The 112,639-nt window shown below is 66.3% G+C and carries 102 protein-coding genes, 1 tRNA gene, 1 other RNA gene and 2 pseudogenes (2 of these 106 only partly in view); 60 read left to right on the top strand and 46 right to left on the bottom strand.

Going from position 1 to position 112,639, the window contains the following annotated elements:
• Positions 1 to 1,208 carry the 5' portion of an FAD-dependent oxidoreductase gene (locus tag ACNQR1_RS27340; protein ID WP_418048742.1) on the bottom strand. Its footprint begins 163 nt before the window's first position, so the window shows 1,208 of its 1,371 coding nt (coding positions 1-1,208); the start codon lies at positions 1,206 to 1,208; its stop codon lies beyond the left edge, outside the window.
• A gap of 150 nt (positions 1,209 to 1,358) precedes the next feature.
• Between ACNQR1_RS27340 and prfB the strand changes: the two genes are divergently transcribed.
• The 7 genes from prfB (at position 1,359) to ssrA (ending at position 6,627) form a co-directional block, all read left to right on the top strand.
• Positions 1,359 to 2,468, top strand: coding sequence for a peptide chain release factor 2 (gene prfB / locus ACNQR1_RS27335; RefSeq protein ID WP_418048741.1), 1,110 nt, complete (start codon positions 1,359 to 1,361; stop codon positions 2,466 to 2,468).
• Positions 2,455 to 3,429: a mechanosensitive ion channel family protein gene (locus ACNQR1_RS27330; RefSeq protein ID WP_418048740.1), complete on the top strand. Its 975-nt coding sequence runs from the start codon at positions 2,455 to 2,457 to the stop codon at positions 3,427 to 3,429. The genes prfB and ACNQR1_RS27330 overlap by 14 nt, the downstream gene beginning before the upstream one ends.
• A complete protein-coding gene (locus tag ACNQR1_RS27325) occupies positions 3,426 to 3,950 on the top strand; it encodes a hypothetical protein (protein WP_418048739.1) in 525 nt (174 codons plus the stop codon). Before ACNQR1_RS27330 ends, ACNQR1_RS27325 begins: the two co-directional genes overlap by 4 nt.
• A gap of 45 nt (positions 3,951 to 3,995) precedes the next feature.
• On the top strand, positions 3,996 to 4,685 hold the full coding sequence (ftsE, locus tag ACNQR1_RS27320; RefSeq protein ID WP_064896558.1) for a cell division ATP-binding protein FtsE: 690 nt from the start codon (positions 3,996 to 3,998) through the stop codon (positions 4,683 to 4,685).
• On the top strand, positions 4,686 to 5,582 hold the full coding sequence (gene ftsX, locus ACNQR1_RS27315) for a permease-like cell division protein FtsX (protein WP_418048738.1): 897 nt from the start codon (positions 4,686 to 4,688) through the stop codon (positions 5,580 to 5,582).
• Positions 5,583 to 5,592: 10 nt separating this feature from the next.
• Positions 5,593 to 6,084: an SsrA-binding protein SmpB gene (gene smpB / locus ACNQR1_RS27310; protein WP_044517004.1), complete on the top strand. Its 492-nt coding sequence runs from the start codon at positions 5,593 to 5,595 to the stop codon at positions 6,082 to 6,084.
• A gap of 174 nt (positions 6,085 to 6,258) precedes the next feature.
• Positions 6,259 to 6,627: a transfer-messenger RNA gene (gene ssrA / locus ACNQR1_RS27305) on the top strand.
• A 52-nt stretch (positions 6,628 to 6,679) separates the two neighbouring features.
• Here ssrA and ACNQR1_RS27300 read toward each other — a convergent pair.
• The gene (locus tag ACNQR1_RS27300; RefSeq protein ID WP_418048737.1) at positions 6,680 to 7,027 is read right to left on the bottom strand and encodes a hypothetical protein; all 348 of its coding nucleotides are present in this window, start codon (positions 7,025 to 7,027) and stop codon (positions 6,680 to 6,682) included.
• A gap of 215 nt (positions 7,028 to 7,242) precedes the next feature.
• On the opposite strand from ACNQR1_RS27300, the gene ACNQR1_RS27295 reads away from it, so the two are divergent.
• Positions 7,243 to 8,223: a cutinase family protein gene (locus ACNQR1_RS27295; RefSeq protein WP_418048736.1), complete on the top strand. Its 981-nt coding sequence runs from the start codon at positions 7,243 to 7,245 to the stop codon at positions 8,221 to 8,223.
• A gap of 6 nt (positions 8,224 to 8,229) precedes the next feature.
• Here the strand turns inward: ACNQR1_RS27295 and ACNQR1_RS27290 are convergent, their stop codons facing one another.
• Positions 8,230 to 9,465, bottom strand: coding sequence for a sensor histidine kinase (locus ACNQR1_RS27290; protein ID WP_418048735.1), 1,236 nt, complete (start codon positions 9,463 to 9,465; stop codon positions 8,230 to 8,232).
• A gap of 101 nt (positions 9,466 to 9,566) precedes the next feature.
• Between ACNQR1_RS27290 and ACNQR1_RS27285 the strand changes: the two genes are divergently transcribed.
• The 4 genes and pseudogenes from ACNQR1_RS27285 (at position 9,567) to ACNQR1_RS27270 (ending at position 15,602) form a co-directional block, all read left to right on the top strand.
• Positions 9,567 to 10,337: a TIGR02206 family membrane protein gene (locus tag ACNQR1_RS27285; protein WP_418048734.1), complete on the top strand. Its 771-nt coding sequence runs from the start codon at positions 9,567 to 9,569 to the stop codon at positions 10,335 to 10,337.
• Positions 10,338 to 10,461: 124 nt separating this feature from the next.
• Positions 10,462 to 13,333: pseudogene (locus ACNQR1_RS27280) on the top strand (RND family transporter).
• A 114-nt stretch (positions 13,334 to 13,447) separates the two neighbouring features.
• Positions 13,448 to 13,720, top strand: a complete 273-nt coding sequence (locus tag ACNQR1_RS27275) for a hypothetical protein (RefSeq protein ID WP_418048733.1) — start codon at positions 13,448 to 13,450, stop codon at positions 13,718 to 13,720.
• 472 nt (positions 13,721 to 14,192) lie between these two features.
• Positions 14,193 to 15,602, top strand: a complete 1,410-nt coding sequence (locus tag ACNQR1_RS27270; protein WP_418048732.1) for a DUF4185 domain-containing protein — start codon at positions 14,193 to 14,195, stop codon at positions 15,600 to 15,602.
• Here ACNQR1_RS27270 and ACNQR1_RS27265 read toward each other — a convergent pair.
• Together ACNQR1_RS27265 and ACNQR1_RS27260 are read right to left on the bottom strand one after the other, a co-directional pair.
• On the bottom strand, positions 15,574 to 16,236 hold the full coding sequence (locus ACNQR1_RS27265) for a TetR/AcrR family transcriptional regulator (protein ID WP_418048731.1): 663 nt from the start codon (positions 16,234 to 16,236) through the stop codon (positions 15,574 to 15,576). The two genes, ACNQR1_RS27270 and ACNQR1_RS27265, sit on opposite strands and share 29 nt — an antisense overlap.
• Positions 16,233 to 17,564 carry an aromatic ring-hydroxylating oxygenase subunit alpha gene (locus ACNQR1_RS27260; RefSeq protein ID WP_418048730.1) on the bottom strand — a complete coding sequence of 444 codons (1,332 nt, stop codon included), beginning with the start codon at positions 17,562 to 17,564 and terminating at the stop codon, positions 16,233 to 16,235. Before ACNQR1_RS27260 ends, ACNQR1_RS27265 begins: the two co-directional genes overlap by 4 nt.
• A gap of 97 nt (positions 17,565 to 17,661) precedes the next feature.
• Here ACNQR1_RS27260 and ACNQR1_RS27255 point away from each other — a divergent pair, with 97 nt between their 5' ends.
• Both ACNQR1_RS27255 and ACNQR1_RS27250 read left to right on the top strand, forming a co-directional pair.
• Complete coding sequence (locus ACNQR1_RS27255) at positions 17,662 to 19,422, top strand: N-acyl-D-amino-acid deacylase family protein (protein ID WP_418048729.1); 1,761 nt, start codon at positions 17,662 to 17,664, stop codon at positions 19,420 to 19,422.
• An 18-nt stretch (positions 19,423 to 19,440) separates the two neighbouring features.
• A complete protein-coding gene (locus tag ACNQR1_RS27250) occupies positions 19,441 to 20,454 on the top strand; it encodes an alpha/beta fold hydrolase (protein ID WP_418048728.1) in 1,014 nt (337 codons plus the stop codon).
• Here ACNQR1_RS27250 and ACNQR1_RS27245 read toward each other — a convergent pair.
• Complete coding sequence (locus tag ACNQR1_RS27245; RefSeq protein WP_418048727.1) at positions 20,399 to 21,016, bottom strand: TetR/AcrR family transcriptional regulator; 618 nt, start codon at positions 21,014 to 21,016, stop codon at positions 20,399 to 20,401. The genes ACNQR1_RS27250 and ACNQR1_RS27245 overlap by 56 nt on opposite strands.
• A gap of 131 nt (positions 21,017 to 21,147) precedes the next feature.
• Here ACNQR1_RS27245 and ACNQR1_RS27240 point away from each other — a divergent pair, with 131 nt between their 5' ends.
• The 6 genes from ACNQR1_RS27240 to ACNQR1_RS27215 all read left to right on the top strand — a co-directional run bounded on the left by ACNQR1_RS27240 (position 21,148) and on the right by ACNQR1_RS27215 (position 26,141).
• Positions 21,148 to 22,098, top strand: coding sequence for a metal-dependent hydrolase (locus tag ACNQR1_RS27240; protein ID WP_418048726.1), 951 nt, complete (start codon positions 21,148 to 21,150; stop codon positions 22,096 to 22,098).
• Positions 22,091 to 23,269, top strand: coding sequence for a hypothetical protein (locus ACNQR1_RS27235; protein WP_418048725.1), 1,179 nt, complete (start codon positions 22,091 to 22,093; stop codon positions 23,267 to 23,269). The genes ACNQR1_RS27240 and ACNQR1_RS27235 overlap by 8 nt, the downstream gene beginning before the upstream one ends.
• A 62-nt stretch (positions 23,270 to 23,331) precedes the next feature.
• Positions 23,332 to 24,375 (top strand): LmeA family phospholipid-binding protein, encoded by a 1,044-nt coding sequence (locus ACNQR1_RS27230; RefSeq protein WP_418048724.1) that lies wholly within the window; start codon positions 23,332 to 23,334, stop codon positions 24,373 to 24,375.
• Positions 24,375 to 24,932: a chorismate mutase gene (locus ACNQR1_RS27225; RefSeq protein WP_418048723.1), complete on the top strand. Its 558-nt coding sequence runs from the start codon at positions 24,375 to 24,377 to the stop codon at positions 24,930 to 24,932. Before ACNQR1_RS27230 ends, ACNQR1_RS27225 begins: the two co-directional genes overlap by 1 nt.
• Positions 24,933 to 25,005: 73 nt before the next feature.
• Positions 25,006 to 25,701 carry a hypothetical protein gene (locus ACNQR1_RS27220; RefSeq protein WP_418048722.1) on the top strand — a complete coding sequence of 232 codons (696 nt, stop codon included), beginning with the start codon at positions 25,006 to 25,008 and terminating at the stop codon, positions 25,699 to 25,701.
• On the top strand, positions 25,698 to 26,141 hold the full coding sequence (locus tag ACNQR1_RS27215; RefSeq protein ID WP_418048721.1) for a hypothetical protein: 444 nt from the start codon (positions 25,698 to 25,700) through the stop codon (positions 26,139 to 26,141). Before ACNQR1_RS27220 ends, ACNQR1_RS27215 begins: the two co-directional genes overlap by 4 nt.
• Positions 26,142 to 26,154: 13 nt before the next feature.
• Here the strand turns inward: ACNQR1_RS27215 and ACNQR1_RS27210 are convergent, their stop codons facing one another.
• Positions 26,155 to 27,726 (bottom strand): PTS transporter subunit EIIC, encoded by a 1,572-nt coding sequence (locus tag ACNQR1_RS27210; protein WP_418048720.1) that lies wholly within the window; start codon positions 27,724 to 27,726, stop codon positions 26,155 to 26,157.
• A 148-nt stretch (positions 27,727 to 27,874) separates the two neighbouring features.
• On the opposite strand from ACNQR1_RS27210, the gene ACNQR1_RS27205 reads away from it, so the two are divergent.
• The 4 genes from ACNQR1_RS27205 (at position 27,875) to ACNQR1_RS27190 (ending at position 33,054) form a co-directional block, all read left to right on the top strand.
• Positions 27,875 to 28,345 carry a PTS sugar transporter subunit IIA gene (locus ACNQR1_RS27205; RefSeq protein ID WP_418048719.1) on the top strand — a complete coding sequence of 157 codons (471 nt, stop codon included), beginning with the start codon at positions 27,875 to 27,877 and terminating at the stop codon, positions 28,343 to 28,345.
• Positions 28,346 to 29,131 (top strand): glucosamine-6-phosphate deaminase, encoded by a 786-nt coding sequence (nagB, locus tag ACNQR1_RS27200; protein WP_418048718.1) that lies wholly within the window; start codon positions 28,346 to 28,348, stop codon positions 29,129 to 29,131.
• Entirely contained in the window at positions 29,132 to 30,277 is a 1,146-nt protein-coding gene (nagA, locus tag ACNQR1_RS27195) for an N-acetylglucosamine-6-phosphate deacetylase (protein ID WP_418048717.1), read from the top strand.
• Positions 30,278 to 30,420: 143 nt separating this feature from the next.
• Positions 30,421 to 33,054 carry a LuxR C-terminal-related transcriptional regulator gene (locus ACNQR1_RS27190; protein WP_418048716.1) on the top strand — a complete coding sequence of 878 codons (2,634 nt, stop codon included), beginning with the start codon at positions 30,421 to 30,423 and terminating at the stop codon, positions 33,052 to 33,054.
• Here ACNQR1_RS27190 and ACNQR1_RS27185 read toward each other — a convergent pair whose 3' ends face one another.
• A complete protein-coding gene (locus ACNQR1_RS27185) occupies positions 33,055 to 33,264 on the bottom strand; it encodes a hypothetical protein (protein WP_418048715.1) in 210 nt (69 codons plus the stop codon).
• A 20-nt stretch (positions 33,265 to 33,284) separates the two neighbouring features.
• Here ACNQR1_RS27185 and ACNQR1_RS27180 point away from each other — a divergent pair, with 20 nt between their 5' ends.
• Together ACNQR1_RS27180 and ACNQR1_RS27175 are read left to right on the top strand one after the other, a co-directional pair.
• Entirely contained in the window at positions 33,285 to 33,644 is a 360-nt protein-coding gene (locus ACNQR1_RS27180; RefSeq protein WP_418048714.1) for a DUF488 domain-containing protein, read from the top strand.
• A gap of 61 nt (positions 33,645 to 33,705) precedes the next feature.
• Positions 33,706 to 34,356: a GNAT family N-acetyltransferase gene (locus ACNQR1_RS27175; protein WP_418048713.1), complete on the top strand. Its 651-nt coding sequence runs from the start codon at positions 33,706 to 33,708 to the stop codon at positions 34,354 to 34,356.
• 13 nt (positions 34,357 to 34,369) lie between these two features.
• Here the strand turns inward: ACNQR1_RS27175 and mbtN are convergent, their stop codons facing one another.
• From mbtN to crcB (ACNQR1_RS27145), 6 genes are read right to left on the bottom strand one after another with little or no spacing between them, the layout of a single operon-like run.
• Entirely contained in the window at positions 34,370 to 35,545 is a 1,176-nt protein-coding gene (gene mbtN, locus ACNQR1_RS27170; protein ID WP_418048712.1) for a mycobactin biosynthesis acyl-ACP dehydrogenase MbtN, read from the bottom strand.
• The gene (gene mbtM, locus ACNQR1_RS27165) at positions 35,542 to 37,107 is read right to left on the bottom strand and encodes a long-chain-fatty acid--ACP ligase MbtM (protein WP_418050529.1); all 1,566 of its coding nucleotides are present in this window, start codon (positions 37,105 to 37,107) and stop codon (positions 35,542 to 35,544) included. The genes mbtN and mbtM overlap by 4 nt, the downstream gene beginning before the upstream one ends.
• A gap of 5 nt (positions 37,108 to 37,112) precedes the next feature.
• A complete protein-coding gene (locus ACNQR1_RS27160; RefSeq protein ID WP_019348478.1) occupies positions 37,113 to 37,382 on the bottom strand; it encodes an acyl carrier protein in 270 nt (89 codons plus the stop codon).
• A gap of 60 nt (positions 37,383 to 37,442) precedes the next feature.
• Positions 37,443 to 38,516 (bottom strand): DUF190 domain-containing protein, encoded by a 1,074-nt coding sequence (locus ACNQR1_RS27155; protein ID WP_418048711.1) that lies wholly within the window; start codon positions 38,514 to 38,516, stop codon positions 37,443 to 37,445.
• Positions 38,513 to 38,881, bottom strand: coding sequence for a fluoride efflux transporter CrcB (crcB, locus tag ACNQR1_RS27150; protein WP_418048710.1), 369 nt, complete (start codon positions 38,879 to 38,881; stop codon positions 38,513 to 38,515). Before crcB (ACNQR1_RS27150) ends, ACNQR1_RS27155 begins: the two co-directional genes overlap by 4 nt.
• Positions 38,878 to 39,276 (bottom strand): fluoride efflux transporter CrcB, encoded by a 399-nt coding sequence (gene crcB, locus ACNQR1_RS27145; RefSeq protein ID WP_418048709.1) that lies wholly within the window; start codon positions 39,274 to 39,276, stop codon positions 38,878 to 38,880. Before crcB (ACNQR1_RS27145) ends, crcB (ACNQR1_RS27150) begins: the two co-directional genes overlap by 4 nt.
• Before the next feature lie 70 nt (positions 39,277 to 39,346).
• Here crcB (ACNQR1_RS27145) and pgm point away from each other — a divergent pair, with 70 nt between their 5' ends.
• The 3 genes from pgm (at position 39,347) to ACNQR1_RS27130 (ending at position 42,407) form a co-directional block, all read left to right on the top strand.
• Positions 39,347 to 40,993: a phosphoglucomutase (alpha-D-glucose-1,6-bisphosphate-dependent) gene (pgm, locus tag ACNQR1_RS27140; RefSeq protein WP_418048708.1), complete on the top strand. Its 1,647-nt coding sequence runs from the start codon at positions 39,347 to 39,349 to the stop codon at positions 40,991 to 40,993.
• Entirely contained in the window at positions 40,990 to 42,279 is a 1,290-nt protein-coding gene (locus ACNQR1_RS27135) for an MFS transporter (protein ID WP_418048707.1), read from the top strand. Before pgm ends, ACNQR1_RS27135 begins: the two co-directional genes overlap by 4 nt.
• Positions 42,280 to 42,334: 55 nt before the next feature.
• Positions 42,335 to 42,407 (top strand) — tRNA-Ala (locus ACNQR1_RS27130).
• Positions 42,408 to 42,751: 344 nt separating this feature from the next.
• Here ACNQR1_RS27130 and ACNQR1_RS27125 read toward each other — a convergent pair.
• The 3 genes from ACNQR1_RS27125 to ACNQR1_RS27115 all read right to left on the bottom strand — a co-directional run bounded on the left by ACNQR1_RS27125 (position 42,752) and on the right by ACNQR1_RS27115 (position 49,021).
• Positions 42,752 to 44,335, bottom strand: a complete 1,584-nt coding sequence (locus ACNQR1_RS27125; protein WP_418048706.1) for a hypothetical protein — start codon at positions 44,333 to 44,335, stop codon at positions 42,752 to 42,754.
• 1,232 nt (positions 44,336 to 45,567) lie between these two features.
• A complete protein-coding gene (locus ACNQR1_RS27120) occupies positions 45,568 to 46,461 on the bottom strand; it encodes a hypothetical protein (RefSeq protein WP_418048705.1) in 894 nt (297 codons plus the stop codon).
• 1 nt (position 46,462) lies between these two features.
• Positions 46,463 to 49,021, bottom strand: coding sequence for an AAA family ATPase (locus ACNQR1_RS27115; protein ID WP_418048704.1), 2,559 nt, complete (start codon positions 49,019 to 49,021; stop codon positions 46,463 to 46,465).
• 367 nt (positions 49,022 to 49,388) lie between these two features.
• Here ACNQR1_RS27115 and ACNQR1_RS27110 point away from each other — a divergent pair, with 367 nt between their 5' ends.
• The 6 genes from ACNQR1_RS27110 (at position 49,389) to ACNQR1_RS27085 (ending at position 55,427) form a co-directional block, all read left to right on the top strand.
• On the top strand, positions 49,389 to 49,529 hold the full coding sequence (locus ACNQR1_RS27110; RefSeq protein WP_418048703.1) for a hypothetical protein: 141 nt from the start codon (positions 49,389 to 49,391) through the stop codon (positions 49,527 to 49,529).
• A gap of 449 nt (positions 49,530 to 49,978) precedes the next feature.
• Complete coding sequence (locus ACNQR1_RS27105; RefSeq protein WP_418048702.1) at positions 49,979 to 51,103, top strand: LLM class flavin-dependent oxidoreductase; 1,125 nt, start codon at positions 49,979 to 49,981, stop codon at positions 51,101 to 51,103.
• Entirely contained in the window at positions 51,100 to 52,251 is a 1,152-nt protein-coding gene (locus ACNQR1_RS27100; RefSeq protein WP_418048701.1) for a sulfotransferase family protein, read from the top strand. The genes ACNQR1_RS27105 and ACNQR1_RS27100 overlap by 4 nt, the downstream gene beginning before the upstream one ends.
• Positions 52,251 to 53,495, top strand: coding sequence for a DUF1214 domain-containing protein (locus ACNQR1_RS27095; RefSeq protein WP_418048700.1), 1,245 nt, complete (start codon positions 52,251 to 52,253; stop codon positions 53,493 to 53,495). The genes ACNQR1_RS27100 and ACNQR1_RS27095 overlap by 1 nt, the downstream gene beginning before the upstream one ends.
• Before the next feature lies 1 nt (position 53,496).
• Positions 53,497 to 54,003 (top strand): VOC family protein, encoded by a 507-nt coding sequence (locus ACNQR1_RS27090; RefSeq protein WP_418048699.1) that lies wholly within the window; start codon positions 53,497 to 53,499, stop codon positions 54,001 to 54,003.
• Positions 54,000 to 55,427, top strand: a complete 1,428-nt coding sequence (locus ACNQR1_RS27085) for a carboxylesterase/lipase family protein (RefSeq protein WP_418048698.1) — start codon at positions 54,000 to 54,002, stop codon at positions 55,425 to 55,427. Before ACNQR1_RS27090 ends, ACNQR1_RS27085 begins: the two co-directional genes overlap by 4 nt.
• Before the next feature lie 32 nt (positions 55,428 to 55,459).
• On the opposite strand, the gene ACNQR1_RS27080 is transcribed toward ACNQR1_RS27085, so the two are convergent.
• The 5 genes from ACNQR1_RS27080 to ACNQR1_RS27060 form a co-directional block, all read right to left on the bottom strand.
• Positions 55,460 to 55,894, bottom strand: a complete 435-nt coding sequence (locus ACNQR1_RS27080; RefSeq protein WP_418050528.1) for a DUF6319 family protein — start codon at positions 55,892 to 55,894, stop codon at positions 55,460 to 55,462.
• Between the two features lie 108 nt (positions 55,895 to 56,002).
• A complete protein-coding gene (locus ACNQR1_RS27075) occupies positions 56,003 to 56,695 on the bottom strand; it encodes an HAD family hydrolase (RefSeq protein ID WP_418050527.1) in 693 nt (230 codons plus the stop codon).
• Positions 56,696 to 56,738: 43 nt separating this feature from the next.
• Positions 56,739 to 57,125: a MerR family transcriptional regulator gene (locus ACNQR1_RS27070; RefSeq protein WP_418048697.1), complete on the bottom strand. Its 387-nt coding sequence runs from the start codon at positions 57,123 to 57,125 to the stop codon at positions 56,739 to 56,741.
• Positions 57,126 to 57,142: 17 nt separating this feature from the next.
• Positions 57,143 to 58,648: a SulP family inorganic anion transporter gene (locus ACNQR1_RS27065; RefSeq protein ID WP_418048696.1), complete on the bottom strand. Its 1,506-nt coding sequence runs from the start codon at positions 58,646 to 58,648 to the stop codon at positions 57,143 to 57,145.
• Between the two features lie 229 nt (positions 58,649 to 58,877).
• Positions 58,878 to 60,374 carry a potassium/proton antiporter gene (locus ACNQR1_RS27060; RefSeq protein WP_418048695.1) on the bottom strand — a complete coding sequence of 499 codons (1,497 nt, stop codon included), beginning with the start codon at positions 60,372 to 60,374 and terminating at the stop codon, positions 58,878 to 58,880.
• Positions 60,375 to 60,453: 79 nt separating this feature from the next.
• On the opposite strand from ACNQR1_RS27060, the gene ACNQR1_RS27055 reads away from it, so the two are divergent.
• A complete protein-coding gene (locus ACNQR1_RS27055; protein WP_065516173.1) occupies positions 60,454 to 61,146 on the top strand; it encodes a potassium channel family protein in 693 nt (230 codons plus the stop codon).
• Between the two features lie 18 nt (positions 61,147 to 61,164).
• On the opposite strand, the gene ACNQR1_RS27050 is transcribed toward ACNQR1_RS27055, so the two are convergent.
• Positions 61,165 to 62,445 (bottom strand): DUF222 domain-containing protein, encoded by a 1,281-nt coding sequence (locus tag ACNQR1_RS27050; RefSeq protein ID WP_418048694.1) that lies wholly within the window; start codon positions 62,443 to 62,445, stop codon positions 61,165 to 61,167.
• A gap of 58 nt (positions 62,446 to 62,503) precedes the next feature.
• Between ACNQR1_RS27050 and ACNQR1_RS27045 the strand changes: the two genes are divergently transcribed.
• Positions 62,504 to 62,794, top strand: coding sequence for a hypothetical protein (locus ACNQR1_RS27045; RefSeq protein WP_418048693.1), 291 nt, complete (start codon positions 62,504 to 62,506; stop codon positions 62,792 to 62,794).
• Between the two features lie 3 nt (positions 62,795 to 62,797).
• Here ACNQR1_RS27045 and ACNQR1_RS27040 read toward each other — a convergent pair whose 3' ends face one another.
• From ACNQR1_RS27040 to ACNQR1_RS27030, 3 genes are all read right to left on the bottom strand, one after another.
• A complete protein-coding gene (locus ACNQR1_RS27040) occupies positions 62,798 to 64,180 on the bottom strand; it encodes an NtaA/DmoA family FMN-dependent monooxygenase (protein WP_418048692.1) in 1,383 nt (460 codons plus the stop codon).
• A gap of 18 nt (positions 64,181 to 64,198) precedes the next feature.
• Positions 64,199 to 65,359 (bottom strand): LLM class flavin-dependent oxidoreductase, encoded by a 1,161-nt coding sequence (locus ACNQR1_RS27035; RefSeq protein WP_418048691.1) that lies wholly within the window; start codon positions 65,357 to 65,359, stop codon positions 64,199 to 64,201.
• 212 nt (positions 65,360 to 65,571) lie between these two features.
• Complete coding sequence (locus tag ACNQR1_RS27030; RefSeq protein WP_418048690.1) at positions 65,572 to 66,084, bottom strand: YkgB family protein; 513 nt, start codon at positions 66,082 to 66,084, stop codon at positions 65,572 to 65,574.
• Positions 66,085 to 66,332: 248 nt separating this feature from the next.
• On the opposite strand from ACNQR1_RS27030, the gene ACNQR1_RS27025 reads away from it, so the two are divergent.
• On the top strand, positions 66,333 to 66,932 hold the full coding sequence (locus ACNQR1_RS27025; protein ID WP_418048689.1) for a TMEM175 family protein: 600 nt from the start codon (positions 66,333 to 66,335) through the stop codon (positions 66,930 to 66,932).
• A gap of 39 nt (positions 66,933 to 66,971) precedes the next feature.
• Here ACNQR1_RS27025 and ACNQR1_RS27020 read toward each other — a convergent pair whose 3' ends face one another.
• Positions 66,972 to 68,651, bottom strand: coding sequence for an MOSC domain-containing protein (locus ACNQR1_RS27020; RefSeq protein WP_418048688.1), 1,680 nt, complete (start codon positions 68,649 to 68,651; stop codon positions 66,972 to 66,974).
• 210 nt (positions 68,652 to 68,861) lie between these two features.
• Here ACNQR1_RS27020 and ACNQR1_RS27015 point away from each other — a divergent pair, with 210 nt between their 5' ends.
• From ACNQR1_RS27015 to ACNQR1_RS27000, 4 genes are all read left to right on the top strand, one after another.
• Complete coding sequence (locus ACNQR1_RS27015) at positions 68,862 to 70,208, top strand: TetR/AcrR family transcriptional regulator (RefSeq protein ID WP_418048687.1); 1,347 nt, start codon at positions 68,862 to 68,864, stop codon at positions 70,206 to 70,208.
• A gap of 153 nt (positions 70,209 to 70,361) precedes the next feature.
• The gene (locus ACNQR1_RS27010; RefSeq protein ID WP_418048686.1) at positions 70,362 to 71,237 is read left to right on the top strand and encodes a DUF427 domain-containing protein; all 876 of its coding nucleotides are present in this window, start codon (positions 70,362 to 70,364) and stop codon (positions 71,235 to 71,237) included.
• Between the two features lie 2 nt (positions 71,238 to 71,239).
• Entirely contained in the window at positions 71,240 to 71,689 is a 450-nt protein-coding gene (locus tag ACNQR1_RS27005) for a VOC family protein (RefSeq protein ID WP_418050526.1), read from the top strand.
• A 30-nt stretch (positions 71,690 to 71,719) separates the two neighbouring features.
• A complete protein-coding gene (locus tag ACNQR1_RS27000; protein ID WP_418050525.1) occupies positions 71,720 to 73,171 on the top strand; it encodes a dihydrolipoyl dehydrogenase family protein in 1,452 nt (483 codons plus the stop codon).
• Here ACNQR1_RS27000 and ACNQR1_RS26995 read toward each other — a convergent pair.
• Complete coding sequence (locus tag ACNQR1_RS26995; protein ID WP_418048685.1) at positions 73,163 to 73,681, bottom strand: methyltransferase family protein; 519 nt, start codon at positions 73,679 to 73,681, stop codon at positions 73,163 to 73,165. The genes ACNQR1_RS27000 and ACNQR1_RS26995 overlap by 9 nt on opposite strands.
• An 89-nt stretch (positions 73,682 to 73,770) precedes the next feature.
• Here ACNQR1_RS26995 and ACNQR1_RS26990 point away from each other — a divergent pair, with 89 nt between their 5' ends.
• Entirely contained in the window at positions 73,771 to 74,370 is a 600-nt protein-coding gene (locus ACNQR1_RS26990) for a TetR family transcriptional regulator (protein ID WP_418048684.1), read from the top strand.
• Here the strand turns inward: ACNQR1_RS26990 and ACNQR1_RS26985 are convergent.
• From ACNQR1_RS26985 to ACNQR1_RS26975, 3 genes are read right to left on the bottom strand one after another with little or no spacing between them, the layout of a single operon-like run.
• Complete coding sequence (locus ACNQR1_RS26985; RefSeq protein WP_418048683.1) at positions 74,346 to 74,999, bottom strand: nucleotidyltransferase domain-containing protein; 654 nt, start codon at positions 74,997 to 74,999, stop codon at positions 74,346 to 74,348. The genes ACNQR1_RS26990 and ACNQR1_RS26985 overlap by 25 nt on opposite strands.
• Entirely contained in the window at positions 74,992 to 75,798 is an 807-nt protein-coding gene (locus tag ACNQR1_RS26980; RefSeq protein ID WP_418048682.1) for a Fic/DOC family protein, read from the bottom strand. Before ACNQR1_RS26980 ends, ACNQR1_RS26985 begins: the two co-directional genes overlap by 8 nt.
• Positions 75,792 to 76,823 (bottom strand): putative nucleotidyltransferase substrate binding domain-containing protein, encoded by a 1,032-nt coding sequence (locus ACNQR1_RS26975; RefSeq protein ID WP_418048681.1) that lies wholly within the window; start codon positions 76,821 to 76,823, stop codon positions 75,792 to 75,794. Before ACNQR1_RS26975 ends, ACNQR1_RS26980 begins: the two co-directional genes overlap by 7 nt.
• 172 nt (positions 76,824 to 76,995) lie before the next feature.
• On the opposite strand from ACNQR1_RS26975, the gene ACNQR1_RS26970 reads away from it, so the two are divergent.
• From ACNQR1_RS26970 to atzF, 5 genes are read left to right on the top strand one after another with little or no spacing between them, the layout of a single operon-like run.
• Positions 76,996 to 78,537 (top strand): amino acid permease, encoded by a 1,542-nt coding sequence (locus tag ACNQR1_RS26970; protein ID WP_418048680.1) that lies wholly within the window; start codon positions 76,996 to 76,998, stop codon positions 78,535 to 78,537.
• A 1-nt stretch (position 78,538) separates the two neighbouring features.
• Positions 78,539 to 79,366: an urea amidolyase associated protein UAAP1 gene (locus tag ACNQR1_RS26965; protein ID WP_418048679.1), complete on the top strand. Its 828-nt coding sequence runs from the start codon at positions 78,539 to 78,541 to the stop codon at positions 79,364 to 79,366.
• Complete coding sequence (locus ACNQR1_RS26960; RefSeq protein ID WP_418048678.1) at positions 79,363 to 79,983, top strand: urea amidolyase associated protein UAAP2; 621 nt, start codon at positions 79,363 to 79,365, stop codon at positions 79,981 to 79,983. The genes ACNQR1_RS26965 and ACNQR1_RS26960 overlap by 4 nt, the downstream gene beginning before the upstream one ends.
• Positions 79,980 to 81,974: a 5-oxoprolinase/urea amidolyase family protein gene (locus ACNQR1_RS26955; protein WP_418048677.1), complete on the top strand. Its 1,995-nt coding sequence runs from the start codon at positions 79,980 to 79,982 to the stop codon at positions 81,972 to 81,974. Before ACNQR1_RS26960 ends, ACNQR1_RS26955 begins: the two co-directional genes overlap by 4 nt.
• Positions 81,971 to 83,632, top strand: a complete 1,662-nt coding sequence (atzF, locus tag ACNQR1_RS26950; protein ID WP_418048676.1) for an allophanate hydrolase — start codon at positions 81,971 to 81,973, stop codon at positions 83,630 to 83,632. Before ACNQR1_RS26955 ends, atzF begins: the two co-directional genes overlap by 4 nt.
• A gap of 17 nt (positions 83,633 to 83,649) precedes the next feature.
• On the opposite strand, the gene ACNQR1_RS26945 is transcribed toward atzF, so the two are convergent.
• Positions 83,650 to 84,228 (bottom strand): TetR family transcriptional regulator, encoded by a 579-nt coding sequence (locus ACNQR1_RS26945; protein ID WP_418048675.1) that lies wholly within the window; start codon positions 84,226 to 84,228, stop codon positions 83,650 to 83,652.
• A gap of 184 nt (positions 84,229 to 84,412) precedes the next feature.
• On the opposite strand from ACNQR1_RS26945, the gene ACNQR1_RS26940 reads away from it, so the two are divergent.
• Positions 84,413 to 85,999, top strand: a complete 1,587-nt coding sequence (locus tag ACNQR1_RS26940; protein ID WP_418048674.1) for an FAD-dependent oxidoreductase — start codon at positions 84,413 to 84,415, stop codon at positions 85,997 to 85,999.
• Here the strand turns inward: ACNQR1_RS26940 and ACNQR1_RS26935 are convergent.
• The 4 genes from ACNQR1_RS26935 to ACNQR1_RS26920 are packed head-to-tail and all read right to left on the bottom strand — an operon-like array spanning position 85,977 to position 89,496.
• Positions 85,977 to 86,876, bottom strand: a complete 900-nt coding sequence (locus ACNQR1_RS26935; protein WP_418048673.1) for a DMT family transporter — start codon at positions 86,874 to 86,876, stop codon at positions 85,977 to 85,979. The two genes, ACNQR1_RS26940 and ACNQR1_RS26935, sit on opposite strands and share 23 nt — an antisense overlap.
• 42 nt (positions 86,877 to 86,918) lie before the next feature.
• Positions 86,919 to 87,926 (bottom strand): 4-hydroxy-2-oxovalerate aldolase, encoded by a 1,008-nt coding sequence (gene dmpG / locus ACNQR1_RS26930; RefSeq protein WP_418048672.1) that lies wholly within the window; start codon positions 87,924 to 87,926, stop codon positions 86,919 to 86,921.
• Positions 87,923 to 88,864, bottom strand: coding sequence for an acetaldehyde dehydrogenase (acetylating) (locus ACNQR1_RS26925; RefSeq protein ID WP_418048671.1), 942 nt, complete (start codon positions 88,862 to 88,864; stop codon positions 87,923 to 87,925). The genes dmpG and ACNQR1_RS26925 overlap by 4 nt, the downstream gene beginning before the upstream one ends.
• Complete coding sequence (locus tag ACNQR1_RS26920) at positions 88,861 to 89,496, bottom strand: TetR/AcrR family transcriptional regulator (protein ID WP_418050524.1); 636 nt, start codon at positions 89,494 to 89,496, stop codon at positions 88,861 to 88,863. Before ACNQR1_RS26920 ends, ACNQR1_RS26925 begins: the two co-directional genes overlap by 4 nt.
• Before the next feature lie 78 nt (positions 89,497 to 89,574).
• On the opposite strand from ACNQR1_RS26920, the gene ACNQR1_RS26915 reads away from it, so the two are divergent.
• From ACNQR1_RS26915 to ACNQR1_RS26900, 4 genes are read left to right on the top strand one after another with little or no spacing between them, the layout of a single operon-like run.
• The gene (locus ACNQR1_RS26915; protein WP_418048670.1) at positions 89,575 to 91,167 is read left to right on the top strand and encodes a bifunctional 3-(3-hydroxy-phenyl)propionate/3-hydroxycinnamic acid hydroxylase; all 1,593 of its coding nucleotides are present in this window, start codon (positions 89,575 to 89,577) and stop codon (positions 91,165 to 91,167) included.
• Positions 91,164 to 92,039 carry an alpha/beta fold hydrolase gene (locus ACNQR1_RS26910; RefSeq protein ID WP_418048669.1) on the top strand — a complete coding sequence of 292 codons (876 nt, stop codon included), beginning with the start codon at positions 91,164 to 91,166 and terminating at the stop codon, positions 92,037 to 92,039. The genes ACNQR1_RS26915 and ACNQR1_RS26910 overlap by 4 nt, the downstream gene beginning before the upstream one ends.
• On the top strand, positions 92,032 to 93,033 hold the full coding sequence (locus tag ACNQR1_RS26905; protein ID WP_418048668.1) for a VOC family protein: 1,002 nt from the start codon (positions 92,032 to 92,034) through the stop codon (positions 93,031 to 93,033). Before ACNQR1_RS26910 ends, ACNQR1_RS26905 begins: the two co-directional genes overlap by 8 nt.
• A 12-nt stretch (positions 93,034 to 93,045) precedes the next feature.
• Positions 93,046 to 94,077 (top strand): amidohydrolase family protein, encoded by a 1,032-nt coding sequence (locus ACNQR1_RS26900; RefSeq protein ID WP_418048667.1) that lies wholly within the window; start codon positions 93,046 to 93,048, stop codon positions 94,075 to 94,077.
• A 19-nt stretch (positions 94,078 to 94,096) separates the two neighbouring features.
• Here ACNQR1_RS26900 and ACNQR1_RS26895 read toward each other — a convergent pair whose 3' ends face one another.
• Both ACNQR1_RS26895 and ACNQR1_RS26890 read right to left on the bottom strand, forming a co-directional pair.
• Positions 94,097 to 95,239, bottom strand: a complete 1,143-nt coding sequence (locus ACNQR1_RS26895) for an acyl-CoA dehydrogenase family protein (RefSeq protein WP_418048666.1) — start codon at positions 95,237 to 95,239, stop codon at positions 94,097 to 94,099.
• Positions 95,240 to 96,472 (bottom strand): acyl-CoA dehydrogenase family protein, encoded by a 1,233-nt coding sequence (locus ACNQR1_RS26890; RefSeq protein ID WP_418048665.1) that lies wholly within the window; start codon positions 96,470 to 96,472, stop codon positions 95,240 to 95,242.
• A gap of 200 nt (positions 96,473 to 96,672) precedes the next feature.
• On the opposite strand from ACNQR1_RS26890, the gene ACNQR1_RS26885 reads away from it, so the two are divergent.
• Positions 96,673 to 97,035 carry a PAS domain S-box protein gene (locus tag ACNQR1_RS26885; protein ID WP_418050523.1) on the top strand — a complete coding sequence of 121 codons (363 nt, stop codon included), beginning with the start codon at positions 96,673 to 96,675 and terminating at the stop codon, positions 97,033 to 97,035.
• 3 nt (positions 97,036 to 97,038) lie between these two features.
• On the opposite strand, the gene ACNQR1_RS26880 is transcribed toward ACNQR1_RS26885, so the two are convergent.
• Positions 97,039 to 97,692, bottom strand: coding sequence for a ScbR family autoregulator-binding transcription factor (locus ACNQR1_RS26880; RefSeq protein ID WP_418048664.1), 654 nt, complete (start codon positions 97,690 to 97,692; stop codon positions 97,039 to 97,041).
• 1 nt (position 97,693) lies between these two features.
• On the bottom strand, positions 97,694 to 98,404 hold the full coding sequence (locus ACNQR1_RS26875) for a TetR family transcriptional regulator (protein ID WP_418048663.1): 711 nt from the start codon (positions 98,402 to 98,404) through the stop codon (positions 97,694 to 97,696).
• A gap of 372 nt (positions 98,405 to 98,776) precedes the next feature.
• Here ACNQR1_RS26875 and ACNQR1_RS26870 point away from each other — a divergent pair, with 372 nt between their 5' ends.
• Positions 98,777 to 99,649, top strand: coding sequence for an FAD-binding protein (locus ACNQR1_RS26870; protein ID WP_418048662.1), 873 nt, complete (start codon positions 98,777 to 98,779; stop codon positions 99,647 to 99,649).
• Here the strand turns inward: ACNQR1_RS26870 and ACNQR1_RS26865 are convergent.
• From ACNQR1_RS26865 to ACNQR1_RS26855, 3 genes are read right to left on the bottom strand one after another with little or no spacing between them, the layout of a single operon-like run.
• Positions 99,629 to 101,491, bottom strand: a complete 1,863-nt coding sequence (locus ACNQR1_RS26865) for a putative bifunctional diguanylate cyclase/phosphodiesterase (RefSeq protein WP_418048661.1) — start codon at positions 101,489 to 101,491, stop codon at positions 99,629 to 99,631. The genes ACNQR1_RS26870 and ACNQR1_RS26865 overlap by 21 nt on opposite strands.
• A gap of 17 nt (positions 101,492 to 101,508) precedes the next feature.
• Positions 101,509 to 103,707 carry an Rv1355c family protein gene (locus ACNQR1_RS26860; RefSeq protein ID WP_418048660.1) on the bottom strand — a complete coding sequence of 733 codons (2,199 nt, stop codon included), beginning with the start codon at positions 103,705 to 103,707 and terminating at the stop codon, positions 101,509 to 101,511.
• Positions 103,708 to 103,715: 8 nt separating this feature from the next.
• Positions 103,716 to 104,471: a hypothetical protein gene (locus ACNQR1_RS26855; RefSeq protein ID WP_418048659.1), complete on the bottom strand. Its 756-nt coding sequence runs from the start codon at positions 104,469 to 104,471 to the stop codon at positions 103,716 to 103,718.
• A gap of 460 nt (positions 104,472 to 104,931) precedes the next feature.
• On the opposite strand from ACNQR1_RS26855, the gene purU reads away from it, so the two are divergent.
• From purU to ACNQR1_RS26835, 4 genes are all read left to right on the top strand, one after another.
• A complete protein-coding gene (purU, locus tag ACNQR1_RS26850; RefSeq protein WP_418048658.1) occupies positions 104,932 to 105,822 on the top strand; it encodes a formyltetrahydrofolate deformylase in 891 nt (296 codons plus the stop codon).
• Between the two features lie 23 nt (positions 105,823 to 105,845).
• The gene (locus ACNQR1_RS26845; protein ID WP_418048657.1) at positions 105,846 to 106,298 is read left to right on the top strand and encodes a MaoC family dehydratase; all 453 of its coding nucleotides are present in this window, start codon (positions 105,846 to 105,848) and stop codon (positions 106,296 to 106,298) included.
• A gap of 171 nt (positions 106,299 to 106,469) precedes the next feature.
• A complete protein-coding gene (locus ACNQR1_RS26840; RefSeq protein ID WP_418050522.1) occupies positions 106,470 to 107,822 on the top strand; it encodes a flavin-containing monooxygenase in 1,353 nt (450 codons plus the stop codon).
• Positions 107,819 to 108,730, top strand: a complete 912-nt coding sequence (locus ACNQR1_RS26835; protein ID WP_418048656.1) for an alpha/beta hydrolase — start codon at positions 107,819 to 107,821, stop codon at positions 108,728 to 108,730. Before ACNQR1_RS26840 ends, ACNQR1_RS26835 begins: the two co-directional genes overlap by 4 nt.
• Before the next feature lie 2 nt (positions 108,731 to 108,732).
• On the opposite strand, the pseudogene ACNQR1_RS26830 reads toward ACNQR1_RS26835, so the two are convergent.
• The 3 genes and pseudogenes from ACNQR1_RS26830 to ACNQR1_RS26820 form a co-directional block, all read right to left on the bottom strand.
• A pseudogene (locus ACNQR1_RS26830) lies at positions 108,733 to 110,224 on the bottom strand (class I adenylate-forming enzyme family protein).
• 6 nt (positions 110,225 to 110,230) lie between these two features.
• Positions 110,231 to 111,052 (bottom strand): mycofactocin-coupled SDR family oxidoreductase, encoded by an 822-nt coding sequence (locus ACNQR1_RS26825; RefSeq protein WP_418048655.1) that lies wholly within the window; start codon positions 111,050 to 111,052, stop codon positions 110,231 to 110,233.
• Positions 111,053 to 111,078: 26 nt separating this feature from the next.
• Positions 111,079 to 112,260 carry an acyl-CoA dehydrogenase family protein gene (locus tag ACNQR1_RS26820; protein WP_418048654.1) on the bottom strand — a complete coding sequence of 394 codons (1,182 nt, stop codon included), beginning with the start codon at positions 112,258 to 112,260 and terminating at the stop codon, positions 111,079 to 111,081.
• An 82-nt stretch (positions 112,261 to 112,342) separates the two neighbouring features.
• On the opposite strand from ACNQR1_RS26820, the gene fabG reads away from it, so the two are divergent.
• On the top strand, positions 112,343 to 112,639 hold the start of the coding sequence (gene fabG, locus ACNQR1_RS26815) for a 3-oxoacyl-ACP reductase FabG (RefSeq protein WP_418048653.1). 492 nt of this gene lie beyond the right edge of the window; only the first 297 of its 789 coding nucleotides appear in the window; it begins with the start codon at positions 112,343 to 112,345; its stop codon lies off the right edge, out of view.

Raw genomic sequence — 112,639 nt, 5'->3', positions numbered from 1 at the left:
TCGTACTCGGCGCCGCGCTCGTCGACACCGCCGGCCCGAAGGTCTGCGAGCAGGGTGTCGACGGTGTCCTGTGAGTCCTTCTTGTTGCTGCCGATCACGCCGGACGGTCCCCGCTTGATCCAGCCGACGACGTACTCGTTGCGGCTGCCGTCGATCCGGCCGTCGGTGTGCGGAATCGTGCCGGACCGTTCGTCGAACGGCAGCCCCGGTGTGGGCACGCCGCGGTAACCCACCGCCCGCACCACCAGCTGGACGGGCAACTCTTCGCGGTCACCGGTGTCCTTGGCCACCATCCGCCCGTTCGCGTCGCGGACAAGTTCGTTGCGGCCCAGCACAATCGACTCGACATGGTCTTCGCCGCGCAACTCGATGGGGGAGGTGCAGAAGCGGAACACGATGCGCCGCTTTGCTTCTCGTGGCTGCTCGTCGACGTACTTGCGCAGTACCTTGATGTTCTGCCTGACGGTCTTGCCTGCCGCCTCGAGATCTTCGTCGGTGATGCCGTCGAAGTCGGCCGGGTCCAGGATGACGTCGACGTCGCCCAACCCCTCAAGGTCGCCGAGCTCGCGCAGTTCCAGCGTGGTGAACGTCGCCTGCAACGGTCCGCGGCGCCCTATCACGACGACCTCTTCGACCCCGCGGGTGTCCAGTGAGGCCAGAGCATGGTCGGCGATGTCGGTGTTGGCCAGCGCCTCCGGGTCGCTGACCAGGATGCGGGCCACGTCCAGGGCGACGTTGCCGTTGCCGACCACCACCGCGCGGCCGCCCGCGAGATTGGGTGCCATGTCGTCGAAATGGGGATGGGCGTTGTACCAGCCGACGAAATCCACCGCGGCCACGCTGCCGGGGAGATCTTCTCCGGGGATGTGCAGCGCCCGGTCGGATTGCGCGCCGATGGCATAGACCACCGAGTCATAGCGCTGCGCCAGTTCGGCCGACGTGATGTGCTCGCCGACCTTGATGTTGCCGAAGAACCGGAACCGCGGATCGGCCGCGGTCTTGTCGAACTGCGCGCTGATCGACTTGATCTTCGGATGGTCGGGCGCCACACCCGAACGCACCAGGCCCCATGGGGTCGGCAGCATCTCGAGCATGTCGACTCGCACGTCGCGTTCGGAGTCGGGCAAATCGGCGAACTTGAGCAGCGATGCGGCAGCAAAGAATCCCGAGGGGCCGGAGCCGACGATCGCTACGTGATATGGGCGCATACCCTGCCTTCTTACGAGCCGGAAAAGCCGTCACAACCCGACTCATGGCGTGCTGTGACGGGTACCACCCGATGCTAAACACAGATCGTCTGTGCTGCCGCGAGTCGGAGAGAACTGCCGCCGAAATGCCGCCGGGTACCCTGAACATTCGTGGATCCAGACCGCCAAGCCGCCGTAGCCGCACTCGACACCACCTTGACGACCGTGGAGCGGGTGCTCGACATCGATGGCCTGCGCCAGCGGATCGACATGCTCGAGCAGCAGGCCTCCGATCCGAACCTGTGGGACGACCAGTCGCGGGCGCAGAAAGTCACCAGTGAGCTCTCGCACGCGCAGAGTGAACTGCGCCGCGTGCAGGAGTTGCGCCAGCGTGTCGACGACCTGCCGGTGCTGTTCGAACTGGCGGCCGAAGAAGGCGGTGAAGAAGAAGTCGCCGAGGCCGACGCCGAACTCGTCAAGCTTCGCGAGGAGATCGAGACCCTCGAGGTCCGCACCCTGCTCTCGGGTGAGTACGACGAGCGTGAGGCCGTCGTCACGATCCGCTCGGGCGCCGGAGGCGTCGACGCCGCGGACTGGGCCGAGATGCTGATGCGGATGTACATCCGCTGGGCCGAGAAGCACGACTACCCGGTCGAGGTGTTCGACACGTCCTACGCCGAAGAGGCCGGGATCAAGAGCGCGACATTCGCCGTGCACGCCCCGTTCGCCTACGGCACCCTCTCGGTCGAGCAGGGGACCCACCGGCTGGTCCGGATCAGTCCGTTCGACAACCAGAGCCGGCGCCAGACGTCGTTCGCCGACGTCGAGGTGCTCCCCGTCGTGGAAACCACGGACCACATCGACATCCCCGAAGGGGACCTGCGGGTCGACGTGTACCGCTCCAGCGGCCCCGGCGGGCAGTCGGTCAACACCACCGACTCCGCGGTCCGGCTCACCCACATTCCGACCGGTATCGTGGTGACCTGCCAGAACGAGAAGTCGCAGCTGCAGAACAAGGTCGCGGCGATGCGCGTTCTGCAGGCCCGGCTCCTGGAACGCAAGCGCTTGGAAGAGCGCGCCGAGATGGATGCGCTCAAGGGTGACGGCGGCAGCTCGTGGGGTAACCAGATGCGGTCCTACGTGCTGCACCCCTATCAGATGGTCAAGGACCTGCGTACCGAGTACGAGGTCGGAAACCCCGCAACGGTATTGGACGGAGACATCGACGGATTCCTGGAGGCGGGGATCAGATGGCGCAACAGAAAAGATGAAGACGACTAATACCCTGATGGCCCTGTCCCTCGCCGACCGCTGGCACGACTTCTGGCACGGCGACATCGGCGTCTGGATCCTGACCACCGGTCTGCGGATCGCGCTGCTGCTCATCGGCGGCCTGCTCGCCGCGCGATTCATCAACTGGGCCGCGCAGCGGGTCGTGCGCCGGATCGACGCCGAGTATCAGGAAAGCGATGCGCTGGTGCGCTCGGAGAGCGCCAAACACCGGCAAGCGGTCGCCTCGGTGATCTCCTGGGGGTCGGTGGCCGTCCTGTTCATCATCGTGCTGGTCGAGGTCACCGACGCGCTCGCGGTACCAATCGCCTCCCTGGTCGCCCCCGCTGCGGTGCTCGGCGCCGCGCTGGGTTTCGGCGCGCAGCGCATCGTGCAGGACCTGCTCGCCGGCTTCTTCATCATCACCGAGAAGCAGTACGGCTTCGGCGACCTGGTGCGGCTGACGATCGCCGCGGCCAACGAGGCCGAGGGCACCGTCGAGGACGTCACGCTGCGGGTCACCAAGCTGCGCTCGTCGGAGGGCGAGATGTACACCGTGCCCAACGGGCAGATCGTCAAGGCGCTCAACCTGTCCAAGGACTGGGCCCGCGCCGTCGTCGACATCCCGGTCCCGGTCAGCGCCGACCTCAACGTGGTCAACGACGTGCTCAACGACGTCGCCGAGAAGGCGGCCGAGGACGGCGAGCTGTCCAAGCTGTTGCTGGACAAGCCGCAGCTGATGGGAGTCGAGAGCATCGGGCTCGACACCGTGAACCTGCGGATGGTCGCGCGCACCCTGCCGGGCAAACAGTTCGACGTGGGCAGGCGGTTGCGGGTGCGGGTGGTGCGCGCGCTGCGCCGCGCAGGCGTGGTGACCTCGTCTGACGCGTCGATCGCTGCGGCAGGCGACGTCATCCATCCCACCGCGGTCGCAGAGACGGTCGCGGCGCCGGCGCAGGAGCAGAAGAAGTGAAGTTGGACTTCGCCCGGGTGACCGACGCCGCCACCAGGTTGTGGCGTAGCCGAGTGGGCCGGCTTCGCACGTCGACGGTCGTGTTGATCATCGTGTTCATCGCGTTGTCGTGGGTGCAGCAGGAGTACCGGCCTGCCCAGCCCGCGCCCGAGCAGCCGGGGTCGCAGGTGGTGCCGCCCGGATTCGTGCCCGATCCCGACTACACCTGGGTGCCGCGCACCAAGGTGGAGGCGCCCCGCACCACGACACCGACCGAAACGCCGGTGACGACCGAGACCGCCCCGACGACCACGACGCCGACCGAGATTCCGGAGACCACCGAGACGACCGCGCCGGGTGCACCGACGAGTCCGACGACCACGCCGCCGCCGGGGGCTCCGAGGACGACGGTGATCGATCCCGACGGTCCGGGACTGGTCCCGCCGATAACGTTGCCGGTGTTCCCGGGACCGACCCCGAGCCCCGCGGTCGAGCAGCCGCAACCCGGCCAGGAGTCGGTGGCACCGACATTGCCGCGATAGCCTGACCTGCCCGATGCTCTCGCCCCGCTACACTGGCGTGCCGTGATGATCACCCTCGACCACGTGACGAAGCACTACAAGTCTTCGGCGCGCCCAGCGCTCGACGACGTCTCGTTGAAAATCGACAAGGGTGAGTTCGTCTTCCTGATCGGCCCGTCGGGTTCGGGCAAGTCGACGTTCATGCGGCTGCTGCTGGCGGCCGAGACGCCCACCTCGGGTGACATCCGAGTGTCCAAGTTTCACGTCAACAAGCTCGCCGGCCGGCACGTCCCGAGCCTGCGTCAGGTCATCGGCTGCGTGTTCCAGGACTTCCGGCTGCTGCAGCAGAAGACCGTGTTCGAGAACGTTGCGTTCGCCCTCGAGGTGATCGGCAAGCGCGGTGAGGTGATCAACCGGGTGGTCCCGGACGTGCTGGAGATGGTCGGGCTGTCCGGTAAGGCCAACCGCCTGCCGAGCGAGCTGTCCGGCGGCGAGCAGCAGCGCGTCGCCATCGCGCGGGCCTTCGTCAACCGCCCGCTGGTGCTGATCGCCGACGAGCCCACCGGAAACCTGGATCCCGAGACCAGCAAGGACATCATGGATCTGCTGGAACGGATCAACCGCACCGGAACCACGGTGCTGATGGCCACCCACGACCATCACATCGTCGACTCCATGCGCCAGCGGGTCGTCGAACTCGAACTCGGCCGGCTGATCCGTGATGAGCAGCGCGGCGTCTACGGAATGGATCGCTAAGTGCGCTTCGGCTTTCTTGTCAATGAAGTTCTGACCGGGCTTCGTCGCAACGTCACGATGACGGTGGCGATGATCCTGACCACCGCCATCTCGATCGGGTTGTTCGGTGGCGGTCTGCTGGTGGTGCGGCTTGCCGACCAGTCCCGGGACATCTACCTGGACCGGGTCGAGAGCCAGGTGTTCCTGACCGACGACATCTCGGCCAACGACCCCAACTGCGACGAAGAAGCGTGCAAGACGCTCTACCGGATGATCGACGACCGCGACGACGTGCGCTCGCTGAGCTTCCTCAACCGCGACCAGGCCTACGACGACGCGATCAAGAAGTTCCCGCAGTACAAGGATGTCGCGGGCAAGGACGCGTTCCCGGCGTCGTTCATCGTCAAGCTCAACGACCCCGAGCAGCACGAGGCGTTCGACAAGGCGATGCAGGGTCAGCCCGGTGTGCTCAACGTGCTGAACCAGAAGGACCTGATCGACCGGCTGTTCGCCGTGCTCGACGGGCTCAGTAGCGTCGCGTTCGCGGTGGCGCTGGTGCAGGCGATCGGTGCGGTGCTGCTGATCGCCAACATGGTCCAGGTGGCCGCGTACACGCGGCGCACCGAGATCGGCATCATGCGCCTGGTCGGTGCGACCCGCTGGTACACCCAGTTGCCGTTCCTCGTGGAAGCGATGATCGCGGCCCTGATCGGTGTGGTGATCGCGATCGTCGGGCTCATCGTGGTGCGCGCGGTGTTCCTGGAGAAGGCGCTCGACCAGTTTTATCAGTCGAATTTGATTGCCAGGGTCGACTACGCTGACGTGCTCTACTTCAGCGCACCGTGGATGCTGTTCCTCGGCCTGGCGATGTCCGGCATCACCGCGTATGTGACGCTGCGGCTCTACATACGAAGGTAGTCGTGAACTAGTGGCGACCAAGAAGTCCAGCCCCGCCGGCAACAAGCAGATTGTGGCCAGCAATCGCAAGGCGCGGCACAACTACATGATTCTCGATACCTATGAAGCGGGTATCGCGCTGATGGGTACCGAGGTCAAGAGCCTGCGCGAAGGCCAGGCCTCACTGGCCGACGCGTTCGCGACCGTCGACGACGGTGAGATCTGGCTGCGCAACGTGCACATCGCCGAGTACCACCACGGCACCTGGACCAACCACGCGCCGCGGCGCAACCGCAAGCTGCTGTTGCACCGCAAGGAGATCGACAACCTGATCGGCAAGATCCGCGACGGCAACCTCACGTTGGTGCCGTTGTCGATGTACTTCTCCGACGGCAAGGTCAAGGTCGAACTCGCGCTGGCCCGCGGTAAGCAGGCCCACGACAAGCGTCAGGACCTGGCCAAGCGTGACGCCGACCGGGAGATCACCCGCGAGTTGGGCCGCCGCGCCAAGGGCATGTCCTAGTTCCTTGCACCGCGAGCGTGCGTGTCTGCTGCCCGACACTCCGTGTCGAGCCAGCATTCCACGCACCCTCGGCGCCCCCGAGCGACACGAAAATGCCTTGGAATAATGGCTTGGCGTTGGCCGTTGGGTCTGGCGTACCATTGACTGTCCTACCGAGATTCGGCAGGGATGCGAGGGGCTGATCGGTTTCGACTTCGCGCATCGAATCAAGGGAAGCGTGCCGGTGCAGGCAAGAGACCACCGTAAGCGTCGTTGCAACCAATTAAGCGCCGATTCCAATCAGCGCGACTACGCACTCGCTGCCTAAGCGACTGCGTGTCTGTCAGACCGGGAGCGCCCTCGGCCCGGACCCTGGCATCAGCTAGAGGGACCCACCCACGGGTTCGGTCGCGGGACCCGTGGGGACATCAAACAGCGACTGGGATCGTCATCTCGGCTTGTTCGCGTGACTGAGAGATCCGAGTAGAGGCAAAGCGAACTGCGCACGGAGAAGCCTCGAGGACATGCCGTAGGACCCGGGTTCAATTCCCGGCAGCTCCACGACAGAATGCCCAGGTCAGAGTAAATCTCAGACCTGGGCCTTTTCTGTTGCCGCTCAGATCACGCAGTGTGACGGGTCTGCCCCAGGCAGCGGGAAGAATCCGATGCATTCCGGTGGACTGGGCGGCGGTGGGGTAGGCGGAATGTCCAGGGGCATCGGATGGAAGACCCCGGTACCCAAGTCGATCCAGCCGTACTGCCCGTTTTGTCCGCTGTACTCGTAACACGACGACCAGTCGAAGTCAGGCCACGGCGCCTCAGCCGGCCGGGGATCGCCCGGGCACCACGTGGGCCGGGCCTGCGCGGTACCCGCCGACAGCAAAGCTGCCAGGCCCAGACCGGACATCGCCACAGCCGTCGTCAATCCGGCGACTCGTCGTTTCAGGTAGTCGGTGCTGTTCATGTCGTTTCCTTTGCTCAGTGACATCTTCGGTCAGGCGATGGCGCGTGTATCGCGTAGGCGACTACCCCATGTTTGAAGTCTCACCGAGAAAGATGCAGGTCAGGGATCTGATCTCTGGTCTGTTTTCCATGCCGGCACCAGGTCGTCACGGTGCAGCCCCGCAGTCCGACCGGCCAAGAATGTTCATTCCTGCTGGATACGGGTTAGGTTGAGGCATGTTCTCTTGCCGCATACGCAGCCCCAAAACGGGCAGTGCGCGGCCAGGTGGTCGCTGGGTCGGGCTTGGCGCTGCTGCACTTCTCACCTCTGGTATCCCAATCGTCGGTCTGACCGCACCGCCGATAGCGGCTGCCGCCGACTGCGCCGACGCGGAGGTGGTCTTCGCGCGCGGCACCGATGAGCCGGCCGGTATGGGCCGCGTCGGCGATGCCCTCGTCGATGCGCTGCGCAAGCAGGCCCCCGGCCTGACCATCAACACCTACGGGGTCAACTACAAGGCCAGCAAGCTGCAGCTGCACGGTGGTGACGGCGCCAAAGACGCGATTTCCCACATCAAGTCCACGCTGTCGTCCTGCCCCGACACCAAGATCGTGCTGGGCGGCTACTCGCAGGGCGCGAGCGTGATCAACATCGTGGCCGGAAACCCGCTGGGCAACATCAAGTGGGGCGATTCGCTCCCGCCTGAATACGCGGACAACGTCGCGGCGATCACCACCTTCGGTGACGTGGGCACCCGCACGAAGCAATCGATAGCAGCCCAGAGCGCACTGTACGGGTCCAAGGCGATCGACCTGTGCAACCCCATGGATCCGATCTGCCACGAGGGACAGGGCAACGAGTGGAGTGGACACACCGAGGGCTACGTCCCGGTGTACACCACCCAGGCGGCGGCGTTCGCGGCATCCAAGCTGCTGGCGGGCTCGGGTCAGACGGTGCCCGGGTACGGGCCGGCGCTGCCGGACTACGGGTATGGGCCGGGGTACGGGCAGGACCCGTCGCTGTCCGGTCCGATGTCACCCGGCTACAGCCTGTACCCGGGCTACGGATCGGCGCCGGGGATTGACCCCAACACGTCGGTGCACGGTCCGCAACCGGGGTACAGCCCGGAGACGCCCGGGTACGGGCAGCAGCCGCCCGGGTCTGGTCCGTCGACACCCGCGCCTGCCGCACCGCCCGCCGGAACCGGTTGGGTCTGAGCGGTTTCAGCCGGCTTTCTGTGACGGCAGGGAGACCGCGATCTCGGTGCCGCGGGCATCGTGGACGTCCAGGACGCCACCGAGCGCCAACACCTTGGCGCGAATCGACGCGAAGCCGATGTGACCGGTTTCGACGCTCAGGGCGAGGCGCTCGGGTTGGATGCCGACGCCGTCGTCCGCGACGCACAGCGTGGACCGCCCGGCGGACCGGTGCAGCGTGAACCTCAGGTTGTCGGCCTTGGCGTGCTTGATCGCATTGGTCGAGAACTCTCGCGCGGCGCTGTAGAGCAGGTGGTCGGCGTCGGTTCGCAGATCGTCGGGCCAGTCGTCGAAGTCGACGTGGACGGCAAGGTTGGTGCGCGCCGCGATGCCGTCGGCCAACGAGGTGATGGCCGCCCTGAGCCCGGCTCGTGCCAGTACCTCGGGGTGCAGCTCACGAACCACGTCGCGAAGCAGCCGGGAGCACTCGCCGAGTGCCACGTCGACGCGGTCCATCGATTCGGCGGACCCTTCGCGCACCTCTTCCATCTCCCGGCGTGATGCCAGCACATATTGCAGTGCCCCGTCGTGCAGTCTTTCGGACAGGGTTTGTCTTTCGCGCTTTTCGAGGGTGACGATCTCTTCGAGCAGCTGACTGCGTTCCTGGGCCAACCGGGCGATCGTTCGCTCCTTCGACTGCTGGATCCACGACAGCGTGACCGAACCCGCGGCCAACCCGGACAACACTGCGGTTGTGGTCAGAATCGAACCCCACGGCTCGTCGCCGTTGGCGGCCTGGTCCACCCACAGCACGACGACGTATGCGGCGACCGTGGGGACGGCGATCACCGCGCTCACGAACGGGTCGAGCTGAGCCGCCGCGATCAATGGGATCAGAAACAGCCCGTAGTGGAGAACGTCGGAGGTCCAGGTGTTCGGCGAGCTGAGGCCTGTTTCCACCGAAAGTATCGACACCACAGCGACATCCGCGCACAACATGAGCAGTGCAACTGAACGCCGGGCCTCGATCCCGACATGGTTGGACTGCCGCAGCGCCCAGAGACCCCAGCAGGCGATCGCCGCCATATAGCCGATCCAGAGCAGCACGTAGGGCCAGCGGTAGGTTTCGGGCGGTTGCAGGAACAACGCGAAGAAGATGAACGCCACCAAGAGAATCCGCAGCGCGAACTGCAGCAGCAGCCCGCGAAAGGCTGCGCCCTGGGAGTACTGTCCCAAAGCCGTTGCCGCCGCGCGCCTGACCATTCTCGACTCCCGCCAACCGCAAGGTCCGGCAGGAGTATAGGGCGATTCGATCGTGTCCTGAGGCAGGTTAATGAAGTTTCCCCACTTGCCTGCGATCATGGATGACGGTCCCTGCGTATGACGAAACGGGGGAGTTGATCGAATTGTTCTCGGCGCAGCGCGAGTTTTCGGCGTACGGCCCGTCGCACCTGGTCGTGCTGGCGGTGTTCGTAACGGGCGCCGTGCTTCTGGTGATGATCGGCCGCAGGCAGACCGAGGCCCGGGCCCGGGTCTTGAGCCGCATCCTGGCGCTCCTCCTCGTCGCGGCATTCATGGTGGCGCTGGCCTACAAACTGGTCGATCCCACCATCGACACCTCGGTGCCGCTGCAGTTGTGTGATCTCGCGGAGCTCGCGGCCGCATACGCCTTGTGGTCGCAACGGCATTGGGCCTTCGTCCTCACCTATTACTGGGGCCTGGTGCTGAGCTCGCAGGCGTTGCTCACGCCCGATATCGGCACGCCGAAGGAGGGCGCTCCCGACTTTCCCCACCACCTGTTCGTCACGTTCTTCACGCTGCACGTGCTCGTCGTGTTGGCGGCCATCTATCTCACGTGGGGGAGAGGTATGCGACCGCGGTGGCGCGACTACCGCTTCGCCGTCGTCGTGACCCTGGGATGGGCGGCGTTCACTTTCGCCTTCAACGCGATCACCGGAACCAACTACGGATACCTCAACAGGAAGCCGCCGACCGCATCGCTGCTGGACGTGCTGGGTCCCTGGCCGGTGTACCTGCTGGCCGAGGTCGCGATCGTCCTGGTCGTGTGGGCGCTGATGACGTGGCCGTGGGAGCGGGCGCGGCAACGTGCGACGGCGGCTGCGCCCCAGCTGTGAAATTGCTGTCAGTCGACGTGCAAAGTGATTGTTGACACCGACACTTTGACAGGCTAGGTATATTACGCGCGTTCGCGAATGTGTATCGCCTGCGACCTGTCCCGCCCACCCTGGAGCACACGCGATGAGTAGTCACAGCAGCGGCACGCAGAACGGGTCGGGCCTCGCCCGGGTCATCCGCGTGCTGGCGGTGCCCATCGTGCTCGGCTGGGTGGCCCTGACCATCCTGACGAATACTCTCGTCCCGCCGCTGGAGAAGGTCGGCGAGGAGAACACCGTCGGACTGAGCGCCAGAGACGCACCGGCGATGATCGCCATGCGCAAGATCGGCAGCGACTTCCAGGAGTTCGATTCCGACAGCAATGCCATGGTGGTGCTGGAGGGCGATCAGCCCCTGGGCGACGACGCCCACCACTACTACGACGGCATCGTCGACAAGCTCGAAGCCGACACCGCCCACGTGCAGCACGTGGCCGATTTCCTGGGGCGACCCGCTGACGGCCTCGGGTGCGCAGAGCAACGACGGCAAGTCCGCCTACGTCCAGGTGTATCTGCGTGGCAACCAGGGCGAGACGCTGGCCAACGATTCGGTGGCCGCGGTCCGCGAGATCGTCAACCAGTCCTCACCACCCGCCGGGCTCAAGGTGTACGTGACGGGCGGCGCTCCGCTGGTGTCCGATCAGCACCATGCCGGCGACAAGAGCGTCGCCCGGGTCACCGCCATCACGCTGGTGGTGATCGCGGTGATGCTGCTGATCGTCTACCGCTCCGTCGCCACCATGATCCTGGTGCTGCTCATGGTGTTCATGGAGCTCGGCGCCGCCCGCGGCATCGTGGCGTTCCTGGCCCACACCGGGGTGATCGGGCTGTCGACGTTCGCGGTCAACCTCCTGACGTTGATGGTCATCGCGGCCGGAACCGACTACGCGATCTTTGCGATCGGTCGATATCAAGAGGCGCGCGGCGCCGGTGAAGACCGGGAAACCGCGTATTACACGATGTTCCGCGGTACCTCTCACGTTGTCCTCGGGTCCGGTATGACCATCGCCGGAGCGATGCTGTGTCTGAGCTTCACCCGGCTGCCGTACTTCCAGACCATGGGTGTGCCGTGCGCCGTGGGCACATTCGTCGCGGTCGTCGCCGCGCTGACGATGGGCCCGGCGGTGATCGTGATCGGCAGCCGGTTCGGGCGTTTCGAGCCCAAGCGCAGCATCCGGTCGCGAGGCTGGCGTCGCGTCGGCATCGCAGTGGTGCGGTGGCCCGGCCCGATCCTGGCCGCGACGTTGGGCCTGGCGCTCGTCGGCCTGCTCACGCTGCCGGGTTACAAGACCAATTACGACGCGCGCAAGTACCTGCCATCGGATCTGCCTGCCAACGTCGGATATGCCGCTGCCGAAAGGCATTTCAGCGCCGCCCGGATGAACCCCGAACTGCTGATGGTCGAGGCCGACCACGACCTGCGAAACCCCGCCGACTTCCTGGTCATCGACAGGATCGCCAAGGGGATCGTCCGGGTCCCCGGCATCTCCCGCGTGCAGGCGATCACCCGCCCCAACGGCCGCCCGATCGAACACACGTCGATCCCGTTCCTGCTGAGCCGGCAGGGCACGACCAACACGATGAACCGGAAGTACCAGCAGGACCGGATGGACGACATGCTGGTCCAGGCCGACGAGATGCAGAAGACCATCGACACGATGGAGCAGATGTCGCGCCTGACCCAGCAGATGGCCGACATCACGCATTCGATGGTGGCCAAGACCAAGGTGATGACTCTGGACATCGCCGAATTGCGCGACAACATCGGTAATTTCGACGATTGGCTGCGGCCCCTGCGCAATTACCTGTACTGGGAGCCGCACTGTTTCGACATCCCGGTCTGCCAGTCACTCCGGGCGATCTTCGACACCCTCGACGGCATCGACACCCTCACCGATGACGTTCAGGAGTTGGTGCCCGAGCTGGAACGGCTCGATACCTTGATGCCGCAGCTGGTCGCGCTGATGCCCGAGCAGATCGAGTCCATGAAGTCCATGAAGACCATGATGCTGACGCAGCGGGCCACGCAGGCCGGGCAGCAGGATCAGATGGCCGCCATGCAGGAGAATTCGACGGCCATGGGCAAGGCCTTCGACGATGCCCGCAACGACGACACCTTCTACCTTCCGCCGGAAGCCTTCGACAACAAGGACTTCAAGCGGGGCATGAAGAACTTCATCTCGCCCGACGGAAAGTCGGTGCGGTTCATCATCAGCCACGAGGGTGATCCGGCGACGCCGGAGGGCGTCAACCATGTGGACCCGATCAAGTTGGCGGCCAAGGAAGCGCTCAAGGGCACGCCGCTGGAAGGTTCCAAGATCTATCTGGCGGGCACCGCTGCCACCTACAAGGACATGAAGGACGGGTCGTTCTACGACCTGCTGATCGCCGGAATCGCCGCGGTATCACTGATTTTCATCATCATGCTGCTCATCACGCGCAGCGTGGTGGCCGCGGCGGTGATCGTCGGTACGGTGCTGCTGTCCCTCGGTGCGTCGTTCGGGTTGTCGGTGCTCGTGTGGCAGCACCTGCTCGGGCTGGAACTGCACTGGATGGTCTTGGCGATGTCGGTCATCTTGCTGCTGGCGGTCGGTTCCGACTACAACCTGTTGCTGGTTTCACGGTTCAAGGAGGAGCTGTCCGGAGGCCTGAAGACCGGCATCATCCGGGCGATGGCGGGAACCGGTTCGGTGGTGACCTCGGCGGGTCTGGTGTTCGCCTTCACCATGGCGTCGTTCGCGTTCAGCGATCTCAAGGTGATGGCGCAGGTGGGCACCACCATCGCACTCGGCCTGCTGTTCGACACCCTCATCGTGCGGTCGTTCATGACCCCGGCGATCGCGGCGATGCTGGGCCGGTGGTTCTGGTGGCCGCAGGTCATCCAGTCGGCGGCCTCCAAGCGGCGCCTGGCCGAGCTGCAGCAGGAGCGCACATACAAAGCTTCCGCACAGCCCTGACTTAATAAGCAGACCTAACATAATTGGTGGGAGTCGGAAAGATCGGCTTCCACTGACTCTGGACCGACGGGGCGATCCACAGTCTGGGTTCTGCAAGTCAGAGGGGTTTGGAAGATGTTGAAGTCCATCGCCATCAGCGCCGCAGCGGCCGGCGCACTGGGTCTGGCAGCGCTCGGGATCGGTGCGGGTGTGGCCAATGCCGCTCCCGCGCCGATCGCCGGATCGGGAGTCGGTTGGGCCGAGCACCCGGGCTGGGGTTACGGCCCCGGTCCGTGGGGCCCGCCTCCGCCGCCTCCTGCATACGGGGCCGGCTGGGGCTACGGCGGATATGGCCCGCCGTCCGTCTGTGCCACCGGACCGTTCCGGCTGGTTCAGGTCTGTAGCTGACCGGTAAACGAAACTGCCCATGTGCGAGCCGAAAACCCTCGCACATGGGCAGTTTCGTTTGACTACTTCTTGTTGCCCCCGGGACGCGGAGGTGGCGGCGGCTTCGCCTTGGTGGTCGGCTCGAATTTGCCGCCCTTTTTCGGATCGAATGTTCCTGCCATGGTGATCCCTCTCGTTCGGTTCGATAGTTCCACCAGTTCCCACCGTAACCACGATGGCAAGGCCGGGGGTGGCGAACGGTGATGAGCAGCTGAAAGTCCCAGCGCGGGCGACCGGGCAACGACGCTGCTCGGTTGTGCGCAACACGCCGGGGCTGGTTGCGACACGGTCACGGGACGATACCTATCGGTGCATCACCGGTCACATGGACAACATTGATCACTAACGTCACATCAGCCAACTGTGACGTCATGCCGACGTCCCTGCATTGGGAAGGTGTGACATGTCGCGACGTCCTCGAGGTGCTTCCACGATGGCAGCGGCGGCCGCAATCGGTCTCGTCGTCGCCGTCGGCGTAGCGCCCTCGGCATCGGCTGAGCCCTGTGAAGGCGCCGCCGCGGCCGCGCAACCCCTCCCGAACCAGGCCTTCCAGATCCCCAAGCCTTCCAGGCTCGCCCCGCTCAACCGGCCGATCGGGCACATGCCCGCCGGGGCCAACGACCGGGCTCCGCTGCCCAAACTCGGGCAGTTGCCGTTGGCTCTCCTCAAGGCGCTGATGCCGAACTCCGGGCAGGTCAGGCAGAAGGCAGCGGTGGTCCCGGCGCCCAATCCCGGCGGTGCACAACCTGTCCCGAATGCAGCGCAGCCGGCTCCCGTGCCTGCGGCGCCGCAGCCCGCCCCGGCTCCTGCGGCGCAACCGGCGCCAGGGGCGCCTCCCGGCACGTCCATCGTCGGATGGGTGACCGGCCCCGACAGCCCCAACCAGACGATCAAGCGCTTCGCCATCACCGGCACCGACCTCGGAATCATGTGGGACAACGGCGATCCGGTGAACCGCCAGGTACTGATGGCCTTCGGCGACACCAACGGATACTGCGGCATTCCCGGCAAGCAGTGGCGCTACAACGCGCTGTTCCGCAGCCAGGATGGTTCGCTGTCGCGGACCGTCGCCGTGCCCGACGGCGTGGTTGCCAACAAATACTCGGGTTCTCCGGTGTGGCGCCAAGGTATTTCCAAGCAGATCATCAACAGCATCGGCCGGGCGCCGGAGGAGACGGGCATCATCCCGACCGCGGGCATCGCCGTAGGACGCAACCAATATCTGAACTTCATGTCGATCCGGAACTGGGACAGCCCGGGCGCCTGGTCGACGAACTTCTCGGCGATCGCGATGTCACCGGACAACGGCGAGAACTGGGGCGTCTACCCGGGGACCATCCGGCCGCCCGGCGGAGGTAACGAGAACTTCCAGATGGGCGCCTTCCTCAAGCCTGGCCCCGGCGATCCGTACATCTACACGTTCGGCACCCCGAACGGGCGGGGTGGGTCGGCCTATATCGCGCGGGTGTCGCCGGCCTTCATCCCGGATCTCACGAAGTACGAGTACTTCAACGCCGACAACAATGCCTGGGTGCCGGGCAATCCGGCGGCGGCGACGCCGGTGATCCCGGGTCCGGTGAGTGAGATGTCGGCCCAGTACAACACGTATCTCAAGCAGTACCTGGTGCTGTACGGCAACGGGATGAACGATGTGGTGATGCGGACCGCGCCTGCGCCGCAGGGTCCGTGGGGGCCCGAGCAGTTGATCGCGCCCTCGTCACAGATCCCCGGTGGCATCTACGCGCCGTATCTGCACCCGTGGTCGACGGGCAAGGAGCTGTACTACAACCTCTCGCTGTGGTCGGCCTACAACGTCATGTTGATGAAGACCGTGCTGCCCTGACCCGTCCGTTGGCCGGTTTCGCCGGGGCCAGCGGCGCCAGCATCGCCTCGAGTCCGTATTCGAACACCTTGTCGTAGTCGGTGGGGGACTGCAGGGCGGCGACGAGCGCCTGATCGGGCCAGTCGGCGGTCCACAGGGACGGGTCCTCCTCCTGGTGGCGGGGGCCTCGCACGGCCGAGAACAGCATCACCGCAGAGGCGGTCACGTGCACCTGCACGGCCCGTAGCACCAGCGCGGCGCGGGTGCCGGTGACGCCCGCCTCGGCCAGCTCGGCGGCGAGCTTCTGCTGGACCGGCAGGAACAACGTCGGGGTGCGATCCCGTTCGTGGGCGAGCGCGAGCAGATGCTGACGGCGGATCAGCAGGCTGCGCTGGTTGCGGGCAAGCGCGGCGATCCGGTTCACCGGGGTATCGCCCTCCATCGGCAGTCCGGCCATTTCGGCGACCAAGCGGTCCACCAGGCTGTCGAAGAGCGCGTCGCGGCCGCCGACGTGCCAGTAGATCGAGGTGACGGCCACGCCGATCCGTTCGGCGAGCCCCCGCATCGAGAATGCCTCCACCCCATCGGATTCGATGAGACTCGCTGCCGCATCGAGGATGACGTCGGCATCGATCGGCTTTGCCCTCGGACTCATCCGCCGGCTTCCGCCTCGCAGATGCGTTCGGCTTCGGGCAGGTCCAGGTAGCGCTCGAGATTGCGGTGCATGTTGATGATTCTCCGCTCCTCGGCAGACAGCACCAGGTGGCTGAACCCTGGCTGGTGCAGTCCGCGCTGCAGGCCGGTCAGCACTGCGATGTCCTGGCTCATCACCACTCCCGGGTGAGCTTCGGCGGCGCCCATCCGGACGTCGGTCGGCCTGACCCGCGGTGCCTGCGCGGGCATGCGGGTCATCAGCGTCATCACGAGCTGGCCGCGGTCGGGATCGGGCCCGGGCAACGACGTCATCACCGTCAGATGGTCGGCGCTGGCCAGCAGGGTCAGGTTGGGGAAGACGTTGTACTGGTGCAGGCACATCACCTGATCGGTGCTGGCCCAGCCGATGTCCACGCCGCGTCCGGCCGCGAATTCCTTGATCTGCGTGGCGATCACGTCGGCCACCGACTGGCCGGGGGACTGCTGCTCGCTGGGGAACGGCGTACCTTCGGCCACTCCCATCAGGGCGCCCTGGGTGTACACGTAGGCGTCCCATACCTCTTCGTCGCTGATCGACCCCGCGACTCTCGGGCTCGGAACCCCGTAGAGGGATTCGGACTTACCGGTGTGGCCCCAGATCTGCTGAGGTGCGTGCACGTCGTCCATGCACCGGTGCAGTTCGGGATGCAGGGTCTGGACGTGATAGGTCTCGCTGTAGCCGTCGGCGATGGTCTTCCAGTTGGCGTCGACGTCGATGGTCATCGTTGCGTAGCAACGGAAGTCGCCGAGCCCGCACCAGGCGATGTCTTGTGGCACCGCTTCCAGGTAGTCGGCCAGGGGCATTGCCTCGGGGTCGAGGTTGACGAAGACCAACCGCTCCCAGGTGTCCACCTGGACCGGTGCCAGCGGAAACTCCGACATGTGCACCGCGCCGAACCCCTTGCGGTTCGGGATGCGTTTGAGCGCGCCGGCCAGATCCCAGGTCCAGCCGTGATAGCCGCATTTCAGTTCGCGCAGCGCGGAACCGGCGCCCGTGCACAGCGCGTTGCCGCGATGGCGGCAGGCGTTCTGGAAGGCCCGCAACTCTCCGTCGTCGCCGCGGATGATCAGCACTGAGTAGGGTTCGCAACGGTATTCGAAGTAGTCGCCGGGCTCGGCAACGTGGTCGACCGTGCACGCGGCCTGCCATACCCGCGGCCACATGCGCTCCACTTCGAGTCGGGCGAACGCCGGTGAGATGTAGCGTTCGGCCGGTACGAGGGTGGGGCGGGCCGGCGGATCGCCGATCGCATCACCCCGCCGGTGCGTGTCAGTTGAGCTGTAGGTCATGGGGCACCTCCCACTGAGAAGGAGAATCTCGGGACGTCGCAATGTAACGGTGTTACATTGCGACCGTAGCGGCCTGCACGCCTCAAGGGAGCAAAACGTGTTCGATCTGAAAATCACCGGCGGCACTGTCGTCGACGGAACCGGCGCGGACCGGTTCATTGCCGACGTCGCGATCAAGAACGGAAAGATCGTCGAGGTCCACCGGCGCAGTGCCGACGACCCGGCCTTGGCCGGCGACGCAGCCGAAACCATCGACGCCACAGGCAAGATCGTCGCCCCCGGTTTCGTCGACATTCACACCCACTACGACGGCCAGGTCTCCTGGGACGCGGTGCTCGAGCCGTCGAGCAACCATGGCGTCACGACCGTGGTGGCAGGCAACTGTGGTGTCGGCTTCGCGCCGGTGCGTCCCGGCCAGGAGGAATGGCTGATCTCCCTGATGGAGGGCGTCGAGGACATCCCGGGCACCGCCCTGACCGAGGGCATCACCTGGGGTTGGGAGACCTTCGGCGAATACCTGGACGTGATCGGGAAGCGCGAACTGGCCGTCGACATGGGCACCCAGATCGCCCACGGTGCCATCCGGGCCTATGCGATGGGGGAACGCGGCGCCCGCAACGAAGCCGCGACGCCCGATGACATCAAGGCCATGGCCAGACTGGTGCAAGAGGCCATCGAGGCTGGAGCGCTTGGTTTTTCATCGTCGCGCACCATCGCTCATACCGCCATGGACGGCGAGCCGGTGCCCGGCACCTTCGCCGCCGAAGACGAGTTGTTCGCCCTGGGCCGGGCCACCGCGGCCGGTGGCGCGGCGGTCTTCGAACTGGCTCCTCAAGGTGCCGCCGGCGAAGACATCGTCGCACCCAAGAAGGAACTCGACTGGATGCGCCGCCTCGGCGAGGAGATCGACTGCGCGCTCAGCTTTGCCCTGATCCAGGTCGACGCCGACCCCAACTTGTGGCGCGAGCAGCTCGACCTGTCGGCAGCGGCGCACCAGGCGGGTAGCCGGTTGTTCCCGCAGGTGGCGGCACGGCCGTTCGGCATGCTGCTGGGCTTCCCCGGGCACCACGCTTTCACTCACCGCCCGACCTACCGGCGTCTGCAGGCCGAATGCACGCGTGAGGAGCTTGCCGAGCGGCTCGCGGACCCCAAGGTGCGCGCGGCGATCCTGGCCGACGAAGACCTGCCGATCGACCCCAACAAGCTGTTCGACGGCATGTTCATGCTGGCCCAGAATGCGGCAAATCGCTTGTACCACATCGGCGAACCGCCCGATTACGAACCGACCGAAGAGCGCACTGTCGCCGCGATCGCCAAGCAGCGCGGCCTGGACCCGCTGGCCGCGATGTACGACCTGATGCTCGAGGCCAATGCGGGCGCCATGCTGATGTACCCCATGTTCAACTACTCCGACGGCAACCACGACGCGATCCGGGAGATGCTCACGCATCCGGCCGGCGTACTGGGCCTGTCCGACGGTGGCGCGCACTGCAGCATGATCTGTGATGCGTCCTACCCGACGTTCCTGCTGACGCACTGGGCACGTGACCGGCACCGCGGCGAGAAGCTGCCGCTGGAGTACGTGATCCGCAAGCAGTCGCACGACACCGCGCAACTCTACGGGATGTCGGACCGTGGCGTGATCGGCGTGGGCAAGAAGGCCGACGTCAACGTCATCGACCTGGACGCCCTGACCTTGCACGCGCCGAAGATGGCCTATGACCTGCCCGCCGGAGGAAAGCGGTTGGTACAGGGCGCAAGTGGCTACGACGCGACGATCGTCAGCGGCACGGTGACCCGCCGTCGCGGTGTCGACACCGGTGCCCGCCCGGGCCGTTTGGTGCGTGGGACCCGCTGATCAGTAGGGTCTTTCGCCATGGCGGATTTCCGTTACGACCCGCGTCAGCGTCCGGCGCAACCTCAGGCGCCGGCCGCTGACGCGTTCACCACTCATACTGCCGTTGTCGCCGACGGAGTTTCGCTGGCGTTCGTCCGCGAGGGCGTCGGCGGCATGCCCCTCCTGCTGGTGCACGGGTACCCCGAGACCAAGCGGATCTGGTGGCGCAACATCGAGGCCCTGGCTGCGGCGGGCTTCGAGGTCATCGTCCCAGACCTGCGCGGCATGGGCGACAGCGCGATCCCGCCCGACGACCAGCACGACATCGTCACGTACTCCCGCGACCTGTACGCGTTGGTGCACGACCAACTGGGCCACGAGTCCTGCCTGATCGCAGCCGGAGATGTGGGTGCCGTCGTCAGCACCGATCTGATCCACCGGTATCCCGGGTTCGTCACGGGTTTCTGTGTTTTCAACACCGTGCCGCCCATGGGTGTCGACTACTCGGGCATCGGCACCAGGCATCCGTCATCGGTGGGCGGCGCAGCGGATCCCACCGGTGATTACCGTTGGATGCAGGGTGCCTTCCCCGACGACCTCGCCGCGATGCTGCCCACGCCCGAAGCGCGCAGGCAGTGGGTGGCCGCGATGTACACAAATCGGTTGTGGGGCTCGGCATATGCGTTCACCCAGTCCGACGTGGAGTTCATGACCGAGCCGTTCGCCGACGAGGCGCGGCTACGTGCGGGCTGGGCGTCCTATCAACTCGCCTACGGCCGCGCCATGTCCGAGATCCCGCTGATGGCCGCGGTCGAGGTGCCCACCTTGGTGCTGTACGGACCCGAGGATCATGTGGTCGGCGAGGATTTCGTTCCCCGCACCGAGCGTGCGTTTCTCGATCGCATCGGGCCGTTGGTGATTCCGGGGGCGGGTCACTTCCTGCAGTGGGAGCGCGCCGACATCTTCAACCGGCTGATCCCCGCGGTGTTCGGCGATGTCATCGCGAATCATCGGTTGGCTGCGCCAGAATCGACCCGCCCAGCCACCGTCTGACGAAGCGCCGCAACTCCTCGGGGCTGCGGGTGGGTTCGTTCGGCGCGACGAAGAACGACAGCATGGTTCGCAGCGTGAATTCCACGAGCTCGCGCAGTGCCGATTCGTCGTATCCGTACTTCTCCCAGTCGACGTCGAAGCGGGTGATCATGCGCATGCCGAAAGCCTGGCCTTCGTCGGAGGCGACATTGACCGAACTGGCGGCGGCCTGGGGCCCGGACAGCATGATTCGGAGGTGCGGAATTCGGGTCACCTCAGCCAAGGTGAACATGACACCTTCTGTCATCGCCTCGGCCGGATCGGTGATGCCGCGCACGCTCTCGGCGAGCCGGTCGAGAAATCCTTCGACCGTGGCGATGGCCGCGGCGTGCATCAGGGACTCGGCGGTGGGGAAGTAGCGGTACACGGTCTGCCGGATCACGCCGAGCGACGCCGCGACGTCGGCGATGCTGATCCCGGTGCCGGTCTCCGCGATCAGCTGCACGGCGGCGGCCACGATGCGTTCGGAGGCTTCCTCGTCGCTGCCGGGCGGTCGCCCGTCCCACCCGCGCCTACGCGCCACGGCCTGGATTCCTGGGCAACAACATCTCTGCAGGATATCGCCACCCGCCGTTGACGGGCCGCGCCCGCGTGTAGTAATCATACAAGCAAGGCGTTCTTTGTATGATTGCTTGGACAAGCGAGGTGGCACCCATGACGGATCTGATCGTGCGGAAGATGAGGTTCGCGTTCGCGGACCACCGTGTCCCGTTCCTGTGGAACGAGGCCAACCCGGCGTTCTCGTCGATGGCCAATGCGGTGTCGTTCCTGGCCATCGCCTTCGAGAAGATGATCGGGCAGATGATCACCGAGGCCATGCCGTTCATCACCGATCCCGCCGTGGCCGAGGAGGCCCAGGCCTTCGTGCGGCAGGAGGGCCAGCACTCGATGGCCCACCGTCAGCACGCCAAGGGGCTGCTCAAGACCTACCCGGCCTTGAAGGAAACCCTCGACGAGGTGATCAAGGCATTCGACGATCTGACCGCCGAGACGCCGCTGAAGTACCGGCTGGCCTACACCGCCGATCTGGAGGCGACGTTCACCCCGGTCTTCAAGCTGATGCTCGACCATGACGACACACTGTTCGCTCCGGGGGACGACCGGGTGGCGTCACTGTTCCTGTGGCACTTCGTCGAAGAGGTCGAGCACCGCAGCTCGGCGCTGATCATCTACGACGCGGTCGCGGATGACCCGTGGTACCGGATGCGGGTCGCCCCGTCGATCTTCAAGCACGTGTGGGCAGTGATGAAGATCGCCTGCGAGGGTTTCAACAAGCATGTTCCGCTGGAGGAGCGCCAGATCGACGCGATGTCGATGTTCGGCATGCAGGCCCGGAAAAAGGCTCTGCTGCAAAAGCTTCCGTTCACCAAGACCCCGTACGACGGGCCGGTCGCGAACGCGTTCGCGCACCTGCCCAAACGTGAGATGCTGACAGCCGTCGCGGGCGTGGTTCGCAGCCAGGTCCCGGGCCACAACCCGGCCCACGAGAAGCTGCCGGTGCTGGCCGACGAGTGGTTCCAGCGGTACGAGGACGGCTACGAGGTCACCCAGTGGTACACCGCCGACAAGGCGCCGACGCAGAAAGTGAGCGCCGCCGATGTCTGACCTGTGTACCCCGACATTCTCGGGTTTGGCTCAGCGCCTGGGCTTTTCGTGTGACACGGCCGGGGGCCTGATCGAGTTCCGCAACCCGTTCGGGCTGGAGAACTGGACGTTGCCGGTGCTGGAGATCACCGTCATCGCCGGCGCGGTGCTGGCCCTGGTGTATGCGATCGTGCGGCTGCGCCGTCACAACGACCCGACCAACCTGGTCCTGTGGTTCGGCGCCATCGCCTATCTGCTGATCATCGAACCGCCGCTGTATTTCCCCGGTGCGTTCGGGATCGCCGAACACGTCGACACGATGTTCGCGCACAACGTGTTCACCGTGGACTTCCTGTGGGGTCGGCTGCCGCTCTACATCGTGGCCATCTACCCGATGATGGCGACGGTGGCCTACGAGATCGTCCGGATCCTCGGTGTCTTCCGCCGGCGCGGTGTCCTGGTCGGCGCGATCTGCGTCGGGTTCGTCCACCACGCGTTCTACGAGATCTTCGATCACATCGGGCCGCAGCTGCGGTGGTGGGAGTGGACGCTGGACCACCCGATGAACCAGCCGTTCTTCGATTCCGTGCCGCTGCCGAGCGTGGTCGTGTTCGCCGCGCTGTGGCCGATGTCGCTCGCGTTCTGTGTGCAGCTGTTCGTCGGTCGCCACGTCCTGGAGGGCAAGACGTTCAGCGGCTGGGAGATCCTGGGCCGCACCATCGTGGTCGGCGTGCTGGCATCGATCGGCACGGCGGTGTTGCCCCTGCCCGCCACGCTCGCCACGTCGATCTCGGGCAGCACCACGGTGGGCGGAGTGGTCTACGCCGCCGAACTGGTCGTGCTCACCCTGGTGGCGATTCCGGTGCTGTTCAGTCAGTGGTCGAGCCTGCGCAAAGACAGCGACCCGGCAACCGTGCGTTACTCCAACCCGCTGATCCTGGGTTACGCCGCGGTGTACCTGGTCGTCATGACGGTCCTGTGGCTGACGGCCCTGCCGGCGTACTTCGGCGCCGTCGACGGCGTCACCGCCGCCGGTGATCCCGTCGGCAGCCTCGCCTACGCGGTGATCTGCTTACTGATCGCCGCGCTGTCGATCGCCGCGGCCGCCACCGTAAACCCCGCGGGCCTGCAAAAACGGCCCGATGCGGTGGCGCCGGGCCTGGCGGGCAACACGGCGGGCAGCCCGGAATGAGGAGCGAACCCACAGGCGCGCCACGCTCCTGAGCACCTGGGTGATGGGGCAGAATTGCGGAGGTGCCGACACCGCCGCAACGCCCCGGTGAGCCCGGCCGGCAAGGCCGCGGTCCCGTGCCGCCGCCCGACCCGGCGACCCGGCGACTGCCCCGGCCAGGACGCCCCGAGGCGCCGACCGAGCAGATACGCGCGCGCCGCCAGCCGCCGGAACCCGCAACGGAGCAGATCCGGGCCCGCAATCAGCCGCCGGAAGCCGCGACGCAGAAGATCGCGCGGCCGCAGCCGCCGACGGCTCCTCGCCCGGCGGGACCGCCACCGCAGCAGCCGCCCACTGCCGGGCCCCGGGGAAGCCGGCCCGAGCCGGCCGAGCCGTCCTCACGATGGCGCAGCCCGCAGGCGATCCTCCTTGGCGCTGTCATGATCGTCGCGCTCGTGGTCATCGGATTGACCGGTGGCGAACTGTACGCCCGGCACAAGGCCGGCTCGGTGCTCGTCGCGGTCGCCGAATGCGTGGTGGAGGACAGTGCCTCCGTCTCGTTCGGGGTCAAGCCGCCGTTCCTGTGGCAGCACATCACCGGCCACTACACCAACATCTCGGTGGAAACCGGCGGCAAGCAGGTGCAGGCCGCCAAAGGGATGACCGCGGACGTGGCGTTGTCCGACATCCGCTTGCAGGGCACCGAGGACTCCAAGGGCACCATCGGTTCGTTGAGCGCCACACTGACCTGGACCGCGGCCGGCATCAAGGACACGGTGGCGGAGAACCTGCCCGGGGTCGGCGCCCTGGTCACCGATGTCAGCACCGACCCGTCCGCGGGAACCATCACCATGGAGGCGGTGGGGGACACCAAAGTGACCGCAAAGCCGGTGGTGAACAACGGAAACCTGGATCTGCAGATCACCGACGTCAGCGGGCCGTTCGAGAAGGACACCGTGCAGGCGGCGCTCGATGGCCTCACTTCGAAGCTGAACGACGCTTACCCGCTCGGGATCCACGCCGACAGCGTCTCGGTGACCGACACCGGGGTGGTGGGCAAGTTCTCCAGCCAGGACGCGTCCATTCCCAACGACGAATCCGACGACGCCTGCTTCGCCAAGCTCTGATGCTGGCCCGAATCGCCGCGGTCGGTGGCCTGACGCTCTCGGTGCTGTTCGGCGCTCCGCTTGCCCGCGCGCAGGACCCCAGCCCGCTGTTGCCACTGGTCGACGCCGCAGCGCAGCGCTTGCAGACCGCAGACCCGGTGGCCGCCAACAAGTTCCGCACAGGGGGATCGATCGAAGACCCGCGTCGCGAGCAGCAGGTGATCGACACCACCACCGCAGATGCCGCCGGCCGCCACATCGACCCGGCCTACGTGGGCCAGGTGTTCCGGGACCAGATCGACGCGACCGTCGCCGTGGAGTACGGCCTGTTCTCGCAGTGGAAGCTGGATCCGGCGACCGCGCCCGCGAGTGCGCCCGACCTCGCCTCGTCGCGAAGCGCCATCGACGCGCTCAACCGCACCATGGTGAACGAGATCGCCGACCGGTGGCCGGCCCTGCATTCGCCGTCGTGCCCGGCCGATCTGGCGAGTGCCGTCGACGGCGTGGTCACGGCGCGAAGTCTGGATCCGCTGTATCGGCGGGCGCTGGACCACGCCACCAGGTCATATTGTCGCTGACCATCGGACGCGGCCCAGTATTGACGTTTCTGTAGACCGTAGGCGGGTATCCCTGGCCGCAGGAGGTCAGGAAATGCCTACATGGAGTTGGATCGTCATCGTCGCGGTTGCCGTGGTCATCGTGTTGCTGGCGGTGGTCGTGGTCGCAGCGATGATGCGGCAGAAGCGCAGTGAACGGCTCAGGGAACAGTTCGGGCCGGAGTATGAGCACGCCGTCGAATCAGCAGGCGGCCAGCGTGCAGCGGAGCGGGAACTGCTTGCGCGCGAACGGAAACACAACAAGCTGAAGATCAATGAGTTGACGCCGGAATCCCGGACACGGTACGTCGAAGCGTGGGGCGTGACCCAGGCTGGGTTCGTCGACAACCCGGCGAAATCGGTCGGCGAGGCGGATCGCCTGGTGACCGAGGTGATGCGCGAACGAGGTTATCCGATAGACGATTTCGAGCAGCGTGCTGCTGACGTCTCGGTCGACCATCCCAAGGTGGTCGAGCACTACCGCTCTGCGCACATCCTGCACCTTGCCCAGGAACAGGGCGAGATTGGCACCGAGGCGCAACGTGAGGCGCTCGTGCACTATCGCGCCCTCTTCGAGCAGTTGGTTGGCGCAGCGCCCGGAACACAGACCGCCGAAGAACCGCAGGCCCGGCCCGACACCCGGACTGCCGAACGTGTAGCCGAGGGCGAACACGAACACGACACCCCGGCCCGGCGTGAGGCCGACACGAACGAAGCCGGCACGGATTCGACGAAGGAGGCGCGGGCATGACCACCCACGATGAACAAGCGACCACCGTCCCACCTCAGGACACGAGTGTGGCGGAGAGCCCGCAGGCACCACAGACACAGCAGGTGCCGCAGGCCCGGGGTGCGGATACGGCGGAGCCCGCCCGCGAGGCGGATTCAGGGGCTGCCGAGGCCGAGGCGCCCAGCGACGACAACACGTTGTTGTTCGCCGACGAGCATCGGTCGGGATTGCACTCGCGCTGGAACGACGTGCAGGCGGCGTTCGTCGACGACCCGAAAGACTGTGTCCAGAAAGCGGACAACCTCGTGGCGGAAGTCGTCGAACAGCTCACGGCGAGTTTCGCCGACACCCGGTCCCGGCTTGAGGCGCAGTGGTCTCGAGGCGAGGAGGCGTCCACCGAAGATCTCCGCGTGGCCCTCACGCGCTATCGCGATTTCTTCCAGCGGCTGCTGTCGGTCTGAGGTCGGTCGAGGGCTACAGGCTGTCGGCGATGGCGTTCTTCAGGTCCTCGGAACTGGTGCCGAACACCGCCTGGACGCTGTTGCCGACCTCGATGACGCCCGCGGCGCCGAGCGCCTTCAGCCGGTCGTGGTCGACCTTGCTCTTGTCGGCGACCTCCATGCGCAGTCGGGTGATGCAGGCATCGACATCGACCAGGTTCTCCCGGCCGCCGAACGCCGCGATGATCTGCTCGGCCTGAGTGTCCGTCCGGGCCGGCGCGGTCAGCGTGCCGGTTCCGCCGACCGTCACGGTGGTGGTGGAATCGGCGCCCTCACCGAGGTTGGCCTGTTCCTCGGCGTCGAACTCGGTCTCGGGTTCACGGCCGGGTGTGCGCATGTTCCATCGGGTGATCGCGACGTAGAACATCACGAAGTAGACGACCGAGAACACCGCCCCCATCACGACCAATAGCCAGATGTTCTTCGCCGCGGGTGCTCCGCCGTAGAGCAACAGGTCGAGGAGCCCGGCCGAGAACGAGAAGCCCAGATGGATGTCGAGAAGGTAGGCGATCGCCAGGGACAGCCCGGTCAGCACCGCGTGGATGACATAGAGCGGGAATGCCACGAACATGAACGCGAACTCCAGCGGTTCGGTCACGCCGGTCAGGAATGCGGTCAGGGCGGCGGCCGAGAGGATGCCGACCGCAACCTTGCGTTGCTTCTTGTTCGCGGCCAGGATCATCGCCAGCGCCGCGGCGGGCAGGCCGAACATCAGCACCGGGTAGAACCCCGAGGTGAGGATGCCCGCGGTCGGATCGCCGGCTGCGAACCGGGTGAGTTCGCCGGTGACCACGTTGCCGTCAGCGGTCTGGTAGTCGCCGTAGATGAACCACACGTACGAATTCGGGATGTGGTGCAGGCCCAGAGGTATCAGCATGCGATTGGCGAACCCGTAGACGAATGCGCCCAGCGCGCCGCTGCCGCCGATGAACCGGCCGAGGCCGGTCAGGCCGGCATCGAAGATCGGGTAGAAGTAGCTCATCAGGAAGGCGATGAACAAGCTTGCCAGCGACACGACGATCGGAACGAACCGCCGTCCTCCGAAAAAGCCGAGATACGAAGGCAATTGGATGGTGTGGTAGCGGTCGAACAACCAGGCCGTCACCAGGCCCACCACGATCCCGGCGAACACGCTGTAGTTGATCTGGGCTTGATCGCCGGCCTTGTCCACCTCGCCGGCCAGCACGATGGGGGACATGGTCTTGAAGACTGCCGACATCACCAGGTAGCCGACCACCGCGGCCAGGGCCGTCGAGCCGTCGGCCTTGCGGGCGAAGCCGATCGCGACACCGACCGCGAAGAGCAGCGGCAGGTTGGTGAACAGGGCGTCGCCGGCCGAACTCATCGCCTTGAAGAACGGGCCGATCACGGGGGAGTCGATCCGGCCCAGCAGGTCTGGTTGGCCCAGCCGCAGCAGGATGCCTGCGGCGGGCAGCACGGCGATGGGCAGCATGAGGCTCTTGCCGAGCCGTTGCAGTTGTGCGAACGCGGGTATGCGCAGGCCGGATTTCGCCTGTGCAACTTCAGATTTCGTCGTACCGCTCATCGCCTTATCGCCCCTTCCGGCCACCCAGCGTGACCCGCCGCGAAGCTGAGCGGAAGCTTAGACGAGAACCCGTAAACTCGAGGCCGTCTTACGGCCGCGCTCGTATTGTTTGTGGCACTAGCACCCCGAGCCACGAAGGAGCCGCACAGTGAGCAGCACGCGAGTACTCGCCCCGGTTGCGGGGCGCGCAGTGGCACTCCAGGATGTTCCGGACCCTGTGTTCTCGGCAGGCATGGTGGGGTACGGCGCCGCGGTGGACCCACCGCGCGGCGTGATCGACGCGGTTGCCCCGGTCAGCGGCAAGTTGTTGAAGCTGATGCCGCACGCGTACGTCATCATGACCGCCGACAACGTCGGTGTCCTGGTCCACCTCGGCCTGGACACCGTCGCGTTGAACGGAGAAGGTTTCACCACCCATGTGGGGCAGGGCGACGAGGTCACGGCCGGCCAGGTGGTGATCACCTACGACGTCCCTGCCATCGAGGCGAAGGGCCTGAATCCGATTGTCCCCGTTGTGGTCATGGACGAGCGTGAGCCCGGCAACGTGACCGTGGCCGAGCCGGTGACCGCGGCGGCCGACATCGCTGCGGGTGCAATGCTTTTCACGGCGAACAAGTAGATGGAAGTCGTCATCCTCGCCGATGCCGCCAAGATCGGCGGCGTGGCTGCCGACGCGGTCGGCGCGCTGCTCGGCCGCAAGCCGGATGCGGTTCTGGGCCTCGCCACCGGCTCGTCGCCCCTGGCGATCTACGACGAACTCGCCGCGCGGTGTGCCGCCGGACAGATCTCGTTCCGGCAGGCCCGCGGGTTCACCCTCGACGAGTACGTCGGCCTGCCCGCCGACCATCCCGAGCGCTACCGCAACGTGATCGACACCGTGTTCGTCTCGCGCGTCGACTTCGCCCCTGGCGCGGTGCTGGGTCCCGACGGCCTGGCGACCGACATCCCCGCGGCGTGCGCGGCATACGAGGATGCCATTCGCGACGCCGGCGGTGTGGATCTGCAGATCGTCGGCATCGGTACCGACGGGCACATCGCCTTCAACGAGCCCGGGTCGTCGCTGGCGTCGCGCACCCGCATCAAGACGCTGACGCAGCAGACCCGCCTCGACAACGCCCGGTTCTTCGGAGACGATCTGGCGGCGGTGCCGACGCACTGCCTGACGCAGGGGCTGGCCACCATAATGGCCGCCCGGCACGTGATCCTGGTGGCCTCCGGCCGCAGTAAGGCCGAAGCCGTGCATCATCTCGTCGAGGGTGCAGTCAGTGCCATGTGGCCCGCCACCATCCTGCAGCATCACCCGCATGTCACGGTTCTCCTTGATGACGCTGCGGCACAGCGCCTTCAGCTGATCGACTACTACCGTGAGACCTACCGGTCGAAGCCTGTCTGGCAGGGCATCTGAATGTTGCTGACCGCCGGCACGCTGATCACGGGCGCAGAACTGTTGCGGCCGGGGTGGATTGACGTGGCAGACGGCCGGGTGGCGGCGGTGGGCACGGGTGCGCCACCCCGGCCTGCCGATCGTGATCTGGGCCCGGTGACCCTGGTGCCGGGTTTCGTCGACATCCATACGCACGGCGGTGGCGGCGGCAGCTTCTCGGTCCCGTCGGCGGCCGACACGTCGGCCGCGGTGGCGCTGCACCGTCGGCACGGCACCACCACCATGATCGCGTCTCTGGTCACCGCGACCTCGGACGATCTGCTGCAACAGGTGGAGGCGCGGGCCGAGGACGTCCGCGCGGGCCGGATCGACGGAATCCACCTCGAAGGGCCGTGGTTGTCGACCGTGCGGTGCGGGGCCCATCAGCCCGCGCTCATGCGTGATCCGGATCCGGTGGAGATCGACCGCCTGCTCGCCGCCGCTGCGGGAACGATCAGGATGGTGACCATCGCCCCCGAACGCACCGGTGGGCCGGCGGCGATCCGGCAGTTCGTCGACGCCGGTGTGGTGGTGGCCGTCGGCCATACCGAGGCGACCTACGAACAGACCCGCGCGGCGATCGGGGCCGGGGCAACGGTTGGCACGCACCTGTTCAACGCCATGCGCCCGATCGACCGGCGTGAGCCGGGGCCGGTGATCGCGTTGCTCGAAGATCCCTCCGTCACCGTCGAACTCATCACCGACGGGGTCCACATCGATCCGGCCATCTATCGGCATGTCACGCGGTCCGTCGGCCCCGATCGCGTCTCGCTGATAACCGATGCGATGGCGGCCACCGGCATGTCCGACGGGCGGTATCACCTGGGGCCGGTGCGGGTCGACGTGGTGGACGGGGTCGCCTACGTCGGGGGCACCGACACCGTCGCCGGGAGCACGGCGACCATGGACCAGATGGTCCGATTCGCTGTCACCCACAGCGGGCTGCCCCGCGACGAGGCGCTGTTGCTCGTAGTTCGTCAGGCCTCGCTCAACCCGGCGCGGGCGATGGGACTCCCCGGTGACGGCTTGATCCCCGGGGCCGCAGCCGATCTCGTGGCGCTGGACGCGGACCTGTCTGTCGTCGCGGTGATGCGCGCGGGCGGCTGGGAGCTGGAACCGGCGGTGTAGTCGCTCGGCGCGTGTGCCGCACTGGCCCGAGAAGTGTTTTCTGTGGCAAAGATTCGCGTTGCGGCGGCGGTGAATAGCCGTTACAAATTCTTGCACCGGCGTACCGTCACCGGGTAGCGCCTGAGAACATCTGGGGGTCGTTTTTGTCGGACTGGCCATTTGTCGCAAGGGATGTGGAGCTGCGCGAGGCCGCGCAGGCGCTGCGGGGCGGCTCGCGCGGGGTCGTTCTGGCCGGAAAAGCCGGAGTGGGCAAATCGGCCCTGGCGCGGGTACTGGCCGAGGGGCTGGAGGCTGACGGTTGTCCGGTCCGGTTCGTGCTGGGGACCGAGACCGGGCAGGCGGTGCCGCTCGGGGCATTTCGCCACGCGCTCACCCTCACCGATGCGCATGACCCGACGGTGATGCTCGCCGTGGCACACGAGATGCTGGCCTCCGATCCGGAACTGGTCATCGTGGTCGACGACGCGCAGCACCTCGATCCGTTGTCGGCACTGTTGGTCCAGCAACTGGCGGTGCACGGCTCGCCGAGACTGATCGTCACCATCGGGAACGGCGCGACCACATCCGATGCGGTAACGGCGTTGTGGAAAGAACAGCTCCTGCTACGGCTGGACCTCGAGCCTTTCACCCGGCAGCAGACCGGTGAACTGGCCACGGCCGTGTTGGGCGGCGAAGTCGACGATCGTGCGGTCGCGGAACTGCACCGGTTCTCCTCGGGCAGCCCGCTCTACCTGCGGGGTGCGCTCAACGCGGCCCTGGGCGATGCGGTGCTGGTCTGTGATCAGGGACGGTGGCGGTTGCGCGGGCAGCTGCGGGTGAGTGCCGATCTGCACGCACTGATCAATTCGCGGTTCGACACCCTGACACCCGACGAACGCGATGTGGTGGAGGTGGTCTCCACCGCCGAGGTGCTCGACTGGGATGTGTTGGCAGCGGCCTGCGACCTCGACGCGATCGCCCGGGTCGAGCGCAGGGGGGCGATCAAGGTGCTCAACGACGCGACGTGCACCCTTGTGCAGCCCGGGCACCCGATCATCGGAGAAGTCGCCCGCAGCCGCTGCTCGAAAACTCGCTCCCGGCAGATCAATACGCTGCTGGCGGCCCTGCTGGGGGCGCATCTGGAGTCGCCGAACAACGGGCGGCTCCCTGACGTCCGGGGACGCATCCAGCTGGCGCGCTTCATGGCGGGAGGCGACGGGCCGGCTGACCCGGGCGTCATCGCCGACGCCGCGGCCAGCGCGGTCACGATGTCCAATCTGGCGCTGGGCGAGGAGCTGGCGCGGTACGCACTCGATCACGGCGCCGGGGTGCCCGCGGCGATCGTGTTGGCCGACGCGATGAGCTGGCAGGGTCGCGGAGAGCAGGCCGAGGAGTTGCTGGCCCGGTCGATGCCACCGGCCGACGACGAACCGACGCTGGCGCGGTGGGGCTGCCTGCGCGCATCCAACCTGTTCTTCGGGTGTGCCCGTCTCGACGCCGCGCGGTCGGTACTGGCCATGGTGCGGCAACAGGTGCACTGCCCACAGACGTTGAGCCTGGTCGTGGCGATGGAAGCGGTCTTCGCGTTCTTCGCCGGCGAGCTCGCCGATGCGATCACGCTGGGCACCCAAACGCTCGGCACCGAGGCGTCGTCGAGCACCAACGGGTCGACGGCGAACGTATGGGCGGCGCTGGCCACCTCGAGTGCGCTGGCCCTGTCGGGCCGTTCGGCCGAGGTCGCCGCGGTCGCTCAGGCCGGTGAATTGGCCGCCGAGGATTGCGAGTCGGGGCCGCAGCGTTACTGGCTGGCTTTCGCGCAGGTATCGGCGGCTGCGACCGAAGGGGATCTGGAGCGGGCACAGCGGGTCTGTGACCGCTATGCCGTGCTGGCGGCCGGTTCTCCGCAGGCCGACGCCATCGTCACCGCGCTGAGTGGGCGGGTGGCGTTGGCCCGCGGCTGCCTGGCTTCAGCGGGTGAGGCGCTGCAGGCCGCATTGTGGGCCGCCCCGCAGGTACTCCCGCCGGGGTGGCTGATGGTGGTCGCCGCATGGCTGGCCCAAGCCGAGGGGATGCGGGGCAACGGCTCGGCCGCGGGCGCCGCGCTGCGGCGGGCCGAGGCGGCCGCAGCCGGCCCGCTCGAGGTGTTCGGCCCAGAGCTGGCGCTGGCCAGGGCCTGGACGGCGGCAGCCAACGGTGACACGAGATCGGCGGTGGACCATGCGACCCGGGCGGCACAGCGCGCCAAGGCGGCCGGCATGGACGCGGTCGAGCTCACGGCCATGCACACTGCGCTGCGTTTCGGGGAAACCTCAGGTCACCGCAGGATCCAGCAACTGGCGCGCCGCGTCGGTGGCCGGCTGGCCGAGGCCATCGCCGCGCACAGCGCGGGCCTGTCCCGCCATGATCCCGATCAACTGGTCGCGGCAACGGACCGGTTCGAGGTCATCGGTGCACTGGGCCTGGCCGCCGATGCGGCCGCCCACGCGGCCAGAGAGCATGCCCGGGCCGGTTCCCGCGGCGGTGAATTGGAATCGGCCGCCAGGGCCCTGTGGCTGTCGAACCAGAGTGGTGCGCTGACCCCGGCTCTGTGCTGCGCCGGAGACCCGTTGCCGCTCACCGAGCGTGAGTGGGAGATCGCCAACCTCGTCGGTATCGGGATGAGCAACCGCCAGATCGCCGGCAAGTTGTGTCTTTCGGTGCGCACCGTCGACGGGCATCTCTACCGCATGTTCGCCAAGCTCGGTGTGGAGGACCGTGACCACCTGGCCCGGCTGGCACGTTTCGGCCCGGCCAGTTGATCAGGCGGGGTGTTCCGGGTCGTCGCTCGAGGTACGGACACCCACGAAATCGAGCAGTCGCGGATCGCCGGAGGTGAACCGGTCCACTTCCTCGCCGCCATCGCATCGCAGCAACGCGATCGTGAGGCTGTTCGCGGTGCGGTTGAGGACGCACCAGTGTGCGCCGGAATCTTCCCAGCGCTGCAGATCTGCCACCCGATCGAGGCTCATGCCTCCTACCATGGCATGTCATGGCCGAGAAGAACCGTGTGCGGCTGGCCCGGGTGTACACCGAGCCCGAGCCCGATGAGGGGCGGCGGGTCCTGGTCGACCGACTGTGGCCCAGGGGCCTGAAGAAGACCGATCCACGGGTAGGGCATTGGCTGCGCGCGGTTGCTCCGTCCACGGAGTTGCGTCACTGGTACGACCACAAGCCGGAGCGGTACGACGAGTTCACCGCGCGGTACACCCAGGAGCTGCAGTCCGGTGAGGAGGCCGCGGCGTTCGACGAGTTGCGGGCGTTGGTCAGCGCCGGTCCGGTCACCTTGGTGACCGCCACCCGCGAACTCGACCTCAGTCACCTGACGGTCCTGGCCAAGCTGCTGACCTGAGTTCGAGCCCAGGGAGGAAGGTAAACCTACCCTCATTCGCTGCGGTAGGCTCGGCGCTCAAATGAGCGATATCGATACCGACGTGACCGACCTGTCCGGGGCCCCCGTGCTCAAGCGTGAGCTGACCGACATCACCGACGAGGTACGCGCGGTCGACGCCCCTCCCACCCCGGTCCTGGCCGAGCCGTACGACATCCGGGTGGCCGACGCCGGTGCCGACGCCGAGCTGGTCTCGGAATGGATGAACCGCCCGCACCTGGTGGAGGCCTGGGAGTACGACTGGGCGCCGGACCGCTGGCGCCGATACCTGCAGGCTCAGCTCGACGGTGAGTACTCGCGGCCGTTCATCGCGAGCTTTCGCGGCAAGCCGGTCGGGTACATCGAGTTGTACCGGGCGGCCAAGGATTCCATCGCGCCCCGCTACGCCGCCGATCCGTATGACATCGGCATGCACGCCGCGATCGCCGATCTGAGATTCGTCAACCGCGGCATGGGCCCGATCTTGTTGCCGCGCATCGTGGCCAACGTGTTCGAGCTCGAACCGAAATGCCGGCGGGTCATGTTCGATCCGGACCATCGCAACAACGGCGCCCGCCGGGTGTGTGAATGGGCGGGATGCGAATTCCTGGGCGAGCACCAGATGTCCAACCGGCGGATGGCCCTCTACGCGCTGCCGCGCACACCCGACGACGCCCTGGGCGCCGCCGGGTAATTCCCGAACCGGTTCAGGCTCCGGCGAATTCGGCGTAGCCGTCGTAGTCGGGCTTCATGGCCGCGGCCACCAGCTCCCACAGCACCTCATCGGTGCCGCCACCCACGCGGGCCAGCTTCATGTCGCGCCACCACTTGCCCAGTGGCGTCTCGTCGACGAGATAGCCGGACCCGCCGAAGATGTGCATGCACTCGGATGCGACCTCTTCGCCCAGCCGGGCGGCGGTCACCTTGAAGGCGGCGGCGGCCCGGAGATCGAGCTTGCCCTGCGCCGCGGCCCCGGCCAGGGCGTAACGCAGCAGATCGACGCGGGCCTGCAGGTCGGCGATCCGCATCCGCAGCGCCTGGTGCTCATAGAGCGTGTGGCCGAACTGCCGGCGTTTCATCATGCGCGCCAATGTGATTCCGAGGATCCGTTGTGATCCGGCGGCGACCTGTCCGGCGATCGACATGCGTTCGTGGGCCAATCCCCAGGAGATCGCCGCCAGTCCGGTGCCGGCCCGGGCGACCAGATGGTCGGCGGGCACCCACGTGTCGATGTGCACCGCAGCGGTGGCCAGCGGTCCGTTTCCGACCTTGCGGTAGGGGGTCTGGATCTCGACCTGGGAGGTCGGCACCGCGACGACGACGACGTTGCCGTGCCTGCTGGTCGGGTCGTGGTCGACGTTGCGGGCCACCACCATGATGTGATCGGCGATGGTCGAGAGGGAGACGAACTTCTTGACGCCCTTGATCTCGAATCCGTCACGGGCCGTGCGGACTTCGGTCTCCACGATCTGCAGGTCCGAACCTCCGGACTCCTCGGAGGCCGCGATGCAGAGCACGGCTTCGCCGTGGATGGCCTGTTCGCAGATGGTGCGCAGGTGGTCGGATTTGCCGAAGCGGCGCAGCAGGGCGATGGCCGAATCGTGCAGGCTGACACCCACACCGATGCCCGAGGATCCGGTCCGGCCCAGTGCGAGGGCCAACTCGACCAGCTTGGCGACGTCGGGTTGCTGCCCGTCGCCCCACTTCTCGGAGAACACCCCGTTGCGGCCGAGGTGCTCGATGAGTTGACGCGGAAAGCTCTCGGTCTCTTCGGCTTCGGCGGTCCATGCCTTGACCTGGTCGTCGAACACCCGATCCAGCAGGTCACGGTATTCGTCGAGCGTGGTGGTGGCCGGCGCCGGTGTGGGCACTGTGGCGGTCATGACTTCGCTGTCTCCAATTGTCGTTTGACCTCCAGGCGGCGCAGCTTGCCCGAGGAGGTGCGGGGGAGTGACCCCGGCGTCAGGAACACCACGTCGGCGGGCACGATGCCGCACTCGGATGCCACCTGTTGGATGACCTGGCTGCGGGCCCCGGCCTCGTCGGGGCCGCGGAACTCGGCTGCGATCACCAGGCCGGAGCGGACCGACTTCTCGCCGGCGCCCACGGCCACGACGGCGCCTTCACGAACACCCTTGACCTGAGCGGCGACCCGCTCGATCTCGGTGGGGAAGATGTTGCGCCCGGCCACCGTGATCAGTTCCTTGGTGCGTCCGCAGACCACCAGTCCGCCGTCGACGAAATAGCCGAGATCGCCGGTGGCGAACCAGTCGTCGGGGTTCAGCGGTGTCTGGCCGAGGTAGCCCGACATCATCGAGGTGCCCCGGATCTCGACCTCGCCCACGTCGCGGCCGACGATGCCCGCATTGTCTTCGCTGGGCCGCAGGCGCACTTCCATCCCACCGATGGCGTCACCGAGGACCGCGAGCTGTTGGCGGTTGGACCCGGCGTCCGTCTCGACGGTGATCTCGTCGAGAACCACACCGCGTCCCGGAACGGGAACCGTGACCGCACAGGATGATTCGGCCATCCCATAGGACGGTGAGAGGGCTCCGGGGTTGAAGCCGAACCGGGACAGCTCGGTGCCGAACCGGCTGGTGGCCTCGCAGTCGACGGGCTCGCCGCCGTTGAGTGCGAACCGCAGGGCCGACAGGTCCAGATCGGTCAAGCGCTTGGAGTACTTGCCGATCAGGCCGTAGGCCATGTTCGGCGCGGCGGTCAGGGTGGCGCGGCTCTCGGTGAGCCACCGCACCCAGCTGAACGGGGAGGCTGCGAATGCCATTGTCGGGGCCTGCCACACCTCGATGCCGCCGAGCGCTCCGGCCAGCAGGAAGGTCAGTCCCATGTCGTGGTAGAGCGGCAGCCACGAGCAGCCGACATCGCTGTGCGACAGACTGATCCGCTCGCTGAGCCCGCGCAGATTGGCCAGCACGGCCGAAGGTGTCAGCTGTGCGGTGCGGGGGGTGCCGGTGGAGCCGGCGGTGCCCTGCAGGACCGCGAACTGGCCGGTTCCCAACGCCAGCGCGGTGGAGCGGCGGGTGTGGGCGACGACGGTGTCGTCGTGGATCTTCAGCGAGGTCTCGGCCGGACGCAGCAGGTCCAGGTAGGCGCCGTGGCTGAACACGGTGCCCACGCCGATGCCGGAGAACCGGTTCAACGTGGACTGCACCCAGGTGTCCGCGTCCGCGCCCCGGATCGGCCCGGGCAGTACCGACAGTGCCGCACCGGCTAGTAGGGCGCCGAGGGCCGTCGCGATGCCCTCGACGGTGGGCTCGCCGACCACTCCGACCGCCGTCGACCCGTCTTGGCCGATCTGTTCGGCGGCGTTCTCGGCGCGCGCGTACACCTCGCCCCACGGGTGACGGTTCCAGGTGCGGGTCTCGTGGTCGTACACCACGAGGTCGGCGTCGGTGGTGGTCAGCGACGCGGCGAGCGCCGTTGCCAGCACGCTCACTGGCTGCTCTGCGCGGCAGGCACTTTCGCCAGGATGGCCGCTTCGAGGTCACCTACGGTGTCGCAGCTGAGCAGGTCCTCTTCGGACAGGGCAACCCCGAGCTTGTCCTCGATCGCGACCATGCCGACGGCGAACGCCACCGAGTCCAGGCCGACGTCGTCGATGAGACGGGATTCCCTGGTCACCCGGCGGACATCGACGTTCATGTCGTCGCGAAGGATCTCGGTGAGGGCGGCGCTGACCGCTTCGGGTGTTGTCGACTGCATGGGGTGGCACGGTACACGGCAGAGGAAAGATAGGCTAGCCTTACCAGCCTGGCTGTGAGGTCAGTAACTGAAGCGCGCCAGATCAGTCCCGCCGTGGCGCCGGCCGCCGTCGACAACGGTTGCCGAGGGCACCATCTCGGCGCTCACCACGCCGTGCTCGCGGGTGAGTTCATCGATGATTTCGAACGACGCGGCGATCCGCTGCGGCGTATCGACAACGATCGTCGTCACCGGCACCTGGCGTCCGAACTGAAACAGCTTGTCTCCGTGCGGCCTGCCCTCGCCGGTGAAGCCCCACACCGCGCGCAGCACGGTGGCGCCGCCTGCGGCGCCGGACTGCAGCAGCGTGCGGACGATGGCCCGGTGGATGGGCACCCCGTCGTGGTGGGCGGTCTCGGAGGTGTGAACCATCAGCTTCTGCCACAGTGGGCGGCCCTGGGCGTCGGTGTCCGGCAGTCCGGCCGGGTGGGCCAGCAGCTGTCCGCCTTGCTTGCACAGCTGTGCCCGCTCGACGGTGAGTAGCGGGTTGTTCTGCAAGAGCTCGGTGAGCTCACCGAGCACGGCGTCCACCTGGGCTCCGGTCCCGAGCCCGATGATCATCAGCGGAACCTCGGTGTTGCGGCTGAAGAACGCGGCGCGTCGACGCCGCCCGTGTGCGGTGCCGTCGACTCCCAGAAACACGGTGACCGCCGCGAAGCCGCGCTGGTACAGCAGGTCGCACACCGCGCGGTAGGCGGGAGCTCCACCGATCCGGTGATGACGGCCGACATAGACGGTGAGCTTGCAGGCGTCGGCAACCGTCGGGGCGGGCGATTGGCGGCGGATCAACTGGGCCCGTTCCAGGGTGATCAGGCCGCGGGGAACCAGCTCCACGGTCTGCTCGGCCAGCGCGGAGATTTTGTCGGCCGCATCGACAGCCGTGATGGCGACGGGCGGATCCTCCGAGGCGCTCAGCGTCTCGTCGGTGCGCAAATGGTGGTGCGGACCGAAGCTGGAGATCCCGCGCAGCATCACACTGATGGCGATGTCGCTGCCGCCGTACAGATCCAGGAGCGCATCGGCGGCGAAGCGGTGCTCGTGGCGCAGCCGCTCGGCGAAATAGGCGGTCAGCTTGAGGTAGTCGGTGGTGGTCACAACCGGCCTCCCAGCGACATGCCCAGCCACGCCGCGGCCAGGCCGAGCGCCACGCTGACCACGATGTTGCCCACCGCGGGCCAGACCCGGCGTTCCTCGCTCAGGCGTTGCGTCTCCAGCATCCAGGTGGAGAACGTCGTGTAGGAACCGACGAATGCGGTGCCGGCCAGCAGGGCGGCGTGCCGGTCCAGCGCCAGGGCACCCAGGAACCCGAGAAGGAAGGCGCCGCTCAGGTTGACCGCCAGGGTGCCGAACGGGAAGCCGCGGGTGTGACGGGCGGACACCGCACGGTCTAGCAGAAATCGGCAGACCGCCCCGGCGCCGCCCAGCAGCAGCACTCCGGTCCACACCACGACGGCCGTCATCCGCGCACCATGGCCCGACGCACCAGAGCGGTTGCGACCACCACCGCGAGCAGGCCGGCGGCGATGCTGGCCGCGGTATAACCCGCGGCCAATGCCCAGTTCCCGTGTTCGAGCATTGTGACCGTCTCGACCTGCATCGTGGAGAACGTGGTCAGCCCGCCGCACACGCCGGTGCCCAGCAGCGGCCGGCGGTAACTCGACACCGGCAGTCGCTCCAGCAGCCGCGTGGTGAAGTACCCCAGCAGAAACGCGCCGACGATGTTCACGATGAACGTCGGCCACGGCCAGTGCCCGGGTTGAGGTGCCGCGAGCACCGCCAGGCCGGCGCGCGCCAGTGTGCCCAGGGCGCCGCCGACGAACACCGCGGCCAATTCTCGGGGGTCGTGGCCGAACATAAGCCAAAAGTATGGCGTCCGGCGCGTGACCGCCGGGCAGCGACATCCGATCGAGAGCACAATCGGGTCCATGGCTGCCAATCCCCGCGCCGGGCAACCGGCTCAACCCGAGGATCTGATCGACGTCGCCGCGGTGGTGACCGCCTACTACACCCGGCGGCCCGACCCCGATGACATTGCGCAGCAGGTGGTGTTCGGCACCTCCGGCCATCGCGGCTCCAGCCTGGACACCGCGTTCAACGAAGGCCACATCCTGGCCACCACCCAGGCCATCGTCGAATATCGCGCCGCGCAGGGCACCACGGGTCCGCTGTTCCTCGGCCGCGACACCCACGCGCTGTCGGAACCGGCCTGGGCGTCGGCACTGGAGGTGCTGGCCGCCAATGACGTTGTAGCTGTTGTGGACGCGGCCGACCGCTACACCCCGACACCCGCGGTCAGCCACGCCATCCTGACCTTCAACCAGGGCCGTGACGCGGACCTGGCCGATGGCATCGTCGTCACCCCATCGCACAACCCGCCGCGCGACGGCGGCTTCAAGTACAACCCGCCCAACGGCGGTCCGGCCGACACCGACGCTACGGGCTGGATTGCCAAGCGCGCCAACGAAATCCTGCGTGATGGGTTCAAGGACGTGAAACGCATGCCGCTGTCGCGGGCGTTGCAGATCGCCCAGCGTCATGACTACCTCGACGCGTATGTCGCGGATCTGGCCAATGTGGTGGACCTGCACGCGATCCGGGCCGAGGGCATCCGCATCGGAGCCGACCCGCTCGGCGGGGCCAGCGTGGACTACTGGGGCGCGATCGCAGAGCGGTACAACCTAGACCTGACCGTGGTGAACCCGCTGGTGGACGCCACGTGGCGGTTCATGACCCTGGATACCGACGGCAAGATCCGGATGGACTGCAGTTCACCGAATGCCATGGCTGGGCTTGTTTCGAAAGTCATCGGCCACCCCGACACCTATCAGATCGCGACCGGCAACGACGCGGACTCAGACCGGCACGGCATCGTCACCCCCGACGGCGGGCTGATGAACCCCAACCACTACCTGGCCGTGGCGATCGACTACCTCTACACCCACCGGCCGAACTGGCCGGCGGCCACCGCGGTGGGCAAGACCGCGGTGAGCAGTTCGATCATCGACCGGGTCGTGGCCGGGCTGGATCGCAAGCTGGTCGAGGTGCCGGTCGGGTTCAAGTGGTTCGTCGACGGGCTGATCGGCGGCGGCATCGGATTCGGTGGCGAGGAGAGTGCCGGGGCGTCGTTCCTGCGCATGGACGGGTCGACCTGGACCACCGACAAAGACGGCATCATCCTGGCGCTGCTGGCCTCGGAGATCCTGGCGATCACCGGGTCGACCCCGTCGCAGCGCTATGCCGAACTGGCCGAACGTTACGGGTCGCCCACGTATGCGCGCATCGACGCGCCCGCCGACCGGGATCAGAAGGCCCGGCTGGCCAAACTGTCACCCGAGCAGGTCAGCGCCACCGAGCTGGCCGGTGAGCCCATCACCGCGAAGCTGACCTCCGCGCCGGGCAACGGGGCGGCGCTGGGCGGGCTGAAGGTCACGACGGAGAACGCCTGGTTCGCCGCACGGCCGTCGGGCACCGAGGACGTCTACAAGATCTATGCCGAGTCCTTCCTCGGTCCGGACCATCTTGCGGAGGTGCAGGAAGCCGCCAAGGACGTGGTTAATACAGTCATTGGGTGAGCCTTACGGAGGGCGACTGCGCACGCGAGGAGCAGAACGAGCCCGGTCAGAGCGACACCAAGTCGAAGCTGCCTGGTGAAGTCTGGGTCCTGATCGTCGCCAATGCCGTCATCGCGCTCGGTTACGGCGTGGTGGCGCCGGTGCTGCCGGCCTACGCCCGCCACTTCGGCGTCAGCATCAGCGCCGCGACCTTCGTCATCACCGCGTTCGCCCTGATGAGGCTGTGTTTCGCCCCGGCCACCGGGGTGCTGATCCAGCGGCTGGGGGAGCGCCGGATCTACGTGTGGGGGCTGCTGATCGTCGCCGTCACGACCGGCGCCTGCGCGTTCGCGCAGACGTATTGGCAGCTGCTGTTGTTCCGGTCGCTGGGCGGCGTCGGCTCGACGATGTTCTTCGTCTCGGCGTTGGGCCTGATGATCCGGGTGAGCCCCGAGGATGCCCGCGGTCGCGTGGCCGGCATGTTCTCCTCGGCATTCCTGATCGGCTCGGTCGGCGGGCCGGTGCTCGGCAGCCTCACCGCGGGGCTCGGCCTGAACGCGCCGTTCGTGATCTACGGTGCCGCCCTGCTGGTGGCGGCCGCGGTGGTGTTCATCAGCCTGCGGCACTCGTCGCTGGCCGCGCCCGCGCCGGACGAAGGCCCGAAGGTGACCGTGCGCACGGCACTGCGCAACCGCGCCTACCGGGCGGCGCTGCTGTCGAACTTCGCCACCGGGTGGTCGGCCTTCGGGCTCCGAATTGCCTTGGTGCCGTTGTTCATCGTCGATGTACTGCACCGCGGGCCCGGGATGGCAGGGCTGGCGCTGGCCACCTTCGCGGTCGGCAACGTGTCCGCGGTGATCCCCAGCGGTTACCTCTCGGATCGGGTGGGGCGGCGCCTGCTGCTGATCGTCGGGCTCACCGCGGCCGGGATCTCGACCGTGATGGTCGGGTTCACGGACGGGCTGACGCTGTTTCTTGTGAGCGCCTACATCGCGGGCTTCTCGACCGGCATCTTCACCGCGCCACAGCAGGCCGCGGTGGCCGACATCATCGGAAACAAGGCCCGCGGCGGCACCGCGGTGGCGACATTCCAGATGATGGCCGACGTCGGCTCCGTCGGCGGTTCACTGCTGGTCGGACTGATCGCGCAGTACCTGTCGTTCTCGTGGGCCTTCGTGATCAGCGGGGTGATCCTGCTGATCGCCGCAGTCGGCTGGATCTTCGCTCCGGAGACCCGCGGACGCCCCTCCGCCGAGCACACTCCGGCTCGTGCGCTCGGTCCGGAGGCCGGTGGAGAGGTCCCCTGACCAGCGATTTTGAACCTGGGGTAGCGGTGGTGTAACTTCGTGGGGCACGACAAACGGGGCTATGGCGCAGTTGGTAGCGCACCACACTGGCAGTGTGGGGGTCAGGGGTTCGAATCCCCTTAGCTCCACGTTTGAAAAACCCGCTCTGACTTCGGTCTGGGCGGGTTTTTTAGTTTTGCTGTTGAGGGGGACCGTAGTGCTGTGGATCATCGGTGGTTGGGGCAACCGTGCCGATTCCCTCGGGGCAGCTGCTGACCGCTTGCAGCGCTCGCTGAGCCGCATCCCGGCTGAACCCAGGAAATGTCGGTCGCTCAGGTGTTCAGCACTGTGACGGCCCACGGCGTGATCTTGAAATCGCAACCCCCCGGTGGGCAACAGCTTCGCGGATGTCGAGTCAACGATGTGCCACATACAACCGGCATCTGGTTCGGTTAGCGATTCGCCGAAACCTGGTTGTCGCGACACGTGCGGCTCATTCGTAGGGCCCCGGCGATGGGGGCGTCATGGAGGTGTTCGGATCTGGCTCGAGCGCATCGACGAGATAATTTCGATCGTCCAGGTTCAGTGCGCGACGGATATGGGTCGCGATGTCGTGGTCACCGATGGCCGAGGGATATCCGAAGTATCGGGTGTGCGCCCTGCCCCACCGCACCTGGCGGCCCTTTACGTTGCCTGTGACGGGGATGTCGCGGATACCCGGCCCAAATAGAGGTCGCAGCGGGCCTCCGAAGAAGTCGCCCCGTACAGATCCTTTCGTGACCGGAAACCACATATTCGTCCACCGTACGACTGCGAACAGTGATTGCGAACCCAGGACCTGTCGGGTCCCGTACCGCCAGCCGTACTTCATCGTCGTTGGTTCGATCATGTTCTCTACGGGCTGAGTTTCGCTACGGGGCGGGCAGCGGACCAGCTCGCCGCGGCGCGTCATCGCGTCGAACTCTTCGCGCGCCGCCGTCGGGACTTGTCCGCGTAGAGCACTGAAGAGGCCGGGGCGGGTTAGGAGGATGTCGGCGAGGTACATCGGCGTTCCTACCGTGACGAAATCAGTGATCCGCCAAGGATTTCCCTGACTCCGCAAGCCCTTCCATAGATCGAACTGGCAGTTCCGGAATCGGTCGACGCGGTCGTTGAGCTCCTTCGTCGGATTCGAAGAGTCTTGGATGGCTGCGCTGTCGAGTACGTCGTCGGCGGCTTGCTGCAGCGCAGCCAGGCCGTCGAGGGGTATCCGCTTACCTCCATTCGGCAGGGGGCCCGGCGGGCCGGAGTGAATCTGATGGAGGTCGGTCCATAGCGACGACATGGCGTCGTAGCCGATGTAGGCGCCAAGGCTGTGAGCCACCACCACGATCCGCGTGTATCGCTCGGTGTCGTGCAGGCTGCGCAGTAGATCTACCAGGCCGCCTCGAATCTTTCTGCGTGCGCTATAGGACCGCGGTGATGTGTCGAGGTATCGCACCACGTCGACGAACGAACCGGTTATCCAGTTGCCCATCGATTTCGCCGCCAGGGTCACCACGCCGATGACGACAGCGCTGCTGAGGATCGCCGTCAGCCAGCCTGGTAGCGCACGATTCATAAGGTAGCCGACCAGCAATAGAACGGGTATCAGCGCGATGGCTGCCCATGCGATCCGCCAGATGCCAAAGAGTTCGGGCGGCACATGGCGCACCCTACGGACTAGCAGCCGGGTAGTGCTGGCGAACAAATCACTCAGCCGATTGCCGGTCATCATGTAGGACCAGTGGTATTCGAAGATCTCCGTCTGCACCTGGCCCGCTTGACCGTTCAACTGGCGGGCAATGTAGCGGCGCGCCTCATAAGATCTCGTGACGGTCGCCGGACGCGAATAGTAGTAGCGCCAGCCGCCGTCGAGCGGCGTCAGGGCGGTCTGCACGAAGCTCCTCAACGTATCCAGAGGCCGCTGCTCTCCCATTCCGTGCACAATCACGACCGCGGCGCGCACCCGATCTTCGACCTGTTCTTGCTCGCTGTCGACATCGTGTGCACCGGTGACTGCAGGCTGCTCATCCTCAGCTGCGTCAAAATCGGTCACGGCCCCAGCCCTCCCCGCTGCCGCTAGGCATCACCTCATAGCATGCACTAGCCACCACGACGACAACGGCGTGTTGGCTAGTTTGATGGGCCGTGCAGGCGGGACGGGGGACCGCCGACGTGTACAGATCGGCGAGGTAAACGAAGAACCTGTGGCGGCGCGGGAGGCTAACTCGAGCGGTGCCGGTGTTGGCGGGACCGTGACGGCGGCCGGCGTGCGGCACCGCCACAGGATCGTGGTCGGTGCTCCGCTCGGCCAGGCCCCGGAGGATCTCCATCGCCTAGGGCTGGTCCGGTCGCCAGATTGCGCTGTTTGCAACCAGATTCACGATCGGGCGGTGCTTGCCGCCGGCAGAAGCCTCAGCGCACCGACCAGCTGGGCCTCGGGATCCCACCGCCGCAGTTTGCCTTCGCCGTTGGCGCCAGACGATTCAGTGACATGTTCAGACTCTGTGATGAGCGCCAACTAGCGGTGTTGTGCGGGTCCGGCAGTCACACACCGCGCCGGTGAGGTGGGCGATGCGGTTTGGGTGCAAAGCGCTCCAATGTGTCGATCCGCAGACCATGGGCGCCTGCAGGTTGCCCAGGCTTATCACGAAGTCGCGCGACTGCGGATCGACCGTTGTGTCGATGGTTTCGAAACTCAGCTCGGAACGATGTAGCGCGTGCACTGCGGGCTCGGCACTAAACGTATCCGCTTGGTGTACACGGTGACACACTGGCGCGTACCGTGCTCACCGGAATGGGTCAGAGTCGGTTCTAAATATCCTGTCCGTCAACGCTTCCGCAACTTTGTAGCCCTTCGCAGGTCGGAAAGTTGTCCACAAGCTATGAAGGGGTCCGCCGATCTTTCTCCGGTTCGGTGGGTCCCGTCAGCGTCACACCGTTGGGTCGGAGTGGTCAAGGTTTGCGCGGACCGTCTTGCAGGCATCTTCCAGAGGCTGTGTCGGGCCGAGCGTCGCCCCGAGAATCATTTCTCTCGTGCAAGGGCGGAGGCCAGATGATGGCGCTTTGCGTGGGAGACGTGGTCGACAACATGCATCCCTTTACTGCGCCTAACGTTTGCGCAGATCAGCGCAGGGAAATGGCGCCGATCGCTGATCGGCGTGTCAATGCTTCGACTCAAACGATGGAAATGTGCACGACATACGCTCCGCGCACGCCGGGGTCCTCACCGCAACGACTTCGCATCGCACCGTTGGACGTCGCCGCCGGTAGTCAGAGTCCTGAAGGTCAATCCTCCGTTAAGAAGGCGCGCTCGCGTGCAGCAATCTTCTTGAGCATCACGAGGGACGCCACCGAGAAGGGTGTACGTTCGTCGATCATTCTGATCAACTCGGACTCGGCCTCGTCGAGTGCGACTTGCTTATCCATGTTCGAAAGCTCTACCCGGTCGACGTAGCGGACTATCAGGCTTCTCCTGAGTCGGTCGGCGGTTGCGCTCCGCAGCGTATTCAGCTGCTCGCGATGCAGGTCGAAGACGATCATCGACTGTCTGCCTTTTGTTGTTTTGGGTTCGACGCGACCTTTCGGAGTGAAATCCAGGTGGGCGGCGGAGTCTTGGTCGATGTAGGGATGCAACAGGAGAGGGCCCTCGCGGTCATCTAGGTCAAGGGGACCGAGGTAGTATTCTCCTGGCTGGCTAGCGCTTTCTATCGCATCGGCTGGACTCTTCAACTGTTCTCGCTCGCCCGGTCCCAGCGTTACGCGAAACACACGCTCCCCCGTAATTGGAAACTGATTTTTCTTGCCTGCGTACGAATTGCACATGTCGCATGAAGGCAGCAGGTTGAACCAACTGTAGGCAAGCCAGAAGTAGCCGGGGTGATCTCGCGAACCGGTGATCGCCCGTTTTGGCCGCCAGTGCTCGGCTGCAGTTGGGATGTCTGTCAACGACTTTTCGCAGTATGCACATTTGTTGCCAAACTTGTTGCGAAGCAACCATTTCTTGTGCGCACGCCAGATCTGCTGAGTTTCCACGGGCACCTCGCCGGTCGTTTCGTACTCGGTGACTGCGTCCCGACGAGCTCGTTCGGCCGTCGTGTACCACGTCCGGAACTCCTCTTTCGCATCCTCGGAAATCGGCTCATCGTCGATGTGGTCCGGGTGGAATCTTACGTAACGCACGTTAACCTTCCACCGAACCAAGCCGACTTACTTCGTCTAGCAGTTCCCGCGCCCTCTCTTTGAGCTGTTCTTGCACATTAGGCGTGGACTTGCCCACAGCCTCAGTGAGCAGGAGATCAAGGAAGTCCATCGCGCGTTGCTCCGACGGCGTTGACGGGCCGACGGGCACCCGGACCTCGAGATAGTCCTGCAACGCGCGGAATTCGGCTTCCTCCTCTTGTCCCCGCTCGGCGACCAGTAGTTCCTGGTAGCGCTCGACGCTTCTTCGGGTGTCTAGGTCCACCGACGTGGTGAGTCCGAATAGGTGACCGGTGAGGAGCTGATCGGCCCGCCCTCGGATGACGTCGTCGTCTTCGCCAGAACGTGGCACGCGGCAGAGCAACCCATTGCGTCGGGTCAACGCGGTGACTTGTCGTTGTTTCATGCCGCCGACCATCAGCGGTGAGTGTGTCGTTGCTATGAACTGGACGTTGGGTAGCAATTCCTTTAGCCGCGCGGTCAGTTGTTGTTGCCAATCCGGATGCAGGTGGGCATCGATTTCGTCGATCAACACAGTTGCGCTGCGGTGTAGCGCGACTTCACCAGATGATGCGGTGTCGTGGAGTCGTTCGACTACGAAGCCGACCCAGCCGATGAGCGCGTTGGCTCCTTGACTCAGCGCCTCGATCGGCAGAACGCCGTCGGCAGTTCTCACGTAGACGGCATTCGCCTCCGGGTCCACGTGGTCAAAGCGAATATCCAGCTCGGCGGTCAGCACTTTGATCGCCCGAACTAGGTCGTCTAGCAGTGCCTGGGGCTTGGCTGATTTGGTGCCGCTGGCGAGGCTATCCTTAATTAGGTAGTCGCAGTTGATGATCCGCTGTTTGACCGAGTCTAGACGGGAATCGGGCTCGCCCAGCAGCAGCGCCAGCACATCTGATCTACTCGGACGTTTGGGTGTGTCTGCACCACTCGGGGCCGATTCTCGTTGCCAGGTCAGCGTTCTAAGTGGCGGGATACCGATGACCATGTGTCGCTCGGCTTCTAATTCCAGTCGGGGCGAGTGCCGAACGATCGTCTCAGTGGTTGATCGCGATAGGTCAGTCAGGAACCGCCGGCCGCTACTCGTCTCGACCTGTATGGCACCCCGGGACGCACCAGCCCGCAGCAGTCGGGCACCGAACACCGGTCCGTCATCACCGGAGTACACCAGAGCGAGAGCCTTCAGGATCGTCGACTTTCCCACGCCGTTGTCGCCGAGCATCACATTGAAGTCGTCATCGAACTCGACGGAGAGCTCTTCGAAGGGTCCGATGTTCTCCAGGACGATCCGGCGCACTTTGTCTGCGGCCAGTTTCGATGTAGAGGCTCGATCAGGCGTGCGGTCGGCGTAATCCGTGATTCGTTCGAGGAAACCAACCATCTTGTCAGCGTCGAAGGGGCTGTATGGCAGTACATGCGTGTTGAACCGCCTGCGAAGTGCGTTGGCTTCAGTGCGCCACGTGGGCGATGATGCGTTGACCAGAGCGAAGTGACGTCCCTGAAGTGAGCTGATCGATAGCGGCTCGATGAAGTTGGCGATGCTCGCCATGCTGGTGCCGATGAACAGCACTGTTCGGGTCGACAACAGCCCGGCGAGTGCCTGGCCCAGCGGCCGGTTGTTGGCGACCGTGTCGCTGAATTGACCCGGACTTAGCAGCAGAGTATCGGGCTTGCTGGGTGTGCCGTACAGCGCGATGAGAAATCTCTGCCGACGGCTGAGATTGTCAAGGACGACGTTTCCATCCCGCCATGTCAGCTGAGGGACGTCCGGTAGTACTCGACTCAGCATTGTGTCGTAATTTGTCGTGAGCACCGCGGAGGCGGGCAGGCTGCCCAATGCCACGTAGAGTTTGGACGGCATGGGTTCTGCGCTATGGATAGCCGCAATTTCACGAGCCAAGGCGTTGCGGTCTGTGGCGGCGGCGATTTCATCTGCGACAGAAGCGATCTGACCGCCATCGAGGCTGAGTCGCAGCGACTTTGCCAGGTCGGGATCCAATGCCTCTTGCTCGCAAGCCCACTCGAAGAGATGCGAAATGAGATCTGTGGAGCTCGGGTACGACGCGCTTAAAGCGACGCCGGCGCCTACGAACACGGCGAGCTGGCCCTCGGCTGCTGCTCGCAGCAGCTCTGGAGGCGGCGGCGGCAAGCGAAATGATTCGTGCGAATCAGCGTTGATTGCTATGGCCGCAGATGGAGTGCCGGCAGAGTCGGCGGACAGCTGCACTACGGTCCTCGCCTGACCTCTCATCCATCGCCGCCGCACGTCCATCGAAAGGAACTGCACGACCATGATGTAAATCAGGTAAATCGCGACGATGACAGCTGAGACGATCCCGGCGAGGGTCAGGTATTCGGACTTGTATGACGCTCGGTCGTAGGCGGAGTTGTACGGCGAGATGTTGTATATGGCGATGAGGGTGAAGACCCACGTGATCAGGAGGCCTGCGACAGCGGCGATTGATCCTCCGAAACGGAGCCGCCAATAGCGGATGTAGTGGCGAGAGTTGCGCCAATCCAACCTGTCGTCCGATGCCATCTATCAGTACCTGCCAATTCCGACAGTGCCGCTGTCCGCAGATGAAGTTCGCACCCGCTACCTCCGAGGCTTCGAGACGATGGTCCTGCCCAAACGGCACCCCCGGGCAAGTAACAGATGAAGGATACTTGCACGCGTGTGGCCGGGCCCCAAGCTACGCATATTTGGTTCGTCCGTTGGGTCTGCTGCACGAATAGGTGCATCTGAGTTGGCTTGCCTGTGGCGAGCTGAAAGGATGTTCATGTGCCAAAGCCTTACGCCCGCGAGTTCGGTGAGGGCGTCGTCCGGTCGCCCTTTACTGAGACGACGGCGTGACGATCGAGCAGACCGCCACCGATTTCGGGGTCCATCCGATAACGCTGCAGAAGTGGATGCGCCGGCCGACATCGACGAGGACACCGAGCCCGGCAAGAGCAGCATCGAGTCCGGTGAGCTGCGGGATGCGCGGCCTCGGAACAAGCTGTTAGAGCAGGAAAACGAGGTCCTGCATCGGCCTCGCGGAAGTTGACACTCAGTGGGCCTACGCTTGGTCGCTCGATGAAGGCGTGGAAGACGAGCCGCCGCAGCGGTTGTTCCTAATCGTGGCGCAGCCAACTCAGTCGGATCCGCGAACGCTTCGGTCGGATCGGAGGCAGACCCCTCGTCCATATTCGGGGACCGTACTGCCGACGTCCGACGGCAGCGTCAATACGAACGCGCGCCTGTGCTGTCATTGACAGCACGCCTTCAGGTTGGTGCAGGTCGCGATAGCTTGTGGCGTGTCGGATGCGACCGTATTTCCGCAGGTGATCCCGCAAATCGTAGGTCAGATAGGGGTTCGAATCCTCTTAGCTCCACGTTTGAAAACCCGCTCCGGCCATTGGTCGGCCGGGTTTCTTGGTTTGCGGATCAAGCAATGCTGAGCAGATGCCCAGCAATTCGGTGACGTAGCCGTCATCCTGGGGTAGCTTGCCCTGCATGCCCTTGGAGCTGGCCTCGTTCTTTCGGACAACTCTGCCGCTCGATCTCAGCGGGCTGGGCGCCCTCGATGATGGCCGCTACCACTCCCTTTGGCTGCCCGATCACCTGGTGAGTTTCTGGCCGGACTCGATCTGGACGGCCGAGTTCACCGACCTCGCGGAGCTGTCGCCGTCACCGCACCGCTACCTGGACACCCTTGCCCTCGCCGGTGCCGTCGCGGCGCGCACCACCCGCACCCGGCTCGCCACCAGCGTTCTCGACACCGTTCGACGCCACCCGGTGATGCTGGCCCAGTCGGCACTGACCCTCAGCCATCTCTCGGACGGCCGGTTCATCCTGGGACTGGGCGCCGGCGAGCGCGAGAACCTGGCGCCGTACGGCTTCGACCATCAGAGCGCGGTGAGTCGATTCGCCGAGGCACTCCGGCTGATCCGGCTGCTGTGGAATACCGACGGACCGATCGACTTCGCCGGGCAGTACTTCACGCTGGAGCACGCCCGGCTGGACACCGAGTTGCACCACACCGGCCCGCCACCCATCTGGATCGGGGCCAACGGCCCCCGCATGCTGCGCCTGGTCGGGGAATTCGGCGACGGCTGGTGGCCGACGGGCAGCGCCGGGCCCGAGATCTATGCCAACCAGCTGGCCGGCATCCGGGAGGCGGCCGAACAGGCCGGGCGCGACCCGGAGGCGATCACGCCCGCGAAGATGGTGGTCTGCCTCATCGGTGAGCCCGACGAACTGAGCGTGATTGTGCAACGCCCGCTGGTGAAGTCGCTGGTGCTGCAACTGACGGCCGACGCGCTGCGAACCACCGGTCACCGTCATCCGATGGGGGAGCACTGGCGCGGCATCCAGGACATCGACCCGCGCGTGCTGACCCGCGACAGGCTGCTCCGGCTCTTCGAACAGGTCGACCCGGCCGCGATCCTGTCCGTCGTTCCGCACGGGACGCCGAAGCAGGTCGCCACGCAGATCGCCGAATTCGCCGAGGCGGGTGCCCAAGTCGTCTCGGTGCTCGACTACAGCGGAATGGCCGGGCAGGCCTACGCCGCCGAGTCGGCACGCAAAGTTCGCGAGGTCGAAGACGAATTGCTGAAGCTCACAGGAAGCACACCATGACAACCTTGGACACCGACGTCCTCATCGCCGCCGCGCAGAAATCGACCGGGGTCACCGACTTCGGCGACGAAACCCTGCCCGCCCGCGTGGCACTGGTCGTCGACAGGATGAACAGCGCCCAACTCGATGAAACCGGCTCGCGGGCAGCTGCATTGACGATCGACGGACTGCTCACGAGCCGTCTGCGGTTCATCGCAGACCATGCCCGCCTGCCGCTGCAGGCAGAAGCAATTACGGCCCCGCTCTTCGCCACCGGCGAGCCTCGGTCGGGAACGACGCTGCTGCATGCCCTGCTCGCCGAGGACGAGGATTTCCGCGCGCTGCGGTTCTGGGAGGTGATGTATCCCTCGCCACCACCCGGCCCGGCCGGCGTCGACGACCCGCGCCGCGCGCAGGCCGATGCCGACTGGCGGGAAATCCTCGATCGCATCCCGCCGTGGATCGTCAGCCACCCGTACAACGATCTGCTCGGTGCCGGGCTGCCCGAGTGTGAACGTACGTGGGCCTTCGACTTCCGTGCGACCAACCCGAGCGCCTGGTGGCGGGTCCCGCTCACGATCCAGAACTTCGGCCAAGACCATCGCGCGCAATACGCGCTACACCGCATGATGCTGCAACACATCCAACATTCGCGCCCGCCGAAACGCTGGGTGCTCAAGGGCTTTCACGGCCGACGCCTGCGCGCGCTCTTCGACACCTACCCCGACGCGCGCATCGTCTGGGTACACCGTGACCCGGTGCAGGTGCTCGCCTCCCAGATCGTGGCCTTCGGGCAGATCAACGAGAGTCTTGCCGGGGCGCTGGATTGGACGCAGTACGCCAAGGACACCATCGAGGGGTCGAGGGCGAACTTCCACGCCTACCTCACCGACCCGCTGGTGGACGACCCGCGTATCCACCACGTCCGCTACCGCGACTTCGTCGCCGACCCGGTCGCCGCGATCGAGGGTTTCTACGACTTCGCCGGACTTCCGTTGACCGCCGCCGCCGAAAAGGCGATGCGCGACTACCTCGTCACCAACCGCAGCGACCGGTACGGCAAGTTCACGTACTCCACCGACGTCCTACCGGTCCCCGTACAGCAGCTGCACGACGAATTCGCCGGATACCGCGAGCGATTCGGCATCGACATCGAGACGAGGCACTGATGGCGTTCGGCGACACCGCGGACGACGCGGCGCTGCGTGCGGCGTGGCACGACTTCTGCGACCGGCTCAAGGCCGCCGGAGATCTGGCGTTCAAGGACACCTCGCCGCCGAATGCGCTGCAACGCGCCGACGCGTTCCGCTACCTCACGCAGAATCTCGGGCAGGCTTACGATCTCGCCCTGGAGACCAAGAACACCCGCTATCCGATGATCCATCCGTTCTGCGGGCCGAGCCGCAAGCTCGGCGGCGACAACGCCGACTTCGTCTATCTGCAGGCCTGGATCGACGGCGCATCGACGTATCGCATCGAAGGTGACCGGGGTACTGCGCGTTTCATCAACTTCACCGTGCAGGGGCCGCGTCCGGAAAAGGACGTCTACTACGGCGCCGATCACCCCAATCTGCATGAGCCCTTCGGGGATACCCCCGAGGCGAACATCACCGGTGATGACCTTGTCACCGAGCCGGACGGCAGCTTCGTGCTCTACGTCGGAGGGGAACGGCGAGAACCGAATTGGCTGCCCACCACAGCGGGTTCACGCAAGCTCTTCATGCGGCAGGGCTTCGACTCCTGGGCGGAGCGCTCGGCGCAATTCAGCATCGAACGCATCGACATGGACGAGCCACGTCCCGTTCCGACCCCGCAGGATCTCATCGCGTCGATGCAATGGGCCGGCGACTTCCTCACCGGGGCGATGACCGACTGGCCGGACCGCGAACTGCAGATCGGCTCGCTGTTCGGCGAGCCAGAGCCCAACGTCTTTCCCGGCGCGCGCTTCGCAGGCACGGCCGAGCAACGCGATGTGCGCCGCGGCCGGCTCATCGTCACCACGCCATGGCGCCTCGGGCCGGACGAAGCGCTGCTCTTCGAGTTCGCCGACGACGGGGAATTCTGGATGCTGACCAACATGGGCGCGTTCTGGAACAGCATGGACTACCTGTATCGGCCGGTGAGCCACACCCCGAGCAGATCGGCGATCGACTCCGACGGCCGTGTGCGAATGGTGCTGGCCCACAACGATCCCGGCGTGCACAACTGGATCGACACCCAACGGTTCAGTGCGGGCTATCTCACCATGCGGGTCATCGGCAGCCGACAGGTGCCAGACGTCAGTACCACCGTCGTGCCGTTGACCGAGCTGGACACCGTGCTGCCGGCCGAAACCCGGCGCGTCACGGCCGACGAACGCGCCGCGCAACTGCACGCCCGCTTCGACGCCATCCGCCGCAGGTACAGGATCTGACATGGACCCCAGACTCGAGACGCTCGCCGCGTCGGCCTTCGACAACGTCTACCACGTGGGCCATCTCGTACCCGATCTGGCGAGAGCCATGGACTCTGTGGCGGCAGCCATGCGGATCACCTGGGCGCCGCCGTTCGAGATGCGCAGCGGCTTCACCCGGCCCGACGGATCCGCAGACGACCAGACCGTACGCATCGCGTTCTCCACGTCCGGCCCGCCGTACCTGGAGCTGATCGAGGTTGTCGCTGACAAAGATTCGATCTTCGCCGAACCGAAGCTCGGCGGCATGCACCACCTCGGCTACTACGCACAGTGCTGGCGCGACGATGTCGCCCGGCTGCAGGCCAACGGTTGGGAGTTGGAGCGCACCGGTGCCGGGGTGGCGTTCCTGCGCGACCCGCACAGCGGGCTGCGCGTCGAGGTGGTGAGCTTCAAGGGCCGCGACTTTCTGACCCGGATACTCGACGGTGAGATGGCGCAGAACTATCCGCTGACCGAGCGCCCGTGACCGCCGTCGCGCACACCTCGTACGGAGCACTGCGCGGCGACGCGCACGGTGACGTCATCGTCTTCCGCGGTGTGCCCTACGCGGCGGCGCCGACGGGTGAACATCGTTGGTGTCCACCACAACCCGTACCCAGTTGGGCCGGCGTGCGGGAGGCGATGGCGTTCGGTGCGATCGCCCCGCAGGACATCGCGCCCGAGCGGCTGGCCAAGCGCGGCCTGACCATGAGCGAGGACTGTCTCACACTCAACATCTGGACCCCCGCGATCGACGACCACCGCCGGCCTGTGCTGGTCTTTCTGCACGGCGGCGGGCAGGCCCAGGGCCACGGGTCGGCACCGCTGCTCGACGGTGCGCGACTGGCCCGGCGCGGCGACATCGTAGTGGTGACAGTGAATTTCCGGCTCGGCGTGCTCGGTTCGCTCTACGCGCCGGACTGGCACGGGGCCGACTCCACCAACCTGACACTGCGCGACCAGCGGCACGCGCTGCGGTGGGTGCGCGAGCAGATCGGCGCCTTCGGCGGCGACCCCGACGCCGTCACGGTGGCGGGGCAGTCCTCGGGCGCGATCGCGATATCGGCCTTGCTCGCCGGCGGGTGCCGTCTGTTCGACCGCGCGATTCTGCAGAGCGGCGGTTTGGAGCGTGTCCGCTCGACCGCAGCCGCCGCGGCCGTGGCTGAGAAAGTCATCTCATCCGTCGGCCGAGAACCGGACGTCGAGCAGATCCTTGCCGCGCAGCGTCGCATCGACACCGGATTCGTACCGCCGCAGGGGCCGTTCCATCCCTGCATCGACGGCGACGTCATCGCCGAGCACCCGTTGTTGGTTGCGCGCACCCGCGCCATGCCGGCGATCCCCATCCTGGCCGGAACGACGCGCGACGAGTGGCGGATCTTCGACGCGGCGCTGGATGAAGGGGTCTTCACCGAGCAGTACCTGCGCGACCGGGCGCGGGCACTCGCCGGAGACAGTCACGACCCGGGCGCGGTGGTGGCCACCTACCGCGCCGACCAGCACACGCTTCGCGATGTCGCCAGCGCGATGGTCACCGACTACCACTTCGCCGCGCCTACCGAGCAGTTCGTCAGGGCCCACGCCGAGCGCGGCAACCCAGTGTTTCGCTACGAACTGCAGTGGCCTTCTCCGCGCGCCGGGTTCGGGGCCTGCCACGATTCGTGTCTGCCCTTGCTGTTCGGCACCCTGGATGCCGCGCCCGCCCTGGCCGGTGCCGACGAGGCGGCCCTCCAGATGTCGGATGCAGTTCAGCAACTGTGGCTGGAGTTCGTTCGTGGGGGAGAGCCCTGGGAACACTACGACGGGGTCGGCGGGCCCACGATGCTGCTCGGTCCTGAGACCCGAATCGTCCGGCGGTACCGCGCGGAGCAACTCGCGATCTGGGAAAGTCGCTATCCCGCCTACGGGTAGGCGACTTTGACCGGACGCTCCGGGCCTGCGCGTTATGCCAAGTCGGACAATACCTTTCGCGCAGCTTCGAGTTCTGCCTCCAAGGCAGCCACTTTGGCAGCCTGTTCGGAGCGGGCCGCCTCGATCACCTCATCGATCGGGGTGGAGAGGTCCTCGTGTAGTTCCTTGGCGGCCCGGGACACTGCGGCGGCCGCGACCGCGACGTTGCGCGCCAGGTAGGTGGTGCCCTGCTTGAGCTCGGCGTGCCATTCGCCGTCGGCGGTGCCCGTGACGGTGAGGGTCAGCTCGATGGTCTTGGTCTTCTTGCCCGGTGCCTTCTTGGCCGGGGCCCTCTTGGGCTTTTCGTCGGCGGGTGCTTCGGAGGCAGGTGCGTCGGTCTCGGGCGTGCTCTCGGCCGAGGAGATCAACGTGTCGGGAGTGTCGGAGTCGATGGTCATCGTTTCTGGCGCCTGAGTGTCTACAGTCATCGTCACGGCGAACTCCTTCTAAGCATCGCTTGCGCTGGGCGGGCTGGCGGTCGCAGATATTAGAACACACATTCGATGCCCGCGGTCAAGTCGACGCGCCCGCCGCGCTCACTTCGCGGGATGGACAGCTTCGCCGATGAGAGTCCCGATGGCCGTTCCGTCCAGATGCTGTAGCAGGTCGAGCGGATCGTCGAAAACGGCCTGCGCACCGGCCTTTTCGAGCTCGCAGTCGGCGACCCCACCGGAACGTAGGCCGATGAACGGCACGCCGGCGCGACGGGCGGCTTCCCCGTCCCACACCGCGTCCCCGACGAAGACCGCCCGATCGGCGGATACGCCGGCCCGTTCGAGGGCCACCTTGACGATGCCCGGGTCGGGCTTGGCGGTGTCCACGTCCTTCGACGACGTTGCCGCCGCGATGGCGTCTTCGCTGTCGAGAACCTCTCGGGTGATGGCGAGTTCGTCTTCCGGTGCGGAACTGGCGAGCACCACCTGCACCTCGTTCTCGGCCAGATGGTGCAGCAGTTCGCGGGTGCCCGGGAGGCGCACGATCAGGTCCGCGCTGTCCTTGTAGAGGCTGCTGTGGCGGTCCTTGAGCCGTTGCTGCACAGCATCACTTGCGTCCCCGGAGAGGTTTGCCACCAGGGTGCTGCCATCCATACCGATACTGCGATGTATCCGCCAGGAGTCCACGTCGACGTTCTCCTCGCGGAACGCGCGCACCCACGCATGAACGTGCAGGTAGTTCGTGTCGACGAGGGTTCCGTCGACGTCGAACAGGACCGCGAAAGGTCTCGACATCGGCATGCGCGCGGTATACCCGCCTGCTCGCAGATCAAACGGCTCAGTGGTAGTGAGCCAGTTGCTCGGTCAGCTCCTGCGCGTACGCCAGCTGCCGGGTGAGCTTCACGCAGGATTCTTGTGCGCGGGTATGGCATTCGGCCACGTAGCTGGTCGCCGCCGCGCGCCGCGCGGTGTCCGCGGCAGTGGAGTTGAGAGTGTCGAGGGCATCCAGCAGCTGCCGCATCTCCTCGAGACTGAAGCCCAGCGGTTTCATCCGGCGGATCGCCAGCAGCCGGTTGACGTCGTCGGCGGTGTAGAGGCGGAAGCCGCCTGCGGACCGAGCCGAGGGCGCGACGAGACCGACCTCGTCGTAGTGCCGGATCGTCTTGATGGACAACTCTGTTCGCGCGGCGACCTCGCCGATCTGCAGGTGATCCTGACTGCTCAACGATTCCCCCTGGCGGTTCAGTGCGCCGCGGCCAGTTGACCGCTGAGCCGGGCGTGCCGTTCTGCGCTGTTCTCGTTCATCCCGACAATGGTGACGGTCTTGCCCTTGGCAGCGTATTTGGTGGTGATGGCGTCCAGGGTGGACACGGTGGACGCGTCCCAGATGTGTGCCTGGCTCATGTCGATGACGATGTTTTCGGGGTCGCCGACATAGTCGAATTGGTAGACCAGGTCGTTGCTGGAGGCGAAGAACAGCTCGCCCCGGACCGCGTACACGCGGGTGTCCTCGTCCGGATGGTCGATGTCGACGACCTCGGTGAAATGAGCGACGCGACGGGCGAAGAGGACCATGGCGATCAGCGTGCCGACGGCGACGCCGTAGGCCAGGTTGCTGGTCGCCACGGTGACCGCCACGGTGGCGAGCATGACGGCGGTTTCGCTCTTTGGCATGCGCCGCAGGGTTTTCGGGTTGATGCTGTGCCAGTCGAGGGTGCCGACAGAGACCATGATCATCACGGCGACCAGTGCGGCCATGGGGATTTGGGCCACGATATCGCCGAGCCCGACGACCAGGCCGAGCAGGAACGCGCCGGCCAGGAATGTCGAGATCCGGGTGCGCGCGCCGCACGCCTTCACGTTGATCATGGTCTGCCCGATCATCGCGCAGCCACCCATGCCGCCGAAGAATCCGGTGACGATGTTGGCCACACCCTGGCCCAGCGCCTCGCGGGACTTGTCGGAGTGGGTGTCGGTGATGTCGTCGACGAGCTTGGCCGTCATCAGCGATTCCAGCAGGCCCACCACCGCCATGGCGAGTGCGTAGGGCGCGATGACACCGAGTGTTTCCAGGGTGAACGGGACGTTGGGGATCAGCAGGGACGGCAGGCTCGACGGCAGCTGCCCTTCGTCACCGACATTGGGAATCGACCAGCCGAATCCGACGGTGGCGGCGGTGAGCACCACGATGGCCACCAGCGGCGCGGGGATCGCGGTGCTCAGTTTCGGAAGCGCCACGATGACGGCGATGGCGACCACGACCATCGGGTAGACCAGCCACGGCACACCGAGCACATGCGGCAACTGGGCCAGAAAGATCAGGATCGCCAAGGCGTTCACGAAGCCGACCATCACGCTGCGCGGCACGAACCGCATCAGCTTGGCGACTCCCAGCCCGCCGAGAATCAGCTGCAGCACTCCGGCCAGGATGACCGTGGCGATCAGGTAATCCAGGCCGTGACTGCGCACCAGCGGCGCCACCACCAGTGCGACGGCGCCGGTGGCGGCGGAGATCATCGCGGGCCGCCCACCGACGAGCGCGATGGTCACCGCCATCGTGAACGAGGCGAACAGGCCGATGCGCGGATCCACGCCGGCGATGATCGAGAACGAGATCGCTTCGGGGATCAGCGCAAGGGCCACCACCAGGCCGGCGAGAGCCTCGGTGCGCAGCCGGCGGGGAGAACGCAGTGCGGCCAGTACCGACTGCTGCTCGCGCGGCGTCACCGTATCGGTCGATCGATTCAACACAACTCCGTTTCAACTCCGCGCGGCGACTCAGCGCGGCAAGCAGGCACAGTTGATCCACGCGTCATTGCGTGAAAAGTATTGTCAGAACGTGCAATTGGAAGCGCCGGAGGTGTGCCCCGTGCGGGCGCGGCGACGGCCACGTTCTACATCGACGGCAACTCTACCCCTGGGGGAGGGTTGCATTTCAAATCGGCGAGCACGGATGTGCTCGATGCCACACCCGGTATCAGTCTTCGAGCCCGTATTCGTCGAACCAGTAGGCCAACTTTCCGCGCCGGCTCACCGCGCGCAGCCGGGCCTCGGCCGCCGTCCGTGTCTTGCTGGTGGTGACGATGAGCAGTTCGTCGCCGACGGCGATACGGGTGTCCGGTAGCGGGACGAACGTGCGGCCGTTGCGGATGATCAGCGTGATCACCGCCGGATCGGGCAGCCGCAGTTCGAGGATCGTCACGTTGTGCAATCGGGAATGGGGTTGCACGGTCATGGTCAGCAGCTCGGCGTCGAGCACGTCCAGCGGTGCGGCTTCGACCTGGATTTCGCGGGTGATGTCGCGGGTGATCAGCCCGAGCGCGTTGGCCACGAATTTGATGCTGGGCGCCTGTATCAGGGTGAAGATCACCACGAGGACGAACACGATGTTGAGCAGCCGGTAACTGTCCGGCACGCCGGCGACGATCGGGAACGTGGCCAGCACGATCGGCACCGCACCGCGTAACCCGGCCCAGGACAGGAAGAGCTGTTCGCGCAGCGGGATCCGGAATCCGGCCAGCGACAGCACCACCGACACGGGTCGGGCGATCAGAAGCAGCACCAGCCCGATGACGATCGCAGGGATGACGTCGCCTGCCAGATCGTGCGGGTTCACCAGCAACCCGAGGAGCACGAACAGCCCGATCTGGGCCAGCCAGCCGACCCCCTCGGCGAAGGAACGGGTGGCCGACTTGTGCGGCAGACCCGAGTTGGCGAGGACCACCGCGGACAGGTACGCGGCGATGAAGCCACTAGCGTGGGCGCTGCCCGCTGCGGCGAACGCGATGAAACCCAGCCCGAAGGTCGCGATCGGGTAGAGACCCGAGGCGGGCAGCGCGATGCGGCGTAAGGCGAACGCGCCGGCGAAACCGACGGCCAAGCCCAGCAGGGCGCCGGTGATCAGCTCGTAGAACAGATCGGTGATCGCGCCTTCGGGGTGGAACACGAACGGCACCACGCTGAACGTCAGCACGAGGATGACCGCGGGCGCGTCGTTGAAACCGGACTCCGCCTCCAGCAGCCCGGCCAGCCGGCGGGGCAGCGGCAGGATCCGCAGCACCGAGAACACCGCGGCCGCGTCGGTGGAGGAGACGATCGCCCCGAGCAGCAGCGCGAGTTGCCAGTCCATGCCCAGTAGCAGATGCGCACCGACGGCGGTGATCGCGGTGCTGATGAGCACGCCGACCGTGGCCAGTACGCCTGCCGGTGCCAGCACGCCGCGGATATCAGAGAAACGTGTGGTCAGACCACCCTCGACGAGCACGATCGCCAGTGCTGTGGTGCAGACGTTGCGGGCAAGTTCGACGTTGTTGAAGTCCAGCCCGATCCCGTCGACGCCCAGCACCATGCCGACCAGCAGGAAGAACAGGAGGCTGGGGAACCCGATCCGGGTCGCCACCCGCGTGCCGATGATGCTCGCCAACAGCACGACGCCGCCGGTGAGCAAGGTCAGGTACAGCTGGTTCAGACTCATCGGGAATCAGTTAATCAGGACGAAGGCCCGTGAGTGCGCCGTGCGAATAGGCGAAAATGGTTGGGTGGCGGAACGGAATATGCGAGTAGTGGTCGCCGGTGCCGGCAATGTGGGCCGCTCCGTTGCGCGTGAGTTGCTCGACAACGGCCACAAGGTCCTGCTGATCGAGCAGCTGCACCGCCGATACGAGCCGCACACCGTGCCGGGCGCCGACTGGCTGCTCGCCGACGCCTGCGAACTCTCCGCGATGGAGGAGGCCGGCATCGAAACGTGTGACGTACTGATCGCGGCTACCGGTGACGACAAGTCCAATCTCGTGGTCGGGTTGCTGGCCAAGTCGGAATTCGGCGTGCCGCGGGTGGTGGCCCGCATCAACGACATCCGAAACCAGTGGTTGTTCGGACAGGACTGGGGCATCGACGTCGCGGTGTCGACGCCGGGTTCCCTGGTGGCCGGCATCGAGGGTGCCATCGACGTCGGGCACCTGGTGCGATTGATGACGCTGCGCGGGGGGCGGGTGGAGCTGACCAAACTCACACTGCCCGAAGACAACCCCGTCGTCGGTCAGCGGGTGGACCGATTGGACCTGCCGGTCGATACCGCGCTGGTCACTGTCGTTCGCGGCAACAAGGTGCGCTTTCCCAAGCCCGACGACGTGCTCGAAGCCGGCGACGAGTTGCTGTTCACCGCCAATCGCACCTCGGAGAATTCGCTGCTGGCCGCCATCCACGGCGGGGAGTTCCTCAGGGAAGTGGTGTCGGACGAACCGTGAAGCGTGGTGCTCGCGCGGCTAATTGATTGCCGGTGGTGGCTGGGGTTGGAAGGGTGGGTACCACCACCAGTGGGCGCGTTCCCCGGTCGGGCCGGGGCACGGCGCGACATCGGGTGGGGGTGTCGTCGGAGGACGGGCCAACGATCCGCCGTGCAGCGGTCTGCCGGCAGTGTCGGTGACCACCAGCCGGTTGGCGGGTCCGGTGATGGTGATGAGGCGGCGGTGGTGCAGCCGGTGGTGATACGGGCAGACCAGCACCAGGTTGTCCAGTTCGGTGGGTCCGCCGTCTTCCCAATGGATGATGTGGTGGGCGTGCAGACCGCGGGTTGCCCCGCAACCGGGCACCACGCAGCAGCGGTTGCGATGCTCCAAAGCCCGGCGTAGCCGGCGGTTGATCTGCCGGGTGGTGCGCCCGGCGCCGATCACCTGACCGTGCCGTTCAAACCAGGTTTCGTACGTAGCGTCGCACAGCAGCTCACGTCGTTCGTCCTCGGTCAGCACCGGGCCCAGATGCAGTGCGGCGACCGGTTTGTCGCCGCCGGTGTCGAGGTTGACGTGTACCACCACGGTGGTGTGCTGTCCATGCGGGCGCCGCGCCGCCTCCACATCCCAGCCGGTCTCGATGACACTCATGAACGCATCCACACCGTTCGGGAACGGCGGCGCCTGAACATCGTCCGCATCATCGGACTCGGTGTCGTGATCGCGTTTCCAATCCGCGACCAACCCATCGTGATGGGCCTGGCGGGCCGCGTCGAACCTGGCGGCCTCCAACCGGGTCAACCGGATCCGGTAGGTGGTGTACGCGCCGTCCTCGGTCTTGGTGATCGACCGCCCAGGGTCGGGACCCGGCACCGGCTCGTGGTCTGGTTCGGGGCGCGGTTCCAGCTTGACCGCGGTACGCAGCTGAGTGACCGTCGCGACCGCGGCCAGCTCCGCGTAGTGCTCATCGGATCCGTCGGCGGCTTTCTCGGCGATCACCCCGACCTGATCCAGCGACAGCCGGCCTTCCCGCATCCCTTGCGCACACCGGGGGAACTCGTCGAGCCGCCGCGCGATCGCCACCACCACCTCGGCGTTGCGCGGGGTCACACCGGTCTTCCAGGCCACCAGCGCCTCCATCGATCGGACGCCGGTGGCACCACATAATTCGTCACGGTCCATCTCGGCGACGATCTCCACGATGCGACCGTCGATCGCATTGCGCTGACCGATCAGCTCCGATACCTCGGCGAACAACCCCTCCAGACGCTGCGCAGGACTCTCCGCAACATCGAAAGTGGCTGCGGTGGAAGGCATGACCCCATCATCGCAGAGGGGTACGACAAGTTCTGGATCAAGCTTTAGTCTGCTACCCATGGACGCCGAAGACGCCGAACCGGAACGCCGGCTGGTCATCAGGGTCAACTCGAACGCCAAGATGTCCCGCGGCAAGGCCGCGGCGCACGCGGTGCATGCCGCGCTGAAGCTCTACGGCATCGAGTACGACCACCCGGTCATCGTGATCGGCGGCAAGCCCGATGAGATTCTGGCGCAGACGGTGCATGTGCGCGATGCGGGACGCACCGAGCTGGAGCCCGGCACGCTGACCGCAGGGGCGAGCTGGGAGTACAAGGACCGCTCCGAAGCCGACGAGACAGACGGGTAGGCGCTATCCCGTTGCTGCCGCATGCTCCCCGTGCCCGGGCAGCGCGGGCAGCGCCAAGCCCAGATGCTCGCGCAGGGTCGTTCCCTCGTAATCGGTGCGGAAAACGCCGCGTTCCTGCAGCAGCGGGACGACGCGGTCGACGAAGGGGTCGAGCCCGTCCGGGGTGACGTGGGGGACCAGGATGAATCCGTCACTGGCGTCGGATTGCACCAGATGGTCGATGGATTCGGCGATCGTGGCGGCCGAGCCGACGAAGTTCTGCCGCCCGGTGACTTCGATGATGAGCTCGCGGGTGGTCAGGTTCTCGGCCTCGGCCCTGGCGCGCCATTCGTGGGCGACGGCGACCGGGTCGCGGTGAATCCGCACGCTGGCCCGGCCCTTGGCGATGGTGTTCTCGCCGACCAGCGGGTCGATGCTGGGCAGCGGTCCGTCCGGGTCGTGATCGGAAAGGTCGCGGTTCCACAGCTGTTCGAGGAACTTGATCGCGGTCGCGGGGGAGACCTGGGCCAGGCGTACCTCGTGGGCCAGGTCGGCGGCCTCGTCGTCGGTGTCCCCGAGGACGAAGGTGGCCGCGGGCAGGATCAGCAACTGGTCGTGGCGGCGGCCGTATTTGGCCAGGCGGCCCTTGACGTCGGCATAGAACTTCTGGCCGTCCTCCAGCGTCCCGTATCGCGAGAAGATGGCATCGGCGGCTGCTGCGGCGAACTCGCGCCCGCGGTCGGAGTCTCCGGCTTGGAAGATCACCGGGCGACCCTGTGGGCTGCGGGGCACGTTGAACCGGCCGCTGATGTCGAAATGATCATTGCGGTAGGCGAACTGGCCGGCGGCCGGATCGGACAGGAAGAGGCCGCGGTCCTTGTCGGCAACGACTTCGTCGCCGCGCCAGGAGTCGAACAGGGTATGGGCGGCGGCCAGGAAGCTCTCGGCCCGTTCATAGCGCTGGTTCTCGGGCAGAAAGCCGCCCCGGCGGAAGTTCTCGCCGGTGAAGGCATCCCATGAGGTGACGACGTTCCAGGCGGCCCGGCCTTCGGACAGATGGTCCAGCGAGGCGAATTGCCGCGCCACCTCATAGGGTTCGTTGAACGTCGAGTTGATGGTGCCGGTCAGTCCGAGCCGGTCGGTCACCGCGGCCAGCGCCGCGAGCACCGTGAAGGTGTCCGGGCGCCCGACGACGTCGAGGTCGTAGATCTGGCCGCCTTGTTCGCGCAGGCGTAGCCCCTCGGCCAGGAACAGGAAGTCGAACTTGCCGCGTTCAGCGGTCTGCGCGAAGCGGACGAAAGAATCGAATTCGATGTGGCTGCCGGATTCGGGATCGCTCCACACCGTGGTGTTGTTGACGCCGGGGAAGTGCGCGGCCAGATGAATCTGCTTGACGGGCTTGCTCATGGGCGTGTCCTGTCGATGTCAGACGGTTGAGTAGCGGTTGGCGGGGCGCGCGAGCCCGAGCAGGCCACGCAGCGTGGATGCTTCGTAGGACTTGCGGAACAGGCCGCGGCGCTGCAGCTCGGGGACCAGCACGTCGGTGACCTGTTGCAGGTCGTGCGGGAGGGACGCCGGACGCAGCCGGAAACCGGAAGCACCGGCGGTGTGCCAGGCCGCCAACACATCGGCCAATTGGCCCGGGGTGCCGACGAAAATCTCGGCATCACTGCGGTATTCGGCGCCGGCCAGCTCGTCGAGGCGGGCGCGTCGCCCCTGTGCGGCTTCGGGTGTGTCATCGAGGAAGACCACCAGGTCGGCGAATACCCGCACCGGCGGCGTGGCGCTGGGGCGGAGCGCGGCGATGGTGTCGACCAGGGCGGTGACCTCGTCGGTGGTGTGCGGGGTGACGAATCCGACGTCGGTGCTGCCTGCGATGAGCTGGTAGGCGGGGTCGACGTGACCGAGGGCTGCCACGATGGGTTGCCCCTGTGGCGGCCGCGGGGTGATCGAGGGTCCTTTCACCGAGAACGTGGCGCCCTCGAAATCGATGTAGTGCAGCTTGTTCCGGTCGATGAACCGTCCACTGGGCACGTCGCGGGTCTCGGCGTCGTCTTCCCAGCTGTCCCACAGCCGACGCAGCACTTCCACGTAATCGGCTGCCTCGCCGAATAATTCGGTGGTGAGCGCGGCGCGGTCCTCGGGCAGTTTGCGTCGGCCGAAGTGGGCGGCGGCATCCCGGCGGGACGACACCTGGACCCGTACCCCGGCCCGGCCGGTGCTCACATAGTCGAGGGTGGCGATGGCCTTGGACGTGTGGAACGGCTCGGTGTGGGTGGTGATGACGGTGGGCACGAGGCCGATGTGACGGGTACGCGGTGCCACGCGGGACGCGATGAGCACGGCGTCGAGGCGGCCGCGCACCTGGTCGGTGCGGTCATCGGGCCGGAACGGGTGATCGGACTGCAGGGTGAGTCCGTCTTCGATCGTGACGAAGTCGAGCAGGCCGTGTTCGGCTTGGCCGACCAGATCGGTCCAGTACCGCGGCGTGAGCGTTTCGCCCGCGCGGGCCAGCGGCTCGCGCCAGGAGGCCGGGTGCCAGCCGGTGCCATCGAGTGCGACGGCGAGGTGCAGTGGGGTGCCCATCGACGGTTCTCACTTTCAGTCGCGGTCTCTGGCGACAACGCGAGCACACACCCGGGTAATCCCGGGTGGGGGACGGTGCGAGCGTCCAACCCAGTCTGACCTGCCTGAAGAGATCTACGCAGGGTGATGCGAAATTGCGATCGGCCGCTCTTGACCGTCGGGCGAACGGCCGGGCGGACAACCTCTCGGCCCGGCCGTTCGGCCACCGCGAGCTACTGCTGAGCTGCGGTTGCTCGCTGACGTGCGGATTTGATGGAGTCGGACAGCGTCCAGAAGGAAAGGCCGAGCAGGGGAATGTCTTTGAGAAGGAACTCGCCGGTCAATGACAACGCGGGAAACCCGCCGCCCTTGGGTTCGGTGACACCGGGAGTGGTGAACAGAAAGCTGACAGTGGCGAGGAACAGCAGTATCGCCAACAGGCTGCCGGCTATCGACAGTTTCGGTGCGATCGGCTTGATCGCGATGAGTATGGCCGCGGTCAGCTCAAATACGCCGAGCAGCGCAGAGAACGGGTAGACCGGAAGAAAGTTGTACAGCCAACCCATGAACGGGCTGTGGGCAACCAAGGGCTGGATCTGATGAGCCTCGAAGTCCGCGAACTTGAGGGCGCCGATCCACCCGATGACCACTACGAGGCCGTACCGGCCAAGGATCGCCGCGATTGTGTCGATCGTCGAAATATGGACTGCATCAAGTAGTTTCGTTCGGTTTGCCGATGTCGTCATGGTGATTCCCTTGCTAGTTGGCCGTGCCGATGGGTGTTGCGGATCAACGCAACTCAAAATGGGTTGCGCAACCCAATATAACCATTGGGGCGGAGAAGGCGTGGCGGTCCTGGTGCGGCCCATGTCGAAGAATGCGTCCGCACGCGGCGTCGGTGGGCGCTTTTCGGTGAATTATTGGGTTAAGTGACCCAATCGGGCTATGATTGGGCATCGCAGGGTCCGGGTGAGCGGAGGGTGCCGCGTTGACTGTGCAGCGATCACGACCGGAGCGGGTGGCCTTGTTCTCCGATGCCGTGTTCGCGGTGCTCATCACCATCCTGGTGCTGGAGTTGAAACCCCCGTCCGCGGACACTTTCGGAGCGCTGCTGACGCTGTGGCCCACGGCGCTGAGCTATGCGGTCAGCTACCTGTTCATCGCGATTGTCTGGATGAACCATCACCATCTGTTGAGCTATGCGCAGTCAACGACGCCTCGGCTGGTCTGGTCCAATTTCCTACACCTGTTCGCGGTGTCGTTGATTCCGTTCAGCACGGAGTGGATCGCGGATACTCAGCTGGCGTCGGCCCCCGTCACCCTTTACGCGCTGATCTTTGTCGTCGTCAACTTGACCTATGTGGCGTTGTGTTGGGAGGCCGTAGACCAACCGTCGCACGAGGGGGCCTCCGCCAGGCTGCGGCGCCTACTGCGCATGCGTTCAGTGGTCACGATCGGGGTATTCGGCGCTTCCGCTGTGGTGGCGGTCTGGTTCCCGGCAACGGCGATGATCCTGATCTGCGCCTGCCTGGTCCTTTATCTGCGTCCTGACCCGGTGCGGGCAGAGGGGCGGCAGGCGGTCGACCGAGCGTGAGACCGATCCTCGTGGGTCACTGGGACTGCCCTGGCGGTTCTACAGGTCCAAGACCAGATCACTGGCGGGCGCAGCGCAGCAGATGAGGGCCGACCCGGGTGCGGGTGGATCAAGTGGATCGGTCACGTAATCGAAGTTGCCGGTGATCACCTCGGTCACGCAGAGATGGCATACGCCGCTCCGGCAGGAGTACCGCGTAGGGACGTCGCACGCCTCGGCCAGTTCCAACACGGTGCGGTGTCGCGGCGACCAGGGCACAGTCAGCCCTGAGCGGGCGAAGGTCACCGCGACGCCGCTTCCGGGTTCGCCGGCTGGAGGGTGCGGGCGGCGTGCCTGCTCTGTCGGCAGGGATCCCGGATTCACCGCCTGCCGGGCACCGAACAATTCGGAGTGGATGCGCGTGATTCCGGCAGCGGTCAGTGCCGCGGCCATGTCTTCCATGAACTTCGACGGTCCGCAGAGGAATGCGGTGGCGTCTACCGGCAACGCGAGCGCGGCGACCTGCACGTCGTCGAGGCGTCCGCCGGGCGCCGCGGTGTAGAAGTCGTGTCGTTCGGCATTCGGCAGTGCCGTCAACAGCGTGGTGATCTCGTCGCGGAACGCGTGCGAGGACTCGTCACGCGTGGTGTGGACCCAGATGACGCGCCGGGAGCTGGACGTGGTCGCCAGGTGATGCAGCATCGCCAGCACTGGCGTGACACCGATACCTGCCGACATCAGGATGAGCGGGCCCGGGGAATCGACAAGGCGGAAATCCCCACGCGGGGCCCCGACGTCCACAGAGGTTCCGATGGTCGCCGTGTGATGGAACCACTGGCTGACGAAGCCGAGAGGCTCTCGCTTCACACTGATTCGGTACCTGTCGGCCGATGGGGCTCCCGATAATGAATAGCTGCGTAGGGCCGGGGGCTGCCCGGGTGCAGCGACGCGGATAGTCACGTACTGGCCGGGCAGCGGAGCAGGGAGGGGGTCCTCCGCCCGCAGCTCGAATGACGCTACATCGCTGGTCTCGCGGCGGATGGCGCCGATGCGCATCGGACGAAAGCCCCGCCAAGCCGATTGGGGTTCGGCGGGGGGATCGGCCGACAGCAGCTCATGGAACGACTGTGCCCATCCAGGGCTCAATGCCGGGATTTCGGCGGCCAGGCGCATGCCGTCTTTGTCGGGATCTGGAAGGTAGAGCATTGCGTCGACCGCCGCGACGGACAATCGGTGACGGCCTTGCCGGGTTTGGACGATGTGATCGCCGGCGCAGACCCGTCCTTCGGTGATGACCCGGAAGTAGAACCCCGGGCGGTGATGGGCTACCAGAAGTCTCGGCATGTCCGCTATTCCGAGGCGCATACCCACCCTGAAACAGGTGACGCGGGGTTGGGTGACCTCGAATTCCGCGTCGCCGATCCGATATCGATCTCCGATGCACACGGTGTCGTCCGGCAGTCCGGACACGGTGAAGTTTTCGCCGAATTGCCCGGGGGACAGGTCATCGCGCCCCAACTCGCGTCGCCAATAGTCATACGACTCGGTCTGGTAGACCATGACCGCCCGGTTCTCGCCGCCGTGACCGTTGAGATCGCCCTGCCCATCGCCGTCGACATTGAGGCGGCGGACCTGAACGGGTCCCTCGACGGGCTCCTTGTAGATCGCGGTATGGATCGTCTTGCCCTGCCACGAAATATCTTTGGGCATTCCGACATTCACAGAGAGCAGCCGCGCCATGCCGCTCCTTCCCGATGCCGTGCTGCGCGCTCGACGGGGGCGCCAGAGGGCCAGGACGGGCGGTGGGCGAGTTTGGGTTTCCTACCCCAATATCGCACCGCGGAAGAGTGGCGTCAATCGCTGGTTGATCAGCCTTGACTGAGCGGTGCTGCGGCGCGCTGACTCAATCGTGAATCTCATAATGTGGGAGGGCGGTAGACTGGTCGGCAAATGTACACCGCAGGCCCTTCCACAGGATTTACGGCCAAGGGCCGTGCTACCCGCGAACGCATTCTGCAGTCCGCCGCGCGGGTCATCCTCGATGATGGTCTATCCGGGCTGAGCCTCGACAAAGTCCGGCAGGCCGCCTCGGTCAGCGGTTCGCAACTCAGCCACTACTACACCGACAAGCAGGCGTTGATCCGGGCGGTGATGGAACGGCAGATGGAGGTCGTGCTCGGGTTTCACCGCCAGCCGGTGCTCGGCGGGCTGGACACCTTCGACGACTTCGAGCGCTGGCTCGACCTCAACATGCGCTACCTGCGCAAGATCGGTTACACCGGAACACCGACCTACCACGCGCTGGCGGGTCAGTTGATGAAGTCCGATGAGCAAACCCGGCGCGCGCTGGCGGCCGGGTATGAACAGTGGATCTCTCAGCTGGAGCAGTCGTTTCGGCGGATGCTGGATCGCGGGGTGCTGGTTACATCGGCGGACCCCAAGGCGCTGGCGATGGTCGTGGTCGCCGGCCATCAGGGCGCGGGCACACTCACCTTCGCCTACCGCCAGGAGTGGCCGCTGAGTGACACGCTCCGGTTTGTCGTCAATTACCTGCGCCTGTTCGCCGCCGATCCCGACGAGCGGGTGGCGCGTCCTCCGCGCCGGCAACGGGACCGGCGGAAGCCGACAATTGTGGCTGACGATGCGTCGCAGCGATTCACAAGCAAGGGCCTTGCGACCAGGGCTCGCATCATCGACGGTGCCGCTGAATTGATGTTCCGCGACGGGGTCGGTGGCACCAGTCTCGATGATGTGCGCCGGGCCGTCGGAGTGAGCGGGTCGCAGATCGCCCACTACTTCACCGACAAGCGGGACCTGACCCGGCAGGTGATCGCGGCACGCGCAGACGATGTCCTTGAGTTTCACAGGCAGCCGGAGTTGTCGGCGCTCGGCAGCCTCGCCGCGATTCGTTCCTGGGCCAAAGCTTGTGAACGCCAACTGGAAACGGTCTACCTCCGCGGTGGATGCATCTACGGCTCATTGACCGGCGAGCTTCTCGAAGACGCTCAAGTCCTTGATGACCTGGCCGCAGGCTACGAGAAGTGGATCGACCTGTTCTGCTCCGGGCTGAGTGCGATGCGCAGTAAGGGCGAACTCGTTGAGCAAGCCGACCCGCATCACCTGGCAGTGGCGCTGGTCGCTGCGCATCAAGGGGGAACCATGCTGGCTTTCGCCACGGGTAGGCCAGAGCCGTTCCGTGCGGTTGTCGGAGCGGCGGTCGACTATGTCGCATCCTTTGGCTCGGTACCCGAGAAGCGTTCACGACGAGTGTCCTCGCGCCGCGCTGCCACGTCCTAGCGACACCGAAATCTGGCCGGTTGCAGGTCGCCCTGGACAAAGTGGGTGACATGACCCAGAATATTGGGGTGTAAGACCCAATGAACGAATATGGTGTCTGCGGGCTGCGATCGGTCGATGCGGACGGTCAACTCGAAGAGCGGGGAAGACTCCATGGGACTGGCTTGGCAACAGGGCCCACTGGCCTCCGGGTCTGTCGGCCAGTTTCTGACTCCGCAACCGTTGCCGGAACGGCTACTGTTCGCTGAGCCGCTGCAACGCCGAATGCGGGTCAAGTTGGGCGACAAGTGGATTGCCGACAGTCAAGACGTCGTGTTGCTGCACGAGCCAGGTCGCTACCCGGTCGCCTACTTTCCGGTGGAGGACCTCAGCCCGGGAGTCCTTGATGCCGAAGGGGTTACCACCGACCACCCTGACCTGGGCCCGGTGGAATGGTTCAGTGCCCAGTCCGCAGATCGCGCAGTCAAACGGGCTGCCTGGCGATTCAGTTCTCTCCCTTCGCACGCCGGTGTGCTCGAGAACCGGTTTGCCTTTGCCTGGCGGGCGATGGATGCGTTCTTCGAAGAGGATGAGCGCGTCGTCGGTCACGCGGCAGATGCGTACCACCGCATCGACATCCGCTCGACGTCCCGGAACCTGATCGTGCGTCACGGTGACCGGGTGATCGCGGAGACGAGCCGGCCCCTGGCGCTGTATGAATCGGGATTCGCGGTCCGCTGGTACGTTCCCCGTGCGGACATCGACGAATCCGCCCTGAAACCTGTTGAGGGGCAGACATTCTGCCCGTACAAGGGGCTGGCCAGCTACTACGACATCGGCGACACGCGCCGGGCGGCATGGTCGTATACGCAGGCATGGACCGAGGTTGCCAGAGTGCGCAACCTCATCTCGTTCGAGCCGGACAAGGTCGATGTCCACCTCGACGGAAGGCAGCTGCAACTGGAGCCCGGACAGAACGTCATGCCGCACGGCGTCGACCGCGGGTTGGACCCCGCAGAGATTCTCGGCCGGTCAGAAGACGAACGGTGACGATCCAGGCCAGGCTCGAAGTCGTCACCGTGCCGGTGTCCGACCCCGACCGGTCGCTGCGGTTCTATCGGGACCAGCTCGGATTCGTACTCGATGTCGACTACGCACCGACGCCTGAATTTCGCGTGGTCCAACTGACGCCGCCCGGGTCAGGCACCTCGATCCAGTTCGGAGTCGGACTGACAGACGCCGTGCCGGGCAGCCAACGCGGCATCTACCTGGTGGTATCGGATATCGAAGGCTATCGGGACGAGCTCACCGGCCGAGGTGTCGCCGTCGGGGATATCCGGCACAAAGACATCGACGGCGGGTGGCGTGGTGCGTTTCTGCCCGGCGTCGATCCGAACCGGTCGGATTACGCCAGCTTGGCGGACCTCGTCGATCCCGACGGTAACTCGTGGGTCCTACAGGAACGTGACCACCCCTCAACGCCTATACACGGAACGGATTGACCATTGACCATCCAGAACTCCGAATCGCACATGCCCGACGCCGGTGCTTATGACGTCATCGTTCTGGGCGCCGGCCCGGTGGGGCAAAACGTCGCTGCGCGGGCCCATGCCGCCGGCCTGACCGTTGCGATCATCGAGCGCGAACTCGTCGGCGGTGAATGCTCTTATTGGGGTTGCGTTCCGAGCAAGGCGCTCTTGCGTCCGGTACTCGCGATCGCCGACGCCCAACGCATAGACGGTGCGCGGGAGGCCGTTTCGGACCCCATCGACGCGAAGGGGGTGTTCGGCCGTCGGGACCGTTACGTGACCGAGTGGAACGACGGTGGCCAGGCCGACACCGTTGCCGCAATGGGCGTCGATCTGATCCGGGGGCACGGACGTCTCGACGGCCCACGCCGTGTCACGGTGGCCGCGTCCGGCCGGGATCTCCGAGTTTTGACGGCCCGCAAGGCGGTGGCGGTGTGTACGGGCAGCGCTGCGGCGCTACCCGACATACCCGGTGTGGCCGAAGCGAAGCCCTGGACGAATCGCAGGGCCACCGACAGCAGTGATGTTCCACCACGGTTGGCGGTGGTCGGTGGTGGGGGAGTCGGAGTGGAGATGGCGACGGCCTGGCGGGGACTCGGTTCCGAAGTCACGCTGTTGGTGCGCACCCCCGGCCTTCTGCCCAAGATGGAGACGTTCGTCGGTGACCATGTCCGTCAGGGCCTTTCGGCTTCCGGGGTGGATGTGCGTACCGAGGTGACGGTCACCGAGCTGCGGCGCGCGTCGCCCGCCGAACCTGTGGAAGTGATCTTGAGTGACGGTGACCGTCTCGTTGTCGACGAGATCCTCTTCGCCACCGGGCGCACGCCAAATACCACCGATATCGGGCTGGAGACGATCGGGCTGTCGCCTGGATCATGGCTCGATGTCGACGACACGTGCACTGTTCGTGGGGTCGAAGGCGACTGGTTGTACGCACTGGGCGATGCAAACCACCGGGCGTTGCTGACGCACCAGGGTAAATATCAGGCGCGCATCGTCGGCAACGTCATCGGCGCACGCGCACAAGGGCTTCCGCTCGACACGTCACCCTGGGGTCCGCATCTCGCCACGGCAGACACCCTCGCGGTGCCGCAGGCATTCTTCACCGATCCCGAAGCCGGCTCGGTGGGACTGACCTACGCGCAGGCTGCCCAGCAGCTACGTCGCGTAACTACCGTCGACGTCAACATCGGTCAAACCGTTCCCGGGGCGAACTTCTACGCGGACGGCTACACCGGACAGGCCCGGCTCGTCGTCGACCTCGAACGCGGAATCCTGGTCGGGGCCAGCTTTGTCGGTCCCGGGGTCGTCGAACTGCTGCACTCGGCCACGATCGCGGTCGCCGGCGAGGTCCCCATCGATCGCCTCTGGCATGCGGTGCCCTGCTTCCCGACCATCAGTGAGGTGTGGCTGCGGCTGCTGGAAGCGCACCGCGACTCCGACCCGTCAGACTGAGGCTCCGGCCCACGGCGTCACCCGCGGAATCCAGCGGGGCACGTGCCGGCGGTAGGCCTCGTACTGTGCGCCGAACCGCCGGACGAGATGCGGTTCCTCGATGGTCGGGATCGCGATGAGGACGATCGTGCAGAACAGCGCGAACCACGCGAACAGCCAGGGTGAGGCCGTGGCGACGGCGGTGCCGAGCTGGATGCAGAACACCGCGGTCATCATCGGATTCCGGACGTGGCGATACGGCCCGCGCAGCACGAGATGGATCGGAGAGCCGATGGCCAGCGTGCCTTCGCCGTCGCGGTCGAAGAGCACCACGGTCCAGATCAGGAACCACAGCCCGAGCGCGATCAGTGCGCCTCCTGTGAGAGTGAGAAGCAGCCCGGCCGGGGTGCCGAGATCGGGCGCTTTCACGTCGGTCCTCCAGATGATCAGGCTCGGAATGAAGACCGTCATGGTGGCCGGCGCGATGAGCACCGAGATCAGGTGTCGCCACCAAAGTCGCCGTTTCGTCATGTCGAGCTCCTTTCTTCAACGTCGGTTGAAGAAAAACGCTACGCCCGGCTCCGGCATAGGTCAACGGGCGTTGAAGTAAGCTTGCGACCATGTCGGAGACCCGGCGCAGCGGCCGGTGGCGCACCGGCCAGCAGAACAAGCAGCGGATCATCGACGCCGCGCGCGAGCACTTCATGCGTGACGGCTACGAACGAGCGACGGTGCGCGGGATCGCCACCGATGCCGGTGTGGACGTCGCGATGGTCTACTACTTCTTCGGCAACAAGGAGGGCTTGTTCAACGCGTCGGTGCTCGACACCCCGCAGCATCCGTTGCACCAGCTCGCGCTGTTGCTCGACGAGGGAACCGAGGACATCGGCGCGCGTCTGGTGCGCGACGTCGTTCAGCGTTGGGATGAGGGCGCATCCTTTGACCCCCTGCTGACGGTGTTCCGGTCTGCGGGCATCCAACCCATGGCGCGCAAGCTCTTACACGATTCTTTGGCCGGGCCGGTGGCCCAACGGGTGGCCAAGGAGTTCGGCGTCGACGATGCCGAGCTTCGAGTCGAGTTGGTGACTGTGCACCTCGTCGGTCTGGCGTTCGCGCGGTATCAGCTCAGGATCGAGCCGATGGCTTCGGCCGGCATCGACGACCTGGTCGCCTGGATGGGGCCGACCGTGCAGCGCTACCTGGCCGATCCGAATCCCTGAGTGGTCAGTAGGGCCAACCAGGGGTGCTGAGGGTAGAGCCGGAGTAGCCAGCCCACGAGTCGTGTTCGCCCTGTGCTTGTCAGGCGTGGTGCTACCCGGCGGAAGTCCTGCTCGTCTTTGGCGGCCGTTCGTTGCGCCTTGAACAGCAGCGCGACTTCCGGTACCAGGTAAGGGATTTCGTCGCGGAAGCTGATCAGTTCCGAATACGGCAATGTGATCGATGGATCGCGTCGGCACACCCATCGGTCTTCGTGGTGCGGTTCACGGAAGACGTCGAGGTGGTACCTGCCGGTGGCCGGGTCGCGGCACCAGGTCTGGTGCAGGTCCGGGTGATCGCACACGTCCGCGTAGGACCACAACCGGCCGGCACCGGCCACGTCCCAATCGAATCCGGCGAGCGCACTGGCGATCTGCGGAAAGTCTCGGCGGGGGACGGCAACCTCGATGTCGGCATGTGGGCGGGGTGGATCACCGAGGTACAGGTCGATCGCCCAGCCGGCGGCCACACACCACGGGGCATCGACCCCGGTCAAACGATCGGCCACCTCGGCCGGCGTCCACGGGTCCCAGAGGTGGTCAGCCTCATCGGCGCTGATCGCTCGGCCGTGCGGGGGAAGGTCATCAGACATCGGCGTCCAATATCCTCTGCGGCTGTAGGCGTCCGCGTAGCACCGCCACGAACGGCCGCGGGTCGGCGCGGCCGTCGCGGCGGAACGGCATCGAGTCCTGGGATGCGCCGACCCACTCGGAACGGGACATGCCGTCGAGGCGTAGCCGGCGCCCGGCGCGGCCGGCGAGCAGGTGCAGCAACAGGGTTCCGGTGCGTCCGTTGCCCTCGCGGAACGGATGGATCTGGTTGTAGTCGGCGTAGATTCGCGCCAGGCGATAGGACAGCGTGCCGTCGTCGATCTCGCTGCCCTCGTCGGCGAGCCTGCCGGTCTCGAGGTGCAGTGCCTCCAGGGCGTGTGGAATGCGGGCGCACGATCCGAACGAACTGTCACCCTTGCGGAGCTCGACGATGCGCAGTTCGCCCGCCCACGCGTACACATCCCCGAACACGTGCTGATGCAGCGACCGGATATCCAGATCCGGGTCCTGGGTGCGGAGGTGGACCTGCAGGATTCGGCCGGCGGTTGCCACGAATTCCAGGTGCGCGAGCACCGCGGCATCCTGCACGCCGAAGTTGTTGCGCAGCACCGATGTTCCCGGGATGAAGTACGGGCGGCGGCGAGCGAACACTCGCCGGCGCGGCGGTGGGGCGTGGGTGGGCAGATGTCGCCCGAGGTACTCGCCGAAGGTCTGCGCGCCGGTGAGCAGGGCGGTCAGGGAGTCGATCTGTTCGGGTGTGGGCCGCCAGCCCTCGAGGCGTTCGGCGGCGATGGTCTGGGCCAGGGCGTGGCGCTCGGCCCCGTCGGGCTCGGTCACCACGTGGCGAACGTCGAGGTCGACGCCAGATAGTCGAGCTTGCGTCGGACCCCGCTGAGTTCACGCCCGATGCTGCGCAACGCGGTGCGGTCCTGTGGCGAGAGTTCTGACAATTCGACTCGCTCCGGGATGCCGGCCGAGTCACCGTCGGCAGCAGGCCAGCGCGCTGCCCGCGCCCGCCAGCGGATGCTGGACCCGATGGCGTGACATTTCGCGAGCACCCGGGCGTCGTCGGCATCGAGGTAGCGGGTGCCGGCTGCCGCAGCGATCCGGTCGGCAGTGGTCAGCGCATCGGATCCACAACTGAGCGCGGCCCAGCGGGCGATGCGGACCACCGGGTCCACGGCGGCGAGCTTGACATCGACACCGCTGTCGCTGGAAGTCAGCACCCGCAGCCGGGACGGGACATAGGCGCGGGCGAAGGTGGAGTCCTGCAGGATCGCCGCCAGTGCGGCCGGTTGCGCCCGCGCTGCGATACCGGCCTGATCGCGGAGATCGGGTCCGCCGCCGAAGGTTGACCCGGCGGGAACGGCATCGGAGAGCAGACCGAGCATCACCACGCCGCGATCGGCAGCCGGGTCGGCGGCCCACCGGCCGATGTCCACCGCCCAGTCCTGGGCTGTGCGGTTGAACCGCACCCGGGAGGCGACCGCACCGTTGTCGTCGGCGCGGAAACCACAACAGGCCAGGAGATCGTGGACGTGCGCAGCCTGGGCCAGGGCAGACTCCGCGGTGACGTCGGCGCCGCGGACCACCAGCGTTTCCAGGTCCGATCCGGGGAGTGCGTCACCGCGGCCGACGCTGCCCGAGGCGTACCAGGCGATGCCGGGGGACACCAGCCGCGCCGCGGTCGACAGCGCGGCGCGGGACACTGCCGACCATGCCTCGGCAACCGAGGCGGCCCCGACGCGGGTGTCGATCACCATCTTCACCGCATCGTGGGCTGCGGCAGCGGCCGTCACCAGCTCGCTCTCGCCGGCCGCCGACGCCAGGAGCCGGTGGGCATCGTCCAACGGAGCCACAACCATGTCGGCGATTGTGACAGGCAAAGGGTTCGGTGAGGTTTCGGCAACGCAATGCTTACCGCTGGCTACATGAACGAAACACGCGGGTGACAGCTCGGACACGCCGGCACGCTTATCTATCAAGTGACAGTTAAGGAGCCGGCGGCACCGCCCCCGAACCTGAGAGAAAACGCCTATGACCAGCAGCGCGACCGAGAGCCCGCGAGATGTGGCCGGCCGTTTCGGCGACCATGACGACCTGGCCGAGTTTGGTTATGACCAGCAGTTGCACCGTCGGCTCGGCAAGTTCGAATCGTTCGCCGCGGGCTTCTCGTTCGTGTCCATTCTGACCACGATCTTCCAGTTGTTCGGCCTCGGGTTCGGCTTCGGCGGTCCCGCCTTCTTCTGGACCTGGCCTGCGGTGTTCCTCGGCCAGTTCCTCGTCGCTCTGTGTTTCGCGGAGCTGGCCGCGCGCTATCCGATTTCAGGGGCCATCTATCAGTGGTCCCGTCGGATGGGCGGCGAGGTGATCGGCTGGTTCGGCGGCTGGTTCATGATCCTGGCCCAGATCGTCACCGCCTCGGCCGCGGCCATCGCGCTGCAGGTGGTGCTGCCGTCGATCTGGTCCGGCTTCCAGGTGATCGGGGAGGACCCGGCGCTGACCTCCCCGAGTGGGGCGGCCAACGCGGTACTGCTCGGCACCGTCCTGCTGGTGCTCACCACCACGATCAACTGCCTTGGCGTCAAATGGATGTCACGCGTCAACAGCGCCGGGGTGATCTGCGAGATCGTCGGTGTCATCGCGGTCATCGGAGTGTTCTTCACCCATGCCCAGCGCGGCCCGCAGGTGGTATTCGACACCGGCCACGCCGGCGGTCAACCCGGCTACGTCTGGGCCTGGATCATGTCGGGATTGATGGCGGCCTATGTCATGGTCGGTTTCGGCTCGGCGGGTGAGCTCGCCGAGGAGACCCGCAATCCGCGTCGCGTCGCGCCCCGCACGATCCGGCTGGCCTTATCGGTCTCGGCTCTCGGCGGCGGATTGATGATCCTGGGCGCCCTGATGGCCGCGCCCAGCCTGACCGACGGACGCCTGGCCACCGAAGGACTCCCGTACGTGCTCGACACGGTGCTGTCATCGCCGTGGGGCACGGTGCTGCTGATCGACGTCTCCATCGCGATCACGATCTGCACCTTGGCAATTCAGACGGCCGCCTCCCGGCTGATGTTCTCGATGGCCCGCGACGGGCGCCTGCCTGCCTCGTCGATCCTGTCCCGGGTCAACAGCCACACCGGCACACCGATCTGGCCTTCGGTACTCATCGGGCTGCTCTGCATCGGGGTGCTTCTGGTCAACGTCGGCAACTCGGCCATCTTCGCGACCCTGGCCAGCGTCTGCATCATCCTGATCTACCTGGCCTACCTGCTGGTGACTGCGCCGCTGCTGTACCGACGGATCAAAGGCTGGCCCGCCCAACGCAACCAGGTCGATGCCGAAGGGCTGCCGCTGTTCTCGCTGGGCAAGTTCGGCATCGTGGTGAATGTCCTGGCCGTGCTCTACGGCGCGGTGATGATCGTCAACCTGGGGTGGCCGCGCGCCGAGATCTTCAACCCCACCGGGGATATGCCCATCCTGCAGTGGGCCGGACCGCTGAGCATCGCGGCCGCCGTCGTCCTGGGCGCGCTGTGTTTCCCCCGCGGCAAGACCCACCCGAACCCCGTCACGATCGGAGCCTGAGATGACTACCGCGACAACCGCCGGTGCCCGCGACCACGCCCGGGCCCAGGCAGGCACCCTGACCGACTCCATGCCGGTCGTGCCGGCATCAGCCTGGCCCACCCCGCCCGACGGCGTTGCGCCCGAACGATTGACCTGGGCAGAAACAGTTCCCGGTGGCCGCTACACCAGCAAGGTGCTGGCCCGCGGGACCCGGTTGCGCCTACGCGATCTGGACGGCACCGGATGCGCCCACCTGCTGCTGTGGCGGGCCGACGCACCCTGGGAGCGGCTCAACGTCGCCGACACCGTGAAAGTGCCCTGGCAGGCATATCTTTCGGCAGGTCACCCGCTGCTGAGCGACCAGGGACGGGTGCTGGCCACGCTGGTGTCGGACACCTCGGGCCACCACGATGCCCTGTGCGGTACCACGACCCTGACCGGCAACACCGCCAAATACGGTGCGGGCGAGGTGGAGTCACCCAGCCCCGCCGGTCGTGAACTGCTCGCGCTGGCCGCCCTCAAGAACGGGCTGAGCCGTCGCGACGTGGCACCGAGCGTGTCGTTCTTCCACGGCGTACGGGTGGAGGCCGACGGCACATTGGTGTCCACCGGGTCGGCCGGTGTGGGTACGGCCGTCGAACTGGTCACCCACCTGCCGCTGATCGTGGCGGTCGCCAACACCGCCCACCCACTCGATCCGGCACCGCAGTTCACCGTTGGCTCGGTCGAAGTACTGGCCTGGTCGGCACCCGGCGACCTGGCCGAGATCGGCGCCTCGGTCAGTGAGCGTGACCCCGAATACCAACGCGCGTACCTGAATTCCGAAGATGTCTGGAGTGCCCGATGACCGTCACCGCCACCCACACCGTTGTCGACGAGATTGTCGCGCCCCGCGCCCCATGGTCGAAGGTCGTGCGCGCGGGGGACGTGCTCACCATCGTCGACCTGCACGGCAACCAGGCAGTAGACACCCTGTTCTACGGAGCGGCCGACCACACCGTGCGCTACAGCGCCCCGGCCACGATCGCCGCGCAGGGCAACATTTTCCTGACCACCGGATCGGTGCTGCGCGACAGCGACGGCGCACCGATGCTGACCATCGTCGACGACGAGGTCGGCAACCATGACACCCTCGGCGGGGCCTGCTCGCAGGAATCGAACACGCTGCGCTACGGGCACCACACCAAACACCAGCACGCCTGCGTGGAGAACTTCATCGGCGAGGGCGCCCGGTGGGGCCTGACGAAGGCCGACATCGTCAGCAACATCAACTTCTTCATGAACGTCCCGGTGGACCCCGACGGCTCCCTCGGCATCGTCGACGGCCTGTCCGCTCCGGGCAAAACCGTGTCGCTTCGTGCCGAGATCGACACCCTGGTGCTGGTGTCGAACTGCCCGCAGATCAACAACCCGTGCAACGGATTCGACCCCACCGCGGTGCGGATGGTCGTGACGCGGCCATGACCACCATGGAAGTGATCCGGCCCGGTATGGCCACCACGGTCCAGGATTGGCCGGGGCGGACCGGGTACTGGCAGATCGGGGTGCCGCCGTCGGGACCGATGGACGATGTGTCCTTCCGGCTGGCCAACATCGCGGTCGGCAATCCGGAAGGCGCGCCCGGCCTGGAGGCCACGATGGGCGGTCCGGCGTTACGGTTCGACACCGACACCTGGGTATGCGTCACCGGTGCGCCTGCGCCGGTGAGTATCGACGGGACGCGGGTCGCGCAGTGGGCGCCCGTCCTCGTCGCGGCCGGTCAGGTCCTGGACGTGGGAATGGTCGACGGTCCGGGCCTGCGGATCTACATCGCGTTCGCGGGCGGCCTGCGAGCCGACGAATACCTGGGCAGCGCATCGACATTCACCCTGGGCCGGTTCGGCGGCCACGAGGGCCGGGCGCTGGCCGTGGGGGACAAGCTGGAAACTCTCGATGCCACGAGCACTACCCGGCGGCGCATCCTGTTCGAGGAGCAGCCCGCCATCAGCAGCCACTGGCACATCGCGGTGACCGTCGGACCGCACTCCGCGCCGGAGTTCTTCACGCGCAACGACATCGACACACTGCTCAACCACGACTACGAGGTGCACTTCAACTCCGACCGCACCGGTGTCCGGTTGATCGGTCCGAAGCCGGAATGGGCCCGCCCCGACGGTGGGGAAGCCGGACTGCATCCGTCGAACATCCACGACAACGCCTATTCGGTGGGTTCGCTCGACTTCACCGGGGACACCCCGATCCTGCTCGGCCCGGATGGTCCGAGCCTCGGCGGTTTCGTCTGCCCGGTCACCGTCACCGCGGCCGACCGCTGGAAACTGGGTCAACTCGCCCCCGGCGCCACCATCCGGTTCGTTCCGGTGCGGGCGTCGGCGGCGCCCGCGCCGGCCTCGGTCGGTCCTGCCCGGCGCGCCTCCATTCCGGCGGTGTTCTCCGCCGGTGGTGACGAGGACGACGGAATCATCTCCCGCACAACCTCATCGGATGGCAGCACGGCCGTCACCTACCGGCGGATCGGGGACGACAACGTCCTGGTCGAGTACGGCGAGATGCGACTGGACCTGGCGTTGCGGGCCCGTGCCCACGCCCTGCACCACGCGCTGGAGCAGCACCGGCCGGACGGATTGATCGACCTCACGCCCGGGATCCGTTCGCTGCAGGTCAAGGTGGACCCGGGCCGGCTTCCGCAGGCCAAGTTGGTGCCACTGCTGGCCGAACTCGAAGCGTCATTGCCCGCCGCGCAGGATCTCGTGGTGCCCAGTCGTACCGTGCGGTTGCCGCTGAGCTGGGACGACCCGTCGACCCGGGAAGCGATCGAACGTTACATGCACGGCGTGCGCGCCGATGCGCCGTGGTGCCCGTGGAACATCGAGTTCATCCGGCGGATGAACGGCCTGGCTTCGGTCGACGACGTGCACCGAATCGTCTATGACGCCGAGTATCTGGTGCTCGGTCTCGGCGACGTCTACCTGGGGGCGCCCGTCGCCACCCCGCTAGATCCGCGGCACCGGTTGGTGACGACCAAGTACAACCCGGCGCGGACCTGGACCCCGGAGAATGCCGTGGGTATCGGTGGGGCTTACCTGTGCATCTACGGGATGGAGGGGCCGGGCGGGTACCAGTTCGTCGGCCGCACCACGCAGATCTGGAACCATCGGCACCCTCTGGTAGCTCAAGGCTTCGACCCCGAACACCCCTGGCTGTTGCGATTTTTCGACCGCATCCAGTGGTATCCGGTGTCCGCCGAGGAACTACTGGACCTGCGCGCCGACATGGCCGCCGGACGCGGCCGCGTCGAGATCACCGACGGAACATTCTCACTGGCCGAGCATGAGCAGTTCCTGGCCGCCAATGCCGAGGACATCGCGACTACCCGCGCGGCGATGGAAGCAGCCCGGGGTGAGGAGCGCGAGCGTTGGGCGGCGGCAGGAGAATTCGCACGAAAGGAGTCTGCGTGACCCGCATTGCCGAGATCTACCGGAATATCACCGACAGCGGACGCGACGAGGTGTTCATCCACCTGCGCCCGCAGGCCGAGGTGGAGGACGAACACCGCACCGCGCTCGCCGGCGACGGCCCACTGGCAGGGTTGGTGCTCGCGGTCAAGGACAACGTCGACGTGGCAGGGATACCGACCACTGCGGCATGCCCAGATTTCAGTTATATTCCCGATGCCGACGCACCGGCGGTGACCGCTCTCAAGGCCGCCGGTGCTGTCGTCATCGGGAAGACCAATCTCGACCAGTTCGCCACGGGCTTGGTGGGGACACGCAGTCCCTATGGGGCCGTGCGGGATTCCCGTCGACCGGACTACATCTCCGGCGGATCGAGTTCGGGGTCTGCGGTGGCGGCCGCGCTCGGCTTCGCCGATATCGCCATCGGTACCGACACGGCGGGGTCGGGTCGCGTTCCGGCCGGGCTGCAGGGCATCGTCGGAATCAAGGCCACGGTTGGCCTGGTGTCCACCGATGGTGTCGTTCCGGCCTGTGCGAGCTATGACTGCGTCACGATCTTCGCCGCTGACCTGGCGACCGCCCAGTCCGCGATGGCAGTGATGAGTGCCGCTGCACCGCAACGGCAGTGGCCGGCCGACGTTCCCTTCGCGGCCCCGGTGAGTCCCAGAATCGCGATCCCGGACACATTGGCCGGGCTCGACGACGAGTGGCAGGCCGCGTTCGACGCTGCCGTCCGCCAGGCGAAGGCTGCCGGATTCGACACGGTCCCGATCCCGATGGATGACTTCTTCGCCGCGGCGGGCCTTCTGTACAACGGTGCATTGGTTGCCGAAAGATGGGATGCGGTAGGGGAGTTCGTCAGCGAGGTCGGCCCCGATGCGAGGCTCGACCCGACCGTGGCGTCGATCATCACCGCAGCCGGGACGCATTCGGCGGTAGACCTGCTGCGGGACCGGCGCCGGGTCGACGAGCTACGACGCAAGGCACTGGCCCAGCTCGATGGCTGTCACGCGCTCATGGTGCCGACCGCACCCGAGCACCCACGGATCGACGAGGTCGCGGTCGACCCGATCGCGGTGAACTCCCGGATGGGCCGCTACACCAACTTCTGCAACCTCTTCGACATGTGCGCGATCGCTGTCCCCGCCGGCACGGTGTCCGACGGTGCCCAGTTCGGAATCACCTTGCTGGCACCGGGATTCCATGACGGCGTGATTGCCGATCTGGCAGCCCGTTTCCTCGATGTTCCGTCGGCAGGGACCTGGCCGGAGTCCGGTGGCGCGCCGCTGACCGAACTGGCGGTGTTCGGTGCCCACCTGCGCGGACAGCCGTTGGAACATCAGCTCACCGGCCGCGGTGCCCGCTGGGCCGGTCCGATCACGACCGCCCCGCACTACCGCCTGTATGCGCTCGACACAGTTCCGCCGAAGCCGGGCCTGACCCGTGTCGCCGAAGGTGGGGCACCGATCGTGGGTGAGCGATGGCTGTTGTCCCCGGCCGCGTTGGGCGAGTTCCTCGCTGAGTTACCCGCGCCGATGTTGCTCGGGAAGGTGGAGCTCGACGACGGCCGCTGGATCACCGGATTCGGTTGTGACCACATCGCTCCGACACAAGGCCGTGACATCACCGAGTACCGGGGTTGGTTGGCCGCGATGGCTTGAGCCGGATGGGTGGCCCGTCAGTCTCCGGGGACGATCAGCGAGACCATCGTCTCCAGTTGGCGGGCCATCTGCCGGTAGCTCATCGCGCCCGACTGTGCCTGCAGCAGAGCGCCCCAGAACACCGCCTCCAAGGTGGCAAGTACCTCGGGCCACGCGCCGCCCCCCAGCGCCGTCGAGATCCTGCGGTTGACCTCGGCAGCGATCCGGGAGCGGACGTCCTCGACCACCTCGTCGTCGGTGCTCATCAGCGCCTGGGTGCAGGCCCGCGCCAGGCGAGGCTCATCGGCCATCAGCAGCGTGAGTGCGGTGAGCTGCTCGGTGACCCGGCTGGTGGTACTGGCCGCGGGATCGATGTCGAGCGGCAGCTGGATCACCCGGTCGAGGTACAGCTCGGCGAACACCACCTCGATGGAGGGGAAGTGCGCGTAGAGCGCCGCGGGCGCCATCTTCGCGCGCGCGGCCAGCGCCGGTACCGAGACGTCGTTGTGCGCATCGAGCAGTTGGGTCGCCGCACCGAAGACACGACGCTGCGTGCGGATGCGCTGACCTTGTGCGTCGTGTAGGCGAGTGACCGTAGCCACCGCTGGCCTGGACATGTGTCCAAGATATAGACCGCAGCGTCGATTGGCAATCGTTCGATGAAACTGCATGTATCAACACATTTTCACTGAGGCTCCCCGCGCTGATCGGGCCGCCGGCCAGAGGTCGGGTGAAGCTTTCGGCTCGATAAACCGGACAGGTGTCCAGTAGGATCGGTCCAGATCTGAAAGGGGAGGTTCGATGGCTTACGTGATCACGCAGAACTGCTGCAAGGACGCCAGTTGTGTTCCGGTGTGTCCGGTGGACTGCATCCGTCCGGCGGAGGGCGGGCTGGATTCTGCGTCGGCCGAGATGCTGTACATCGATCCGGAATCGTGCATCGACTGCGGAGCGTGCTTCGAGGAGTGTCCGGTCGGCGCAATCCATTACGAAGAGGACCTGCCCGGGGAACTGCAGCGGTTCAAGGACCTCAATGCCGCCTATTTCGAGCGCCACCCGCTCGAGCCGGTGGCCGTACCCGCGGCCACGTCGCGCGCGCGGGTCGAAGCGGGCTCACTGAGGGTGGCCATCGTCGGATCCGGGCCGGCGGCCTGCTACGCGGCGGCCGAGCTGATCGATGTCGACGGTGTCGAGATCAATCTGTTCGAGCGGTTGCCCACGCCGTTCGGCCTGATCCGGGCAGGCGTGGCACCTGATCACCAACACACCAAGTCGGTGGTCGACATCTTCGAGCGGGCATTCACCAACCCGCGGTTCGCCAGCCATTTCAACGTCGAGGTCGGGCGGACGGTCAACCACGATGAACTGCTGGCTCATCATCACGCGGTGATCTACGCGGTGGGCGCAGCCACCAGCCGGCGGCTGGGGATCGACGGCGAGGACCTCGTGGGGCACCACGCCGCGGCCGAGTTCGTCGGTTGGTACAACGGCCATCCCGACCACGCCGCGCACCAGTTCGACCTGTCGGGCGAGCGGGCGGTAATCGTCGGCAACGGCAACGTCGCACTCGATGTGGCCCGGGTGCTGTTGATGGACCGGGCTGCGCTGGCGGCCACCGATATCGCCCAGCACACCCTGGACGCCTTGACCGACAGTGCAATCCAGGAAGTGGTGATCCTGGCGCGCCGGGATGTCGGCCATGCCGCGTTCTCGGCGGGTGAGTTCCTGGCCCTGGGGCATCTCGACGGTGTCGACGTGATCGTCGACCCGCAGGACCTACCCGCCGACGACGACCATGACGACGTCGAGATCTCATTCAAGCTCGCCATCGCCCGCGAATACGCGCAGCGGAGCCCGACTCCCGGGAACAAGCGTGTGGTGTTCCGTTTCGGCACCACTCCGGTCGCCATCCACGGAACCGACCGTGCGCAAGGGCTGGAGGTCAGCAGCGACGTCCGCGGCACCGAGATGATCGAGACATCGCTGATCCTGCGGTCGATCGGTTATCGCGGGCTGCCTGTCTCCGGGCTGCCCTACGACGAGGATTCCGGGACCGTGCCCAACGACTCGGGCCGCGTCGTGCCGGGCACATATGTGACCGGCTGGATCAAGCGCGGGCCTCGCGGGGTGATCGGTACGAACCGGCTGTGCGCCGAGCAGACCGTGGCGCAGCTGTGGGCGGATTTCGATGCCGGCCTGCTGACCCGCGACATCGAGGGCCGGGAGTCCTTCGATGCGCTGTTGGCCGGTCGGGGAGCCGAGCCGGTCGGCTGGCCGGGTTGGCGTGCGATCGACGCCGCCGAGCGAGACCGGGGTGTGCGGGCAGCACGACCGCGGGTGAAGTTCGTGTCGATCGAGGAGATGCTCAGCGCGGGCCTGCGCGACTGACTTCGGCTTCCACTTGCGGATCGGGGTCGCGGGGTGTGCGGGTCGCCAGGACCGAACCCGCGAGGATCAGCGCCAGCCCGGCGACGTTGTACACGGTCAGCGGCTCACCGAGCACGATGACCCCGGCGGCCAGGGCGACGGCTGGGTTGATGTAGGTGAACACCAGCGCCCGCGCGCCCCCGACTTCGCGGATCAGTGCGAAGAACACCACGAATGCCAGTGCCGTGCAGACCACGGCGAGGGCAGCCAGAGCGATGAGCACGCGCCGCGACGGCATCTGACCGGGCCAGGTCAGCAGTGCCGGTGTGGTGTAGATCAGCGCCGCGATCGTCAGACAGGCCGCCGTCAACGGCAGTGCGGGCACGTCGCCCAGATACCGGGCAGCGATCAGCGGAGCGATGGCGTAACAGGTTGCCACCAGCAGTACTTCGGCGATGGGCCAGCCGTGCCCGCCGGCGAGGCCGGGCCCGGCGAGCACCGCCACACCGGCCAGCCCAACCCCGAGGCCCGCGATTCGCTTGGCGCTCAACCGCTCTCCGCCGGTGAGCCGGTCGAGAACCGCTGCGATGATCGGGGCGGTGGCGATCAGCAGGCCGGTCAACGAGCTGCTCAGGTGGCGTTCGGCATCGGAGAGCAGAAACCACGCCGCGATGATCTCGAAGAACGCGAACGCCAGAACGGGCCGCCAATGCCGTAGCACCGGCGCCCATGCGGCGCGGGACATCACCAGCGGCAACAGCACAGCTGCGCCGACCGCGGTGCGGGCCAGGACCAGTACGGGTACCGAGACGCCTTCGACGGCGACTTTGATGAGCAGGTACGGGATGCCCCAGATGATGCTCATGGCGCCCAGCAGCAGCCAGCCCCGCACACTCACCCGGTCCAGACTACGGGTGATGCCAGCCCCGCGTCCGAAGCTTCATGACGCGGTCAGATCCAGCGCGATGTCGACGAGCATGTCCTCCTGGCCACCGACCATGCCGCGGCGGCCGGCCTCCTCGAGCAGTGACCGCGCATCGACGCCGTAGCGCTGGGCAGCAGCTTCGGCGTGACGCAGAAAGCTCGAGTACACCCCCGCGTATCCGAGGGTGAGGGTTTCGCGGTCCACCCGGACCGGCCGGTCCTGCAAGGGGCGCACGATGTCATCGGCAGCGTCTTGGAGAGCGTGCAGGTCGCAGCCGTGGCGCCAGCCCAGTTTGTCGGCAGCCGCGATGAACACCTCAAGTGGGGCGTTGCCGGCACCGGCGCCCATGCCGGTCAGGGACGCGTCGACCCGGTTGGCGCCATGCTCGACGGCGGCGATCGAATTGGCCACGCCCAGGGACAGATTGTGGTGGGCGTGAATGCCGATTTCGGTGGTGGGGGACAGGACTTCGCGGAGCGCATCGACCCGGTCGGCGATGTCGCGCATGGTCATGGCGCCGCCGGAGTCGACGACGTAAACACATGTGGCTCCGTAGCTTTCCATGAGTTGGGCCTGCCCTGCCAGCCTCGCGGGAGTGGCCATGTGGCTCATCATCAGGAAGCCGACGGTGTCCATGCCGAGGTCCCGCGCGGCAGCGATGTGCTGGGCCGAGATGTCGGCTTCGGTGCAGTGGGTGGCGACGCGCACGACGGTGGCGCCGGCGCGGTGGGCGTCCCTGAGGTTGTGCACGCTGCCGATCCCGGGCAACAGCAGCGTTGCGACCCGGGCGTTGCGTACGGCCGCGGCGACCGCTGCGATCCACTCCAGGTCGGTGTGTGCCCCGAAGCTGTAGATGCAGCTCGATCCGCCGAGACCGTCGCCGTGGGCGACCTCGATCGATTCCACTCCGGCGGCGTCGAGTGCGGCGGCGATGGTGGTCACCTGGTCGAGGCTGTACTGGTGGCGCACCGCGTGCATGCCGTCACGCAGCGTGACGTCGCTGACGTACAAGTCGTGAATCATGATTGTGTGAAGTCACTTTCGGAGTGGGCAATGCGTTCGGCGGTGGCTTTGGCGGCCGAGGTCATGATGTCGAGGTTGCCTGCATAGGCGGGCAGGTAATGCGCGGCGCCGGCGACTTCGAGCATCACCGTTACCCGTGTGCCGGTGAACTTCCCGGTCTCCGGAATGTAGAGGGGCCTTGCGGCACTGAATGTCTCGAACTGGACCCGTTGCTTGAGTCGGTAACCCGGCACGTAGCTGCCGACCGTGTCGGCCATGGCCGCGACGTCGTTCTCCATGGTGTGCCGATCGGCGTCACCGTCGACCAGGCAGTACACGGTGTTGCGCATCAGGACCGGCGGTTCGGCCGGATTGAGAATCATCACCGCCTTGCTCCTCTGTGCGCCGCCGACGATGCGCAGTGCGGCCGAGGTGGTTTCGGTGAACTCGTCGATGTTGGCACGAGTTCCTGGACCCGCCGACCGCGACGATATGGACGAGATGATCTCGGCGTACGACACGATGCCCGACTGCGCGACGGCGGCCACGATCGGCACAGTAGCCTGGCCGCCGCAGGTCACCATGTTGAGGTTGGGCGCGTCGAGATGCTCCTCAATGTTCACCACCGGCACGCAGTAGGGGCCGACGGCGGCCGGGGTGAGGTCGATCATCCGGACGCCGTGATCGGCCAGCCGGGCCCAGTTGGCGTGATGGGCGCCCGCCGAGGTGGCGTCGAAAACCAGTTTGACGTCACCGAATTCGGGCATCGCGAGCAGTCCGTCGATGCCGTCGGCTGTGGTGGGCACCCCGAGGCGGGCGGCACGCGCCAGACCGTCGGACTGCGGGTCGATACCGGCCATCGCGACCACGGCCAGCGGCCCGTCGCCGCGCAGGATCTTGATCATCAGATCCGTGCCGATGTTGCCCGAGCCGACGATGGCGACCGGATAGCGGCTCATCGGCTGTCCCGGTCGCTGACCAGCCGACGGGCCGCCTCGATCACGTTGCGCGCGTGCAACTCGAACAGTGCGATCAGATCCACGGAATCGCCGCCGATCTCCTTGGCGATGAACAGTCCGTCGGCGCCGGCGATCGTGTAGGTGGCCAGGTGATGGACCTGGGCGTCGCTCAGGTCCGGCGCCCACTCCAGGATTGTGTCGACGAGTTGGGTGTACGCCTGAGCGCGTGCCTGCAGGAACATCGCCCGGGCACGTGGCTCGACGGGACGGCGCTCGAGGGCGAGCATGAGCCCGAGCCGGATGAAGTCGGGGGATTCGACCAACGCTTTGGCGACGTTTGCGCCGAATGCGGTGGCTCGCTCTTCGGCGGTCCCGTCGGCCGGCACCTGCCAGGCTGCCAGCCAGGTCCCGAAGCTGCGTTCGATCACCGCCGCGATCAGGTCGTCCTTGTCCTTGAAATGCCAGTAGATCGAGCTGGCCGGTAACCCGCACTTCTTGCTGACCAGCGCGATGCTGGTGCCTTCATACCCGCGTTCGGCGGCGATCTCGGTGGCGGCGTCGAGGATCCGTTCCCGCGACTGCTCGCCATCGAGGCGGCGCCGGCGCGGCTTGGGCTGCTCATCAGCGGGCATCTGGACTCCCGTCATACATCTTCTTGACTCTGTAGTGATCACTACATTACCGTAGCGATCACTACAGGACAACCCTCGATGACGAGAGAGGCCACCGTGACTGCAGACCTCTACGACGTGGCGGTGATCGGCTATGGGCCCACCGGAGCAACCGCGGCGAATCTGTTGGGCCGACAGGGATTGAAAGTGCTTGTCATCGAGCGTGATCCGGACGTATACGGCAGGGCCCGGGCGATCAGTACCGATGAAGAGGTGCTGCGCATCTGGCAGTCGGTCGGCCTGGCGGACCGACTACAGCAGGACATGCTGCCCGACCGGCCCGCGGCGTTCGTCGATGCCGACGGAGTGCCTTTCATCGAGACGACGATTTTCGCGCGAGGTTCGGGCCACCCGGCTCAGCAATTCATCTACCAACCCGCGGTCGATCATGTCCTGCGCGAGGGGGTGGAGCGCTTCGACACCGTCGAGGTGCTGCTCGAACACGAGTGTCTGCGGGCGCTGGCCAAATCGGATCACGTCGAGCTGATGCTGGCCGACCTTCGCACCGACACGTTCAAGAGGGTGCGGGCTTCCTACGTCATCGCCGCCGACGGCGGATCGTCTCCGACACGTGGGCAATTGGGCATCGGGTACTCAGGCAACACCTACGCCGAACGATGGGTCGTGATCGACACGAAGGTGCTTTCCGAGTGGGATTCCCACGACCGGCTCCGATTCCACTGCAACCCGGACCGTCCCACCGTCGACTGCCCGACACCGCTGGGGCACCACCGCTGGGAGTACCCGGCCCGGGCCGGTGAGGACGAGCAGAAGCTGGTCAGCGAGGCCGAGATCTGGAAGGTGCTGGAGGATCAGGGCATCACCCGCGAGAACGTCGAGATCCTTCGGGCCGTGGTCTACAGCCACCACGTGCGGGTTGCCGATCGCTGGCGGGTGGGCCGCATCTTCCTGGCCGGCGACGCTGCGCACGCCATGCCGCCGTGGATCGGCCAGGGCATGTCGGCCGGCGTGCGCGATGCGGCCAACCTGTGCTGGAAGCTCGCCGCGGTGCTGGCGGGTCGGGCGCCCGATGCCCTCCTGGATTCCTATGAGGCAGAACGCAAGCCGCACGTCGTCGAAGTAACGCGCCGTGCCTGCCTTGTCGGCAGGGTGATCACCGAGCGCAACCGGGTGATCGCCGCGGTCCGCAACCGCACCCTCCGGGCGCTGACCAAGCTGCCCGGGGTGCTGCGCGGTGGTCAGAGGCTCTATTGGATCCCGGATGCGCGCTACGACGAGGGGTTCTTCGCCCAGCCCGGAAAAGACGCGGCCGGCTGGCAGATTCCACAGCCGTGGGTCATGGACGACGCGGGTGCGTCGGTCCGCTTGGACGACGTCGTGGCCGGACGATGGACGGTGCTGCACACCGGAGTCGCCCCGGCGGGCGTGCAGGCCTGGACGGACCTGGGCGTGCCCGCGATCGCGCTCGGTGGAACCCGAGACAAGTCCGGGCCCGGAGCGATCCGCGACATCGACGGCACGCTCATCGCCTGGCTGCACCGAAAGAAGGCCGCAGCCGTGGTGCTGCGCCCAGACGGATTCATCTACGCCGCAGTCGAATCCGGGCAGCGGCTCCCCGCACCACCGGCCGGCTACGCGCTGGCGCCAACCAGAACTGGAGCTCACACATGACTACCACCGCACTCACCGAACACACCGTGATAGTCGCGGGCCGGGCCATCTTCTACGCCGAAGCCGGCACCGGACCCGCGGTGGTCATGCTGCACGGTGGCGGCCCCGGTGCCTCGGGGGTGTCCAACTACGGCCGCAACATCGACGCTCTCGCCGCGCATTTCCGGGTCATCGTGCCGGACATGCCCGGCTATGGGCGCTCGGCCAAGGGGATCGACAAGGCTGATCCGTTCGGGTTCCTCGCCGACATGATCCGTGGTCTGCTCGACGAACTGGGCATCGAGACAGCACATCTGATCGGCAATTCATACGGCGGCGCGGCGGCATTGCGGTTGGCGCTGGATACCCCGCACCGCGTCGGCAAGCTGGTGCTCATGGGCCCCGGCGGCATCGGGACCACCAGAAACCTGCCGACCGCTGGACTCAACAGCTTGCTGTCCTATTACACCGGCGACGGGCCCAGTCGCGAGAAGCTGGCCGCATTCATTCGCAATTACCTGGTGTACGAAGGCAGTTCGGTGCCCGAGGAGCTGATCGACCTGCGATACCGGGCATCCATCGATCCCGAGGTGGTCGCCGATCCACCGTTGACCCGGCCGTCGGGACCGAAAGCGTTGCGCACGCTGTGGCGCATGGACCTCACCCGTGACAGCCGGCTCAAGCACCTGCAGACCCCCACGCTGATCCTGTGGGGCCGTGACGACAAGGTGAACCGGCCGGCCGGCGGCCCGATGCTGCTCAACACCATGCCGAACGCCGAACTCGTGATGACGTCGCACACGGGCCACTGGATGCAGTGGGAACGCTCCGAGTTCTTCAATGAACTCGTCACCGAGTTCCTCGGCCAGACCTCGAAGCTCGCTCATGTCTAGCGTGTTCGGCAATGTTCGCCTCGGCTACGTCGTCATCGAAACCGAAAAGTTCGCCGATTGGCGGCGTTTCGGTCGCGACGGGGTCGGCCTGCACGTCGACGACGCACTGCCCGATGTCCTTCGGTTCCGGCTCGACGAGAATCAGTGCCGGTTTCTGCTGCAACGCGGACCGGCCGAGGACGTCACGGCGCTCGGGTGGCAGCTCGACGATCACGAGACGTTCGACGACATCGTCGGACGGGTGGTGCGGCACGGCGTGCCGGTCAGCGAGGGCAGTGCGGAAGAGGCTGCCCTGCGCGGGGTGGAGCGGCTCGTGCGGTTCCCCGGACCCAACGGGTTGACGCAGGAGATCTTCACCCGCGCCTGCCCTGCCGACACACCACTGCGGATGACCGCGCGCGGTGGTTTCGTGACCGGTGACTGCGGTATCGGGCACGTCGCGATCACCACGAAGAAGCCGCAGCAGATGCGGGGCTACTACAACACCGTGTTCGATGCCCGGCTGTCCGATTTCATCGACGAGACGATCAACGGCGTCAAGGTCAAGATCCGGTTCCTGCGGGTCAATCGGCGTCACCACTCGGTGGCCATCGCCTCGGTGAACCGGCTGCCCGTCAACCCGATCCGCACCCGTATCCAGCATCTCAACATCCAGGTCGCGGACCTCGACGACATGACCACGTCCTACCAGCGGATCAGGGAACTCGGTTTCGGCATGGCGCTGGGGGTCGGGCAGCACACCAACGACCGGGAACTGTCCTATTACGCGATGACACCGTCGGGGTTTGAATGGGAGGTGGGGTGGAATCCGTTGGTTGTCGACGAGGCGACCTGGGAACCCAGCACCCACCAAGGCATCAGCATCTGGGGGCATACACCGGAGGGGCAGACCGTCATCGACAAACTCGCCCAGTTCAAGGTCGGCGCCCGCTCGTTACTGCGAGCAGAGGACAGCGTCCCGGCGCTGGCCGGTGCCGGCATCGCCGACAGCTAGGGAAGGACGATCATGATTCGAATCGATACCCACCACCACATGATTCCGCCCGCCTACCGAAAGGCGTTGCAGAAGGCCGGGATCGATGATGCCGGCGGACGCGCCTTGCCGGATTGGAGCCCGGAGGGCTCGTTGCACACCATGGCTGAACTTGATGTGGCCACCGCGATTCTGTCGGTGTCCACGCCGGGCACCAGCTTTCTGCCGAATGCGTCCGACGCCACGGCGCTGGCCATCGACCTCAACGACTATGCAGCCGAGGTGTTCGCCTCGCAGTCGGATCGGTTCGGTTTCTTCGCCACGCTTCCGATGCCGCACGTCGAAGCCGCGACAACAGAGGCCATCCGCGCGCTCGACACACTCGGTGCCGACGGAGTGGTGCTCCTGGCCAACAACGCCGGAACCTACCTCGGACAAGATGGACAGGACGAACTGTGGGCCGCGCTCGACGCCCGGTCCGCCGTGGTCTTCATTCATCCGGCCGATCTTCCCGCGCCGACGGTGCCTGGTGTCCCGCCGTTCGCGACGGACTTTCTCCTCGACACCACGAGGGCGGCTTATCTGCTGGTACGCAACGGAATCCGGCGAAAGTATCCGAACATCAAGTTCATCCTGAGCCATGCCGGCGGATTCGTCCCGTATGCCTCGCACCGCATGGCAGTGGCGATCATGGGGGAGACCGGCCGCAGCCCGGCCGATGTCCTCGACGATTTCGCGAGTTTCTACTTCGACACCGCATTGTCGTCCAGCGCCGCGGCGCTACCCACCCTGCTCGCGTTCGCCAAACCCGGCCACATCACCTTCGGTTCCGATTGGCCGTTCGCCCCGCTGCCCGCAAGCCAGCTGTTCGCCGCCGGTTTGGACACGTACGATGGGCTCGATACCGCCGGCCGCCAGGCGATCAACCGCGACAACGCGCTGACACTGTTCCCGCGGCTGGGCACTGCGCCGGCGGTTCCGGCGCCCTCACCGCTGGAGCAGGTGCGGCATCAGGCCACCCGGGCTGTGATGCGCGGAGTCGCCCGGCTCATCAACACCAAATGAGCCGAGTCCGGTCCGGCGCTCAGCCCCGCGTCAGCTCCGCATAACGGCCGACGTGGTAGTCGGTTGAGCCGAACTCGTACTGCACCGCGGTGAGACGCTTGAAGTAATGGCCGATCGCCAGTTCTTCGGTCATGCCCATGCCGCCGTGCAACTGCACGGCATTCTGCCCGACGAAGCGGGCGGCCCGTCCGATGGTGGCCTTGGCCGCCGATACTGCCTTGGCGCGTTGCGCGGGTTCGGCATCCAGGTTCAGAACCGCCAGATAGACAGCCGCCGAAGCCTGTTCGACCTCCATGTGCATGTCGACCATCCGGTGCTGCAGCGCCTGGAAGCTGCCGATGGGAAGACCGAACTGCTGGCGTTGCTTGCAGTACTCGACCGTATCGGCCAGCACCTTGCGCATTCCGCCGACTGCCTCGGCGCACACCGCTGCCGCCCCTTCATCCCGGGCCAAATCCAGTGACAGCCATGCCTGCCCTTCGGTCCCGAGCAATGCCGAGGCAGGCAACCGGACATCCGAGAACTCCAGGTCCGACGCGCGGCGGTCGTCCACCGTGCGGTACGGGTGTGTGGTGACTCCCGTTGTCAACGTGGCGATATCGGCCAGGAACAGCGAGATCCCGTCGGTGTCGGCACGTTCCCCCGAGGTACGTGCGGTCACCAGCAGGTGGGTGGCCAGCGGCGCGTCGACGACCATCGCCTTGGCGCCGTTGAGCACCCACTCGTCGCCGTCACGGCGTGCGGTGGTGGACACATCGCGCCAGTTGTCTCCGGAGGACAGTTCGGTGGCCGCCAGCGCGACGATCGCCGAACCCGCCACGATCTCCTCGAGCAGGGCCGCGGCCGCCGCGTCGCCGGACCGGTGCAGCAGGCCACCGGCGACCACCACGGTGTCCACGAACGGCTCGATCACCAGGGCGTGGCCCAAAGCCTCGGCGATGACCATGGTTTCGACCGGGCCGCCACCGATACCGCCGGCCTCCTCGGGCAGGGTGGCGCCCAGGATCCCCAGTTCGTCGGCGAAGCCACGCCAGATCTCGGGCTGCCAGCCGGGGCCGGTCTTGGCCGCGGCGCGGCTCGATGCCAGGTCGTAGCGGCTGGCCAGGAATTTGGTCAGCCCGCCGCGCAGCAGTTCCTGTTCGTGGGTCAGGTTGAAGTCCATCTAGAGCCCCAGTTCTGCCTTGGCGAGGATGTTTCGCTGAATTTCGTTGCTACCGGCGTAGATCGAGCCGGCTCGGTCGTTGAAGTAGCGCAGCGGGGCGACCGCCTGCCACGGTGCTCCACTGTGATAGCCGTCGGCGGGCGGTTCGTACTCGGCCACCGGGCCGCCCGGGAAGGTGGCGTGCGGCTGGTAGGCGCGGGCGAGCGGACCCGCGGCCTCCATGGACAGTTCGGTCAGCGTCTGGCTCAGTTCGGTGCTCAGGACCTTGAGCATCGACGACGCCGTGCCGGGATGGCCGCCCTCGGCCACGGCGGCCAGCACCTGGTACTCCAGGATTTCCAGCACGTCGGTACGGAGCCGGGCGTCGGCGAGCCTGCGGCTGAAGGCCGGGTCGTCGATCAGCCGGCCACCGGCCGGTCCGGGCTGCTCGGAGGCAACCGCTGAGATTTCGTCACCCAGCACCTGCAGGGCGGGCGCGTTGGCGCCGCCGCCGCGCTCGAACTCCAGCAGATACTTGGCGACGGTCCAGCCGTCGTCGATCGTGCCGATCACGTTCGACTTGGGTACCCGGACCTCGTCGAAGAAGACCTGGTTCTGGACTTCTTCGCCGGAAGTCATGACGAGCGGGCGGATTTCGATGCCGGGGGAGGTCATGTCGATCAGCACGAAGGTGATGCCCTGCTGCTTCTTGGCGCCTCGGGTGGTGCGCACCAGCGCGAACATCCAGTTGGCTTCCTGGGCGTGGGTAGTCCAGATCTTGCTGCCCGTGCACACCAGGTCGTCGCCGTCCAACACCGCGGCCATCGACAGCGCAGCCAGGTCCGAGCCGGCCTCGGGCTCCGAGTAGCCCTGGCAGAAGAACACCTCGCCGGTGAGGATGCCGGGCAGGAAGTAGTCCTTCTGCGCCGGTGTGCCGAACTTGATGATCGCGTGGGCCACCATGCGAATGCCCATCGGCGACAGCGACGGTGCACCGGCGAGCGTCGATTCGCGACTGAAGATGTAGTGCTGGGTGAGGCTCCAGTCGCAGCCGCCGTGTTCCACCGGCCAGGCCGGAGCTGCCCAGCCGCGCTCGTGGAGGATCTTCTGCCACGCCATGCTGGCGTCGTGATCGGCGTACACGCTGGTCATCAGCTGACCGGCCCGCCGGAGTTCGGGAGTCAGATTCTCGGCGAGAAAGTCGCGAACCTCGTCGCGGAATTCCTGGTCGCTTGTCGACCACTTCAGGTCCATGCCTGCCCCTGTCTGCTGGTGTCGCTCCACAGAGTAAACCTAGTTAGTCAAGTGGCGTAGGCCACCCCGGCCCTGTGCGTCGGCCGGGCGGGGATTCGTCCTTGCCGCACGTTGCTGGACGGTGGTGGCATATGGCCTGGGCGCCGGGCGATAATCGACACGTGGAGCGTCGCCAGAGCGGTCAGGACCCCCAATCTCCGATGACACTGCTGCAGAACATTCCTGCGCTGGTGGTGCTGGAGCGGTTCCCGGTGCCGGTGTTGGCGATCGCAGAGGACGGAACGATCCTTTTCGCCAACAGTGCCTTCGGCGAGATGGTCGGCCGCGACACCGATGCGGTCAAGAGCATGCAGTTTGCTGAGGTGTTCCATTCGTTGCCGGCCGACGAGTCGGCGGTCTCGGTGATGCGGGCGAATGCCGGTCTGCTGGTGAATCTGGTCCACCGCGACGGGTCGATCGTGCGGGCGCGGATGAGCAAGTCGGCGCTGCTGCGCGGCGACGACCCGGTGGCGCTGGCGACGTTCCAGGACCTCACCGAGCGGTTGTGGGCCGAAGAGTTGTAGGGATCAGCCCGCAGCCTGCGTCCGGCGCAGAGATTCGCGGGCCAGGAACTCACGGAAGTAGTCCAGCGATTCCCTGCTGACGATTGCCGGGAGCAGCAGATCCCAGGTATGCGCCACCCGTTCGCGTAGGTCGGCGCCGGTCGCGTTCGCGCGCGAGAGAGCCTCGGCGCCCAGCATGGAGCCGAGGATGACCTCGGCGGCGCCCGCGATGTCGAGGTTCTCCCGTAGATCGCCTTCGTCGGCCGCCTGGATCAACTGCTTCCTGAGTTCATCGAGCCAGCTCGTGTACACCCGGGTGGCGGCGGTGTTGATCCCGCTGAAGGTCCGCAACAGGTGCATGCCGATCTGCGCGACCTTGTCCGACCGGGCGAAATCGGCCACCACGAACAGTCCGTGGATGGTGTTCTCCAAAGCCGGCGATGAGGATTCGGCGATGGCGTGGAACGTGGCCAGCATCGCGTTTCCGCCGTCGTCGATGATCGCCTCGGCCAGTGATTCCTTCGAGTCGAAGTGGTAGTACAGCGCGCCTTTGGTCATCTCGGCCCGCGCGATGATGTCGCCGAGCCCGGTCGCCGGATAACCGTGCTCGCTGAACAGGTCGACGGCGGCGGTGATGATCTTCTGCCGGGTCAGCTCGGATCGAGCCTGGCGTGCCATGTCAGGCTCGCCCGACGGCTGCGTTGGGCGCGCCGTCCGGTGAGTGGGGGCGCAAGGGCACAACTTTTTTGACGCCTACCGCGGTGCGGCGCCGGATGAACTGCCTGAGATAGGCCAGCCGCTCCGGTTCGGCGAAGCCGGGGAGCGCCAGCTGCCAACTGCACTCGAGATCCGTGAGGAACCGTGGTGGATCGTCGAGGTCGCTCGTCTGGCGCACACCCAGGTAGATCGACACCAACAACCGGGCGATCGCTTCCGGGTCGCTGTCGGCGGTGAAATCACCTTCCCCGATGGCGCGTTTGGCGATGCCGGCGAAACCCTGGACCCATTGTTCGAGCACCCGGGGCCCGAGGCCGTCGGTCCGGCCGATGGACTCGACGAGGTTCAGGCATGCCCGGGCCATCGGGTCACCGATGTCTTCTGCTGCCACCAGGCACGAGAGATCGATCAATGTCTCGGCTCCGGACAGATTGCGGGCCAGGACGTCCTCGACGGCCTTGTCGGCCCGCGCGGTCCGGTGTTCCACGATCGAGATCGCCAGCGCGTGCTTGGACCGGAAGTGGAAGTACAGCGCGCCCTTGGTGACGGTGGCGTCGGCCAGGATGTCGTCGAGGCTGACCAGGCTGTACGGCGTGTGGGCGAACTGTCGCGCTGCCGCCTGCAGGATCTGGAGGCGGGTCAGCTCTGCTCGCCGGTCGAGCTGCTCGGTCACCTCGGGGCCTTCCTGACTCTGATCGGCCGGTGGTCCTGTCCCATTTCACCGTCGCCACCAGCAGACTCAAAGTCTTCACCGTACGTGCATAACATTCTAAAGGTATGTATCGTGCTTAGCGTGATAACTCTTGGTTCGTCGCGGGTTGCCCGCCCGGCGGTGGCGCACGCCACGGCCGCGGGCGCTGTGGCGAGTGCCACCATTTGGCGGTCGGCAGTAGCCAAGGGCTATCCTGGAAGCGTTGTCATGGCCTGCACCGGCAATCCCCCTCGAATCCCGGTGCGGGCCATGACGACCTCAATGTCTGGTACCTACCAAGGTGATTCGATCTTGATCATGCACCCCGCGGTTCAGTCGGAGTGTCGCTAGCCGATGTGGGATGACGAAGTCGACGTCGTTTGCTGTGGCTCTGGCTTCGGGGCATTGGCCGCGGCCGTTGCAGCAGCGGATGCGGGGCTCGACGTGCATATCGTCCGTCCGGGGACTGCGAGCACACCTCAATCGGTGACGCCCGGTGCGGAGACACCGTGGCTGGGCGTGGGCATCTCGGATCCCGAGACCCGCGACTACCTCGACGAGTTGTCGGCGGATCTGAGCCCGGTCGACGGCGCCGATTTCGACACCGCTGTGACGGTGCGGACGGTCAGTGACTGGACCCCGGTTTCCGGACGCGGCCGGATCGCACCGTTCTATGGCGCCCGGCTGCAGGACTGGGCGCAGCGTTGTCTGACGTCCCCCTACGGCGTGCTCTACACCCGGTTGGCGGACCGGGGTACGACCTCGATGAAGACCCGTGCCGGCGAGGAGATCCAGGTCAAGGTGCTCGGGACGCTGGAAGCCGGGAGCGGGTCCGGCGCCGCGTCGGCGCTCGGCGACTGGCTGTCGGCGCAGGCACTCGACAAGCAGATCCACACCGAGGACAACGGCACGCTGCAGCGCATCGTGTTCGAGGAGGGCGAGGTTCTCGGGGTGGTGATCGACACCGCCGATGGTCCACTGGCCCTGCGGGCCCGCCATGGCGTGGCCCTGTCCACCGAACCCCGTGGTGCGGGCTCGCAGGGCGCTCCGCTCATCGAGCCCGGCAAGCCCTTGCAGGTGGGTTTGGTCGGTTACAGCGCCAGCCGATTCGGTCGTGTGGAGCTGCTGGACCACGAGCGGGACACCGCACGATCGGACTACTGCCGATCGGGAGGGGTCCACGACTCACCACGTGAGTCGTACCGATCACGTGCGCGGCGCGGCTGAGAAGTGCACCGGTACCCGCCCTTTTGCCAGTAGCGAGGCCATTTCGCGGCCGAGGATCGGCTTGGACAGCAAGAAGCCCTGGGCGCGGTAGCAGCCGTGCCGCAGCAGCGTCAGCGCGGCCCGTTCGGTCTCGACCCCTTCAGCCACCAGCTGCAGTCCGAAGGCGCCGGCCAGGGCGATCACCGCGCGCACGATCGGCAGATCGCCCGGGTCTGATCCGAGTCCCGCGACAAAGCTGCGGTCGATCTTGAGCGTGTCCACCGGCAGCGATTTCAGCAGCGACAGCGCGCTGTAGCCGGTGCCGAAGTCGTCGATGGCCACCTGCACGCCCACCTTGTGCAGTCCGGTCAACGTCGACCGTGTGGTTTCGATGTCCTGCACCACGATGCTCTCGGTGATCTCCAGGCACACCGATCCGCGGGGGAGACGGAACTCTTTCATGACCCCGGCCACCGATGCGACGAATCCGTCGGTCACCAGCTGCACCGGGGATACGTTGATGCGCAGCACGATGTTGCGGCCGACGCCGTTGGCCCGCCAGCGGGCGAACTCGGCACATGCGTTGCGCAGCACCCAGCGGCCCAGTTCGCCTGCCAGGTTTATGGATTCGGCCACACCGATGAACGAATCGGGGGACAGCAGGCCGCGGGTCGGATGCTGCCAGCGGACCAGGGCCTCGGCGGCCAGCACTTCGCCGGTCCGCATGTCGATCTCGGGCAGATAGTGCAGCACCAGTGCGCCGCTCTCGATCACGCTCTGCAGGTGCAACTCGATGTCGTTGCGGAAGTCGATCTCCATCGCCATCTCGTCGGAGAACACCGCGACCCGGTTTCCGCCCGAGTTCTTCGCGGTCAGCACCGCGTGGTCGGCCCGGTTGAGCAGGTCGGAGGTGGAGTCACGGCCCGGAATGCCTTGCGCCAGACCGATGCTGACGGTACGGGTGAGCATCTCGCCGTCGATGGTCACCCGTTCGCGCAGCACGGACTGGAGTCGGTAGGCCAATGCCGTGGCTGCCTCGGCCGTCATCGAGGCGGCGGGGACCACGACGAACTCGTCACCGCCGAGCCGCGCGATGAGCTTGGGCGAGTCGTCGCCGCGCTGCAGACGTTCGGCCAGGATGCTGATGAAGGCATCCCCTGCGGTATGGCCCAGGTAGTCGTTGATCGCCTTGAGCCGGTCCAGGTCGAAGAACATCACCACCACCGGGCCGGGCTGTCCCGGAGCCAGCCGGGCCTCCAGATGGGCCATGAGCGCCCTGCGGTTGTGCAGCCCGGTGAGGTGGTCGTGATCGGCGAGGTACCGCAGCCGGTCCTCGGCCTCGATGCGGGCCTGAACCTGGGCGAACAGCGAGGCGATCGCCTTGAGTGCGTTGAGCTCGGCGGGCAGCCATTCGCGATCGCCGAACTTGACGAAACCAAGGACGCCGGTGGTGATGTCCCCGGACAGCAGCGGCACACATGCCATCGAGGTGCTGGCGATGTGCCGTCCTGCCTCGATCGTGCGCTGGTAGTCGTCGGTGGCCGGCTCCGGACGGAACACCGCCGGTTCCTTGAGGTGCTCGGCCATCGCGAAAACCGGGTCGGCATCGGCGAAGTGGATGACCGCGATCGGGTCGGTCTGGGTGTCCGGTGGTCGCGGCGGCCACTCGGCCACCAGCCGCGTCGCATGCGTCTCGTGGTCGTTGTGACGCAGAAAGCTCACGTCCACGTCGAAGAACGAGACCAACTCGGCCAGCACCTGCTGGCTCACCGTGACCGAGGTCGCGGCGTCGACTGCCATCAGTTGCGTGGCAACCGATGTGACGAGCAGTTCGAGGCTGCCTGGCACCAGATACCTCCGCATCTACCTCAGCACGTACCTCAGCTGTACCGCGGCGTCGAACCAGCGTGGGCCCGGCGTCGGCTGCGTACGGTCGGACGCGGCGCGTAGGACAACCTGAGCACAAGCGCCTGTGATTCGTCGCGCTCGGTGCTGGTCAGCCTGCGGAAAGCGTACTGCAGGTCGCGTAGCGCGTCGGCGTGACCAGGCGAGAGCGCGTCGCGGTCGCGATCGTCGTGGGCGTAGAGGAACGCCGGTGACACGGGTTGAACCGCCAGCCCACAGCGCTGGGCACCGACCCAGACGGCCTCGACCGCCGATCCCGCCACGGCATAGTCGGTCAGCCGGCGGCCCCGAACCGAGACGACGGCCAGTGCCGAGCTCGAGGTGACCCGTTCGTAGGTGTCGTCGCCGAGCGCAGCGCCGGCATCCCAGTCCGACAACTTCGCCATCACCTCGGGCCGGCGCAGGATGTCGAGCACCACCAGGTCGGCCGGGTCCAACCCGAGCGTGGTCACGTCGATACCGGTGTCGGGGTCTGGATCGCCGGGCCAGCGCAGCTCCGACATCATCTCCCGGTGCAGCGTCGGGGTGAGATAGCGGATCCGGTCGGCCGCGGCGAGTAGACGTGCAGCGGTTTCGACCTCGGCCGGATCGTCGAGGACCGTCAGCTCGGCGCCCTCGCGGCCGGCGGCGGCCCGAAGACCGTCGAGCACGTCGGCGGGGATCGGCGCCGACGTGCCCCGGAGTCGATTGGTCTCCCGGGCCAGCATCGGTTCGTAGAGCTCAGCCAACTCGGGTGCATCACCGGGGGAGAACTCCGCGATGCCGTACAGGGGCGTGCCCTCGTCGCCGCGGGACCACTGCACGTGCCCGGTCAGGCCATGCGCGGCCGCGGCCACCCTGGCATTGAACGCGGCGGCTCCCAGTGCCACCGCGCTGCCGCGGTACCCGACGTCCATCGCCGTGGTGTACTTCGTCGCCAACCGGAGGTTGATCCGGTCGTCGCTCGCCTCGATGTGCCACGGTTGGACATTGCCGCCCGAGGGGGCGCGGGTCGCCGCGTCGGTGAGAATGTCTGCCATCTCGCCAGGTTCGGCCCCGCCGTCCGCGGCAACGGTCGTGGATGGGGCTGCCGGTCCCGACGCTGTCACCAGAGGATCGCCGATACGGTCGAGTGCGTCGGCGACGTCGACGCGAACCCGTCCCGACGGCATGGGTTCACCCAGGCCGATGCGTCGCACGGCATTGGCGACGACGGTCGCCCCGAGTACCACCTCGGCGGCGAGTTGCGGCCAGGTGCTCAGCGTCTTGCCGACCTCGACCAGCGAGGCCGCCATCCGGGGCGAGAGCTGGGGCGCGTCGAGAATGCGCAGGACGTGTGGCACCTTGTCCTTGCTGCTGAGCCCGGCCAGGTCGCGCGCGGCGACGTCGCCGAGCAGACCGTGCAGGATCGGCCGCGTGGGTTCCAGGTCGAACCGCTCGACATCGAGCAGTCCGCGGTCGCCCGTGGTCATCAGCACCGGTAGCCGACGGGCCCGGGCAGCCTCGCGGACAAGCACTTTCGCGTCCAGCGAGTCGCATTCCTCGACGACGATGTCGAGCCCGCGCAGGAACTCGTCGATGGACTCGGCTACCGCACCACTGCGATCGATGCGGACCGTCATGTACGGGTCGATCTCGGCGATCCTGCGTGCGGCCACCACTGCCTTGTTCAGCCCCAGGTCGAACACGGTGCCGGGCACCCGGTTGAGGTTCGCCAACTCGAGTTCGTCGAAGTCGGTGAGGCGAATCTCGCCGCACAGCCCCTCGGTGGCCAGGTTGTAGGCGATGGCGTGCCCGACGCTGAGGCCGATGACACCGATCCGCAGGTCCGACAATCGTCGCTGTTCATCGGCGGTGATGAGGTTGCGGTTGCGATCCAGGCGTAACCGGTTGAACGCGGCCGGCCCCAGAATGTGGACCAGGCACCGACGCCACGGGTAGTAGGCCCACCGGGTCGGTTCGTCGAGCATTTCCTGGTCGACAGCAGGGACAAGCGTGCGTAGTGCGGCCTGCTGTTCGTGACATTCATCGATGACCGTGATGCGCGGGTCGCGGCGCAGCTGGTCGACGGTGTTCTCTGAATGTCCATCGTCTTCGATGAAGATCGCCCGATATTGATCGGGATCGTCGAGTTCGCTCAATTCGGAATTCCCGATGCTCGTGTGGGTGTGGTCGCGGGGGTTGTCGGAGATCATCTCGGGGATCATCTTCCCGCCACGCTTCGGGTGTGGGTGTCGAAGCCGGTGGCGCGGGTGTGAGGACCGATTCGCTGGGCCTCTGCGAAGTAGCGCGAGAGCTGTCCCGCGTCCGCGTGGTTGGCGAATGTTCGGCTATCCCACCACATCATCTTCGTCTGGTATCGCTCGTCCGGATAGGGCGTCGCCGGGATTTTCGATGCCAGCACCCCGCCCGATGACAACCAGCGTTTGAGTACATAGGCCGCCGCGGTCGCCATGGCAAACTGAATGTCCAACAGTGTCATGGCATGCAGCGGCATACGTGCCAGCGTATCGGTGAGTGCGCGGCTCTGCTCCGGGTCGTCGCACACCCACGCTGTTTTCATCTCGACCACTCCGAATGGCAGACGGTCGGCGATCATCTTGCGTACCGAGTCGAGTGCGGGCTGTCCGCTCCATTCCACGATTGCATGACTGTCCTCGACACTCCGGTGCGGGCCTTTGGCTCGCAGGCCGCCGACGACGTCGCCGGCGTCGTTGATCCCGACGCAGAACAGCGCCGTATCCTCGCCTGTCCGTAGTGTTTTCGGATCCAGCGCGCGCTCCACCCCGTGTTTGCGGTAGTTGGACTGTGCGCCGCGGACGTATTCGGTCCACAGTTCGCGCTCTGCGTCCGGTCGGGCCACCACGATCGTGCACTCGCTGTCGGGGTCCCACCAGCTTGGGCTTTCGTCCAATGTCACGCTGGGGTTGCCTGCGGCATCGAGTTGGGGAGCGGTCATGTGGAATCCATTTCGTCGGTCAGCCGTGCCTTCCGACTGGGACGGCTGATTTTGGTGTGCAGCATGGTTGTGCGAATACGTGTGATGAGTATCGCGCCGCCCCGTATGGGAATTCCAGCGAGCTGAGAAATCTTGTCCAGTCGCGTGGTGAATTCGGTGCCGACATCTCCGATTTACTCACGGGTACATGCAATTTTGGCAAATTCGGCAATCGCCATTCATGCCGTATATGTGGGTTGCACTCGCATATGGCAAAAATCAAGAATCGACGTCGATGTCGAATGGGTGGTGCCCGGGAGTGTGGTCGGGCTTTTGCTGTGGTGGTGCTCAGCCAGCCCATCGCCGATAGCACGTCGCTGTGAATGGTGCTCGACTTCGCGTCGGCCCCACCCTTTCGCATCGGTGATGCATTGGAGGGTTGTGCGCCGGCCGCGCGGCCCGGGTGAGATTCTGTTCGGTGATGACTGAGGAGTACCCGAAAGCAACCGCCCTGCCGGCTCGGGATGTCGGCAGGCTGCTGCTGCGTTGCGCCGACCGGCCCGGCCTGGTCGCGGCGATCAGTGGCTTTCTCACCGGTGCCGGCGCCAACATCGTGTCGCTGGATCAGCACTCGACCGAGCAGTCCGGTGGCACCTTCATCCAGCGGACGATCTTCCATCTGCCGGGGCTGGCTGCGGTGCGCGACGAACTCGAGCGTGATTTCCGGCAGCGGGTTGCCGAACCGTTCGAGATGGACTTCCGTCTGACGGAGGCCTCCAAGCCCAAGCGGGTGGCGCTGATGGCCTCCCGTGAGGACCATTGCCTGCTGGATCTGTTGTGGCGCAATCGGCGCGGTGAACTCGACATGTCCGTGGTCATGGTCATCTCGAACCACCCCGACCTTGCCGAACAGGTGCGCGCGTTCGGTGTTCCGTTCCTCTATGTTCCCGCGACCCGGGACAACCGGGCCGAGGCTGAGCAACGGCTCTTGGAGTTGTTGCGCGGCAACGTAGATCTGGTGGTGCTGGCCCGGTACATGCAGATCCTGACGCCCGAATTCCTCGATGCCGTGGGCTGCCCGTTGATCAACATCCATCATTCGTTCCTGCCTGCCTTCATCGGCGCGGCGCCGTACCGCAGGGCCAAGGAGCGCGGGGTCAAGTTGGTCGGCGCGACAGCGCATTACGTGACCGGCGACCTCGATGAGGGCCCGATCATCGAGCAGGACGTGGTCCGGGTGGATCACCGCCACTCGGTCGGTGACCTGGTGCGTCTGGGTGCAGATGTCGAACGGTTGGTGTTGTCGCGCGCAGTGCTGTGGCACTGTGAGGACCGCGTGATCCGGTTCGGGAATCAGACCGTAGTCTTCTGACCACGGTTTCGAGAGGAGTGAGCGTGAAAATCTTCAATGGTCTTGACGAGTTCGTGGCGGCCAAGGGCAGCGAGCTGGGCCCCACCGAGTGGCTGGAGATCACCCAGGACCGGGTGAACCTGTTCGCCGATGCCACCGACGACCATCAGTGGATCCACGTCGACCCCGAGAAGGCGGCGAATGGGCCCTTCGGCGGGACCATCGCGCACGGCCTGCTGACGTTGTCCCTGTTGCCGCACTTCACCCACCAGCTCTACCGCGTCGACAACATCGCGATGGCGATCAACTACGGCTACAACAAGGTTCGGTTCATCACGCCGGTGCGCGTCGGTTCCAAGGTGCGGGCAAGCGCGGCGATCGCCGATGTCGCCCAGCTCGACGGTGCGGTGCAGGCGACCATGACCGTCACCGTCGAGATCGAGGGCTCGGACAAGCCGGCTGCGGTCGCCGAGTCGATCATCCGCTTCATCGGCTGAGTTACTGCCGCTGAGGTTTCCTCGCCGAGCAGACGCACAAGTGACCGATCCGTCGAGATTTCGGGTACCTGCGCGTCTGCTCGCGGTGTTTCTGACACTTGTCAGAATTCATTGACGTCCGTCAAACTCCGCTGTTAGTGTTCTGCATCACAACGTGAAGGGAGCACTGTGTTGCAGCGTGCACTGCCTCGGACAGCGATCATCGGCGCGGGCATCAGCGGGCTCACCGCCGGGAAGATGCTCAAGGATTACCGAGTGCCGTACACGACGTTCGAGACCTCGGACCGGATCGGTGGCAACTGGGCGTTCGGCAATCCGAACGGGCACAGCAGCGCGTACCGCTCCTTACACATCGACACCAGCAAGCATCGGTTGTCGTTCAAGGACTTTCCGATTCCCGAGCACTTCCCGTCGTTCCCGCATCACTCCGACATCAAGTCCTATCTGGATGCCTACGCGAATGCTTTCGGGCTGGCGGAGAACATCGAGTTCAACAACGGCGTGGTGCACGCCGCCCGGATCGACGGGGGCGGTTGGGAGATCGAGGATCAGGCGGGCGCCCGTCGCGAGTTCGATCTGCTCGTCGTCGCGAACGGTCATCACTGGGACCCCCGGCTGCCCGAGTTTCCCGGGACGTTCACCGGGCAGTCGATCCATTCGCACCACTACATCGACCCGAAGGAGCCGCTCGAACTGACCGGCAAGCGGATCCTGGTGGTCGGTATCGGGAACAGCGCCGCCGACATCACCGTGGAGCTGTCATCGAAGGCGCTGCAGAACAAGGTGACGCTCTCCACCCGCTCGAGTGCCTGGATCGTGCCGAAATACATTGCGGGGCAACCGGGTGACAAGTACTTCCGCACCAATCCGTACGTGCCGTTGTCATGGCAGCGCAAACTGGTCCAGCTGATCGGGCCGATGCTCGGCACCGATCCGACCATGTACGGTCTGCCCGCACCGAATCACAAGCTCTTCGAGGCGCATCCGACGCAGTCGGTGGAGTTGCCGTTGCGGCTGGGGTCGGGCGATGTCATCCCGAAGCCCAACGTGTCCCGGCTGGACGGCGCCACCGTCCATTTCGAGGACGGGACCAGCGACGACTTCGACGTGATCGTGTATGCGACCGGCTACAACATCACCTTCCCGTTCTTCGACAGCGACGTCATCAGTGCCCCCGACAACCACATCCGGCTCTACAAGCGAATGTTCAAGCCCGGGATGGACGACCTGGTGTTCATGGGTTTCGCGCAGGCGATTCCGACCTTGTTCCCGTTCGTGGAATGCCAGTCCCGGTTGTTGGCCGCCTATGCGGTCGGGCGCTACGCCCTCCCACCGGCGGCCGAGATGGAGACGGTGATCGACGCCGATCAGCAGTTGCACGGCGGGCACTGCACCGACCGGCCCCGGCACACCCAGCAGGTGGACTACTTCTATTACGAGCACGACATCCGCACACGTGAGTTGCCGGCCGGCGCCAGACGAGCAGCCGACCGTGCCGGCGCGAGGGTCGGAGCGTCGGCATGACCTACTCAGAGCTCACCTTCCATTCGGCCGGTGACCGGTGCAGCGCATGGCATTTCGCCGCTTCGGGTGACGGCTTCGCCGGAGCGGACGGCCGGCCGGTGGTGGTGATGGCACATGGATTCGGTGGCACCAAGGACTCCGGGCTGGAACCCTTCGCAGAACGGTTCAGTGCCGCCGGCCTGGACGTGGTGGCCTTCGACTACCGCGGCTTCGGTGCGTCGGACGGACAACCGCGCCAGAGCGTTTCGGTCGAGCGCCAGATGGCGGATTACGGCGCGGCCATCGCCGCCGCCCAACAACTTCCAGGTGTGGATCGCCGTCGGGTGGTGCTGTGGGGATCGTCGTTCTCCGGTAGTCACGTACTACGGGTGGCCGCCCAGTGCCCCGATGTCGCTGCGGTGATCGGCATGACCCCGCTGACGAGCGGGCTGGCCGCCAGTCGCGCGGCCGTGGTGCACCGCGACGTCGCATCGGCACTGCGCTGGACACTCGCGGGCGTGAAGAGCCGGGTGGCCGTGGCGGCGGGGCGGGCACCGACATTGATGCCGCTGGCGGCCAAGCCGGGGGAGTCCGGCGCGCTGGCCCTCGACGGTGCCTACGACAGCTACCGAGCGATCGCCGGGCCGACGTGGCGCAACGAAGTCGATTCGGCCATCGGTATGGAGCTGGTGCAGATCCGCACCGGCGCCGCGGCCAAGGCGCTGAAATGCCCTGTGCTGATCCAGATCGCCGACTTCGACCGGTTCGTCCCGGCCAACTCGGTGATGAAGACGGCTGTGCAGGCCCGGGCCCAGGTCCACCACTACCCGTGCGATCACTTCGACGTGTGGCCGGGGCATGACTGGTTCGACACCGCTGCCGAGGACCAGGTCAAGTTCCTGGCCCGGACGTTGGGCACGGCGAACTGAAGTTATGGCTTGTACAGCGCCGCAACGTCTCCCGGTCGCACCTTGAGGGCAGCATTGCGGGGGAGTGTGCCGACGACCGACACGGCCACCGGCACATGGTGGCTCGGTAACGCCTCGCGCACCAGGTCTTTCAGCTCGTCCTCGGTGGGCGCGACGGCATCCCGCCGAAGCTCGACCGCGGCGAACGGAACCGCCCCGAGGCGCGCATCCGGAACGCCCACGACGCAGGCGTCGAGCACGCTGGGATGTGAGAATCAGAACCCGCCGAACCGTTTCCGGGAGGATCTTGAAGCCGCCGCGGTTGATCGCACCATCGCCGCGGCCGTGCAGCGTGACGAACCCGTCCTCGTCGACGGAGGCCAGGTCGGTGGTGCGCACCCATTCCGGTCCGATGACCTCGACGGTGGCCTCGAGCAGCCCCACGCTGCCGGCGGGAAGCTCGGCGGCCGTGTCGGGGTCGACGACGCGGACCCGTACGCCGGGCAGCGGACGGCCGACACTGTCGGGCTTGTCCGCGCCGTACCGGCGGTACAACTCAGGTGTCCAGCTGCACACCGATCCTGCGAATTCGGTTGCGCCGTAAGCCCACAGCAGGGGTATGCCGTACCGTCCCTCGAACTCGGCGCGCAGATCCGGCTCCAAAGGTCCGGAGCCTCCCGAGAGTCCCTCCAGCGACGTCAGATCCTCGGGAGGGACATCAGCCTGCAGCAGCATCCGGAGGATTGCGGGTTGCACGCCCGCCCGGGTTATCCGGTAGGTCTTGATCGCCTGGACCCACTCGTCGACGCTGAACTTCTCCAGCAGCACCATGCGCTTGCCGGAGCATGGTGCGGCGAGCAATTGACAGACACCGATGCTGCCGAACGGCCAGTACACCAGCGCGGGCGGAGTGTCGGGGCCTACCACTTCGGTGCCCGCACCGATCGTCATGCTCAGGACGGTGTGGGCAAGCACGTTGGTGGCGACCGGGATTCGTTTGGGCGGGCCGGTGGTGCCACTGGTCAGGATGTGCAGGCCGGACTGTTCCAGCGTCGGGTCGTGCCTGCCGCCCGGTTGCCGCATCGCCGTCACGCCGACGGCGAGCCGATCACCTGACAACACCAGGCCGGCCGAACCCGACGAAGCCACCGCGTCGCGCAACTCGGGTGTCCAGTCGTCGAGATCGGCCACGATGGCCGGCAACGCCAGGTTGTCGACGTCGCGGCCGATCGCAGTCGGGGACTGGTAGGAGTAGATCATCACCACCGGACGGCGTGCCGCGATGAATCCGAGAATCGTCGCCGCGTGGGCAACGCGGTTGCGCACGACGATGCCGACCGGCTCGGCGGGCTGGACGCCCGCCTCGTGCAGAGCGGCCGATACCTGCTCGATGAACTGCGTGATCTCGTTGCCCGAATACCACTTTCGGGCGAACTCGATGAACGGCCGGTCACCGTAGGCGGCCAGCCCGGCTGCGAGGTTGTCGGCGAAGTCCGTCGATGTGGGGCTGGACATGCCGGCCTAGAACTGGGTGGAGCCCAGATCGACGGCCACCCGGCTGGCAGTGACATAGCGCGACTCGTCGCTGGCCAGCCACAGGGCCGCATCGGCGATGTCCTGGGGCTCGGCCACGTAATCCGGCAGGAATGGCGTGACCATCTGCATCAGTCCGGGGTTGGTCTCGTTGGCCCGGTTGAGTGCGGCGAGCATGTCGCCGGTACCCATCGGGGTGTTGACCGCACCCGGATGCAGGCTGTTCACCCGGATCTTGTGCTTGCCCAACTCGGCGGCGAAGGCCCGGGCCATACCCGCGACGGCGTGCTTGCTGGCGGTGTAGTGCACCATGAACGGCTGCATCTTGATCCCGGCAGCCGAGCTGATCAGGATGATCGACCCACCACGGCCGCCGTCGATGATGTGCTGCGCACCGGCCATCACGGTGTTCCAGGTGCCGGTGACATTGATGTCCATGACGTCGCGGAACGACTCCGGGGTGGTTTCGTTCCAGGGCTCGGGAACCGTGATCCCGGCATTGGCCACGATGACGTCGAGCCGGCCGAACTCGGCGACACCCTTGCCGACGATGGTCTTCAACGCGTCTTGGTCGCGGGTGTCAGCGGCGGTGGCGATGATGCGCTTGCCGGTGGCCTCCACCAACCGCACCGTCTCGGCGAGGTCCTCGGGCGTCGCGGAGTCATACGGCACGCTCGGCGGCAGCGGGGCGGCGATGTCGACGGCGATGATGTTCGCCCCCTCCTCGGCCATCCGGATCGCATGGGCGCGCCCCTGTCCGCGGGCGGCGCCGGTGATGAAGGCGACTTTGTCGGTGAGCCGATCGGCCATGGCGTTTCCTGCTTTCTGTCGACGACCTAGGACTGGCGCTGGGCGGCCTTGACCAGCCCGCCGCCGATGATGAGACGCTGGATCTCGCTGGTGCCCTCGTAGAGGCGCAGCAACCGGACTTCCCGGTAGATCCGTTCTACCGGAACTTCGCGCATGTAGCCGGTGCCGCCGTGGATCTGGACCGCGAGATCGGCTACGTTGCCTGCCATTTCGGTGCAGAACAGCTTGGCCGCCGAGGGGGCGATCCGGCGGTCCTCACCGGATACCCACTTGGCCGCGGCGTCGCGGACCAAAGCCCGTCCGGCCAGTACGCCGGTCTGCTGATCGGCGATCATCGCCTGCACCAGCTGGAAGCTGCCGATCGGCTGGCCGCCCTGGGTTGCCGCGGCGGCGTAGGCGACCGATTCGTCGAGCGCGCGTTGGGCGGAACCCACCGCCAGTGCCGCGATGTGGACCCGCCCACGTGCCAGGGAGGTCATCGCGGCGCGGTAGCCGACGTCCTCACTGCCGCCGACGAGTGCGCTGTTCGGCACCCGTACGTCGGTGAAGTTGACGTCGGCGGTCCAGGCGCCTTCCTGACCCATCTTGGCGTCCTTGGCGCCCACTTCGACGCCGGCGGCGTCGGCCGGCACCAGAAACACCGCGATCCCAGGGCCCGCGTCGTCGGCGGGCCGAGTGCGGGCGAACACCACGAACAGGTTCGCGGTCGGCGCGTTTGTGATGAACCGCTTCTGGCCGTTGATCACCCAGTCGTCTCCGTCACGCACAGCCTTGGTGCGCAGGCCCGCCGGGTTGGACCCGGCGCCGGGCTCGGTCAGTGCGAATGAGGCGACGACGTCGCCCGAGGCGATGCCCTCCAGCCACCGGGACTTCTGCTCGTCGGTGCCGAACCCCACCAGTACCTGTCCGGCGATGCCGTTGTTGGTTCCGAACATCGACCGCAACGCCAGTGAGGTATAGCCGAATTCCATTGCCAGTTCGACGTCCTGGGCCAGGTTGAGGCCGAGCCCGCCCCACTGCTGGGGGATCGCGTATCCGAACAACCCCATGTCCTTCGCCTGCTCGCGCAGGTCGTCGGGTACCTGATCGGTGGCCAGGATCTCGTTCTCCCTGGGCACCACGGCGGAGCGGATGAAGCTGCGGGTCTGGGCCAGGATCTCCTGGAAGTCCTCGTCGGTGACTTCGGCCGTGGCCGCGGTGGTGGTCACAGGGGAGCTCCATTTCGTCGCGCGGGGTCCGCTGGGGTGAATGACCCGTGGGGTGGCTACTTGCCAATATCGTATATGAAATATGATCTGGCTCAGACAGAGCCCCCGGGATCGAAAGTTAGGTGATCAGGTGTCGTTGCTGACCGGTCAGACTGCAGTGGTGACAGGCGGTGCCCAGGGTCTGGGCCTGGCCATCGCGAGACGCTTCATCGACGAGGGCGCCCGGGTCGTGCTCGGCGACGTCAACCTGGAGGCCACCGAGGCGGCCGCCCAGGAACTCGGTGGAGCCGAGGTGGCGACCGCGGTGCGTTGTGACGTGACGTCGTCCGCCGAGGTGGAAGCCCTCGTGCAGGCCGCCGTCGAGCGGTTCGGCGGGCTG

It is taken from the genome of Mycobacterium sp. 48b, assembly GCF_048282725.1.
Classification (GTDB): domain Bacteria; phylum Actinomycetota; class Actinomycetes; order Mycobacteriales; family Mycobacteriaceae; genus Mycobacterium.
Note: the sequence above shows the minus strand (reverse complement) of the source record. Positions and strands in the feature narration are given on the sequence as shown.

Excerpts from the sequence above, each read along its gene's own strand:
- ACNQR1_RS26860 (WP_418048660.1), bottom strand. The coding sequence starts at position 103,707 with ATGATCTCCGACAACCCCCGCGACCACACCCACACGAGCATCGGGAAT.
- ACNQR1_RS27015 (WP_418048687.1), top strand. The coding sequence starts at position 68,862 with ATGTACACCGCAGGCCCTTCCACAGGATTTACGGCCAAGGGCCGTGCT.
- ACNQR1_RS27030 (WP_418048690.1), bottom strand. The coding sequence starts at position 66,084 with ATGACGACATCGGCAAACCGAACGAAACTACTTGATGCAGTCCATATT.
- ACNQR1_RS26890 (WP_418048665.1), bottom strand. The coding sequence starts at position 96,472 with ATGGACCTGAAGTGGTCGACAAGCGACCAGGAATTCCGCGACGAGGTT.
- ACNQR1_RS27020 (WP_418048688.1), bottom strand. The coding sequence starts at position 68,651 with ATGGCGCGGCTGCTCTCTGTGAATGTCGGAATGCCCAAAGATATTTCG.
- crcB (WP_418048710.1), bottom strand. The coding sequence starts at position 38,881 with ATGACGGCCGTCGTGGTGTGGACCGGAGTGCTGCTGCTGGGCGGCGCC.
- ACNQR1_RS27215 (WP_418048721.1), top strand. The coding sequence starts at position 25,698 with ATGACCACCCACGATGAACAAGCGACCACCGTCCCACCTCAGGACACG.
- ACNQR1_RS27240 (WP_418048726.1), top strand. The coding sequence starts at position 21,148 with ATGACGGATCTGATCGTGCGGAAGATGAGGTTCGCGTTCGCGGACCAC.
- ACNQR1_RS27055 (WP_065516173.1), top strand. The coding sequence starts at position 60,454 with ATGCGAGTAGTGGTCGCCGGTGCCGGCAATGTGGGCCGCTCCGTTGCG.
- ACNQR1_RS26835 (WP_418048656.1), top strand. The coding sequence starts at position 107,819 with ATGACCTACTCAGAGCTCACCTTCCATTCGGCCGGTGACCGGTGCAGC.
- mbtN (WP_418048712.1), bottom strand. The coding sequence starts at position 35,545 with ATGACCGCCACAGTGCCCACACCGGCGCCGGCCACCACCACGCTCGAC.
- ftsE (WP_064896558.1), top strand. The coding sequence starts at position 3,996 with ATGATCACCCTCGACCACGTGACGAAGCACTACAAGTCTTCGGCGCGC.
- ACNQR1_RS26895 (WP_418048666.1), bottom strand. The coding sequence starts at position 95,239 with ATGGACTTCAACCTGACCCACGAACAGGAACTGCTGCGCGGCGGGCTG.
- ACNQR1_RS26880 (WP_418048664.1), bottom strand. The coding sequence starts at position 97,692 with ATGGCACGCCAGGCTCGATCCGAGCTGACCCGGCAGAAGATCATCACC.
- ACNQR1_RS27100 (WP_418048701.1), top strand. The coding sequence starts at position 51,100 with ATGACAACCTTGGACACCGACGTCCTCATCGCCGCCGCGCAGAAATCG.
- ACNQR1_RS27075 (WP_418050527.1), bottom strand. The coding sequence starts at position 56,695 with ATGTCGAGACCTTTCGCGGTCCTGTTCGACGTCGACGGAACCCTCGTC.
- ACNQR1_RS27080 (WP_418050528.1), bottom strand. The coding sequence starts at position 55,894 with ATGACTGTAGACACTCAGGCGCCAGAAACGATGACCATCGACTCCGAC.
- ACNQR1_RS27220 (WP_418048722.1), top strand. The coding sequence starts at position 25,006 with ATGCCTACATGGAGTTGGATCGTCATCGTCGCGGTTGCCGTGGTCATC.
- ACNQR1_RS27010 (WP_418048686.1), top strand. The coding sequence starts at position 70,362 with ATGGGACTGGCTTGGCAACAGGGCCCACTGGCCTCCGGGTCTGTCGGC.
- ACNQR1_RS26920 (WP_418050524.1), bottom strand. The coding sequence starts at position 89,496 with ATGCCCGCTGATGAGCAGCCCAAGCCGCGCCGGCGCCGCCTCGATGGC.
- ACNQR1_RS26965 (WP_418048679.1), top strand. The coding sequence starts at position 78,539 with ATGACTACCGCGACAACCGCCGGTGCCCGCGACCACGCCCGGGCCCAG.
- ACNQR1_RS26825 (WP_418048655.1), bottom strand. The coding sequence starts at position 111,052 with ATGGCCGATCGGCTCACCGACAAAGTCGCCTTCATCACCGGCGCCGCC.
- ACNQR1_RS27035 (WP_418048691.1), bottom strand. The coding sequence starts at position 65,359 with ATGGGCACCCCACTGCACCTCGCCGTCGCACTCGATGGCACCGGCTGG.
- ACNQR1_RS26995 (WP_418048685.1), bottom strand. The coding sequence starts at position 73,681 with ATGACGAAACGGCGACTTTGGTGGCGACACCTGATCTCGGTGCTCATC.
- ACNQR1_RS27000 (WP_418050525.1), top strand. The coding sequence starts at position 71,720 with ATGCCCGACGCCGGTGCTTATGACGTCATCGTTCTGGGCGCCGGCCCG.
- ACNQR1_RS27250 (WP_418048728.1), top strand. The coding sequence starts at position 19,441 with ATGGCGGATTTCCGTTACGACCCGCGTCAGCGTCCGGCGCAACCTCAG.
- ACNQR1_RS27290 (WP_418048735.1), bottom strand. The coding sequence starts at position 9,465 with ATGGTCAGGCGCGCGGCGGCAACGGCTTTGGGACAGTACTCCCAGGGC.
- ACNQR1_RS27275 (WP_418048733.1), top strand. The coding sequence starts at position 13,448 with ATGTTGAAGTCCATCGCCATCAGCGCCGCAGCGGCCGGCGCACTGGGT.
- ACNQR1_RS27180 (WP_418048714.1), top strand. The coding sequence starts at position 33,285 with ATGGCCGAGAAGAACCGTGTGCGGCTGGCCCGGGTGTACACCGAGCCC.
- ACNQR1_RS26910 (WP_418048669.1), top strand. The coding sequence starts at position 91,164 with ATGACTACCACCGCACTCACCGAACACACCGTGATAGTCGCGGGCCGG.
- ACNQR1_RS27235 (WP_418048725.1), top strand. The coding sequence starts at position 22,091 with ATGTCTGACCTGTGTACCCCGACATTCTCGGGTTTGGCTCAGCGCCTG.
- ACNQR1_RS27265 (WP_418048731.1), bottom strand. The coding sequence starts at position 16,236 with ATGAGTCCGAGGGCAAAGCCGATCGATGCCGACGTCATCCTCGATGCG.
- pgm (WP_418048708.1), top strand. The coding sequence starts at position 39,347 with ATGGCTGCCAATCCCCGCGCCGGGCAACCGGCTCAACCCGAGGATCTG.
- ACNQR1_RS27210 (WP_418048720.1), bottom strand. The coding sequence starts at position 27,726 with ATGAGCGGTACGACGAAATCTGAAGTTGCACAGGCGAAATCCGGCCTG.
- crcB (WP_418048709.1), bottom strand. The coding sequence starts at position 39,276 with ATGTTCGGCCACGACCCCCGAGAATTGGCCGCGGTGTTCGTCGGCGGC.
- ACNQR1_RS26925 (WP_418048671.1), bottom strand. The coding sequence starts at position 88,864 with ATGAGCCGCTATCCGGTCGCCATCGTCGGCTCGGGCAACATCGGCACG.
- ACNQR1_RS27330 (WP_418048740.1), top strand. The coding sequence starts at position 2,455 with ATGAAGACGACTAATACCCTGATGGCCCTGTCCCTCGCCGACCGCTGG.
- ACNQR1_RS26855 (WP_418048659.1), bottom strand. The coding sequence starts at position 104,471 with ATGACCGCTCCCCAACTCGATGCCGCAGGCAACCCCAGCGTGACATTG.
- ACNQR1_RS27285 (WP_418048734.1), top strand. The coding sequence starts at position 9,567 with ATGACGGTCCCTGCGTATGACGAAACGGGGGAGTTGATCGAATTGTTC.
- ACNQR1_RS27225 (WP_418048723.1), top strand. The coding sequence starts at position 24,375 with ATGCTGGCCCGAATCGCCGCGGTCGGTGGCCTGACGCTCTCGGTGCTG.
- ACNQR1_RS26940 (WP_418048674.1), top strand. The coding sequence starts at position 84,413 with ATGGCTTACGTGATCACGCAGAACTGCTGCAAGGACGCCAGTTGTGTT.
- ACNQR1_RS27260 (WP_418048730.1), bottom strand. The coding sequence starts at position 17,564 with ATGACCTACAGCTCAACTGACACGCACCGGCGGGGTGATGCGATCGGC.
- ACNQR1_RS27045 (WP_418048693.1), top strand. The coding sequence starts at position 62,504 with ATGGACGCCGAAGACGCCGAACCGGAACGCCGGCTGGTCATCAGGGTC.
- ACNQR1_RS27040 (WP_418048692.1), bottom strand. The coding sequence starts at position 64,180 with ATGAGCAAGCCCGTCAAGCAGATTCATCTGGCCGCGCACTTCCCCGGC.
- ACNQR1_RS27095 (WP_418048700.1), top strand. The coding sequence starts at position 52,251 with ATGGCGTTCGGCGACACCGCGGACGACGCGGCGCTGCGTGCGGCGTGG.
- ACNQR1_RS27115 (WP_418048704.1), bottom strand. The coding sequence starts at position 49,021 with ATGGCATCGGACGACAGGTTGGATTGGCGCAACTCTCGCCACTACATC.
- ACNQR1_RS26990 (WP_418048684.1), top strand. The coding sequence starts at position 73,771 with ATGTCGGAGACCCGGCGCAGCGGCCGGTGGCGCACCGGCCAGCAGAAC.
- ACNQR1_RS26885 (WP_418050523.1), top strand. The coding sequence starts at position 96,673 with ATGACACTGCTGCAGAACATTCCTGCGCTGGTGGTGCTGGAGCGGTTC.
- ACNQR1_RS26960 (WP_418048678.1), top strand. The coding sequence starts at position 79,363 with ATGACCGTCACCGCCACCCACACCGTTGTCGACGAGATTGTCGCGCCC.
- ACNQR1_RS27105 (WP_418048702.1), top strand. The coding sequence starts at position 49,979 with ATGCCCTTGGAGCTGGCCTCGTTCTTTCGGACAACTCTGCCGCTCGAT.
- ACNQR1_RS26945 (WP_418048675.1), bottom strand. The coding sequence starts at position 84,228 with ATGTCCAGGCCAGCGGTGGCTACGGTCACTCGCCTACACGACGCACAA.
- ACNQR1_RS26970 (WP_418048680.1), top strand. The coding sequence starts at position 76,996 with ATGACCAGCAGCGCGACCGAGAGCCCGCGAGATGTGGCCGGCCGTTTC.
- ACNQR1_RS26915 (WP_418048670.1), top strand. The coding sequence starts at position 89,575 with ATGACGAGAGAGGCCACCGTGACTGCAGACCTCTACGACGTGGCGGTG.
- ACNQR1_RS26870 (WP_418048662.1), top strand. The coding sequence starts at position 98,777 with ATGTGGGATGACGAAGTCGACGTCGTTTGCTGTGGCTCTGGCTTCGGG.
- ACNQR1_RS27175 (WP_418048713.1), top strand. The coding sequence starts at position 33,706 with ATGAGCGATATCGATACCGACGTGACCGACCTGTCCGGGGCCCCCGTG.
- ACNQR1_RS26865 (WP_418048661.1), bottom strand. The coding sequence starts at position 101,491 with ATGCGGAGGTATCTGGTGCCAGGCAGCCTCGAACTGCTCGTCACATCG.
- ACNQR1_RS27050 (WP_418048694.1), bottom strand. The coding sequence starts at position 62,445 with ATGCCTTCCACCGCAGCCACTTTCGATGTTGCGGAGAGTCCTGCGCAG.
- ACNQR1_RS26905 (WP_418048668.1), top strand. The coding sequence starts at position 92,032 with ATGTCTAGCGTGTTCGGCAATGTTCGCCTCGGCTACGTCGTCATCGAA.
- purU (WP_418048658.1), top strand. The coding sequence starts at position 104,932 with ATGACTGAGGAGTACCCGAAAGCAACCGCCCTGCCGGCTCGGGATGTC.
- nagA (WP_418048717.1), top strand. The coding sequence starts at position 29,132 with ATGTTGCTGACCGCCGGCACGCTGATCACGGGCGCAGAACTGTTGCGG.
- ACNQR1_RS27090 (WP_418048699.1), top strand. The coding sequence starts at position 53,497 with ATGGACCCCAGACTCGAGACGCTCGCCGCGTCGGCCTTCGACAACGTC.
- ACNQR1_RS27060 (WP_418048695.1), bottom strand. The coding sequence starts at position 60,374 with ATGAGTCTGAACCAGCTGTACCTGACCTTGCTCACCGGCGGCGTCGTG.
- ACNQR1_RS27160 (WP_019348478.1), bottom strand. The coding sequence starts at position 37,382 with ATGCAGTCGACAACACCCGAAGCGGTCAGCGCCGCCCTCACCGAGATC.
- dmpG (WP_418048672.1), bottom strand. The coding sequence starts at position 87,926 with ATGATTCACGACTTGTACGTCAGCGACGTCACGCTGCGTGACGGCATG.
- ACNQR1_RS26985 (WP_418048683.1), bottom strand. The coding sequence starts at position 74,999 with ATGTCTGATGACCTTCCCCCGCACGGCCGAGCGATCAGCGCCGATGAG.
- ACNQR1_RS27270 (WP_418048732.1), top strand. The coding sequence starts at position 14,193 with ATGGCAGCGGCGGCCGCAATCGGTCTCGTCGTCGCCGTCGGCGTAGCG.
- ACNQR1_RS26955 (WP_418048677.1), top strand. The coding sequence starts at position 79,980 with ATGACCACCATGGAAGTGATCCGGCCCGGTATGGCCACCACGGTCCAG.
- nagB (WP_418048718.1), top strand. The coding sequence starts at position 28,346 with ATGGAAGTCGTCATCCTCGCCGATGCCGCCAAGATCGGCGGCGTGGCT.
- ACNQR1_RS27185 (WP_418048715.1), bottom strand. The coding sequence starts at position 33,264 with ATGAGCCTCGATCGGGTGGCAGATCTGCAGCGCTGGGAAGATTCCGGC.
- ACNQR1_RS26975 (WP_418048681.1), bottom strand. The coding sequence starts at position 76,823 with ATGGTTGTGGCTCCGTTGGACGATGCCCACCGGCTCCTGGCGTCGGCG.
- ACNQR1_RS27295 (WP_418048736.1), top strand. The coding sequence starts at position 7,243 with ATGTTCTCTTGCCGCATACGCAGCCCCAAAACGGGCAGTGCGCGGCCA.
- ACNQR1_RS27300 (WP_418048737.1), bottom strand. The coding sequence starts at position 7,027 with ATGAACAGCACCGACTACCTGAAACGACGAGTCGCCGGATTGACGACG.
- ACNQR1_RS26900 (WP_418048667.1), top strand. The coding sequence starts at position 93,046 with ATGATTCGAATCGATACCCACCACCACATGATTCCGCCCGCCTACCGA.